Origin of the sequence: Streptomyces sp. NBC_01298 (genome assembly GCF_035978755.1) — a bacterium.
Lineage (GTDB): Bacteria > Actinomycetota > Actinomycetes > Streptomycetales > Streptomycetaceae > Streptomyces.
In genome coordinates, this window is record NZ_CP108414.1 from 5179712 (window position 1) to 5292013 (window position 112302).

Annotated in this window: 102 protein-coding genes (1 of these 102 running past the window's edge); 54 read left to right on the forward strand and 48 right to left on the reverse strand. The window is 72.6% G+C overall.

Annotated elements, in window-relative coordinates:
• From OG730_RS23595 to serC, 3 genes are all read right to left on the reverse strand, one after another.
• Positions 1-469: the 5' portion of a class F sortase gene (locus tag OG730_RS23595; RefSeq protein WP_327306100.1), read on the reverse strand. The gene continues 176 nt to the left of window position 1, outside the view; the window shows 469 of its 645 coding nt (coding positions 1-469); its start codon is at positions 467-469; its stop codon lies beyond the left edge, outside the window.
• Positions 462-1271 (reverse strand): hypothetical protein, encoded by an 810-nt coding sequence (locus OG730_RS23600; RefSeq protein ID WP_327306101.1) that lies wholly within the window; start codon positions 1269-1271, stop codon positions 462-464. The genes OG730_RS23595 and OG730_RS23600 overlap by 8 nt, the downstream gene beginning before the upstream one ends.
• 384 nt (positions 1272-1655) lie before the next feature.
• Positions 1656-2774, reverse strand: a complete 1119-nt coding sequence (serC, locus tag OG730_RS23605; protein ID WP_327306102.1) for a phosphoserine transaminase — start codon at positions 2772-2774, stop codon at positions 1656-1658.
• Between the two features lie 116 nt (positions 2775-2890).
• On the opposite strand from serC, the gene OG730_RS23610 reads away from it, so the two are divergent.
• Positions 2891-5713 (forward strand): FAD-binding and (Fe-S)-binding domain-containing protein, encoded by a 2823-nt coding sequence (locus OG730_RS23610; protein WP_327306103.1) that lies wholly within the window; start codon positions 2891-2893, stop codon positions 5711-5713.
• A 47-nt stretch (positions 5714-5760) separates the two neighbouring features.
• Complete coding sequence (locus OG730_RS23615) at positions 5761-6789, forward strand: EamA family transporter (RefSeq protein WP_327306104.1); 1029 nt, start codon at positions 5761-5763, stop codon at positions 6787-6789.
• Here OG730_RS23615 and OG730_RS23620 read toward each other — a convergent pair.
• From OG730_RS23620 to OG730_RS23635, 4 genes are all read right to left on the reverse strand, one after another.
• The gene (locus OG730_RS23620; protein WP_327306105.1) at positions 6777-7556 is read right to left on the reverse strand and encodes a hypothetical protein; all 780 of its coding nucleotides are present in this window, start codon (positions 7554-7556) and stop codon (positions 6777-6779) included. The two genes, OG730_RS23615 and OG730_RS23620, sit on opposite strands and share 13 nt — an antisense overlap.
• 88 nt (positions 7557-7644) lie before the next feature.
• Positions 7645-8553, reverse strand: coding sequence for a hypothetical protein (locus OG730_RS23625; RefSeq protein ID WP_327306106.1), 909 nt, complete (start codon positions 8551-8553; stop codon positions 7645-7647).
• 179 nt (positions 8554-8732) lie between these two features.
• A complete protein-coding gene (locus OG730_RS23630) occupies positions 8733-8939 on the reverse strand; it encodes a hypothetical protein (protein ID WP_327306107.1) in 207 nt (68 codons plus the stop codon).
• A 61-nt stretch (positions 8940-9000) separates the two neighbouring features.
• A complete protein-coding gene (locus OG730_RS23635; RefSeq protein ID WP_327306108.1) occupies positions 9001-10104 on the reverse strand; it encodes a helix-turn-helix transcriptional regulator in 1104 nt (367 codons plus the stop codon).
• 101 nt (positions 10105-10205) lie between these two features.
• On the opposite strand from OG730_RS23635, the gene OG730_RS23640 reads away from it, so the two are divergent.
• Complete coding sequence (locus OG730_RS23640) at positions 10206-10688, forward strand: hypothetical protein (protein WP_327306109.1); 483 nt, start codon at positions 10206-10208, stop codon at positions 10686-10688.
• 12 nt (positions 10689-10700) lie between these two features.
• Here the strand turns inward: OG730_RS23640 and OG730_RS23645 are convergent, their stop codons facing one another.
• A complete protein-coding gene (locus tag OG730_RS23645; RefSeq protein WP_327309382.1) occupies positions 10701-11384 on the reverse strand; it encodes an HAD family hydrolase in 684 nt (227 codons plus the stop codon).
• 249 nt (positions 11385-11633) lie between these two features.
• Positions 11634-12785 (reverse strand): alpha/beta hydrolase, encoded by a 1152-nt coding sequence (locus tag OG730_RS23650; protein WP_327306110.1) that lies wholly within the window; start codon positions 12783-12785, stop codon positions 11634-11636.
• Between the two features lie 284 nt (positions 12786-13069).
• Here OG730_RS23650 and OG730_RS23655 point away from each other — a divergent pair, with 284 nt between their 5' ends.
• The 7 genes from OG730_RS23655 (at position 13070) to OG730_RS23685 (ending at position 22538) form a co-directional block, all read left to right on the forward strand.
• Positions 13070-13867, forward strand: a complete 798-nt coding sequence (locus tag OG730_RS23655) for a TIGR03084 family metal-binding protein (protein WP_327309383.1) — start codon at positions 13070-13072, stop codon at positions 13865-13867.
• Entirely contained in the window at positions 13864-16113 is a 2250-nt protein-coding gene (locus OG730_RS23660) for an acyclic terpene utilization AtuA family protein (RefSeq protein WP_327306111.1), read from the forward strand. Before OG730_RS23655 ends, OG730_RS23660 begins: the two co-directional genes overlap by 4 nt.
• A complete protein-coding gene (locus tag OG730_RS23665; protein WP_327306112.1) occupies positions 16110-17708 on the forward strand; it encodes an acyl-CoA carboxylase subunit beta in 1599 nt (532 codons plus the stop codon). The genes OG730_RS23660 and OG730_RS23665 overlap by 4 nt, the downstream gene beginning before the upstream one ends.
• 8 nt (positions 17709-17716) lie before the next feature.
• The gene (locus OG730_RS23670; RefSeq protein ID WP_327306113.1) at positions 17717-19669 is read left to right on the forward strand and encodes an ATP-binding protein; all 1953 of its coding nucleotides are present in this window, start codon (positions 17717-17719) and stop codon (positions 19667-19669) included.
• Positions 19666-20856, forward strand: coding sequence for an acyl-CoA dehydrogenase family protein (locus OG730_RS23675; RefSeq protein WP_327306114.1), 1191 nt, complete (start codon positions 19666-19668; stop codon positions 20854-20856). Before OG730_RS23670 ends, OG730_RS23675 begins: the two co-directional genes overlap by 4 nt.
• 336 nt (positions 20857-21192) lie before the next feature.
• A complete protein-coding gene (locus tag OG730_RS23680; protein WP_327306115.1) occupies positions 21193-21948 on the forward strand; it encodes an enoyl-CoA hydratase family protein in 756 nt (251 codons plus the stop codon).
• Positions 21936-22538, forward strand: coding sequence for a TetR/AcrR family transcriptional regulator (locus OG730_RS23685; RefSeq protein WP_327306116.1), 603 nt, complete (start codon positions 21936-21938; stop codon positions 22536-22538). Before OG730_RS23680 ends, OG730_RS23685 begins: the two co-directional genes overlap by 13 nt.
• A gap of 90 nt (positions 22539-22628) precedes the next feature.
• Here the strand turns inward: OG730_RS23685 and OG730_RS23690 are convergent, their stop codons facing one another.
• Positions 22629-23735 carry a citrate synthase 2 gene (locus tag OG730_RS23690; protein WP_327306117.1) on the reverse strand — a complete coding sequence of 369 codons (1107 nt, stop codon included), beginning with the start codon at positions 23733-23735 and terminating at the stop codon, positions 22629-22631.
• A gap of 237 nt (positions 23736-23972) precedes the next feature.
• Between OG730_RS23690 and pdxH the strand changes: the two genes are divergently transcribed.
• The 3 genes from pdxH to OG730_RS23705 all read left to right on the forward strand — a co-directional run bounded on the left by pdxH (position 23973) and on the right by OG730_RS23705 (position 27123).
• Complete coding sequence (gene pdxH / locus OG730_RS23695; RefSeq protein WP_327309384.1) at positions 23973-24596, forward strand: pyridoxamine 5'-phosphate oxidase; 624 nt, start codon at positions 23973-23975, stop codon at positions 24594-24596.
• Positions 24597-25193: 597 nt separating this feature from the next.
• Complete coding sequence (locus OG730_RS23700; protein ID WP_327306118.1) at positions 25194-25703, forward strand: PH domain-containing protein; 510 nt, start codon at positions 25194-25196, stop codon at positions 25701-25703.
• An 85-nt stretch (positions 25704-25788) separates the two neighbouring features.
• Positions 25789-27123 (forward strand): PAS domain-containing protein, encoded by a 1335-nt coding sequence (locus OG730_RS23705; protein ID WP_327306119.1) that lies wholly within the window; start codon positions 25789-25791, stop codon positions 27121-27123.
• A gap of 48 nt (positions 27124-27171) precedes the next feature.
• Here the strand turns inward: OG730_RS23705 and OG730_RS23710 are convergent, their stop codons facing one another.
• Positions 27172-27927, reverse strand: a complete 756-nt coding sequence (locus OG730_RS23710) for an SIS domain-containing protein (protein ID WP_327306120.1) — start codon at positions 27925-27927, stop codon at positions 27172-27174.
• Between the two features lie 268 nt (positions 27928-28195).
• Between OG730_RS23710 and OG730_RS23715 the strand changes: the two genes are divergently transcribed.
• Complete coding sequence (locus tag OG730_RS23715) at positions 28196-28888, forward strand: iron-dependent transcriptional repressor DtxR (RefSeq protein ID WP_327306121.1); 693 nt, start codon at positions 28196-28198, stop codon at positions 28886-28888.
• 416 nt (positions 28889-29304) lie between these two features.
• Positions 29305-30234 carry an alpha/beta fold hydrolase gene (locus OG730_RS23720; protein ID WP_327306122.1) on the forward strand — a complete coding sequence of 310 codons (930 nt, stop codon included), beginning with the start codon at positions 29305-29307 and terminating at the stop codon, positions 30232-30234.
• Between the two features lie 31 nt (positions 30235-30265).
• Here the strand turns inward: OG730_RS23720 and OG730_RS23725 are convergent, their stop codons facing one another.
• Together OG730_RS23725 and OG730_RS23730 are read right to left on the reverse strand one after the other, a co-directional pair.
• Complete coding sequence (locus OG730_RS23725) at positions 30266-30907, reverse strand: DUF1330 domain-containing protein (protein WP_327306123.1); 642 nt, start codon at positions 30905-30907, stop codon at positions 30266-30268.
• A 439-nt stretch (positions 30908-31346) separates the two neighbouring features.
• A complete protein-coding gene (locus tag OG730_RS23730; RefSeq protein WP_327306124.1) occupies positions 31347-32345 on the reverse strand; it encodes a helix-turn-helix transcriptional regulator in 999 nt (332 codons plus the stop codon).
• A 161-nt stretch (positions 32346-32506) separates the two neighbouring features.
• On the opposite strand from OG730_RS23730, the gene OG730_RS23735 reads away from it, so the two are divergent.
• The 4 genes from OG730_RS23735 to OG730_RS23750 all read left to right on the forward strand — a co-directional run bounded on the left by OG730_RS23735 (position 32507) and on the right by OG730_RS23750 (position 36615).
• The gene (locus OG730_RS23735) at positions 32507-32908 is read left to right on the forward strand and encodes a hypothetical protein (RefSeq protein ID WP_327306125.1); all 402 of its coding nucleotides are present in this window, start codon (positions 32507-32509) and stop codon (positions 32906-32908) included.
• 158 nt (positions 32909-33066) lie between these two features.
• Positions 33067-33243, forward strand: a complete 177-nt coding sequence (locus tag OG730_RS23740) for a hypothetical protein (protein ID WP_327306126.1) — start codon at positions 33067-33069, stop codon at positions 33241-33243.
• 323 nt (positions 33244-33566) lie between these two features.
• Positions 33567-35198: a CHAP domain-containing protein gene (locus OG730_RS23745; RefSeq protein ID WP_327306127.1), complete on the forward strand. Its 1632-nt coding sequence runs from the start codon at positions 33567-33569 to the stop codon at positions 35196-35198.
• A 154-nt stretch (positions 35199-35352) separates the two neighbouring features.
• A complete protein-coding gene (locus tag OG730_RS23750; RefSeq protein ID WP_327306128.1) occupies positions 35353-36615 on the forward strand; it encodes a transglycosylase family protein in 1263 nt (420 codons plus the stop codon).
• 112 nt (positions 36616-36727) lie between these two features.
• Here OG730_RS23750 and OG730_RS23755 read toward each other — a convergent pair whose 3' ends face one another.
• The 3 genes from OG730_RS23755 to OG730_RS23765 form a co-directional block, all read right to left on the reverse strand.
• Positions 36728-38386, reverse strand: a complete 1659-nt coding sequence (locus OG730_RS23755) for a transporter (RefSeq protein ID WP_327306129.1) — start codon at positions 38384-38386, stop codon at positions 36728-36730.
• Positions 38383-39258, reverse strand: coding sequence for an ABC transporter ATP-binding protein (locus OG730_RS23760; protein ID WP_327306130.1), 876 nt, complete (start codon positions 39256-39258; stop codon positions 38383-38385). The genes OG730_RS23755 and OG730_RS23760 overlap by 4 nt, the downstream gene beginning before the upstream one ends.
• 111 nt (positions 39259-39369) lie before the next feature.
• Positions 39370-40059 carry a bifunctional DNA primase/polymerase gene (locus tag OG730_RS23765; protein ID WP_327309385.1) on the reverse strand — a complete coding sequence of 230 codons (690 nt, stop codon included), beginning with the start codon at positions 40057-40059 and terminating at the stop codon, positions 39370-39372.
• 210 nt (positions 40060-40269) lie between these two features.
• Here OG730_RS23765 and OG730_RS23770 point away from each other — a divergent pair, with 210 nt between their 5' ends.
• Both OG730_RS23770 and OG730_RS23775 read left to right on the forward strand, forming a co-directional pair.
• Positions 40270-41649 carry an NsdA family TPR-like regulatory protein gene (locus OG730_RS23770; protein ID WP_327306131.1) on the forward strand — a complete coding sequence of 460 codons (1380 nt, stop codon included), beginning with the start codon at positions 40270-40272 and terminating at the stop codon, positions 41647-41649.
• 405 nt (positions 41650-42054) lie between these two features.
• Positions 42055-43446, forward strand: a complete 1392-nt coding sequence (locus OG730_RS23775; protein ID WP_327306132.1) for a hypothetical protein — start codon at positions 42055-42057, stop codon at positions 43444-43446.
• A 50-nt stretch (positions 43447-43496) separates the two neighbouring features.
• Here OG730_RS23775 and OG730_RS23780 read toward each other — a convergent pair whose 3' ends face one another.
• A complete protein-coding gene (locus OG730_RS23780; RefSeq protein WP_327306133.1) occupies positions 43497-44828 on the reverse strand; it encodes an ABC transporter substrate-binding protein in 1332 nt (443 codons plus the stop codon).
• A gap of 232 nt (positions 44829-45060) precedes the next feature.
• Between OG730_RS23780 and OG730_RS23785 the strand changes: the two genes are divergently transcribed.
• A complete protein-coding gene (locus tag OG730_RS23785) occupies positions 45061-45507 on the forward strand; it encodes an SCO4402 family protein (protein ID WP_327309386.1) in 447 nt (148 codons plus the stop codon).
• A 19-nt stretch (positions 45508-45526) separates the two neighbouring features.
• Positions 45527-46402: a formyltetrahydrofolate deformylase gene (gene purU / locus OG730_RS23790; protein WP_327306134.1), complete on the forward strand. Its 876-nt coding sequence runs from the start codon at positions 45527-45529 to the stop codon at positions 46400-46402.
• Positions 46403-46481: 79 nt separating this feature from the next.
• On the opposite strand, the gene OG730_RS23795 is transcribed toward purU, so the two are convergent.
• Entirely contained in the window at positions 46482-47909 is a 1428-nt protein-coding gene (locus tag OG730_RS23795) for a maleylpyruvate isomerase N-terminal domain-containing protein (protein ID WP_327306135.1), read from the reverse strand.
• Positions 47906-48484, reverse strand: coding sequence for a sigma-70 family RNA polymerase sigma factor (locus OG730_RS23800; RefSeq protein WP_327306136.1), 579 nt, complete (start codon positions 48482-48484; stop codon positions 47906-47908). The genes OG730_RS23795 and OG730_RS23800 overlap by 4 nt, the downstream gene beginning before the upstream one ends.
• 319 nt (positions 48485-48803) lie before the next feature.
• Between OG730_RS23800 and OG730_RS23805 the strand changes: the two genes are divergently transcribed.
• Positions 48804-49322 carry an EF-hand domain-containing protein gene (locus OG730_RS23805; RefSeq protein ID WP_327306137.1) on the forward strand — a complete coding sequence of 173 codons (519 nt, stop codon included), beginning with the start codon at positions 48804-48806 and terminating at the stop codon, positions 49320-49322.
• Between the two features lie 73 nt (positions 49323-49395).
• Here the strand turns inward: OG730_RS23805 and OG730_RS23810 are convergent, their stop codons facing one another.
• The gene (locus OG730_RS23810) at positions 49396-50949 is read right to left on the reverse strand and encodes a class I adenylate-forming enzyme family protein (protein ID WP_327306138.1); all 1554 of its coding nucleotides are present in this window, start codon (positions 50947-50949) and stop codon (positions 49396-49398) included.
• A gap of 187 nt (positions 50950-51136) precedes the next feature.
• Between OG730_RS23810 and OG730_RS23815 the strand changes: the two genes are divergently transcribed.
• From OG730_RS23815 to OG730_RS23845, 7 genes are all read left to right on the forward strand, one after another.
• Positions 51137-52345: an amidohydrolase family protein gene (locus OG730_RS23815; RefSeq protein WP_327306139.1), complete on the forward strand. Its 1209-nt coding sequence runs from the start codon at positions 51137-51139 to the stop codon at positions 52343-52345.
• A gap of 5 nt (positions 52346-52350) precedes the next feature.
• Positions 52351-53514, forward strand: a complete 1164-nt coding sequence (locus OG730_RS23820) for an acyl-CoA dehydrogenase (RefSeq protein WP_327306140.1) — start codon at positions 52351-52353, stop codon at positions 53512-53514.
• A 7-nt stretch (positions 53515-53521) separates the two neighbouring features.
• The gene (locus tag OG730_RS23825; protein ID WP_327306141.1) at positions 53522-54451 is read left to right on the forward strand and encodes an acyl-CoA dehydrogenase family protein; all 930 of its coding nucleotides are present in this window, start codon (positions 53522-53524) and stop codon (positions 54449-54451) included.
• 374 nt (positions 54452-54825) lie between these two features.
• Positions 54826-55320, forward strand: coding sequence for an ATP-binding protein (locus tag OG730_RS23830; RefSeq protein WP_327306142.1), 495 nt, complete (start codon positions 54826-54828; stop codon positions 55318-55320).
• A 204-nt stretch (positions 55321-55524) separates the two neighbouring features.
• A complete protein-coding gene (locus OG730_RS23835) occupies positions 55525-56112 on the forward strand; it encodes a SigE family RNA polymerase sigma factor (RefSeq protein WP_442814996.1) in 588 nt (195 codons plus the stop codon).
• Positions 56109-56657, forward strand: coding sequence for a hypothetical protein (locus OG730_RS23840; protein WP_327306144.1), 549 nt, complete (start codon positions 56109-56111; stop codon positions 56655-56657). The genes OG730_RS23835 and OG730_RS23840 overlap by 4 nt, the downstream gene beginning before the upstream one ends.
• Before the next feature lie 119 nt (positions 56658-56776).
• Positions 56777-57472, forward strand: a complete 696-nt coding sequence (locus OG730_RS23845) for a hypothetical protein (protein WP_327306145.1) — start codon at positions 56777-56779, stop codon at positions 57470-57472.
• A gap of 43 nt (positions 57473-57515) precedes the next feature.
• On the opposite strand, the gene OG730_RS23850 is transcribed toward OG730_RS23845, so the two are convergent.
• From OG730_RS23850 to OG730_RS23860, 3 genes are all read right to left on the reverse strand, one after another.
• On the reverse strand, positions 57516-57887 hold the full coding sequence (locus OG730_RS23850) for a hypothetical protein (protein ID WP_327306146.1): 372 nt from the start codon (positions 57885-57887) through the stop codon (positions 57516-57518).
• Positions 57888-58148: 261 nt separating this feature from the next.
• Complete coding sequence (locus OG730_RS23855) at positions 58149-58349, reverse strand: DUF397 domain-containing protein (RefSeq protein WP_327306147.1); 201 nt, start codon at positions 58347-58349, stop codon at positions 58149-58151.
• A gap of 11 nt (positions 58350-58360) precedes the next feature.
• A complete protein-coding gene (locus OG730_RS23860; RefSeq protein ID WP_327306148.1) occupies positions 58361-59215 on the reverse strand; it encodes a DUF5753 domain-containing protein in 855 nt (284 codons plus the stop codon).
• 268 nt (positions 59216-59483) lie between these two features.
• On the opposite strand from OG730_RS23860, the gene OG730_RS23865 reads away from it, so the two are divergent.
• A complete protein-coding gene (locus tag OG730_RS23865; protein WP_327309387.1) occupies positions 59484-59846 on the forward strand; it encodes an ATP-binding protein in 363 nt (120 codons plus the stop codon).
• 120 nt (positions 59847-59966) lie between these two features.
• Positions 59967-60311 carry a hypothetical protein gene (locus OG730_RS23870; protein WP_327306149.1) on the forward strand — a complete coding sequence of 115 codons (345 nt, stop codon included), beginning with the start codon at positions 59967-59969 and terminating at the stop codon, positions 60309-60311.
• 649 nt (positions 60312-60960) lie between these two features.
• Here OG730_RS23870 and OG730_RS23875 read toward each other — a convergent pair.
• The gene (locus OG730_RS23875; RefSeq protein ID WP_327309388.1) at positions 60961-61887 is read right to left on the reverse strand and encodes a cyclase family protein; all 927 of its coding nucleotides are present in this window, start codon (positions 61885-61887) and stop codon (positions 60961-60963) included.
• Between the two features lie 120 nt (positions 61888-62007).
• On the opposite strand from OG730_RS23875, the gene OG730_RS23880 reads away from it, so the two are divergent.
• Genes OG730_RS23880 through OG730_RS23890 form a run of 3 tightly spaced genes read left to right on the forward strand, consistent with a single transcriptional unit; the run spans position 62008 to position 65217 of the window.
• Positions 62008-62928 (forward strand): SDR family NAD(P)-dependent oxidoreductase, encoded by a 921-nt coding sequence (locus OG730_RS23880; RefSeq protein ID WP_266878578.1) that lies wholly within the window; start codon positions 62008-62010, stop codon positions 62926-62928.
• Positions 62929-62947: 19 nt separating this feature from the next.
• Entirely contained in the window at positions 62948-64153 is a 1206-nt protein-coding gene (locus OG730_RS23885) for an acyl-CoA dehydrogenase family protein (RefSeq protein WP_327306150.1), read from the forward strand.
• Positions 64150-65217: a Zn-dependent alcohol dehydrogenase gene (locus OG730_RS23890; RefSeq protein ID WP_327306151.1), complete on the forward strand. Its 1068-nt coding sequence runs from the start codon at positions 64150-64152 to the stop codon at positions 65215-65217. Before OG730_RS23885 ends, OG730_RS23890 begins: the two co-directional genes overlap by 4 nt.
• A 64-nt stretch (positions 65218-65281) precedes the next feature.
• On the opposite strand, the gene OG730_RS23895 is transcribed toward OG730_RS23890, so the two are convergent.
• From OG730_RS23895 to OG730_RS23910, 4 genes are all read right to left on the reverse strand, one after another.
• Positions 65282-66184 (reverse strand): hypothetical protein, encoded by a 903-nt coding sequence (locus OG730_RS23895; protein WP_327306152.1) that lies wholly within the window; start codon positions 66182-66184, stop codon positions 65282-65284.
• A 68-nt stretch (positions 66185-66252) separates the two neighbouring features.
• The gene (locus OG730_RS23900) at positions 66253-66870 is read right to left on the reverse strand and encodes a flavin reductase family protein (protein ID WP_327309389.1); all 618 of its coding nucleotides are present in this window, start codon (positions 66868-66870) and stop codon (positions 66253-66255) included.
• Between the two features lie 534 nt (positions 66871-67404).
• Positions 67405-68526: a GlxA family transcriptional regulator gene (locus OG730_RS23905; protein ID WP_327306153.1), complete on the reverse strand. Its 1122-nt coding sequence runs from the start codon at positions 68524-68526 to the stop codon at positions 67405-67407.
• The gene (locus tag OG730_RS23910) at positions 68514-69179 is read right to left on the reverse strand and encodes an HD domain-containing protein (protein ID WP_327306154.1); all 666 of its coding nucleotides are present in this window, start codon (positions 69177-69179) and stop codon (positions 68514-68516) included. Before OG730_RS23910 ends, OG730_RS23905 begins: the two co-directional genes overlap by 13 nt.
• 316 nt (positions 69180-69495) lie before the next feature.
• Here OG730_RS23910 and OG730_RS23915 point away from each other — a divergent pair, with 316 nt between their 5' ends.
• On the forward strand, positions 69496-70278 hold the full coding sequence (locus tag OG730_RS23915; protein WP_327306155.1) for a VOC family protein: 783 nt from the start codon (positions 69496-69498) through the stop codon (positions 70276-70278).
• 30 nt (positions 70279-70308) lie between these two features.
• On the opposite strand, the gene OG730_RS23920 is transcribed toward OG730_RS23915, so the two are convergent.
• The 4 genes from OG730_RS23920 to OG730_RS23935 form a co-directional block, all read right to left on the reverse strand.
• Positions 70309-71121 (reverse strand): enoyl-CoA hydratase/isomerase family protein, encoded by an 813-nt coding sequence (locus OG730_RS23920; RefSeq protein ID WP_327306156.1) that lies wholly within the window; start codon positions 71119-71121, stop codon positions 70309-70311.
• A gap of 556 nt (positions 71122-71677) precedes the next feature.
• Positions 71678-73912, reverse strand: a complete 2235-nt coding sequence (locus tag OG730_RS23925) for an acetate--CoA ligase family protein (protein WP_327306157.1) — start codon at positions 73910-73912, stop codon at positions 71678-71680.
• A gap of 257 nt (positions 73913-74169) precedes the next feature.
• A complete protein-coding gene (locus OG730_RS23930) occupies positions 74170-74511 on the reverse strand; it encodes a DUF5713 family protein (RefSeq protein WP_327306158.1) in 342 nt (113 codons plus the stop codon).
• A 159-nt stretch (positions 74512-74670) separates the two neighbouring features.
• Positions 74671-75891, reverse strand: coding sequence for a flavin-containing monooxygenase (locus OG730_RS23935; RefSeq protein ID WP_327306159.1), 1221 nt, complete (start codon positions 75889-75891; stop codon positions 74671-74673).
• A 252-nt stretch (positions 75892-76143) separates the two neighbouring features.
• On the opposite strand from OG730_RS23935, the gene OG730_RS23940 reads away from it, so the two are divergent.
• On the forward strand, positions 76144-76584 hold the full coding sequence (locus tag OG730_RS23940) for a Zn-ribbon domain-containing OB-fold protein (protein ID WP_327306160.1): 441 nt from the start codon (positions 76144-76146) through the stop codon (positions 76582-76584).
• Positions 76585-76671: 87 nt separating this feature from the next.
• Here OG730_RS23940 and OG730_RS23945 read toward each other — a convergent pair whose 3' ends face one another.
• Complete coding sequence (locus OG730_RS23945) at positions 76672-77358, reverse strand: pyridoxine/pyridoxamine 5'-phosphate oxidase (protein ID WP_327306161.1); 687 nt, start codon at positions 77356-77358, stop codon at positions 76672-76674.
• 91 nt (positions 77359-77449) lie between these two features.
• On the opposite strand from OG730_RS23945, the gene OG730_RS23950 reads away from it, so the two are divergent.
• The gene (locus tag OG730_RS23950) at positions 77450-77950 is read left to right on the forward strand and encodes a hypothetical protein (protein ID WP_327306162.1); all 501 of its coding nucleotides are present in this window, start codon (positions 77450-77452) and stop codon (positions 77948-77950) included.
• 113 nt (positions 77951-78063) lie between these two features.
• On the opposite strand, the gene OG730_RS23955 is transcribed toward OG730_RS23950, so the two are convergent.
• From OG730_RS23955 to OG730_RS23965, 3 genes are all read right to left on the reverse strand, one after another.
• Positions 78064-78993 (reverse strand): D-alanyl-D-alanine carboxypeptidase family protein, encoded by a 930-nt coding sequence (locus OG730_RS23955; protein ID WP_327306163.1) that lies wholly within the window; start codon positions 78991-78993, stop codon positions 78064-78066.
• 247 nt (positions 78994-79240) lie between these two features.
• On the reverse strand, positions 79241-80170 hold the full coding sequence (locus tag OG730_RS23960) for a D-alanyl-D-alanine carboxypeptidase family protein (protein ID WP_327306164.1): 930 nt from the start codon (positions 80168-80170) through the stop codon (positions 79241-79243).
• 97 nt (positions 80171-80267) lie between these two features.
• A complete protein-coding gene (locus OG730_RS23965) occupies positions 80268-81452 on the reverse strand; it encodes an acetyl-CoA acetyltransferase (RefSeq protein ID WP_327306165.1) in 1185 nt (394 codons plus the stop codon).
• 263 nt (positions 81453-81715) lie between these two features.
• Between OG730_RS23965 and OG730_RS23970 the strand changes: the two genes are divergently transcribed.
• From OG730_RS23970 to OG730_RS23990, 5 genes are all read left to right on the forward strand, one after another.
• Positions 81716-81898, forward strand: a complete 183-nt coding sequence (locus OG730_RS23970) for a hypothetical protein (RefSeq protein ID WP_327306166.1) — start codon at positions 81716-81718, stop codon at positions 81896-81898.
• Positions 81899-81955: 57 nt separating this feature from the next.
• A complete protein-coding gene (locus OG730_RS23975; protein ID WP_327306167.1) occupies positions 81956-83365 on the forward strand; it encodes an N-6 DNA methylase in 1410 nt (469 codons plus the stop codon).
• Between the two features lie 194 nt (positions 83366-83559).
• The gene (locus tag OG730_RS23980; RefSeq protein WP_327306168.1) at positions 83560-84660 is read left to right on the forward strand and encodes a restriction endonuclease subunit S domain-containing protein; all 1101 of its coding nucleotides are present in this window, start codon (positions 83560-83562) and stop codon (positions 84658-84660) included.
• Positions 84661-84757: 97 nt separating this feature from the next.
• Positions 84758-85978 carry an acyl-CoA dehydrogenase family protein gene (locus OG730_RS23985; protein ID WP_327306169.1) on the forward strand — a complete coding sequence of 407 codons (1221 nt, stop codon included), beginning with the start codon at positions 84758-84760 and terminating at the stop codon, positions 85976-85978.
• Complete coding sequence (locus OG730_RS23990) at positions 85978-86451, forward strand: nitroreductase family deazaflavin-dependent oxidoreductase (RefSeq protein WP_327253356.1); 474 nt, start codon at positions 85978-85980, stop codon at positions 86449-86451. The genes OG730_RS23985 and OG730_RS23990 overlap by 1 nt, the downstream gene beginning before the upstream one ends.
• Positions 86452-86524: 73 nt before the next feature.
• Here OG730_RS23990 and OG730_RS23995 read toward each other — a convergent pair whose 3' ends face one another.
• The gene (locus tag OG730_RS23995; RefSeq protein WP_250742709.1) at positions 86525-87172 is read right to left on the reverse strand and encodes a TetR family transcriptional regulator; all 648 of its coding nucleotides are present in this window, start codon (positions 87170-87172) and stop codon (positions 86525-86527) included.
• Between the two features lie 301 nt (positions 87173-87473).
• Here OG730_RS23995 and OG730_RS24000 point away from each other — a divergent pair, with 301 nt between their 5' ends.
• Positions 87474-88274, forward strand: coding sequence for a VOC family protein (locus OG730_RS24000; protein WP_327306170.1), 801 nt, complete (start codon positions 87474-87476; stop codon positions 88272-88274).
• A 35-nt stretch (positions 88275-88309) separates the two neighbouring features.
• Here the strand turns inward: OG730_RS24000 and OG730_RS24005 are convergent, their stop codons facing one another.
• Positions 88310-89980 carry a hypothetical protein gene (locus OG730_RS24005; protein WP_327306171.1) on the reverse strand — a complete coding sequence of 557 codons (1671 nt, stop codon included), beginning with the start codon at positions 89978-89980 and terminating at the stop codon, positions 88310-88312.
• A 445-nt stretch (positions 89981-90425) separates the two neighbouring features.
• On the opposite strand from OG730_RS24005, the gene OG730_RS24010 reads away from it, so the two are divergent.
• Positions 90426-92870: a protein serine/threonine kinase AfsK gene (locus tag OG730_RS24010; RefSeq protein ID WP_327306172.1), complete on the forward strand. Its 2445-nt coding sequence runs from the start codon at positions 90426-90428 to the stop codon at positions 92868-92870.
• A 112-nt stretch (positions 92871-92982) separates the two neighbouring features.
• Positions 92983-93477 carry a peptidylprolyl isomerase gene (locus OG730_RS24015; protein WP_327306173.1) on the forward strand — a complete coding sequence of 165 codons (495 nt, stop codon included), beginning with the start codon at positions 92983-92985 and terminating at the stop codon, positions 93475-93477.
• Positions 93478-93578: 101 nt separating this feature from the next.
• Here the strand turns inward: OG730_RS24015 and OG730_RS24020 are convergent, their stop codons facing one another.
• Positions 93579-94154 carry a hypothetical protein gene (locus OG730_RS24020; protein ID WP_327306174.1) on the reverse strand — a complete coding sequence of 192 codons (576 nt, stop codon included), beginning with the start codon at positions 94152-94154 and terminating at the stop codon, positions 93579-93581.
• An 89-nt stretch (positions 94155-94243) separates the two neighbouring features.
• A complete protein-coding gene (locus OG730_RS24025; RefSeq protein ID WP_327306175.1) occupies positions 94244-94600 on the reverse strand; it encodes a putative quinol monooxygenase in 357 nt (118 codons plus the stop codon).
• A gap of 119 nt (positions 94601-94719) precedes the next feature.
• Between OG730_RS24025 and OG730_RS24030 the strand changes: the two genes are divergently transcribed.
• Complete coding sequence (locus tag OG730_RS24030; protein ID WP_327306176.1) at positions 94720-95340, forward strand: hypothetical protein; 621 nt, start codon at positions 94720-94722, stop codon at positions 95338-95340.
• 60 nt (positions 95341-95400) lie between these two features.
• Here the strand turns inward: OG730_RS24030 and OG730_RS24035 are convergent, their stop codons facing one another.
• The 3 genes from OG730_RS24035 to OG730_RS24045 are packed head-to-tail and all read right to left on the reverse strand — an operon-like array spanning position 95401 to position 97841.
• Positions 95401-96204: an enoyl-CoA hydratase/isomerase family protein gene (locus OG730_RS24035; RefSeq protein WP_327306177.1), complete on the reverse strand. Its 804-nt coding sequence runs from the start codon at positions 96202-96204 to the stop codon at positions 95401-95403.
• Positions 96201-96674 carry a Zn-ribbon domain-containing OB-fold protein gene (locus OG730_RS24040; RefSeq protein WP_327306178.1) on the reverse strand — a complete coding sequence of 158 codons (474 nt, stop codon included), beginning with the start codon at positions 96672-96674 and terminating at the stop codon, positions 96201-96203. The genes OG730_RS24035 and OG730_RS24040 overlap by 4 nt, the downstream gene beginning before the upstream one ends.
• A 15-nt stretch (positions 96675-96689) precedes the next feature.
• Positions 96690-97841 carry a lipid-transfer protein gene (locus OG730_RS24045; RefSeq protein WP_327306179.1) on the reverse strand — a complete coding sequence of 384 codons (1152 nt, stop codon included), beginning with the start codon at positions 97839-97841 and terminating at the stop codon, positions 96690-96692.
• Between the two features lie 94 nt (positions 97842-97935).
• On the opposite strand from OG730_RS24045, the gene OG730_RS24050 reads away from it, so the two are divergent.
• Complete coding sequence (locus tag OG730_RS24050; protein WP_327306180.1) at positions 97936-99645, forward strand: FadD3 family acyl-CoA ligase; 1710 nt, start codon at positions 97936-97938, stop codon at positions 99643-99645.
• 128 nt (positions 99646-99773) lie between these two features.
• Positions 99774-100430, forward strand: coding sequence for a hypothetical protein (locus tag OG730_RS24055; protein ID WP_327306181.1), 657 nt, complete (start codon positions 99774-99776; stop codon positions 100428-100430).
• Between the two features lie 42 nt (positions 100431-100472).
• Here OG730_RS24055 and OG730_RS24060 read toward each other — a convergent pair whose 3' ends face one another.
• Both OG730_RS24060 and OG730_RS24065 read right to left on the reverse strand, forming a co-directional pair.
• The gene (locus OG730_RS24060) at positions 100473-101231 is read right to left on the reverse strand and encodes an MBL fold metallo-hydrolase (protein WP_327306182.1); all 759 of its coding nucleotides are present in this window, start codon (positions 101229-101231) and stop codon (positions 100473-100475) included.
• A gap of 151 nt (positions 101232-101382) precedes the next feature.
• Complete coding sequence (locus tag OG730_RS24065; protein ID WP_327306183.1) at positions 101383-102384, reverse strand: GlxA family transcriptional regulator; 1002 nt, start codon at positions 102382-102384, stop codon at positions 101383-101385.
• A 186-nt stretch (positions 102385-102570) separates the two neighbouring features.
• On the opposite strand from OG730_RS24065, the gene OG730_RS24070 reads away from it, so the two are divergent.
• Positions 102571-103086: an allene oxide cyclase barrel-like domain-containing protein gene (locus OG730_RS24070; RefSeq protein ID WP_327306184.1), complete on the forward strand. Its 516-nt coding sequence runs from the start codon at positions 102571-102573 to the stop codon at positions 103084-103086.
• 1213 nt (positions 103087-104299) lie between these two features.
• Positions 104300-104728: a GNAT family N-acetyltransferase gene (locus OG730_RS24075; protein WP_327306185.1), complete on the forward strand. Its 429-nt coding sequence runs from the start codon at positions 104300-104302 to the stop codon at positions 104726-104728.
• Between the two features lie 247 nt (positions 104729-104975).
• Here the strand turns inward: OG730_RS24075 and OG730_RS24080 are convergent, their stop codons facing one another.
• Positions 104976-105704: a class I SAM-dependent methyltransferase gene (locus OG730_RS24080; RefSeq protein WP_327306186.1), complete on the reverse strand. Its 729-nt coding sequence runs from the start codon at positions 105702-105704 to the stop codon at positions 104976-104978.
• 160 nt (positions 105705-105864) lie between these two features.
• Between OG730_RS24080 and OG730_RS24085 the strand changes: the two genes are divergently transcribed.
• Positions 105865-106686, forward strand: a complete 822-nt coding sequence (locus tag OG730_RS24085; protein WP_327306187.1) for an IclR family transcriptional regulator — start codon at positions 105865-105867, stop codon at positions 106684-106686.
• Positions 106687-106928: 242 nt separating this feature from the next.
• On the opposite strand, the gene OG730_RS24090 is transcribed toward OG730_RS24085, so the two are convergent.
• Together OG730_RS24090 and OG730_RS24095 are read right to left on the reverse strand one after the other, a co-directional pair.
• Positions 106929-107117, reverse strand: coding sequence for a hypothetical protein (locus OG730_RS24090; RefSeq protein WP_327306188.1), 189 nt, complete (start codon positions 107115-107117; stop codon positions 106929-106931).
• A gap of 232 nt (positions 107118-107349) precedes the next feature.
• Entirely contained in the window at positions 107350-110646 is a 3297-nt protein-coding gene (locus OG730_RS24095) for an SARP-family global regulator AfsR (protein ID WP_327306189.1), read from the reverse strand.
• Positions 110647-110887: 241 nt separating this feature from the next.
• Between OG730_RS24095 and OG730_RS24100 the strand changes: the two genes are divergently transcribed.
• Entirely contained in the window at positions 110888-112108 is a 1221-nt protein-coding gene (locus tag OG730_RS24100; RefSeq protein WP_327306190.1) for an amidohydrolase family protein, read from the forward strand.
• Positions 112109-112302 lie beyond the last annotated feature (194 nt).

Consider the following 112302-nt stretch of genomic DNA (forward strand, 5'->3'; position numbering starts at 1 on the left):
AGACGGCGGTGGAGCCGTCGTCGCGGTGGACCTCGATCTTCTCGTCCTTCTTCAGCTTCTTGAGGTTGTAGAAGACGGCCTCGGGCACCTGCGGGGTGTCCATGTGCCCGACGATGGCGGCCGCGCCCTTCTCCCCGGGGGTCGGGCCCTCCTTGTACCAGGCCGCGTCCTCGGGCTTGTCGAAGGCGGGCTCCTTCATGGCGCCCTGGGCGTCGAGTCCGACGGTGTCGAGCGGGGCGTCGACCTTGATGTCCGGGATCACGATGCGGTCCGGGACGGAGGCGCTCAGCACCGAGGCGGTCTTGGCGTCGGCCGGGTCGTTCTTGACCGCGTTGCCGCCGGCGTCGCCGCCGGAGGCGCAGGAAGTGATCAGGAAGGCCGTGAGGCCCGCGGCGCCCGCCAGGGCGGCCACGCGCAGTGCGCGGCCGCTCCGGCGGGGGGCGCCTTCAGAGGTGGAGCGCTCAGCCATGGTTCGCGACGTCCGAGGGGACCCAGCCGAGCGGAGCCTGGCCGGTGTTCACGGACCCCTTGGGGGTCTTGTGGTGGCTCGGGTCGACCGGGGTGGGCTTCGGCTTCGGGGTGACCGGGCCGGTGGCGTCGGTGGAGAACTTGACGGTGTCGAACTTCTTGCCGCCCGCGTAGGCCTCGACGCCGTAGTAGCCGGACTTGACGTCCTTGGCGACGACCGCGGTGCCGGTCCAGGTGCCCTTGCCGTTGCTCTTCAGGTTGACCTGGCCGCCGAAGGCGTCGGACTTGATGAAGGCGCTCTTCTCGTTGGGCGCCGTCTTGATGGTGACCTGGATCCTCTCGCCCGGCTTGCCGCTGTCCTTGGACAGGCTGACCGTGGAGGTGGTCGGGGTGGGCGGCGGGGTGGGCTTGCCGTCCTTGACCGTGAGCTGGGCGGTGGCCTGGATCTTCTTGCCGTCGGGGCCCGTGCCGGTGAGGGAGACGCCGTAGGAGCCGTCGGCGACCTTGGCGATCGTGGCGGTGGCGCCGCGCCCGTCGGTCATCTTGACGTCGTTCAGGGCCTTGGAGGAGATGGACAGGTTCGTCGAACCGTCCGGGACCTCCATCGACATCTGGAGGGAGTCGCCCGGCTTGCCGGAGGAGACCGACAGCTTCAGGGCCACGGCGTCGGTCTTCGGGCTCGGGCTGGGGCTGGAGCTGACGGGCGCCGTCGGGGTGGAGTCGGCGGCGAACGCGACGGCGGGGGCTGCCAGGGCCATAGACGAGGCGAGGGCGATCGCCGAGAGGGTGAGTGCCTTGCGCATGGGGGTTCCTCCTGAACGGGCCGGGGTTCGTTCCCGGCACACCAGACATGAGGGACATCCTGGGGTGGTTGGTTGCAGTCCTCGGAGGGGCCGGGAAGGGTCCCTGCCGAAGGTCCCTGGGCGTGAATCCGCAGGCGGCGGGGCCGGTCGGGATCTTCCGTTTGCAGGCTCTTTGCCCCGATTTTTGGGACCAAAGTCCCGGGGTTCCGGGCCGACCCGCGGGTCCGGTCCTTCAGGACTGCCTCAGGACTGCCTCAGCACTCGTTCAGGATGCCTTCGGGCAGGGCGCGGACGAGGTCCGGACAACGCGAAGCCCCCGGTGACGAGGCGTCACCGGGGGCTTCAGAGCGTGTCGGACGGGGGTGGCCCGCCGGACCGTACGGGTCAGAGGGCTTCGATCACGTAGTCCACGCAGGCCGTCAGCGCCTGCACGTCCGCCGGATCGATCGCCGGGAACATCGCGATGCGGAGCTGGTTGCGGCCGAGCTTGCGGTAGGGCTCGGTGTCCACGATGCCGTTGGCGCGCAGCACCTTGGCGACCGCCGCCGCGTCGATGTCGTCCGAGAAGTCGATCGTGCCGATGACGGCCGAGCGCTTGGCGGAGTCGGCGACGAACGGGCTGGCGTACTTCGACGCCTCGGCCCAGCCGTACAGGTGGGCCGCGCTGGCCGACGTACGGCCGGTCGTGAACTCCAGACCGCCCTGGCTGTTCATCCACTCCAGCTGCTGGTCCAGCAGGAAGAGGGTGGAGAGCGCCGGGGTGTTGTACGTCTGGTTCTTCAGCGAGTTGTCGATCGCCGTCGGCAGCGAGAAGAACTCCGGGATGTGCCGGCCGGAGGCGTGCACGCGGGCCGCGCGCTCCAGGGCCGCCGGCGAGAACGCCGCCAGCCACAGGCCGCCGTCGGAGGCGAAGGACTTCTGCGGGGCGAAGTAGTAGACGTCGGTCTCGGTGATGTCCACCGGCAGACCGCCGGCGCCCGAGGTCGCGTCCACCAGGACGAGCGAACCCGCGTCGGCGCCCGCGACGCGCTTGATCGGCGCCGCGACACCCGTCGAGGTCTCGTTGTGGGTGTACGCGTACACGTCCACGCCCGCCTCGGCCACCGGGTCCGGGTGGGTGCCCGGGTCGGAGGAGATCACCGTCGGCGCGTCCAGCCACGGCGCGGACTTCGCGGCGCTGGCGAACTTGGAGGAGAACTCACCGAAGGTGAGGTGCTGCGACTTCCGCTCGATGAGACCGGCGGTCGCGATGTCCCAGAAGGCGGTGGAGCCGCCGTTGCCCAGGATCACCTCGTAGCCCTCGGGGAGGGAGAAGAGGTCCCGGAGGCCCTGGCGCACCGATCCGACCAGGTTCTTGACCGGAGCCTGGCGGTGGGAGGTGCCGATCAGGGAGGTACCGGTGGCGGCGAGGGCGTCCAGCGCCTCGGTCCGCACCTTGGAGGGGCCCGCGCCGAAGCGTCCGTCGGCGGGCTTGATGTCAGCGGGAATCTGGATCTCGGCCACGAGCCGAGCGTATCGGGTCAGGGTCCACGCCTCGGAACCGCGTCCACCCGATGAGATGACGCGCGTAGACGCGAGCCGCCGGGAGACGGGCGGGAGGCGGTGGCAGGCTGTCCGCCGTGACCTCACCCGGTGAACTCGAACGGACCTTGCGGGAGAACCTGCGCGGGGAGGTCGATTTCGGCGCCGCCGCCCGGGCCCTGACCACGATGGACGCCTCCAACTACCGCCGCGTCCCGGTCGGCGTGGTCGCGCCGCGCGACGCCGAGGACCTGGCCGCCGCGCTCGCGGTGTGCGCCGCGGCCGGGGTCCCGGTCGTCCCGCGCGGGGGCGGCACCTCCATCGCGGGTCAGGCGACGGGCGTCGGCGTCGTCCTGGACCTCACCCGCCACATGAACGCCCTCGTCTCCCTGGACCCGGCCGCCCGCACCGCCGTCGTCCAGCCCGGCCTGGTCCTGGACCGGCTGCGGGAAGCGGCCCGCCCGCACGGCCTGACCTTCGGGCCGGACCCCTCCACGCACTCCCGGTGCACGCTCGGCGGGATGATCGGCAACAACGCCTGCGGGGCCCACTCCGTGGCCTGGGGAACCACCGCCGACAACGTCGCCGAACTGGCGGTGACGGCGTACGGCGGCTCCCGGTACCGGCTCGGCACCGGCTGGCAGGGCGCGCCCGACGGGCTGCGGGAGCTGGTGTCGGGGAACCTGGCCGTCCTGCGCACCGGCATGGCGGGCGGCCCGGCCGACGGCTTCCAGCGGCGGATCTCCGGCTACGGGGGCCTGGACGCGCTGCTCCCCGAGCGGGGCACCGGGGTGGCCCGGGCGTTCTGCGGCAGCGAGGGCACGCTCGGCGTGGTCACCGAGGCGGTCGTACGGCTCGTCGAGCTGCCGGCCGCCCCGGCGCTGGCCGTCCTCGGGTACGCCGACGAGAGCGCGGCGGCCTCCGCCGCGGTGGGGCTGCTGCCGTACGGGCCGCTGACGGTGGAGGGGATGGCCGCCGATCTGGTGGGCGGGGCCGCCTCCCGGCTCCCGCGCGGCGGGGCCTGGCTGTTCGTGGAGATGCGCGACGAGGGCGCGGCCCGGGCCGTGCTGCGGGCCTCCGACGCGGTGGACGGCCTGCTGGTCACCGACCCGGCGGCGCAGCGGGCCCTGTGGCGAATCCGCGAGGACGCGGCGGGCACCGCGACCCGGATGCCAGGGGGCACCTCCCGGACGGAGTCTGGGGGAGGGACGATGGCCTGGCCCGGCTGGGAGGACTGCGCGGTACCGCCCGCCCGGCTCGGCGTCTACCTGCGGGAATTCCGGGCCCTGCTGGCGGAGTACGGGCTGCGCGGATCCCCGTACGGCCACTTCGGCGAGGGCTGCGTGCACGTGCGGATCGACTTCGACCTGGTGTCGCCGCCCGGCGTGGCCCGCTTCCGGGCCTTCTCCTCGGACCTCGCCGACCTCGTGGTCGCGCACGGGGGCTCCCTGTCCGGGGAGCACGGGGACGGGCAGGCCCGGGCGGAGCTGCTGCCGCGGATGTACGGGCCCGCGGTGATCGGGCTCTTCGCGTCCTACAAGCGGGTCTGGGACCCGGCGGGCGGCATGAACCCCGGGATCCTGGTCCGCCCGGCCCGCCTCGACGAGAACCTCCGCTTCGCGGTGCTGCCGCCCTCCGGGCTCGCGGGGGAGGTGGCGCGGTGCGTGGGCGTCGCCAAGTGCCGGTCCACGGAGGTCGGGGGGCCGGGGGTGATGTGCCCGTCGTACCGGGCCACGGGCGAGGAACGCCACTCCACGCGGGGGCGGGCGCGGCTGCTGCACGAGATGCTGGCCGGGGAGGTCATCCGGGACGGCTGGCGTTCGGCGGAGGTCGCCGAGGCGCTGGATCTCTGCCTCGGCTGCAAGGGCTGCCGCAGCGACTGCCCGGTGGGGGTGGACATGGCCGCCTACAAGGCGGAGTTCCTCCAGCGCCACTGGGCGGGCCGGCTGCGCCCGCTCTCCCACTACGCCCTGGGCGGGCTGCCGGCCTGGCTCCGCCTGATCGCGGCCCTCCGCCTGGCCGCCCCCCTGAACCTCCTCTCCCGCTTCCTCCGCGTCCCGGGCCTGGAGCGGGCCCGCCCCCTGCCCCGCCTGGCCCGCACCCCGTTCCGCCGCGGGTGGCGCGCGGCGGCCCGCTCCGCGGGGCCACCGGGGCCGGGGCCCGCCGGGGCCGCGCCCGGGTGCGGGGTCGCTCCCGTCGTCACGGTGTGGCCGGACACGTTCACGGAGTACCTCGCTCCCGAGGCAGGTCATGCCGCTCTGCGGGTGCTGCGGGCCGCCGGCCTGGAGACCACCGTGCCGGCGGGCCCCGTCTGCTGCGGGCTGACCTACATCTCCACCGGCCGCCTCGACGCCGCCCGCAGGGCCCTGCGCCGCACCCTGGACGCCGTAGGCGACCCGCGGGGGCCCGTCACCGTCCTCGAACCGAGCTGCGCGGCAGCGCTCCGCACCGATCTGCCCGCCCTGCTCCCGGAGGACCCCCGCGCACCCCGTCTCGCAGCGGCCGTCCGAACCTTCGCCGAGACCCTGGAGGAGTACGCCCCCCACTGGCAGCCGCCCCGCCTGGACCGGCCGGTCGCCGGCCAGACCCACTGCCACCAGCACGCCGTCCTCGGCGACGGCCCCGACCGCCGGCTGCGCGAGCGCGCCGGGCTGACGGGAGAGCTCAGCGGCGGCTGCTGCGGGCTCGCGGGCAACTTCGGCTTCGAGCCCGGCCACCACGAGGTCTCCGTGGCCTGCGCCGAGGAGCAGCTCCTGCCGTCGCTGCGGGCGGCGGCGCCGGGTACGGAGGTGCTGGCGGACGGGTTCTCCTGCCGGACCCAGATCGCGCAGCTGGCCGGCGGCCGGGCCCGCCACCTGGCGGAAGTCCTGGCGGAGGGCCTGGAGCGGGGCCTGCCGGAAGCGGACGTACACCAGATGTAAGGCAAAACACGGACGCATGGTCCTTACTCACCCCCTAATCTGGAGAAATGTCCGCACCTTCCTGCCCCCCGAGCACCACCCCGAGCACCGAGCCCTCCCGAGCGACGGCCACCGCCCCGGCCCCGGCCCCCGTCCCCGCGGACGGCTCCTTCCGGGCCCGCTTCGGCCCGGTCGCCCTGGTGGTCACGGCGGGCGTCTCGGTGCAGTTCGGTGCCGCCCTCGCGGTGATGCTCATGCCGCGGGCGGGCGCGGCCGGCGTGGTCACGCTGCGCCTCGCCGCGGCCGCGCTGGTGCTGCTGCTCGTGTGCCGGCCCAAGGTGCGCGGGTACTCCCGCTCGGACTGGTCGACCGTGGTGTGGTTCGGCGTGACCATGGCCGGCATGAACGGGTTCATCTACCAGGCCATCGACCGGATCCCCCTCGGCCCGGCCGTCACCCTGGAGGTGCTGGGCCCACTGGTGCTCTCCGTCGTGGTCTCCCGCCGGCTGCTGAACCTGCTGTGGGCAGGGCTGGCACTGGCCGGAGTCGTCCTGCTGTCCACCCACGGCGGAGGCGGCCTCGGCGGGCTCGACCCGCTGGGCGTGGCCTTCGCCCTCGCGGCGGGCGGCATGTGGGCGGCGTACATCGTGTTCAGCGCGCGGACCGGCCGCCGCTTCCCCCAGGCCGACGGGCTGGCGCTGGCGATGGCCGTGGCGGCCGTACTGTCCCTGCCGCTCGGCGTGATCGAGGCCGGCTCGGCCCTGCTGCGCCCGAGCACCCTGCTGCTGGGCCTCGGCGTGGCGGTGCTGTCCTCGGTGCTGCCCTACACGCTGGAGTTGCTCGCCCTGCGCAGGCTCCCGGCTCCGACCTTCGCGATCCTGATGAGCCTGGAGCCCGCGATCGCCGCGACGGCCGGGTTCCTGATCCTGAACCAGGCGCTGTCGGCGCTCGACGCGGCGGCGATCGCGCTGGTCATCGTGGCGAGCATGGGCGCGGTCCGCTCGCAGACCCGCCCGCGGAAGCCCCAGCGGGATCCGCGGCGGGATCCGAGGCTGGATCCGCAGCGGGAACCGCGGCCGGGGCCTCAGCCGAACTGATCGTAGAAGGCGGTCTTGAGCCGCAGGGCCCGCTCCTCGGTCTCCCTGAAGCCGGCCGCTCCGGACGCCCCGTCCACCCCCTCCGCCCGGCCGAGGAGCTCGGTCACCCGCGCCGCCAGCCGGTCGGAGTGGGTGTCGGACAGCAGGGACACCGTCGCGAGCGAATGCGTCTTCGCGTCGTGGACCAGGTGCGGGTGGTAGAACCGCGAACGGTTGCGGCCGCCGCCCCCGCCCGTGAACAGCGGCCCCATCCGTTCCCACAGCCGCGCGTACTCGACGGAGACCAGCACCTCGCCCCAGAAGCGCAGGAAGGTCAGCAGCCGCAGGTCGGAATCGGCGTGGCCGCCCGCGTCCGCGATCAGTTCGAGGGTGTCGGTGATGGCCCGCCGCGTCGCCGCCGTCGGCCTCGACGCCACCAGGGCCTCCCTGGACACTCCGAGCAGGCGCAGGTCCTCGGTCATGTCCTCGCGGTGCGAAGGCGCGTGGCCCGTGGCGCCCGGGTACTCCTCGCGCAGGATGATCCGGGCGATCCGCAGCCCCTCCTCGTCGCGCAGGAGGTCGATGGCCAGGTCGTAGGACGGGGTGAACGCGAGCGATACGAAGCGCCGCTGGAGGAGGAGCGCGGTGAAGTCCTCCTCGGGCAGCCGGGTGATGCCCGCCAGGACCGGATGCTCCTCGAAGCGCGCGATCAGCCCGTTCTCGAACCCGTCCAGCTCGTGCAGCCCGTCCTTCGCGCCCTTCGCGTCGGGAGCGCCCAAGTCGTGCATGGCCGTACCTTTCCGTGGATCTGGGTGTGGCTCTGCGTGGGGATCTGCGTGGGGATCTGGAGGGGGATCGGGCCGGATCGCCGCCGGATCACCAGACGATGTTCCTGAGCGACTCCCGCCAGTCGGGGAGCGCCACGTCGCGGCCGATCTCCCACAGCGTGTCCAGCTCCCGCTGGACCTGCCGGCCCATCGTGGTGTCACCGCCGTCGATCTCGGTCTGGGCGGAGTCGACGGCCAGTTGGCCGTGCAGGAATGAACTGACCAGAAAGTGCTCGTCGGCCTTGTGCACGGCGATGGACGGCAGGGAGTTGTACACCCGCACCCTGAGCAGGGCCCGGCCCGCCGGGCCGACCGCCCTGTGCAGCTCCGCGAGGCCGGCCAGGCACATTTCCACCCGGGCCTTCACGTCCAGCGCGAGGGCGGGATCCCGTACGGCGCGCAGCGCCTCGTCGCGCAGTCCCGCCACGGGGGAGGAGGGATACAGGAGCATGACCCGCACCGGGATGCCGTGGTCCACCAGCGCCTTCTCCAGCGAGGGCTGGAGGTGGGCCAGGTTGGGGACGAAGGTCTGCAGGATGACCACCTCCTGGGTGGCGTCCTCCACGAACGCGCAGAACCGCGCGTCGGGGAAATCCGGGTGCACCTGGATCACGCCGAGGTAGTTCTCCTGCCTGAGCTGCTCCGCGACGGTCTCGATGTCCAGCTTGGAGAGGTTCGCCCGGAGGCTGCCGTCGAGCCGGGCGACCTCCGTCCGCAGGGTGTCGCCGAGCTGGGTGACCTTGTCCTCGACCACGTCGAGCTTGCGCAGGCGGTCGATCTCCAGGAGCAGGAACACGGTGACCGTGCTCAGGATGAGCAGGGTCACCTTGGGGAGCGCGCCGCCCGGAGCGAGCGCGTCGAGCCACCCGAAGAGGTCCGCGATCAGGACCACGACGCCCGATATGGACATCAGGGCCAGCGCGATCCGTTCCACCCGATAGCGAACGTCGACGCTCATGCCGCTCCAGCTCCCGTGCCCCGTACCGCGTGCCCGTCGTGGTCGGCGACGACGGTATACCGACTCCTGTTGTTCCAGGGTGGGTTGGGGAGCGGCTGGGGGTGGTCGGGGGTGAGTTCAGGCCACGCCGGTTCTGGTCCGGTCTCGGCCCGGTGCCGGAGCGATTCCGGCCCCGGTGCTCAGCTCCAGATGATGTCGCCGGCCGGCCCGACCGGCAGGGGCGCCACGTCCGCGTGCTGGACGTTCGCCTCGACCTGCGCCGTTTCGGGCGTCCCGGTCTGCTGGTCCCCGTCCGGGAAGTCCTGCCCCCAGCCGCTGAACATGGCCACGCCCAGCGCGAGGGCGCTCAGGGCCGCGGTCGCGCAGTACATCCGACGAGTCGTCATGCGGGGAGCATCCCAGCCGCCCGCGCCGGAGGGAAGGCCTCGACCGTTCCTGTGCGAACCGTCACCCGCCGTCACTCGTCCCGTGCTCCCGCCCCGCCCCCGCCCCCGCCCCCGCAGCCCCACCCCGGCCCGCCCCCGCAGCCCCGTAGCGGGCCGCCGTCGCGGCCGCGGCCGCTCCGACGCGCCGGCGCAGGGCCGCCGGGGCGAGTACTTCCGCCTCCGCGCCGAGCCCCAGGAACTGTGCCTCCGCGTGGTCATGCGACTCGATCGGCAGGACCGCCCGGGTCCACCCGGGCAGTCCGGGGTCCGGGGTCCCGGTGGCGGCCAGGGCCCTGGCCTGGGCGCCGGTCAGCCGGGCGGCGGCGCGCGCGGAGACCCGTACCTCCGCCTCCTCCGGGTACAGCCGCTCGTGGAACTCGGCCTGCGTGCGCCGCCAGTGGGCGGCCAGCTCGAAACCGTCGGGGAGCGCGCACTCCTCGCCGGTCTCGCGGACGGCCAGGATCTGGTCCACCCGGTAGGTGTACGCGGGACCGGCGGGGGCCGTCGTGTCCGGCTCGGCCGTCGTGCCCGGCTCGGCCGCCGTACCCGGCTCCGCCGCCGTGCCCGCGACCAGGTACCAGCGCCCGGCCTTCAGGACCAGCCCGTACGGGGCCAGCCGCCGGTCCACCTCGTGGGGCGCCTTCCAGCGCCGGTACCGCACCTCGACGACCCGCCCCCGCCACACCGCGTCGGCGACCCGCGCCAGGTGCGGGGTCTCCTCGTGCTCCGCGTACCAGCCGGGCGCGTCCAGGTGGAAGCGCAGCCGCATCCGGTCGGCCTGCGCACGCAGCTCCGCGGGCAGGGCGGCGCGCAGCTTCAGCTGGGCGGTGGACAGGGCCCGGCCCAGGCCCAGTTCGGCGGCCGGGCCGGGCATCGAGGTGAGGAAGAGGGCCTCCGCCTCGCCCGGGGCCAGCCCGGTGAGGCGGGTGCGGTAGCCGTCGAGGAGCTGGTAGCCGCCGCTGTGTCCGGCGTCGCCGTACAGCGGGACGCCGGAGGCCGCCAGCGCCTCCGCGTCGCGGTAGACCGTACGGACCGACACCTCCAGCTCCCCGGCGAGCTCGGCGGCGGTCATCCGGCCCCGGGTCTGGAGCAGGAGCAGGATCGAGAGCAGTCGGCTGGACTTCACTTGCACTGCGCTGACTTCGCTGACTTCACTGACACAGGATGTCAGTGAAGTGCTCCTACGGTTCCCCCATCAGCACGGAGAACAGTTTGGGGAGACCGCACGTGAACGACTTCGACTTCTTCGCCGGCACCTGGGACGTCACCAACCGTTGGCTCGCGGACTTCCTGGACGCGGACAGCGGCTGGGAGGAGTTCCCGGCGGTGTCCCGGGCCACGCGGCACTTCGACGGCGCCGCGAGCTTCGACGAGATCGAGTTCCCGACGAAGGGGTTCGCGGGAATGACCCTGCGCCTCTACGACCCCGAGCGCGAGCAGTGGACCCTCAACTGGGCCAGCCGGCGCACCGGGACGCTCTTCCCTCCCGTCACGGGACGGTTCGACGCGACGACGGGGACGGGCGTCTTCGAGGGCGAGGACACCTACGAGGGCAAGGCGGTCCGGGTGCGCTTCGTGTGGTCGCGGACGGGCGCGGGGACGGACTCCCCGCGCTGGGAGCAGTTCTTCTCGGCCGACGGGGGCGCGGGTTGGGTCCACAACTGGACGATGGACTTCAGCCGGCGGGCGGTCGAGGGCGCTGCCGGCTGACGGGGGCGGCCGTCAGAGCAGCCCGAGCGGCCCGAGCGCTGAGCCGAGCCCGCTCGGCCGCTGCTCCACCGGCAGGTGTGCGACCAGCCGGACCGGGCACCCCAGCGCCGCGGCCCCGGCGTCCGCGACGGCGTCGTCACCGACCATGAGCACGTCCGCGGGCGCCGCCCCGAGGGCCTCGCAGGCGACCCGGAACAGGCGGGGATCGGGCTTCTGGACTCCGTGCTCGAAGGACAGCACGTACGCGTCGACGAACCGGTCGACCCCGTGGGCGCGGAAGACGGGGCGCAGGTCCCAGCCGATGTTGCTGACGACGGCTACGGGGACGCCCCGCTCGTGCAGGGCGGCGAGCGTGGCGGCGGTATCGGGGTAGGGGCGCCAGGCCGCGGGGGTCCAGTGCCGGCCGTAGAGGGCGTCGGCCAGCTCCGGGGAGGGCAGCGGCACCTCCCGGGTGAGGGCGGTGTAGGCGGCCCGGTGCTGCTCGGGGCTCAGGTCCCGCTCCCGCCACAGCGGCTCGAGCCGGGCCGGCAGCCGCTGTGGCGAGGCTCCGCCGGGCAGGGCGCCCGCCGCTTCGAGCAGGGCCGCCAGGGCGGTGAGTTCGGCCTCGGGCAGGTCGATGCCGGTGTCCGTCACGACCGCGCGCAGCCAGTCCTCGGTGGGCTCGACGCGGAAGAGGGTGCCGGAGAAGTCGAACATCACGCCTTTGAGGGAGCCCGCGAGCACGCCTTCGTCCCTGTGCGTGTCCCGGTCCGTGTCGCCGTCCCCGTCTTCCATGCCCATGCCCCCGTCCATGCCCGTGTCCCCGCCCATGCCCATGTCCCCGCCCATGTCCCTCTTCCCCGTCCATGTCCTTGTGCCCGGCCTTGACGGGGATCCTCGCCGCGGTCGTACGTCCCGCGCAAGCGGATCCGGCGCTCGCGGCGGGCGGCGGCGGCGTCGTGCTCGTCAGCCGCGCGTCCAGCGGAAGTCGACCTCGGGGTAGCGCGGGGAGGGGCTGTTCAGCAGGGGGGAGGGCCGGTCCTTCAGGAACCGGTCGAGGGTCAGGCGGGTGTAGGTCCGGATCAGTTCGGTCGAGCGGGCCGGGTCCAGGGTTCCGAGCAGTTCGGCGTACAGGTCGGGCGGCCAGGTCTCCGCCAGGCCGCCGGGACCGGCGAAGTGCGGTAGGTCGGTGTAGGTGAGGTGCCCGGTGTCGCGCACCCGCAACTGGCGGCCCCATCCGCGCTGGTGCTCGCGCCAGCGCCGCCAGGTGTCGTGGTCCTCCAGTGCGGTGAGCAGCAGGTACGGGCGGTCCAGTCCGAGGTCGGCCACCGGCGAGCCGAACAGGGCGCCGTCGAGGCCGACCCCGACGGCGAAGCGGTCGTCCACGCGCAGGAGTTCGGCGGCGGCGGCTCCGCCCATGGAATGCCCTACGACGCCGATCCGGTGCGGGTCCGCGCGGAGCGACCTCCGCCGACGGGTCAGGGTCGTGGCCACGAACCGCAAGTCACCGACGCGGGTGGTGATTTCGAGGCGTTCCTGGCGGTCCCAGTCGTCCGACTCCTCGGGCAGCACGCTGAGGACGGCCCGGCCGTCGGGGAACTCCACGACCGCGGCGTCGTAGGTGTGGTCGATGCCCGCGACCAGGTACCCGGACGAGGCGAGTTCCTCGGCCAGAGCCGTGCAGTTGCTGCGGCCGCCCTTGCGCCCGTGCCCGAGCAGCACCAGCGGCAGCGGCCCCGGCACGGGCGGGGCGCCGGTCCGGGCGTGCGGGCGTACAGCCCCCAGGGTGCCGGGCTCGAGGGGCAGGCCCGTCTCCAGGGCGGCGGCGACCCGGCTCGTGGCGTACGGGGTCCGGGGGAAGCCGGCGGTGGTGAGGGCGGGGTACCAGAGCTGGACCATGAGTTCGCGCGGCCGGCGGTCCGGGGCGAGGGGGTCGGCGCGGTCGTGGTCGACCAGGTGCAGTTCGACGGTGCCCACCGGCCGCCGGGAGGTGGGGGCGGGGAGCTCGATGACCGGCCCTCCGTACCCGCGCCCGGCGGCGAGCGCGGGTACGGAGGGCAGGGCGGCCGCGCCCGCGCTCAGACCGGCGAGAACGAGCAGGGACCGGCGCGTGACCATCTACCACCCCGAGGCGACAGTGTGCGGAAGGACCGCGCTCACCCTAGAAGGTCTGGACCAATCTTCCTAGAGGGCGAACCTCGCTGCGCCCGTCCGCGCCGCGCACCACGTGCCGCCCAAGTCCCGTGCCGCCCGCCCGCGTTCCTTCGTCAAAAATAAATGCAAGCACGCTTGATTGTTTTCCTGGCGGCTGCCACGCTTCCCCTCACGCCGAGAAGGGGAGCGCACCCGTGCCCGATCCGTCCGCTGTCGAGAACGTCCCCACCGTCTCCACGGTCTCCACCGTGTTCGCCGTCTTCGCCGTCTTCGCGGACCTCCGCGAGGAGGGCCGGGACCTCGACTCCCTGGTCGGGGAACTGCCGGCCCCCGACTGGGCGAAGCCCACGCCGGCACCCGGCTGGAGCCTCGCCCACCAGATCGCCCACCTGCACTGGACCGACCGGGCCGCGCTGCTCGCGCTCACCGACCCCGCCGCTTTCGCGGGGCTGGTCGAGGAGGCCCTGAAGGCACCCGACTCCTTCGTCGACGCGGGCGCCGAGGAGGGCGCCGCGCTGGCCCCCGCCGAGCTGCTCGCCCGCTGGCGGGAGGGCCGCGCGGCCCTCGACGGTGCCCTCGCCGCGGCCTCGCCCGACGCCAAGTTCCCCTGGTACGGGCCGCCGATGAAAGCCGCGTCGATGGGGAGCGCCCGCCTGATGGAGACCTGGGCGCACGGCCAGGACGTGGCGGACGCGCTCGGGGTGCGCCGCACACCGACGGCCCGGCTGCGGCACGTGGCACGGATCGGCGTACGGGCGCGGGACTACGCCTACGCGGTCCGGGGCCTGCCGGCACCGGCGGGGGAGTTCCGGGTGGAGCTGACGGCTCCGGGAGCCCCGGGCGAGGTGTGGACGTACGGTCCCGAGGACGCCCCGCAGCGGGTCACCGGCCCGGCGCTCGACTTCTGCCTGCTGGTCACGCAGCGCGCCCACCGCGCCGACCTGGCGCTGACGGCGTCCGGCCCCGACGCCGACGGCTGGCTCGACATCGCCCAGGCCTTCGCGGGCCCGGCGGGCCCGGGACGCACGCCGGGGGCCTCCCGATGACCCGTCGCCCCCTCCTCATCGGCAACGCGTCGGGCTTCTACGGAGACCGCTTCGACGCCTTGCGCGAGATGCTGACGGACGGCCCCCTCGACGTGCTGACCGGGGACTACCTGGCCGAGCTGACCATGCTGATCCTCGGCCGCGACCGGCTGAAGAACCCGGAACTCGGCTACGCCAAAACCTTCCTGCGCCAGCTGGAGGAGTGCCTCGGCCTCGCCCACGAGCGGGGCGTACGGATCGTCGTGAACGCGGGCGGCCTGAACCCGGCGGGACTCGCCGGAGCGGTCCGCGCGCTCGCCGCGAAGCTGTCGGTCCCGGTCGCGGTCGCACACGTCGAGGGCGACGACCTGATGCCGTACCCGCTTCCGTCCGGGGAGAGCGCGCTCACCGCGAACGCCTACCTCGGCGGCGCCGGGATCACGGCCTGCCTGCGGGCGGGCGCGGACGTGGTGGTGACCGGCCGGGTCACGGACGCGGCGCTGGTCAGCGGGCCCGCGGCCTGGTGGTTCGACTGGGCGCCGGACGACCACGACCGGCTGGCCGGGGCGGTGGTGGCGGGCCACGTACTGGAGTGCGGCACCCAGGCCACGGGCGGCAACTACGCCTTCTTCACCCGGCACGACGTGTCCCGCCCGGGGTTCCCGCTGGCGGAGATCGCGGAAGACGGCTCGTCGGTCATCACGAAGCACCGGGGCACGGGCGGCATCGTCTCCGTCGGTACGGTCACGGCTCAACTCCTCTACGAAACCCAGGGAACCCGCTACCTCGGCCCCGACGTGACGGCCCGCCTGGACACGGTCCGGCTGTCGGAGGCGGGCGCGGACCGGGTCCGGATCTCCGGGGTCCTGGGGGAGGCCCCGCCCGGCACCCTGAAGGTGGGCGTGACCCGCATCGGGGGCTGGCGCAACGAGGTCGTCTTCGTCCTGACGGGCCTGGACATCGACGCGAAGGCCGCGCTGGTGCGGGAGCAGTTGGCCGAACTGCTCGCGCCGGTCTCCTCCGTCTCCTGGACGCTGTCCCGTACGGACCACGCGGACGCGGAGACGGAGGAGACCGCGAGCGCGCTGCTCCGCCTGGTGGTCCGGGACCCCTCCCCCGACCGGGTGGGCCGCGCCCTCACCTCGGCGGCCATCGAACTGGCCCTGGCCAGCTACCCCGGCTTCCACGTCACGGCCCCACCCTCCCCGGCCCAGCCGTACGGAGTCTTCACCGCGACCGCCCTCCCCTCCGCGCAGGCCCCCCACACGGCGGTCCTCGCGGACGGCACCCGGATCGCGATGCCGGCCTCGCCGGCACCAAATCCAGCCCCTCCGGCGTTTGAGGAGCGGGGGTCCGGGGGCGGAGCCCCCGAAGGGGCCGGGGCGCAGCCCCCGGTTTCGGGAAGGGGCGGGGCGGGGGAAAGCCCCGCAGGGCCCACCGCGCCCGGGTCGCAGGCTCTGACCGCGCCCGGGTCGCAGGCTCTGACCGCGCCCGGGTCGCAGGCTCTGACCGCGCCCGGGTCGCAGGCTCTGACCGCGCCCGGGTCGCAGGCTCTGACCGCGCCCGGGTCGCAGGCTCTGACCGCGCCCGGGTCGCAGGCTCTGACCGCGCCCGGGTCGCAGGCTCTGACCGCGCCCGGGTCGCAGGCTCTGACCGCGCCTGAGCCGCAGGCTCCGACCGCGCCTGAGCCGCAGGCTCCGACCGTCCCCACCCGCCGGGTGCCGCTGGGCACCCTCTTCGGGGCCCGCAGCGGAGACAAGGGCGGGGACGCCAACGTCGGGGTGTGGGCCGAGACCGGCCCCGCCTGGGAGTGGCTCCGCACCACCCTGACCGTCGAAGCCTTCAAGGCGCTGCTCCCCGAAGCGGCCCCACTGGAAGTGGCCCGCGCAGAACTCCCGAACCTGCGCTCCCTCAACTTCACCGTCACCCGGATCCTCGGCGACGGCGTGGCCTCCGGTCACCGGTTCGACCCCCAGGCCAAGGGCCTCGGCGAATGGCTCCGCTCCCGCCACGTGGACATCCCCGAAGCCCTGCTGCAACGGCCGGCGGGCGCGCCCGCAGCGGTGCCGCCACGGCCGGTGGTGGCGCCCGCAGCGGTGCCGCAACGGCCGGCGGAGGCGCCCGCGGCCGTGCCGCAACGGCCGGTGGTGGCGCCCGCAGCGGTGCCGCCGCAACCGCCGGCGGGCCCGCCCGCAGCCCTGCCGCAACCGCCTGCGGAGCCCCCCGCCGAGCCCCCCGTAACCACCACCCCGGAGGGGACCCCGTGACCCGCCTCAAGAGTGCCGTCGACCCGCTCGCCCCCGAGCACGCGCAGGCCCGTACGGCCGCCCTGGAACGCCTCGCCGAGCTCGATGCCGCGCACACCACCGCCCTCGCCGGCGGCGGCGAGAAGTACACGGCCCGCCACAAGAGCCGCGGCAAGCTCCTCGCCCGCGAGCGCGTCGAGCTGCTCCTCGACCCGGACACCCCCTTCCTGGAGCTGTCCCCGCTCGCCGCCTGGGGCAGCGACTACCCGGTCGGCGCCTCCATGGTCACCGGCATCGGCACCGTCGAGGGCGTCCCGTGCCTGGTCACGGCCAACGACCCCACGGTCCGCGGCGGCGCCTCCAACCCCTGGACCCTGAAGAAGGCGCTCCGCGCCAACGAGATCGCCCGCCAGAACCGGCTCCCCTGCATCAGCCTCGTAGAGTCCGGCGGCGCCGATCTCCCCTCCCAGAAGGAGATCTTCATCCCGGGCGGCGCCATCTTCCGCGACCTCACCCGGCTCTCCGCCGACGGCGTCCCCACCATCGCCGTCGTCTTCGGCAACTCCACCGCCGGAGGCGCGTACATCCCCGGCATGTCCGACCACACCATCATGATCAAGGACCGCTCCAAGGTGTTCCTGGGCGGCCCGCCGCTCGTCAAGATGGCCACCGGCGAGGAGAGCGACGACGAGTCCCTCGGCGGAGCCGACATGCACGCCCGGACCTCCGGCCTCGCCGACTACTACGCCCTCGACGAGCACGACGCCATCCGCCAGGCCCGCCGCGTCGTCGCCCGCCTCAACCACCGCAAGGCCCAGGCCGATCCGCCGCGCGCCGAGGAACCCCTCCACGACCCGGAGGAACTCCTCGGGATCGTCCCGGCCGACCTGAAGACCCCCTTCGACCCCCGCGAGGTCATCGCCCGGATCGTCGACGCCTCCGATTTCGACGAGTTCAAGCCCCTCTACGGCACCAGCCTGGTCACCGGCTGGGCGAGCCTGCACGGCTACCCGGTCGGCATCCTCGCCAACGCCCAAGGGGTGCTCTTCAGCGCGGAATCGCAGAAGGCGGCCCAGTTCATCCAGCTCGCCAACCAGCGCGACATCCCGCTCCTCTTCCTCCACAACACCACCGGCTACATGGTCGGCAAGGAGTACGAGCAGGGCGGCATCATCAAGCACGGCTCGATGATGATCAACGCGGTATCGAACTCGAAGGTCCCGCACCTCTCCGTCCTCATCGGCGCCAGCTACGGCGCCGGCCACTACGGCATGTGCGGCCGGGCCTACGAGCCCCGCTTCCTCTTCGCCTGGCCCAGCGCCAAGTCAGCCGTCATGGGCCCCGCCCAGCTCGCCGGCGTGCTCTCGATCGTGTCCCGCCAGTCCGCGGCCGCGAAGGGACAGCCCTACGACGAAGAGGCCGACGCCGGCATGCGCGCCTTCGTGGAGGCGCAGATCGAGTCCGAGTCCCTGCCGATGTTCCTGTCCGGACGGCTGTACGACGACGGGGTCATCGACCCCCGCGACACCCGCACCGTCCTCGGCCTGTGCCTCTCGGCCGTCCACAACGCCCCCGTCGAGGGCGCCCGTGGCGGCTTCGGCGTCTTCCGGATGTGAGCCCGCACATGACTCTGACCACGCCCCGCCCCACGAACCTGACCTCCCTCCTGGTCGCCAACCGCGGCGAGATCGCGGTCCGCGTCTTCCGCACGGCCCGCGCCCTGGGCCTGGACACCGTCGCCGTCCACTCCGACCCGGACGCCGACGCCCTGCACGTCCGCGCGGCCGACGCGGCCGTCCGGCTGCCCGGCGCGGCCCCCGCCGACACCTACCTGCGCGGCGACCTGGTCATCGCGGCCGCCCTCGCGGCGGGCGCCGACGCCGTCCACCCCGGCTACGGGTTCCTCTCCGAGAACGCCGACTTCGCCCGCGCCGTGCGCGCCGCCGGGCTCACCTGGGTCGGCCCGCCGCCCGCGGCCATGGAGGCCATGGCCTCCAAGACCCGGGCCAAGGAGCTGATGCGCGCCGCCGGGGTCCCGCTGCTCGACCCCGTCGACCCGCACGCCGCCACCACCGCCGACCTCCCGCTGCTCCTCAAGGCCGCCGCGGGCGGCGGCGGCCGCGGGATGCGGGTGGTCCGCGACCTCGACTCCCTCAAGGAGTCCCTCGAGGCCGCCTCCGCCGAGGCCCTGTCCGCCTTCGGCGACGGAGAGGTCTTCGCCGAGCCCTACGTGGAGCGCGGCCGCCACGTCGAGGTGCAGGTCCTCGCCGACTCCCACGGCACGGTGTGGGCGCTCGGCACCCGCGACTGCTCCCTCCAGCGGCGCCACCAGAAGGTCATCGAGGAAGCCCCCGCGCCCGGCCTCCCCGAGGCCCTGCGCACCACGCTCCACGAGGCCGCCGTGGCCGCCGCCCGCGCGGTCTCGTACGAGGGCGCGGGCACGGTGGAGTTCCTCGTCACCGCCGACGGCCGCCCGTACTTCCTGGAGATGAACACCCGCCTCCAGGTGGAACACCCGGTCACCGAAGCCGTCTTCGGCCTGGACCTCGTCGCCCTTCAGCTACGGATCGCCGAGGGCGCGGCCCTGCCCCTGGATCCCCCCACCCCCGCCGGACACGCCGTCGAGGCCCGCCTCTACGCCGAGGACCCGGCCGCCGACTGGCGTCCGCAGACCGGTGTCCTGCACACCCTCGACGTCCCCTCCACGGTCCGCGTGGACACTGGTTTCACCGACGGGGACACCGTCTCCGTCCACTACGACCCCATGCTGGCCAAGGTCGTCGCCCATGCCCCGACCCGCGCCGAGGCGGTCCGCGCCCTGGCCCACGCCCTCGCCGGAGCCCGGATCCACGGGCTGATCACCAACCGCGAGCTCCTCGTACGCTCCCTGCGGCACCCGGAGTTCGCGGCGGCCCGGCTCGACACCGGGTTCTACGAGCGCCACCTGCCCGCCCTCACCGAGGCCGCCCCGGACGACCGGGCCCCCGTGCTCAGTGCGCTCGCCGCCGCCCTCGCCGACTCCGCCCCCGAGCCGGACGCCCCGCTGGCCGGCCGCCTCGGCGGCTGGCGCAACCTCCGCTCGCAGCCGCAGAGCCGCCGGTACACGGCGGCCGGGACCGAGTACGAGGTCCGCTACCACCCCTCGCGCAGCGGTCCCCCGGAACTCCTCGACCACCCCGGTGTGCGGGTCCTGTCCGCCGCGCGGCACGCGGTGACCCTCGAAGTGGACGGTGTCCGGCGGCTGTTCCACGTGAAACAAAAATCGAACACGACCTACGTGGACTCCGTGCTCGGCTCCCGCGCCCTGACCCCGGTCCCCCGCTTCGAGGACCCCCAGGACCGCACCGAACCGGGCTCCCTGCTCGCCCCCATGCCCGGCACCGTGGTCCGGGTCGCCGAGGGCCTCGCCCCCGGCAGCCCCGTCACCGCCGGGCAGCCCCTGCTCTGGCTGGAGGCCATGAAGATGGAGCACCGCATCCTCGCGCCCGCCTCCGGCACGCTCACCGCGCTCCACGCCGTCACCGGCCAACAGGTCGAATTCGGCGCCCTGCTCGCCGTAGTCCAGGAGGAAGCATGAGCTCCACCCAAGGCACCACGACGCTCGGCACCACGACTCTCGAAACTGAAGAACACCGGGCCCTGCGCGCGGCGGTCGCCGCCCTCGGCCGCAAGTACGGGCGCGAGTACCTCGCACGCATCGCCCGGGAGGGCGGCCACCCCGACGAACTGTGGGCGGACGCCGCGAAACTGGGCTATCTCGGAGTCAACCTCCCCGAGGAGTACGGCGGCGGAGGCGGCGGCATCGCCGAACTCTCCATCGTGCTCGAGGAACTCGGCGCCGCCGGCTGCCCGCTCCTCATGATGGTCGTCTCGCCCGCCATCTGCGGCACGGTCATCGCCCGCTTCGGCACCGAGGACCAGAAGCGGGCCTGGCTCCCCGGCCTCGCCGACGGCACCCGGACCATGGCCTTCGGCATCACCGAACCCGACGCCGGCTCCAACTCCCACCGCATCACCACCACCGCCCGCCGTGACGGCGACGACTGGCTCCTCACCGGCCGCAAGGTCTTCATCTCCGGCGTGGACATCGCCGACGCCACCCTCATCGTGGGCCGCACGGAAGACGCCAGGACGGGCAGCCTCAAGCCCTGCCTGTTCATCGTGCCCCGCGAGGCACCCGGTTTCAGGTACACCCCCATCGACATGGAACTCCAGGCGGCGGAGAAGCAGTTCGAGCTGGTCCTGGACGACGTGCGCCTCCCCTCCTCCGCGCTGGTCGGCGACGAGGACGCGGGCCTGCTCCAGCTCTTCGCGGGCCTCAACCCCGAGCGCGTGATGACCGCCGCCTTCGCGATCGGCATGGGCCGCTACGCCCTCGCCCGGGCCGTCGACTACGCGAAGACCCGCCAGGTCTGGAAGGCCCCCATCGGCGCCCACCAGGCCATCGCACACCCCCTGGCGGCCGCCCACATCGACCTCGAACTGGCCCGCCTGATGATGCAGAAGGCGGCCCACCTGTACGACGCCGGGGAGGACATGGCCGCGGGGGAGGCCGCGAACATGGCGAAGTACGCGGCGGGGGAGGCGTGCGTCCGGGCGGTGGACCAGTCCGTCCACACCCTGGGCGGCAACGGCCTCACCCGCGAGTACGGCCTCGCGGCCCTCATCGTCGCCTCCCGGGTGGCCCGAATAGCTCCGGTCAGCCGCGAGATGATCCTCAACTTCATCTCCCACCAAACCCTGGGCCTCCCCAAGTCCTACTAGCCCCTTTTGACGCGCCGCTCGCGCGGTGCGGCCCTGGCGGGCCTTACCGGCTTCGCCCCGCTGCGCCGGACTCCGTCCGGCGGTGGCCGGGCGGGGTGCACGCCACCGCCGTCCCGGCACGGGGCCGGTGGGCGGGTAGGGGAACTCCGCCCCGCGCAGCGGCACGCGCACAGCCGGGCTCCGGCGGAGGGTGCGGCCCCGCGCAGCGGCAAGGGGAGCTGCGGGGGGCTTCGCCCCGCGGGGCCCGAGCCAGCCCAGCCGAGCCCGCCGCAGGCGGCCCGCATACCCTCCCCGGAGGGGATCCCGACCGAGCCGACCACCCCCTCCGGAGGAGACATGCCCCCACTGGTCCACGCCGCGCGAACGCCCGGCCTCACCACCCTCACCCTCGACTCCCCGGCCAACCGCAACGCCCTCTCCGCCCCCCTGGTCCAGGAACTCCGCACGGCCCTCGCCACCGCGGCGGCGGACGGGTCCACCCGGGCCGTCGTCCTCACCCACACCGGCACCACCTTCTGCGCCGGCGCCGACCTCAAGTCCCCCTGCGACCCGGCGGACTTCCTGGCGCTGCTCCGGGAGATCGCGGAGCTCCCCGTGCCGGTCGTCGCCCGCGTCACCGGCCACGTCCGCGCGGGCGGCCTCGGCCTGCTCGGCGTCTGCGACATCGCCGCCGCCGGGCCGGCGTCCACGTACGCCTTCACGGAGACGCACCTCGGTGTCGTCCCGGCCGTGATCTCCGCGCCCCTGCTCCCGCGCCTGGACCCCCGCGCCGCCGCCCGGTACCTGCTGACCGCCGAGGTCTTCGACTCCGCCGAAGCCACCCGCATCGGCCTGCTCACCCTCCACGGCACGGACGCCACCGACGCCGAGGGCCTCGACAAGGTGCTGGCCCCCGTCCTGGACGGCCTCCTCAAGGCCGGCCCCGAGGCCCTGGCCGCGACGAAACGGCTGGTCACCGCCCCGGTACGGGCCGCCCTGGAGCGGGACGGCGCCGCCCTCGCCGAGCTGTCGGCCCGGCACTTCGCCTCCGCCGAGGCCCGCGAGGGCATCAGCGCCCGCTTCGAGCGACGGGAGCCGTCGTGGCTGCGGTGACCACGGAGAGCGGGCCCAAGCAGGCCCGCAGCCGCGTGACCCGCCGCCACCTCCTGGAGGCTGCCGTCTCCTGCCTCGCCGAACAGGGCTGGGCCGGCTCCACCGTCGCCGTGGTCGCGGAGCGCGCGGGCGTCTCGCGCGGAGCGGCCCAGCACCACTTCCGCACCCGCGAGGAGCTGTTCACGGCGGCCGTCGAGTACATCGCCGAGGTGCGCTCCACCGCCCTGCTGGACCTGTTCCCGCAGGGCGGCGCCGCCGCGGCCCGCGCCGATGTGGTCGGGGCGCTCATCGACCTGTACACCGGCCCGATGTTCCGCGCGGCGCTCCAGCTGTGGGTCGCGGCCTCCCACGAGGAGCAGCTGCGGCCCCGCGTGGTCGAGCTGGAGGCCCGCGTGGGCCGCGAGACCCACCGCATGGCCGTGAAACTGCTGGGCGCGGACGAGTCCGTACCCGGCGTACGGGAGACCGTGCAGGGCCTGCTCGACATGGCCCGCGGCCTGGGCCTGGCCAACGTCCTCACCGACGACACCGCCCGCCGCGCGCGGGTGGTCGCCCAGTGGGCCCGCATCCTCGACTCCGAACTGGGCTGACGGCACGCGAAGGGCGCCGCACCCCGAGGGGATGCGGCGCCCTTCGTCACGGCGGCGGCCCTGTGCGGGGGCAGCCGGCGGCCGATGCGATCAGGCGGTGGAGGCGATGTCCTCGAAGCCCGCGATCTCGCGCGGGTTGCGCACGCCCGGCCCGGTGTAGCGGGCCGAGGGGCGGACCAGGCGGCCCGTGCGCTTCTGCTCCAGGATGTGCGCGGACCAGCCGGCGGTACGGGCACACGTGAACATCGAGGTGAACATGTGCGCCGGGACCTCCGCGAAGTCCAGCATGATCGCGGCCCAGAACTCCACGTTCGTCGCGAGCACCCGGTCGGGACGGCGTGCGTGCAGCTCCTCCAGGGCGGCCTTCTCCAGCGCGGCGGCCACCTCGTAGCGAGGGGCGTCCAGCTCCTTGGCCGTACGCCGCAGCACGCGGGCGCGCGGGTCCTCGGCGCGGTAGACGCGGTGGCCGAAGCCCATCAGCCGCTCGCCCTTGTCCAGGGCCTTCTTCACGTACGCCACGGCGTCGCCGGTGCGCTCGATCTCCTCGATCATGCCGAGGACGCGCGAGGGCGCCCCGCCGTGCAGCGGGCCGGACATGGCGCCCACCGCCCCGGACAGCGCGGCCGCGACATCGGCACCCGTCGAGGCGATGACGCGCGCGGTGAAGGTCGAGGCGTTCATGCCGTGCTCGGCGGCCGAGGTCCAGTAGGCGTCGACGGCCTTGACGTGGCGCGGGTCGGGCTCGCCGCGCCAGCGGATCATGAACCGCTCGACCACGGACTCGGCCTTGTCGATCTCGCTCTGCGGGACCATCGGCCGTCCCTGGCCGCGCGCGGACTGGGCGACGTACGACAGCGCCATCACGGCGGCCCGCGCCAGATCGTCACGAGCGGTCTGCTCATCAATATCAAGCAGCGGTTTCAGACCCCACACGGGGGCGAGCATCGCGAGCGCGGACTGCACGTCGACCCGGATGTCACCGGAGTGCACCGGGATCGGGAAGGGCTCGGCGGCCGGCAGGCCGGGGTTGAAGGCACCGTCGACCAGCAGGCCCCATACGTTCCCGAAGGAGACGTGGCCCACGAGGTCTTCGATGTCTACGCCCCGGTAGCGCAGCGACCCACCCTCCTTGTCGGGTTCGGCGATCTCCGTTTCGAACGCGACGACTCCCTCGAGACCGGGTACGAAGTCGGACATCAGGCGGCTCCTCAAATAGTGCGAACACGCGCGGCTCCCGGCGTGATTCGCGGTCCGGCGCGGTCATCCCCGTTGATGCCCGGCACGGCCGATGGTCATCCGTTCGGGACCGTCGGACCGGCCCCAAGATTTTGTCCGTTCCGCTTGGCGCGGGGAAGCGTGACATACGGCACAGTCGCGGACGCCCCGCTGCGGCAGGATGGCCGCGTGACCGATGAGCACCTTGATCCTGCCGACATGCGCAAGCAGTACCGCTCCCAGCTCGTCGCCGAGGAGAGCCTCGCCGACGACCCGATGGGCCAGTTCGCGCGCTGGTTCCGGGACGCCGCGGAGGCGAACGTCTTCGAACCCAACGCGATGGTCGTCGCGAGCGCAACCCCCGACGGCCGGCCCAGCTCGCGCACGGTCCTGTTGAAGCGGTTCGACGACCGCGGCTTCGTCTTCTTCACGAACTACGACTCCCGCAAGGGGCGCGAACTGGCCGCCAACCCCTTTGTCTCCCTGCTCTTCCCCTGGCACCCGATCGCCCGCCAGGTCATCGTCACCGGCACGGCCTCGCGCATCGGCCGCGACGAGACGGCCGCGTACTTCCGCTCCCGCCCCCACGGCTCCCAGCTGGGCGCCTGGGCCAGCGAACAGTCCACGGTGATCGCCTCCCGCGAGGAGCTGGACCGCCGCTACGCGGAGCTGGAGGCCCGCTACCCGGAGGGCGAGCAGGTTCCCGTTCCCCCGCAGTGGGGCGGCATCCGCGTGGTCCCCGACGCGGTGGAATTCTGGCAGGGCCACGAGAACCGCCTCCACGACCGCCTCCGCTACGTCCTGGAGGCCGGCACCTGGCGCGTGGAACGCCTCTGCCCGTGACCCCGTAGGGGGCTGAAAACGCAGGCGACCCGCGAGCTCGGGTTTCCCCCCTGCAGTGGGGGAAGCCGGCCGGACGTACCGGCGAGCTCGCGGGTCGGGTGACTGCTTGGGATTGGCGCCGGCGACTCCGCCGGGCACCGCACTGGGTGCGTGCGACAACGGGCGCTTTAGCCCGCAGCCACCTCACGCGTCCGGTTTCCGTACATTGCGGCAACCACCTCCTCTCCGTGTACCGCCACTGTAGGCACCGCCGCGGAGCGCGCTCAACCGAATTTCGGGGGCGAATCCGTAGCTGTATCCGTCCGCTCTCCGGAGCAGCGCCACATTCCGGTGGGAGACATCAAACCGGCAGGTCAGCGTGGCGATTCGATGCTGGCCACTCGTCCGGACCGCGATCCGGCCCACCCAGGTACCGACCCACTTCCCCCGGGGAACCACGGCGCGCACGAGGTCGCCGGTGGCGTAACCGTTCAGGATCTTCGCGCGTGGCCGACCAGGGCGGGATCGGGATCGGGGGCGTATCTGTGGACGGGGATCGTCTGGGTCTGGGGGTGCTACCAGTCGGCCGCCGCCGACCGCCTGCCGCTCTGGTGGAGGGTGGCGCTGCCGGTTCTGACGGGCCTGTTCATCGTGTTCGTCGCGTACGCCCGGCCGCGCCGGTTCACCGTTCTCGACGAGCGGGGGATCGCCGTACGGAACTTCCTGCGGGTGCGGCGGCTGCGGTGGGCGGAGCTGTACGACATCCGGGCCGAGGTCCTGGACGGGCAGGCGGCCAGGTTGGGCGGGCTCACGGTCCAGGCGTACGCCTACCGCGCCGACGGCAAGCGGTTGGTGCTGCCGTGCCTCGACGACCGGGAGCAGCCGGCAGTGCGCCGGGAAGCGACCCGGATTCGGATGGTGTGGACGGAGCTCCGCGGGCCGCAGTGGCGGCTGGACCCCCAGGCTGAGTCCCGCATCGCCCGGGACGCCGCGCGCCGGGAGCGCCGGTGGGCGGGCGCCCGGTGGGAACGTTCCTTGGGGGCGCCGTCCTGGTCGTCTCCGTCATCGTGCTCTGCGCGGGGTTCTTCGGCTGACCGGGCGCCGCAGGTCCCGGACATACCGGGATGATTGCGGGAAGTGGGTGTGGGCTGCGTCACGTTCGAGTTGAATGCTGTGACGTGCCGCACATGTGAACACCTGCAGGGGGTGCCAGGTGAGTGCTTTCGGGCGTGGAGAGACCGCCGACGATCTGCTCGCAGCGCTGCTGGACGGGATGGACGCGGCCTTGTGCGCGTTCGACGCCGACGGCGTGATCACCCACTGGAACCGTGAGGCCGAGCGGATCCTGGGGTGGTCGGCGATCGAGGCCGTGGGGCGCAAGGGGTTCGCGGGGTGGGCCGTACGGGCCGCCGACGCGCAGGACGTGCACGACAGGCTCATGGCCGCGCAGGAGGTGCCGGGGCGGCAGGTGCACGAGTTCGCCCTGCTGACCAAGGACGGCGGGCGGGTGCTCGTGCGGACCCAGTCCGCGGGGGTGCCGGGCGCCGACGGGAAGCCGGCCGGGGTGTACTGCGCCTTCAGCGAGGTGCACGCGCAGATCGACCTCGAGCGTTCCATCGCCTTGAGCGAGGCCCTCATGGAGGACGCCTCCTGGGGGGTCGTGCTCGTCGACGTGGACCTGCGCCCGGCCGTGGTCAACGTGCACGCCGCCCGCGCCTTCGGCTCCGGCCGCACCGTGCTGCTCGGGCGGCCGCTGGGCGAGCTGCTCGCGCAGGGGGTGGAGGAGCTGGAGGGGGCCCTGCAGCACGTACTGGCCGAAGGCGCGCCCCCGGCGCCGCTGGAGCTGTGGGTGTCCGTACGGGGCCCCGAGGGCGTGCGGCGGCGGTGCTGGCGGTGCGGGTTCCTGCGCCTGGCGTCGCCGCTCGCGGAGGAACCCGTACCGCTCGGGGTGGCGCTGCTGTTCCAGGACGTCACCGAGGCCCGGCAGGCACAGCTGGACACCGCTCAGCTGCGGTTCCGGTCCCATCAGCTGTACCGGGCCGGGCGGGCCGCCGCCGAGTGCGAGGACCCGGCGGAGGCGGCGGCGGTCCGGCTGGAGTTCGCCCTGGCGGGCTTCGCCGAGCACGCGCTGGTGGACGTACTGGACGTACTGGACGGCTCGCCGCGGGAGCGCGTACGGCTGCTGCGCTGGGCGGCGTTCCCGCCGGGCAGCTTGCCGGGGCTGCCCGAGCCCGGGGCGATCCCCGTGCGCTACGAGGCGGGCCACCCGGCGCTCCAGGCGCTGGACCGGGCCGGGTCGGTGCGGGCCGGCGCGCCGCGCGGGCAGGCCGACGCGGCGTGGGCGGGCGCCCGGCGCTGGCCCGAGGACGCGGCGCACGCCCTGTGCACGGTCCTGCGCAGCAGGGGCCGGAACCTGGGGACGCTGACGTTCCTGCGGGGCCCGTCGAGACCCGCCTTCGAGCGCGCGGACGCGGCGTACGCGGAGGAGGTGGCGGCCCGCGTCGCCGCGGACCTGGACCTGGCGGGGCGGAGTCCGCGCAAGGCCTAAGGCGTGGGGCCAGGCGTCGCGGGCCCGGCAAGGACCGAAAGAGACGGCCTAGTGGCGGAAGAAGATGCGGTCGCCGTACTCCTGCATCACGCGGCCGTTCCACTCGTGGCCGCCGTCCACGTTGCCCGAGCGCAGCAGCGGCGGCTCGACCCCGCGGGCGACGAGCTCGCCGGCCGCGGCGGCCATGACCGCCTGCATGATCGCGCTGGTCACGACGGTGGAGGCGGGGGCGAAGGGGGCTTCGATGCCCTCGTGGGTGAGCTCGGCGTCGCCGACCGCGATCTTGCTGTCGAGGACGATGTCGCAGTGGTCCTTGAGGAAGGTGCCGGAGACGTGGCGGGATTTGGTGTCGGTCGCGTAGGCCACCGAGGTGACGCCGATGACCTTGAGACCGATCGCGCGTGCGTTCATGGCCATCTCGACCGGCAGGGCGTTGCGCCCGGAGAGGGAGATGATCACGAGGACGTCGCCGTCACTGGCCGGGCTGCTGTCCAGGACCGCTCCGGCGAGGCCGTCGACGCGCTCCAGGGCGCTGCCGAGGGTGGCGGGCATGACGTCGATGCCGGCGGTGCCGGGAACGGCGAGGAAGTTCATCAGGGCGAGTCCGCCGGCCCGGTAGACCACGTCCTGGGCCGGGAGCGAGGAGTGCCCGGCGCCGAAGGCGAAGAGCTTGTTCCCGGCGGCCACGGCGTCCGCGATGACGGTGCCTGCCTCGTTGATGCGGGCGGACTCCTCGTCCCGTACCCGCTCCAGCAGGCCGATCGCGGCGTCGAAGAACTGACCGGCCAGCTTGCTCTCGCTCATACGCCGATGGCCTTCCGGGGTGGGAGTGGGTGAGGTTGTCGTCCGTGTCCGCCGCTCACCGTGCGGTCTGGACCAAGGGCGTGTCAATACGAACGTCAATCCAAGGGGCGAAAGGCCCGGTGGGGGGCGTAATGAGAGGCGGCCGGGGGGTCCGGGGAGGCGTTTGGGGGCAGTCCGGAACAGCCCTTGACGTCCAGCACGGGACGGTTGTCGGCGCGATGCGTCAGAATTGGGGGCAGGGCCAGCGCACGCAATCCGAGGGGCACGAATGTCCGGACTGATCGATACCACGGAGATGTACCTCCGCACCATCCTCGAACTGGAAGAGGAAGGTGTGGTCCCCATGCGCGCCCGCATCGCCGAGCGGCTCGACCAGAGCGGCCCGACGGTGAGTCAGACGGTGGCGCGGATGGAGCGCGACGGCCTGGTGGCGGTAGCCAGCGACCGGCACCTGGAGCTGACGGACGAGGGTCGCAAGCTCGCGACGCGGGTGATGCGCAAGCACCGTCTCGCGGAGTGCCTGCTCGTCGACGTCATCGGCCTGGAGTGGGAGCAGGTGCACGCCGAGGCCTGCCGCTGGGAGCACGTGATGAGCGAGGCGGTGGAGCGGCGGGTGCTGGAGCTGCTGCGTCACCCGACCGAGTCGCCGTACGGGAACCCGATCCCGGGGCTCGAGGAACTGGGCGAGAAGGCGGAGGCCGATCCCTTCCTGGAGGAGGGCATGGTCAGCCTGGCGGAGCTGGACCCGGGCGCCGAAGGCAAGACCGTGGTGATCCGCCGGATCGGCGAGCCGATCCAGACGGACGCGCAGCTGATGTACACGTTGCGGCGGGCGGGCGTGCAGCCCGGCTCGGTGGTCAGCGTGACCGAGTCGCCCGGCGGTGTGCTGGTCGGCAGTGGGGGCGAGGCCGCGGAGCTGGAGGCGGACGTCGCCTCCCACGTGTTCGTGGCGAAGCGCTGACGGACGGAGGGGTTGGGGGGTCTTCGACGGCTGTCTGGTCTTCGGCAGCCGTGTGGTCTTCGATAGCGGTGTTGTCTTCGACAGGCTGACGCACGGGCGTTCGATCTGGTCGCCAGTGCGAGCGAATCCGGCTGGTGTCGGCCGGCGTGGACCGGTGCGGATCTGTATGGATGGTCCCGGCGCCTTACGGCGCCGGGACCGGTCCTCCCCTGCTTGACCTGGAGCCCCGAGCTCTCAAGGTCATCCCTTCGGACCGTCTTCCCCGAGCGGTCCGCCTCCCTGTTGAAAGGATCTCCATCGGCAGCGGCGGTCAATCCTTGAGCAAGGTCACTCGAAAGAGCGGTGTTGGCGGCGAGAACCCCGTTTTCGAATACGGGTTCGATACTGTGGCCGGGAGCGAAGGGGGTGCATCTGCGGTGGTACGACGCCTCGATGTGACGGGGGCCGACGGCGTACGCCTGGCGGCCTGGGAATTCCGCGGAGCGACGGCGGAGCGTGGGCCTGAGCCCGAGACGGATCCGTCGCGGTCGCCGTCGCCGCCGCTTGCGCCGTCGGGCGAGCCCGCGGCCCTCTTACTGCACGGCTTGATGGGCCGCGCCTTCCACTGGGCGGGCACCGCACGCTGGCTCGGCGCGAGCCGCCGCGTCGTGGCTCTCGACCAGCGCGGCCACGGGCAGAGCGAGCGCCCCCCGACCTCCGGCCCCGCCGGCTCCGTCGCCTACGGCCGGGAGGCCTTCGTGGCCGACGCCGAAGCGGCCGTCGAGCAGCTCGGCCTCGCGCCGGTGACGCTGATCGGCCATTCCATGGGCGCCCTCACCGCCTGGCAGCTGGCGGCCCGCCGCCCCGACCTCGTGGCGGCCCTGGTCATCTGCGACATGCGGGCGTCCGCGCTCGGGGAGGCCTCGCAGCAGGAATGGGAGGAATGGTTCCGCCACTGGCCGCTGCCGTTCCCCACCCAGGACGCCGCGCGGCGCTGGTTCGGCGAGGACGACCCGCGGGTCGAGCGCCCGGACCCCGGCCGGGGCGAGTTCTTCGCGGAGGTCATGCACGAGGCCGACGACGGCTGGCGGCCGCTGTTCTCGCGCCGCCAGATGCTGAGCGCGCGGGAGACGTGGGTGCACGACGCGCACTGGGAGGAGCTCGCCCAGGTCCGCTGCCCGACGCTGGTCGTCCGCGGCCTGGACGGCGAACTGGGCCGGGCGGAGGCCCAGGAAATGGTCCGCGTCCTGCCGGCCGGACAGTACGCGGAGATCCCGGACGCCGGCCACTACCTCCACTACGACCACCCGGCGGCCTGGCGCGCGGCGGTGGAGCCGTTCCTGGAGGGCGTCAAGGCACCGGCATGAGGCCCGCTCGGCGCCGGGCGCGCGTCCTGAACTAGCCGGTGGCCCGGCCCGGTTGGCGGGCTTCGGCTTGCAGCTTGCGAGCTCGTTCGGCGGGGCGATAGTTCGGCCCGACCCCTTCGATCAGCAGGAGGTCGCCTTCGATGTGGTCGGTCCGCAGGCGCAGGATGGACCGGTAGGCCGGAGAGTCGTACCAGGCACGGGCTTCGGCAAGGCCGGGGAACTCGATCAGCACCATGCTGCCGGGCCAACTCCCCTCTACGACTTCGGCCGGTGGACCGTGGATGACGAAGCGGCCCGCGAAGGGGTCGAGGGTCGCCTGGATGCGCTCCAGGTACTCGATGACGTCGGAGTGGCTCCGGCGGCTGCAGAGATGAGCGAAGCCATAAGCGGGCACCACCGGGCTCCTTCGTTTCGGGGTGGGCGACGGCCGCGAACGTAGCCGAGGCCGGCCGGGCGGTGCGATTACCCCGGAGGTAATGGCCGCGGGGCGCGGGGTGCCCCCCGAGGCGCGCAGCGCCGCCGCCGTGCCCAGCAGGGAGGCCGCCCGGGCGGGCGGGAGCATCCCCGCCAGGCCTTCGAGGGCCAGGGCGGGCGCACGGGGGTCCCCGGTGCGGCGGGCCGCCGCGAGGCCCTCCCGGTGGAGGGACTCGGCCGCGGCCGGGTCGGCCCGCAACTCCGCGACCTACCCCAGTTCCGCCAGGACCGGCGCCGCCCCGGAAGTCACCCCGAGCTCCGCCAGGACCAGCGCCGCCCCGGAAGTCACCCCGAGCCGCTGGTTCCAGTCGAGCCACGGCCGCCGCCGGGCCGCGCCGCCGGGCCGCGCGTCCTGCGCCAGTATCCAGCCACTTCGACCTGTTCCCGGAGTGGATCGGCCGGGCGGCGGGACGGCTGGCGGACCGCAGTCTGCCGACGGAGTAGACCGTCGTCGCCGGCATCGAGCACGCCCCGGAGGCCTTCTCGGCATGATGCGCGGCGCGACCAGCGGCAAGATGCTGGTCCGCCCCGACCCGTCGGCGCGATGAGCCCTGTGCCAACGCAAAGCCCCCGGCCGCCTCGTGACGAGGCGGCCGGGGGCTTTCTGCCGCGGCCTTCGACCCCGGTGGGCCCGGCGGCTATTCCGTGCCGGGCAGCCAGCCGCGCTGGACCGCGCGGACTCCGAACTCGAAGCGGCTCGCGGCGTCCAGCCGCTCCATCAGGCCGGTGGCCAGCCGGCGGGCCGTGCGCGGCGAAACGGCGAGCCGCTTGGCGATGGCCTCGTCGGTGAGGCCCTGCGCCAGCAGCCGGATGACCGTGGTCTCCTGCGGGCTGAGCCCGCCGTCGTCCCGCTCCTCCGGCGCGCCGCCCAGTGGCCGGGCGTTCGACCAGACGTTCTCGAAGAGGGCGCACAGCGCCGTCAGGGTGCCCTGGCCGGTCAGCACCACGGCCCCCGCCGCGCTGTCCTCGCTGCTGACCGGGATCACGGCCGTGGTGCGGTCGAAGATCATCAGCCGGGTCGGCAGATCGGGAGCGGTACGGACCTCTCCGCCGAGCTCGCCGAGCCACGCCGCGTAGGCCACGGTGCTCTGGCTGTTGCGGACGCTGTCCTGGAACAACGACCGCATCCGCACCCCGCGGCCCAGCAGGGCCAGGTCCCCGGCCTTCGACGCCTCCAGGGTCTCCGGGCGGTGGCCCCCGCCGGGTGCGAAGGCCATCAGGTCGGTCCGGGCCCCGTGCGCCAGGCTGGTGATCCTGGTCCGGATCTCGTCCAGGCCCACCAGCTGCTCGACGCCGGGACTGGAGGCGGCCGGGGTCAGATCGGCGAACTCCGCGATCAGCTGCGCGGCGGCCGCGCGAGAAGCCTCGATGCGCAGCTGCTGGGCCGCGAGGTCCGCCTGCTGGCGGGCCATGAGGATCTCCATGCCGACCTCGGGGGAGACGGCGCGCAGCTCGCCCTCCCGCTCGTAGGACGGGCGGATCAGTGCCAGTTCACTGAGCAGGTCGAGGCTGGCCCGGACCTCGTTCTCGGTGACGCCGAGTTGCTCGGCGAGAGCGCGCACTCCGTCGCGCGGGCGCGCGAGCATGGTGCGGTAGACGGCCTCTGCGGTCGCATCGAGGCCAAGTGTTGCCAGCACAGCGGTTCCCCCCCCTGTGTACACCTGTAAATCAAGGTTGGCTGATCATCGCACGCGCATTCGGGGGCATCCGGGGGAGGTCTGGCCTCTTGCGGCCAAGGACCCAAGCGTCCAGCTTCGAGCTATTTGCCCGTTGTGAAGTCGCCGGGATGGTGGTGAGCATGTATCTCATCCACGCGGCCCTGCGGGCCCCCGCGCCCGGCGTCCGGCTCCCCTCGCACGCGGGCGAACTCGTCCGCGCCCTCGCCGATGCCGATCCCACCGGCTGCGGTCCGGTCGAGCACGTGTCCACACATCCGGGTGCGCTGCCGGGCGGGCTGCCGGGTGCTCTGCCGAGCGCCCTCCCGACGCTGGGCGTGTACCTGATCGCGGACAGCCTGGGCGAGGCGGAGGGGCGTACGGAGGCCCTGTGCCGCCGCGCCGTCGAGGAGGTGCCGGCGCTGTCCGGCTGGACCGTCGGCCGGGTCGGGGTCCCCCTCGTGACGCCGTACTACGAGCACCTCCTGCTGGCCGCTTTCGGTCCTCGTGGCCACAACGGTCCAGGTCCGGTTCCGTCCAGCTGAAAGTACTTCCACCCACGCTGAGCTGCGACGAAAGTAGTGATCGCCGGAAGGGAACACCACCTGGAAGGCAAGACCGGAGGAAACGTCACCGCGGGACGTGAGACCGGAAAGGGCCCGTCACCGGCCCGTCATCCCCACTCTCGAAAAGGACCACTCCCATGCTTCGCACTCGCCTCGTCAAGGCCGCCGCGGTCGCTTCCCTCGCCCTGGCCGTCGCCACCGTCACCCCGGCCCTGGCGGCCCACGGAACCGGAAACACCAGCGAGACCCGAGTCAGCGCCACCACCGCCTGGGAGACCGCCCCCGTCGGCAAGAACACCACCGCCTGGGAGTAGCCGGCCCCGCCGTCCGGGGCAGCAGCGCCGAAAGCGCCACCCGGTCACGGCCCACGAACTTCACAGCAGGACCCGCAGGACCCCGTAGAACCCGCAGGACTCGTACCACCACCACCACCAGCACCACCGCCTGGCCGATCAACCGCCAGTGCCGAGCCGCACCGCACCACCCGGGCATCGCACCCACCGGCCTGACAGCTGCTCCTGCAGGGCAGCCGTCCCCACCGGCCCGGCGCGCCCCCACACTTCGGCCCTCACCAGGCCCGTCTGCGGTCTCCGCAGCGCCACCACACACTTTCTTTCACGCCATCAGGAGCTTCGTCATGTCCCGCAGCATCAAGACCATCGCCATCCGCATCGCCTCCACCTCCGCCCTGGCGGCGACGGCGTTCACCATGGTGGTCGCCAACCCGGCCAGCGCCTCGACGCTGACCGACGGAATCGCAGCCACGGCCGTCGCCGAGAACGGCAACGGAGCCTGTGCCCACGGTGGTTACGACGGCGGCCCCAACCAGTACAACAGCTGCGTCAACGGCCGCACGGCCCACGCCTGGTGTGCCGACTTCGCCGGCTGGGTCTGGGCCCGCAACGGGGTCACGGGTCTGGCGACCCTGACCGACGGAGCGGCCAGCTTCATGGCCTACGGAAAGAAGTACGGGACGATCACCAGCACGCCGCACGTCGGTGACGCGGTCGTCTTCGACTACAACGGCAGCGACTGGGCCGCCCACGTGGCGCTGGTGACCGGGGTATCCGGAGACAAGGTCACCATCACCGGCGGCAACCAGGGCGGCGGCGCGGGTCACGTCAGCACCGCCTACACCTACGACGGGGCCGTGGGCGAGCGTCCCTGGGGGAGCCAGAAGATCAGCGGCTACGTCTCCCCGGCCGGCAGCTCGACCCCCTCCCTCCCGAACCCGGCCTCGCTGGCCGACGGCACGCTCGTGAAGTCGGCGAGCAGCCCGGCCGTGAAGGTCCTGATCAAGGGAGCCGGTCTCGCGGTGGCGGCCTCCGACGTCACCCCTGACAAGTACGACATGGGCAAGGTCGTCACCATCGACGACCAGGCCTTCCGCTCCCTCTTCAGCGCCCCGCCGTCGGGCACCGTGGTCCACGACCAGGCCGGCGGTGCGGACCGGTACGTGATCATCGGTGACGCCGCGCTCAAGATCGGTGGCGCGGACTGGATCTCCGGCGGCTACAACACCCGGGCCGACATGGGCGTTCCGACCTCGTGGCTGAAGAACGCGGCCCAGCGGACGGTGGCGACCGGCATCGTGGTCATGGACCAGTCCGGCACCGACCCGTCCCGCTACATCATGGTCGCCGGCACCGCGCTGCACATCTCCGGCTCCGAGTGGACGGCCGACAAGTACAACGAGCAGACCCTGATGGGTGTTCCGGCCGAGTGGCTGAAGGGCGCCGTGGCCAAGCCGCTGGAGTCCGGCACGGTCGTCATGAACCAGTCGGGTACCGACGCCTCCCGCTACGTCATGGTGGGCGGCACCCCGGTGGGCATCTCGGCCACCGAGTGGACGAGCGTCGGCTTCGACAAGCTGTCCCTCATGGGTGTCCCCGGTGAGTGGCTCGGCTCGGCGGTGACCAAGCAGGTTGCCGACGGGACCATCGTCAAGGACGCCTCCGGGTCCTCCGCCACGGTCTCCGTCATGGCCGGTGGCGTCGCCGTACCGCTGACCAACGCCGACTTCACCGGCTTCGGCTACGACCAGCGCCCCATCGATGGTGCCCCCGCCGCATGGCTGGCCTCGGCCACCGCCAAGGCCGCCCCCGCCAACGGCACGATGGTCAAGTCGCTGAACGACCCCACCGTCTGGGAGATCGTGAACGGCAAGAAGCGCGGGATGGCGGGCTCGGAGTTCGGCGCCGGCAAGCGCAGCTTCGACGACGTGGTCGGTGTCGGCAGCGCCTTCATCGCCAAGTTCCCGACCGCCTGATCCCGGTCGCTGCCGGTGCCGCCGCTGAGCGCCGCCGCTGAGATCCACCACTGAGCACCGCCCCTGAGCCGCCCGGCCCGAACAGGCCGGGCGGCTCGGGCCCGGCCGCTCCGCCGCCGACACCCAGCCCGACCTGCTCCCCGAGGGAATCCCGATGCGCTCCGCCGCCGCCCGCAAGAAGTCCGCGCTCGCCACCGCCGCCACCGCCCTGCTGGCCCTGGCCGCCCCGCTCCTCGCGAGCACCCCCGCCTCCGCCGCCTCCATCGCGACCTGGGACAAGGTCGCGCAGTGCGAGGCCTCCGGAAACTGGCAGATCATCAATTCGACCGGGCAGTACTTCGGCGGCCTCCAGATATCGATGCCGACCTGGCGCGCGTACGGCGGCACCCAGTACGCCGACCGGGCGGACCACGCCACCAAGCAGCAGCAGATCCTGATCGGCGAGAAGATCCTGGCGGGGCAGGGCCAGGGCGCCTGGCCCAACTGCGGTCCCAAGTACAACCTCGGCGCCGACCACGCGGACCCGTACCCCAACGCCCCGACCTACCCGGCCCCCTCCTCCCTGGCCAGCGGCACCCTGGTGAAGTCGCCGAACGGCCCGGACGTACGGGTGATGATCGCCGGGGCCGGTGTCCCGGTGGCCGGCTCGGACGTCACCCCGGACAAGTACGACCTGGGCAAGGTCGTGGTCATCGACCCCAACGCGTTCAACGGGCTGCCCAGCGCCCCGCCCGCCGGCACCGTGGTCCACGACCAGGCCGGCGGCGCCAACCGGTACGTGATCATCGACGGTGCCGCGCTGCCGATCTCCGCGTCGGACTGGACCGAGGACGGCTACAACCTCCGCGCCGACTACGGCCTGCCGACCGCCTGGCTGCAGGCCGCGGCGCAGCGGACCGTGTCGACCGGCCGCGTGGTGATGGACCAGACCGGCAACGACCCGTCCCGCTACGTGGTCGTCAACGGTGCGGCGCTGCACATCTCGGGTGCCGAGTGGACCGCCAACGGGTACAACCAGCAGGCCCTGATGGGCGTTCCCACCGACTGGCTGGCCGCCGCGGCGACCCGGCAGATGCCCAACGGCTCCATCGTCAAGGAGGTCTCGGGCGCCAACGCCACCGTCTACGTGATGGCCGGCGGCGTGGCGGTCCCCCTGACCAACGCCGACTTCACCGGCTTCGGCTACGACAAGAGCCCGCTGCTCGGCACTCCCGGCGAATGGCTGGCCTCGGCCGCCGCCAAGGCGGCCCCCGCCAACGGCACGATGGTCAAGTCGCTGAACGACCCCACCGTCTGGGAGATCGTGAACGGCAAGAAGCGCGGGATGGCGGGCTCGGAGTTCGGTGCCGGCAAGCGCAGCTTCGACGACGTGGTCGGTGTCGGCAGCGCCTTCGTCGCGAAGTTCCCGACCGCCTGATCGGGGCGGGCGGCCGCGCGGGCGAACGGGCCGTGGTTCTCTGCCCCCGGGGGGGGGAGCGGAGGGCCACGGCCCGTTCGGTCGTGCGCCGGTACGAGGCCGGCCGGCCGGGTCAGCCCTTGCTGACCGCCACCAGGATCTCGGGGAGCCTGCGCACCACCGCCGGGGCCGCGAGGCGCATCCCGGCCCAGGTGGCCAGCGCGCCCCAGGCCAGCCCCAGGGGGAGCAGGATCCAGGTCAGGGACTGCTGGTCGGTGGCGCTGAAGTAGACGGCCAGGGCGATCAGCGGGGAGCTGACCAGGGCCGAGGAGAGCAGGCCGCCGAGGAGGGCCGCCCACGCCAGGGCGCCCTGGCCCGGGGCGACGCTCTTGAAGGCGCCGTCGGTCGGGATCGAGTACGGGAGATGGGCGGACGCCAGGGCTCCCGTGCCCAGCATCGAGCCGAGCAGGGCCAGGGCCAGGCCCAGGGCGCCGGGCAGGCCGGCCCAGTTGCCGAGCAGGCCGGCCGTGACCGTCGCGACCACCACCGTGAAGGGCACGGTGACCAGCGCGAGGGCCAGGGCGCGGGCGCGCAGTTCCACGTAGGCGTCCCGGGTGCTCGAAATGGTCTGCGCGACCATCCAGAACGCCGAGGTGTCCTGCCCGAACTGGTTGTACATCTGCATGCCGAGCATGCCCGAGGCGAAGCAGGCCAGGTACACCGAGCCGGCGCCCTGGACGGCGTTGACGACCGGGATGATCAGGCCGAGCGCCAGGGCGGACACCCACGCCGACTTGGTCTTCGGGTCGCGCACCATGTAGCGCAGCACGCGCTGGGCGGCGGCGCCCGTACGGTCGTCCGGCAGGAGCGAACGGCCGCGGCCGGTCGCGTCGTTCGCCGGCTTCTTCTTCTCCTTGGCGGCCGCGATCGTCGAACCGTCCGGGGTGACCATCAGCTTGGTCAGGCTGCGTTCCCAGAACCAGAGCAGCAGGCCGAGGGCCGCGACCGTGATGAGGAGCTGGGCGGCGGCGATCCCGTACGAGCCCTCGCTCGCGGAGTCCACCATCCCGAGGGCCGTCGCGGGCGGCAGCCAGCGCACGATCTCCCCGGCCGGCTCGAGCCGCTCCAGGCCGCCGGTCTGGAACAGCCGCTGGGCGGCGAAGTTCGCCGCCTGCGCGCCGATCGCGATCAGCAGGCCGCTGAGCAGCGCGAGGTCCCGCCCCTTGCGGCTGGTCAGCAGCCGGACGTTGGCGGTGGCCACGGCCCGGGCCAGCGTGACGCAGCCGACCAGCAGCAGCGGCACGGCCAGTACGGCCGCCACCACGCCCGCCGCGCCCCGGGCGACGGCGATCACCGAGCCGACGGCCAGGCACAGCGTGAACAGCGGCCCGATGCCGACGAGTGAGGCGGCCAGCATGGCCCGTACGAGCGGCCGCGGCCGCAGCGGCAGCATGACCAGCCGGGTCGGGTCGAGCGTCTCGTCGCCGGTGGCGAAGAACAGCGGGACGAACGTCCAGCAGAGGGCCGTGATCGCCGCCAGCAGGACGACGACCGAGCCGGCGTGCGCGTTGCCGCGCAGCACGACGAGGCCGAGCATGGCGAAGAAGGCGATGACGAGCGCGAAGGCGAGGGCGCCGAAGTAGGCGGCCTTGCGCGTCGAGGAGCCCTTGAGCCCGTTGCGCAGCAGCGACAGCTTCAGGCGGACGAAGATCGGGGTGATGTCGGCGGGCGCGGCGGGCGCGGTGGCCGGGGCGGTCGGGGTGGACGTGGTGGACGTGGCGGACGTGCTCATCGGACGCCCGCCCCGCTGCCCGCCCCGTTGCCCGTGGATCCGCCGCCGAGCCAGTCCAGGGACTCGCCCGTGGCCCGGCCCTGCGCCCCGACCAGCTCCAGGAACGCGGACTGCAACGAGGGTGCGTCGCCCCGTACGTCGGCCAGCGGCCCCGCGGCCCGGATCCGGCCGGCGGCCATGACGGCGACCCAGTCGCACAGCGACTCGACGAGCTCCATGACGTGGGAGGAGAAGACGACCGTGGCTCCGGAGGCGGTGTAACGTTCCAGCACTCCGCGGATGGTCTGCGCCGACACCGGGTCCACGCCCTCGAACGGCTCGTCCAGGAACAGCACTTCGGGGTTGTGGAGCAGCGCGGCCGCCAGGCCGATCTTCTTCCGCATGCCGGTCGAGTAGTCGACGATCAGCTTGTGCTGCGAACCGGCCAGGTCGAGGATGTCCAGCAGCTGCGTGGCCCGGCTGTCCGTCTCCCGGCCCGGCAGCCCCCGCATCCGGCCCATGTAGCCGAGCAGTTCGCGCCCGGAGAGCCGCTCGAAGAGCCGCAGTCCCTCCGGCAGCACGCCGATCCGGGACTTCACCTTCACCGGGTCCGCCCACACGTCGTGCCCGGCGACGATCACCCGGCCCATGTCCGGGCGCAGCAGACCGGTGATCATCGACAGCGTCGTCGTCTTGCCCGCGCCGTTCGGCCCCACCAGGCCGACGAACTGCCCGGCGGGCAGCTCCAGATCGATCCCGGACACGGCCACCTGCTCGCCGAACCGCTTCCACAAACCCTCGACCCGCACAGCGGGTGCGGCGGACGGTGCGGATCGCGCACCGCCGCCCGTTCCGTCTGTCGCCCCGCCCGTCGCAACGCCCTGGTCCGGCATGCGCCTGCCTCTCGTTCTGTTCCCCGTGTCCTGCTTTTCTCACCATAGGAGGAGGGGGAGAGGCGGAGCAGTTACTTATGTCATGAGTTTCCCCACGGGCATGTCCGCTGGTCAGGCCCCGCGCCGGGCCCGTTCCGCCGCCGCCTCGCGTCCGCACGCGTAGGCCAGGGCGTCGATCAGCTCCTCCACGTCCGGCAGCCACCGGTTCGCGGCCGTCGGGGGCTGCGCCCACTGCACCGAGCCGCGTCCGCCGATCCGGGTCGGCGGGGCGGGGACGTACTCGCCCTCACCGCGTGCGACCAGATCGAGCTGGGCCGGCTGCCAGCCGATCTTGCGCAGCAGATCGGGCACCTTGGCCCCGGCGCCGGGCAGGACGAAGAACAGCATCCGCCCCGCCGGGTTGGCGATCACCGGTCCGAGGGTGCGCTGCATGCGCTGGAGCCGGGCCAGTGCCAGGAAGCCGGCGGCGTCCGGGACGTCGAGGGCGTCGAAGGTCCGGCCGGTGGGCAGCAGGATGGCGGCCTTCGGGTTCTTCCCCCAGAGCCGCCTGACCTGCACGGCGCTGCCCGAGGCCTGCGAGGCCCAGTCCTTCCCCGCCGCGTGCGCGCCGGGCGCCGGGCACTCCGGTGCCCCGCACGAGCACCGCTCGCGCCCGTCGCCGGACTCCAGCCAGGTGCCGGCGAAGACATCCCAGTGCCGTTCTTCCGTGTACCGCACGGCATGGTCCAGCAGCGGCTCACTGCGCTGGAGGGGGATGGGCGCGGTCTCCGTGACTCCGATGGTCTCTTCCACGTGCAACACAACTCTTGCGGTCACCGGGGGTTACGGGCGTAAACCGGCCGGGCTCGGGAGCATCGATCCTGCATGCGGGGCGCATCGGTGCATCGCGGGGGGCGCGTAGGAGGCCGGGGCGCCGGAGGTGGGTAACGACAGGACGCAATGGGGAAGATTCCCCGCACATCAGGCGGGAAGTGATCATTCGAACGATCACCCGCGTCTCTGGGGGTTTTCATGGCAGCCAGGCCTCTCGTCGCCCGCCAGCCGAACGAACGGCTGCAGGCGCTCATCCAGGAAGCCGGGTGCTCCAATGCCGGGCTCGCCCGGCGCGTCAACATGTGCGGGGCCGAGCACGGTCTCGACCTCCGCTACGACAAGACCTCCGTGGCCCGCTGGCTGCGCGGGCAGCAGCCGCGCGGCCGGGCTCCGGGGATCATCGCCGAGGCACTGGGCCGCAAGCTCGGCCGGACCGTCACCATCGACGAGATCGGCATGGCCAACGGCAAGAACCTCGCCTCGGGCGTCGGCCTGCAGTTCTCCCCGACCGTCATCGGCGCGATCGAGCAGGTCAGCGAGTTGTGGCGGAGCGACGTGGGCCGGCGCGACTTCCTGTCGGGGTCGAGCGTGGCCTCTTCGGCGCTGGTCGAGCCGAGCCGCGACTGGCTCATCACCGGGGCCGACGCGCAGGTCGCGCGCAGCGGCGGCTCCCGGGTGGGGATGTCGGACGTGGAGGCGGTACGGGCCACCACGCAGGCGCTGAAGGACCTCGACCACCGCTTCGGCAGCGGGCACGTGCGCCCGGTGGTCGTGCACTACCTCAACTCGGTGGTCTCCGGCCTGATCGGCGGCTCGTACCGGGAGCCGGTGGGCCGGGCCCTGTTCGCGGCGGTCGCCCGACTCACCGAGCTGGCGGGCTACATGGCGGTGGACACCGGCCAGCCGGGCCTGGCCCAGCGCTACTACATCCAGGCCCTACGGCTCGCGCAGGCGGCCGGCGACCGGGCGTACGGGGGCTACGTGCTGGCGGCGTCCATGAGCCACCTCGCGGCGGAACTGGGCAACCCGAGGGAGATCGCGCAGCTGGCCAGAGCGGCGCAGGAGGGCACCCGGGGCCAGGTCACCCCCCGGGTGGAGGCGATGTTCTACGCGGCGGAGGCGCGCGGGCACGCGCTCCTCGGCGACGCGCGGTCGACGACGGTGCTGTCCTCGCGGGCGCTCACGGCGCTGGAGCGGGCGGAGCCGGAGTCGGGGGACGACCCGGAGTGGATCCGCCACTTCGACCAGGCCTACCTCGCGGACGAACTGGCGCACTGCCACCGGGACCTGGGCCAGGCCGACGCGGCGGCACGGCGCGCCGAGGAGTCCTTGCGGGACCTCCCGGCGGGCAAGGCGCGGCGCCGGGCGATCGGCCTGCTCCTGCTGGCGGCGGCGCGGGTGCAGCAGCGCGAGGTGGAGGCCGCCTGCCAGACGGCCACGCAGGCGGCGGAGCTCCTGTCGGGCCTGCGCTCGCACCGCGGGACGGCGTACCTGGAGGACTTCCGCACCCGCCTGGACCCGTACCGGGAGGAACCGGCGGCCCGGGAGTTCACCGCACGCCTGGAGCCGGTCGGCTGACCCGGCCGCCCGGGGATTGCGGGCGGCGGGCCGGCCGGTGCGGCCGGGTCGGCCGGTGACTTCGAGGCGGAACTGAGTGCCGGTCGTGGCCAGGTGGCGGCCGCGCTCGCGGCGGGAGCCACCAGCGCCCCCGCGGCCGTGAGCACGACCGCCGTGCCGACGGCCGTCATGGTCCTCCTGAAGCTGTTCACCGGTCGTCCCCCGTGCGTCCATGTGATCTTCCGCCGGGTTGGACGACGGGTCCGCCCCGGGGGTTGTACGGACCACCGCATTTCCCCGCCGATGCCGGGCACCCGGCGCCCGGCCCGGCTCCCGGGGGCGAGGCCGACACTGGCAATCTCGGCGGGGAACGGTAGCGTGAGCCGACGGTTCCGTAGACGCGGACAGGTTGGAGAGGGAGTTCCGGTGACGGAGAGCGGACAGGGCGGCAGCCCCCAGGGCGGCGAGCCGTGGGGCCCGTACGTACCCGCACAGCCGCCGACGCAGCCGCCCGCGCAGCCCGGCGGGGAGCCGGAGTACCTGCAAGGCCAGCCGCCGTACGGTCAGCCCTCCTACGGCTACCCCGCACCCGACGGCCCCGATTACGGCTACGGCTACCCGCAGGGCCACGTGGTCGGCCCCGGCTACGAGGGCCCCGGCGACCCGCACGGCTACGGCTACCCGCCGCTGCCGGAGGCGGCCACCCAGTACATTCCGCCGGTGCCCGCCGCCCCCGCGCACGAGGAGGCGGCGACGCAGTACATCGCGCCGATCCCCGCGGGGCCCGTGCACGGCGAGGCGGCCACGCAGTACATACCGCCGGTCCCGGCGGGCCCCGCGCACGGCGAGGCCGCCACCCAGTACATCGCCCCGATCCCCGCGGCCGCCTCCTACGACGAGGCCGCGACCCAGTACATCCCGCCGGTTCCGGCCGGTCCGGCCGATCCCGCCGCCGGGTTCGACGGGCTGTTCCGGGGCGAGGAGTTGCAGCACACGGCGCAACTGCCGCCCGTCCAGGAGCCAGTGCTCCGCCGGCAGCCGCCGCAGCGCCCCCACCCGCAGCAGCAACAGCAGCAGCAACAGCAGTACGCGCCGCACCCGCAGCAGCAGTACGCGCAGCAGCAGTACGCCCCGCCGCAGCAGCAGTTCCAGCAGCAGCCGCCCTTCGCGGAGCCGCCCGCTCCCCGCAAGGTCTCGCCCGCGATCATCGCCGCCGTCGTCATCGGCCTGGCCGTCGTCGGGCTCGGGGTCGGTGCGCTGCTCAGCGACGGCAAGGCGCAGAACAACGACCCGGCCGCCGTGGCACCCGCCCCCACCCCCGGCAGCTCCGCCGCGGACGCCGGAGAGGTCCCGCTGGACCCCGCGCAGCCGCAGGCGGTCCAGCTCGACAAGCTCCTCGCGGACAGCAACGACAGCCGGGCCGCGGTGATCAAGGCCGTCGAGGACATCAAGACCTGCAGCAACCTGGACCAGGCGGCCACCGATCTGCGCGACGCGGCCCGGCAGCGCGACGAGCTGGTGTCCCGGCTCCAGGAGCTCAAGGTGGACGAGCTCCCGAACGACAAGAAGCTGACCGCGGCCCTCACCAAGGCGTGGAAGTCCTCCGCCGAAGCCGACAACAGCTACGCGGACTGGGCGGACGACATCAAGTCCGACGGCGACAAGTGCAAGGACGGCAAGGCCAGGACCACCGGCAACGCCTCGGACGGGAACAAGTCGAGCGGCGACGCCACCCGGGCCAAGGAGACCGCGTCCGGGCTGTGGAACACCATCGCCGGCAAGTACGGCCTCACCAAGCGGGACAAGAGCCAGCTCTAGGGCGGGTCGCACCCCGTAGGCCCCCCGTGGGGCCCCCGGTAGGGCGCGCCCTACGAACGGGGGGCCTGCTCCATGGTCTTGATCATGTCCATGGACTGCTCCGCGCCCTGGTGGGCCACCAGCCGGCCCTGCTGGACCACCTGGAAGGTGACCCGCCCGTTGACCATGCGGGGAAAGCCGGAGACGGCGCGCATGTCGTCGTAGCGCCAGCTGAGGTCGGGGGTCAGGCCGCCGGTCTGGACGGGTTCGGCCTGGTTGAGCTTGCGCGCGAGGTTGCGCCCGGTGATGGTCTCGTCCTCCTTGAACCGCTTCACCATCTCGCTGAACACCGTGTACGCGATCCAGGTGTTCTGGGCGCCGCTGTCGTCGGGGTCCACGGCGTTGTCACCGAAGGCGTGCTCGGAGACGACCTTGCGCATCTGCGTCCAGAGCGGATCGGTGGAGACCGGGTACCAGCTGGTGACGTAGGCGCCCTCGAAGGGGCTCTCCTTGCCGCCGGTGCGGTCGACCAGGGCCTGGCTGACCGAGCCGAGGACCGAGGAGATCTGCGGCTTGCGGTTCTGGACGTCGGCACGGCGGAAGGCGTCGAAGAAGGTCTCGGTACGGGCGCCGAGCACGGCGGCCACGCAGCCCTTCTCCTTCCCGTCCTTCGCGGAGGGGGCGTCGCCCTTCGAGGCGCCGCGGGGTGCGGTGGCGGCCAGTGCCTCGTCGGCCTGGGCGCGGAGGTCGGCGGAGTCTTCGGCGGCCCGGATGTCGCTGGCCGCGGCCATCTGGTTCGCCTTGAGGCCGGCGTTGAGCTGGCCCGGCAGGGAGTCGCCGGCGAGGGTGTCGGGACGGACCAGGGCGACCTTGGCGCAGGTGCGCCCCAGCAGGTGGCCGGCGCCGGCCACCAGGACGGGCTGGCCGCCGTTGACCGGGTAGGAGAGCGGGGACTGGAACTCCTCGGGGGAGACCCCGTACCCGCCGATGAACGGGATGCCCGCGACTTCCAGCGGGGCCATGAAGGCGCGTCCGTGCTGGCTGTAGGAGCCGACGACGGCGACGGCCTTCTCGGCGACCGCCTTGCGGGCGCAGTCGGCGGCGCCGGTGGGCGTGTTGCGCTCGTTGCAGGTCAGGACGCGGAGCTTGCGGCCGTTGATGCCGCCCTTGGAGTTGACCCAGCGTTCGTAGGCCTTGGCCATGCCGGGCATGCCCGGCATGTTGGTCGCCGAGGAGTCCTCCGGGGCGAAGGTCATGACGGTGAGGGTCTCGGCGCCCCCGGAGCCCCCCGAGCCTCCGGGGAGCGCCCCGCAGCCGGCGATGAGACACGCGCCCATCGCCATGGCCGTGGTCCGGGCCAGAAAGGTTCGGGAGAGTGCCGCTGCGCTTCGCCGGGTGGTCATGTGCATGCACCATTCCGCGCCCGGGGTAACTGAAGTACGAGGTGCGCGCAACATCGAGTGACGGTGAGGTGAATTACGGGTGTCGCCCACACGGTGAGTGAGCGCCCGTCGGGTCCGTGCGGGCCGGGCACGGGTGCCTCAAGATCGCGCCGGACGGGAACGTACGATCGAAAGCGTGACATTCGCCCAAGGTTCGAAGAACTCTTCCCGCCGCGGCGGCCGCTCCTCCACCATGGGCGGCATGCCCCTCAACGACATGCCGTGGTGGCGCTGGCGCAGCAACGTGCGCTCGGCGCTGCACATGCTTTCCGACCCCGCGTTCCAAGAGGACACCTGGCTGGCCGCCGCCGAAGGGTACGGGGACGTCACCGACGCCGTGTACCGGCTCGTCGAGGACACCTGGCTCGACAGCTGGTCCGCGGACAAGTACGTCGGCACGATCTTCCGCGATGCGCAGGAGGCGGCCCTCGTGGACCTCGCCGTGCTGCGGGTGCTGCGGATCATGCACCAGATAGGCCCCGACGCCCCGGTCTCCGGATACCTGGAGCACCACGCCTGGCCGGAGGCGGTACGGGCCGCGCGCGAGGCCCACGTACGACTGGCGACGGCGGACGGGGAGGACCCGGACGTGCGTCCGTGCTCACTGGACGTCCTGCGGATCCTCACGCGCGCGGTGTGATGTGGAAGGCTGTGGGGTCATGAGCGACGACCCGCAGCCCCAGGCCCCGCAGCAGTACGTACTGACCCTCTCATGCCCGGACAAGCAGGGCATCGTGCACGCCGTGTCCAGCTACCTGTTCATGACCGGGTGCAACATCGAGGACAGTCAGCAGTTCGGCGACCGCGACACCGGTCTCTTCTTCATGCGGGTCCACTTCGCGGCCGACGCTCCGGTGACCGTGGAGAAGCTGCGCGCCAGCTTCGCCGCGATCGGCGACTCCTTCCGGATGGACTGGCAGATCCACCGCTCCGACGAGCGCATGCGGATCGTGCTGATGGTGTCGAAGTTCGGGCACTGCCTCAACGACCTGCTGTTCCGCCACCGGATCGGCGCGCTGCCGGTGGAGATCGCGGCCGTGGTCTCGAACCACACCGACTTCGAGGAACTGGTCGGCTCCTACGGGGTCCCGTTCGTGCACATCCCGGTGACGAAGGACACGAAGGCGGCGGCGGAGGCGCGGCTGCTGGAGCTGGTGCGGGCCGAGGAGGTGGACCTCGTGGTCCTCGCGCGGTACATGCAGGTGCTGTCGGACACCCTGTGCAAGGAGCTGAGCGGGCGGATCATCAACATCCACCACTCGTTCCTGCCGAGCTTCAAGGGCGCGAAGCCGTACCACCAGGCGCACGCCCGCGGCGTGAAGCTGATCGGCGCGACCGCTCACTACGTGACGGCGGACCTGGACGAGGGCCCGATCATCGAGCAGGAGGTCGAGCGGGTGGGGCACGAGGTCACCCCGGACCAGCTCGTGGCGATCGGCCGGGACGTGGAGTGCCAGGCGCTGGCGCGGGCCGTGAAGTGGCACAGCGAGCACCGGGTCCTGCTGAACGGGACCCGGACGGTCGTCTTCACGTAGGGCCGGCCCCCGCGCGGGCGGTGGGCCCTGCATCCGGGGCCCTGTATCGGGGGCCCTACACCGGGCCCTGAATCCGGCCCTACATCCGGCTCAGGGAGGCCGCCGCGAAGAGGACGTCGCGGATGGCCTCGCGGTCGCCGTTCTGGCCGACCGCGGCATCCTCCGGGGAGATGTGGCCCGCGGCGAGCTGGCAGAACTCGACGCCGTCCAGGGCGATCCGGGCCACCGTGTGGTCCGGTGAGGGCTTCGCCGCGGGGGAGTCCAGTGCGATGTCCCAGCCGCCGCCTCCCGCGCCCTCGATCTCCAGGTGCAGGGTCCGGCCCGGCGCCCCCGCCGCGACCAGCCCGCGCGCCGGCGCCGCCAGTCCCGCCCGCCGGCGCCCGGCCAGGGCCGCCGGCAGGAGCCGGGCCGCCAGGTCGATCATCCGGTTCAGGTGCGGCGCGGACGGCGGCCCGTACGGATAGTCCACCGCCTCCGCGATGTCCACGGCGTGCACCCAGCACTCGAAGGCCCGCTCCAGGAACGCGTCCCCGAGGGGCAGGGCGAAGCCGCCGTAGTCCACGTCCAGTTCGGCCACGCCGCTGCCCGCGAAGGAGACCGTACGGACCAGGGTATGGCCCTGCTCCCGCCACGGCTCGCGGACCCGGCGGGTGGTCGGGTACGGGGAGTCCTCCCAGAACCGTTCCGTGCGCTCGGCCGGGGTGTCCGCCGACGCCTCCGGCCCCAGGGGGTCGTCCAGGCCCAGCGCGGCCGCCACGAGGCCGTCCACCGCCAGCAGGTGCCCGATGACCCCGGCCACCGTGGTCCGGCGGGTCTGGCGCCGCTCCTCCTCGAACCACTTCAGCCGGACCGGGGTGTGCCACTCCGAGTCCCCGAAGTCCCGCAGCAGCGCGTCGAGCCGCGCCGTCTCGGTGTCGTACGGGCTCGCCCACACCGGCACCGGGATGCGGGCGGGACGCTTGCCGAGGCAGTCCTCCAGCACGCGCGAGCGCAGCAGCGGCTTGAGGTCGAGGGTCTCCTCCGGGCGCAGCAGCCCCACGGCGTCGCGCAGCCGCAGGGCCTCCTCGGCGCAGCGCGCGCATTCGGTGAGGTGGTCCTCGACGGCCTGGGTCTCCTCCGCGGAGCAGGCCGCCAGGGCCCAGGCGCCGAGCAGGGACTTCAGTACGGCGTGGGTGGGCGGCGGCGCTGCCGGGACGGGCTCCGGTTCGGGCTCGGCGGGTGCCGGTGCGGCCACGAAGTCGGTGACCTCCGGGTACCGCGTGAACTGCGCGTACTCGGCGTCGTCCAGGGCGTCCAGGGCGTCCAGGGAGTCGAGGTCCTCCGGCCCGTCGGGGTCCAGGGGCCCCTCCGCGGACGGCGCGTACCCCGGCCGCGCGAGGTCGAGGTCGTCGGCTGCCCCGCGCGGTCCCGGTATGCGCGCCGGGCCGTTGGCGCGGTTCGGGGGCTGCTCGTGCCGCTCGTACTCCTCGCCGTCGTCTTCGCCGAAGGGGCTCGGTGGCGTCGTCATCGGGTGGATCCATATCCGGAGGGGCCGTACCCGGGCGGCACGGTGTCGTCGCGCGGGACGGCGTTGGCCGTGGACAGGAGTTGCAGGCCCAGGCGCAGCCGGCGCCGGGCCTCGTCCTCGCTGATCTGCAGGTCGGCGGCGGCCTGGCGGTAGTCGCGGCGCTTGAAGTAGGCGAGTTCGAGCGCGGCCCGCAGGGGCGCGGGCATGGAGGTGACGATGAAGTCGGCGCGGGCCGCCGCGTTGGCGCTGCGCACCTTCTGTTCCAGTTCCTCGCGGGAGCCGTTGCCCAGTTCGGCCTGGCGCAGGCGGGCGACGGCCTGCCCCTGGGTGATGCGGGCGACCCAGGAGCGCATGGAGCCCTGTTTGGGGTCGTAGGCGTCCGGGTTCTCCCAGATGTAGCCGAAGACCTCGCGGGTGATCCGGTCGGCGGCCTTCTCGTCGTTCAGGACCCGGTGGGCGAGGCTGTGCACGAGCGAGGCGAAGCGGTCGTACAGCTCTCCGAGCGCGGCGGCCTCGCCGCGGGCCAGGCGTTGTTGCATGCGGCGGTCCCAGCGCGGTGGTGCGTCCTTCGGCATCGTGCCCCCAGCCGGATTCCCGGTTCAAGCCGTGTGTCGACCACTCGAATGTAGTGGGCATGCAGCGGTGTGCGCCCGTTTTGCCAGAAGCTCGTCCCGGAACGGCGCCCTCCGTGATACGGGCGTCGCGCGGCGTGAACGCGGATGTCGGGCCCGCCCCATGGGTACAGGCGTACGCGCCCCACCGCGCTCCTCGTGCGCTGGTTCGATGCGGCCACCTCCTTGACCGCTTCGCTTAACGCGCAGGCCACGTAGGCCTTACGCTCCTGTCCTGTCTTGAACTGCACCCCACCGCATACGTGAAGGCGGAACGCCGAATATGGACAGCGCAGAATACGAGCGCAAGATCGCCGCCCGCTTCGCCACCTTCGACCAGGACGGGTCGGGGTACATCGACCGGGAGGACTTCAGTACGGCGGCCAAGGCGGTCCTGGCCGAATTCGCCGTCGCCGCCCGGTCCGACCGGGGCCAGGCCGTCTTCGCCGGCGCGGAGGCCTTCTGGCAGGGCATGGCCGGCATCGCGGACGTGGACGGCGACCAGCGGGTGTCCCGCGAGGAGTTCGTCACGGGCGCGGCGAAGCGGCTGCGGGACAACCCGCACCGGTTCGCGGAGATCGCGCGGCCGTTCCTGCGCGCGGTGATCGCGGCGGCGGACCCGGACGGGCCCGGCGCGACTCCGGCGGCGACGGCCCGCGTGCTGCGCGTGCTGGGCACTCCGGAGGAGCTGGCGGGCCCGGTCGCGGCGGCCCTGGACGCGGACGGCGACGGCCGCATCACGGAGGACGAGATCCTGGCGGCCTTCGCGGGCTACTGCGGGGTGGCCGCGCCGGACGCGTAGGCGCCGGCGTGGGCCCGGGTCTGGGCCTGGGCGTTGGCGTGGGCGGGGCCGGGAGCCCCGCCCGGGCGGGGGCCTACGCGTACCGTTCGCGGAGTTTGTACTTGAGGACCTTGCGCAGGGCGTCGTTGCGGGGCAGGGCCTCGACCAGTTCCAGTTGTTCCGGGAGCTTGTGCGGGGAGAGGCCCTCCGTGCGGAGGTGGGAGGTCACCTCGGCCAGGGTCAGCGGGGCCGCGCCCGCGGGCTGTTCGACGACCGCGCAGACGCGTTCGCCGCGTTCCGGGTCCGGCAGGCCTATGACGGCGACGTCGGCCACCGCCGGGAGCTGGTGGAGCAGGTCCTCGATCTCCTTCGCCGAGATGTTCTCGCCCTTGCGGATGATGACGTCCTTGCTGCGGCCGGTCAGGACCAGGTAGCCGTCCTTGGTGAGGTGACCGAGGTCGCCGGTGACCAGGTAGCCGTCGGCGTCGAAGACCCCGGCGTTCTCTTCCCGCCCCAGGTATCCCCGGCAGACCGCCTCTCCGCGCAGGCGGACCTCCCCGTCGGTGTCCGGGGGGAGGAGCGCCCCTTCCGGGGTCGTGATGCGGATCGACATGCCCTGCGGCGGCCGGCCCTCGGTGGTGGCGAGGTTCTCCGCGGTGTCGTCCGGGGCGCCCATCGTGATCATGGGGACCTCGGTCATGCCGTAGCCGTGGGTGAGCTGGCAGCCCAGTTCGCGGACCACCGCGTGGTAGATCTCCGGGGGCTTCGGCGCCCCGCCGCCCGCGAGGAGGCGGAGGGTGGGGATGAGCTTGGCGGACGGGTCCTTGCGCTGCTCGGTGAGGAACATCGAGTAGAAGGCCGTGGAGCCGCCGGCGACGGTGACGCCGTGGCGCCGGTAGCCGTCCAGGGCGTCGGGCATCGCGAACTTCTCGAAGAGGACCGCCGGGAACCCGTAGAGCAGCAGCATCACCGTGTAGTCGGGTCCGGCGATGTGGGCGAACGGGAAGGCCATCGAGCCGACGTCGTCCGGTGACAGGTGCAGGGCGTGGGCCAGGCAGGAGCCGCCGGCGATGAGGGAGCGGTCCGTGTGCAGGACGCCCTTGGGGTCCGAGGTGGTGCCCGAGGTCCAGTAGATCCACCGGACCGAGACGCCGTCCCCGGGGGGCGGGGGGAGCACCGCCGGGTCGCCCGTCGGGAGGGTGGCGTAGGCCTCGAAGACGCCGCGGGCGCCGAGGCGGTGCGCCATGGCCGTGTGGTCGAAGCCGCGCCAGACGCCGGGGACGGCGAAGAACTCCGCCTTGGACTCGCGCAGGGCGAAGCCGACCTCACGGTCCCGGTAGAAGGGGATGACGGGGGTCTGGACGGCGCCGATGCGGGCGAGGGCGACCGAGAGCAGCACGGTCTCGATGCGGGTGGGGAGCTGCCAGGCGACCACCGTGCCGGGGCGCACCCCCATGTCGTGGAGGCCGGCCGCGACCTGCTCGGACCGGTCGCGCAGCTCGGCGAAGGTCAGCCGCCGGTCGTTCGCGGGATCCTCGGCGGCCTCGATGAGGACGGGGGCGTCGGGGGTCATGGCGGCCCGGCGGGTGATGAGGTCCCAGAGCGTGCGGGACCGGCTGAGTTCGACTGCGGTGCTGTTGTCCGTCATCCCGGACCCGCCTCCCCTTGGCCGCTCACGTACCTGACGGATAGTCAGATCAAGCGCAGAGCGTAGAGCGCGGACGCTTGTCGGTCCAGGGGTGGGGAGCTAGCTTGGTTCCAGATTTCTGACGCCCCATCAGATTCAGTATCGGGTTAGGCGTCGGATTCAGCTTCGGCTTCAGCGAGGGGACATCATGGAACTGCCTCGGATCATCAGCGTCGACGACCACGTCATCGAACCGGCCCACCTCTTCGACGTGTGGCTGCCGGCCAAGTACCGCGACCGCGGTCCCAAGGCGCTCACCGCCGGCATCGGCGAGCTCGCCTACACCGGCGGCAAGTACGTGATCACCATGGACCCCGACGGCCCGCCCACCGACTGGTGGATCTACGAGGACCTGAAGTTCCCGTACAAGCGCAACATCGCCGCCGTGGGCTTCGACCGGGACGAGATGACCCTGGAGGGCATCACCCGCGAGGAGATGCGGCGCGGCTGCTGGGACCCCAAGGCGCGCCTCCTCGACATGGACCTCAACCACGTCGAGGCCTCCCTGTGCTTCCCGACCTTCCCGCGCTTCTGCGGGCAGACCTTCGCCGAGGCGAAGGACAAGGAAGTGGCCCTGGCCTGCGTGCGCGCGTACAACGACTGGATGGTCGAGGAGTGGTGCGGGGACAGCGGGGGCCGGCTCATCCCGCTCTGCATCATCCCGCTCTGGGACATCGACCTGGCCGTCGCCGAGATCCGGCGCAACGCCGCGCGCGGGGTGCGGGCGGTGACCTTCTCCGAGATCCCCACCCACCTCGGCCTGCCGTCCATCCACACCGGCTACTGGGACCCCTTCTTCGCCGTCTGCCAGGAGACCGGCACCGTCGTCAACATGCACATCGGGTCCAGCTCCCAGATGCCCGCCGCCTCCCCCGACGCCCCGCCCGCCGTACAGGCGGCGCTCAGCTTCAACAACGCCATGGCCTCGATGATGGACTTCCTGTTCAGCGGGGTGCTCGTCAAGTTCCCGACGCTGAAACTGGCCTACAGCGAGGGCCAGATGGGCTGGATCCCGTACGCCCTGGAGCGCGCCGACGACGTGTGGCAGGAGCACCGGGCCTGGGGCGGGGTCAAGGACCTGATCCCCGAGCCGCCGTCCACGTACTACTACCGGCAGATGTTCTGCTGCTTCTTCCGCGACAAGCACGGGATCGCCTCGCTGGACGTCGTCGGCCGCGACAACGCCACCTTCGAGACCGACTACCCGCACGTGGACTCGACCTTCCCGCACACCAAGGAGGTCGCCCTCGACCACGTCAAGGGTCTCGATGAGGAGACCGTGTACAAGCTGATGCGCGGAAATGCCATCCGCATGCTCGGACTCGACTTCGACAAGGACCGGCGGACGGGGCGGTAGGCGCAGTGGACCTCACCTATACCGAGGAGGAGCGGGAGTTCCGGGCCCGGCTGCGGGCCTGGCTCGCGCACGTGCTCCCCGGACTGCCGCCCAGGCCCTCGCCCGACGACTGGCCGGGCCGCCGCGCGTACGACGCGGGCTGGCAGCGCCGCCTGTACGACGCCGGGTACGCCGGACTGCACTGGCCGGTGGACGCGGGCGGCCGCGGGGCCACCCCCACGCAGCACCTGATCTACCTGGAGGAGACCGAGCGCGCGGGCGCCCCGTACGTCGGCGCGAACTTCGTCGGGCTGCTGCACGCCGGCCCGACCATCGCCGCCGAGGGCACCGCGGAGCAGCGCGCGCGCTGGCTGCCGCCCGTCCTGCGCGGCGACGAGATGTGGTGCCAGGGCTTCAGCGAGCCGGACGCGGGCTCGGACCTGGCCTCGCTGCGCACCCGCGCGGTGCGCGACGGCGACGAGTACGTGATCACCGGCTCGAAGATATGGACCTCGCACGCGGAGGTCTCCGACTGGTGCGAGCTGCTGGTCAGGACGGACCCGATCAGCGGGACGACCCCCAAGCACCGGGGGATCTCCTGGCTGGCCATGCCGATGGACGCGCCGGGGGTGACGATCCGGCCGCTGCGCACCCTGGCCGGGTCCACGGAGTTCGCGGAGATGTTCCTCGACGAGGTGCGGGTCCCGGTCGCCAACCGGGTCGGCGCGGAGAACGACGGCTGGCGGGTCACGATGGTGACCCTGTCCTTCGAGCGCGGCACCGCCTTCGTCGGGGAGGTCGTCGCCTGCCGGCGCACCCTGGGCGAGCTGGCCCGCGCCGCGAAGGCCAACGGCCGCTGGGACGACCCGGTGCTGCGGCGCCGGCTGGGCCGGCTGTACGGGGAGTTCGGCGCCCTGTGGCGGCTCACCCAGTGGAACGTCAGCGAGTCGGAACGCTCCGGCGGGGTCCCCGGCATCGGCGGCAGCGTCTTCAAACTGGCGTACTCGCACGCGCGCCAGGAGCTGTACGACACCGCCGCCGAGGTACTGGGGGCGCAGTCCCTGTCGCTGGAGGAGGAGTGGACCCTGGACCGGCTCTCCTCGCTCTCCTACACGATCGCGGCCGGCACCTCGCAGATCCAGCAGAACATCGTGGCCGAGCGGATCCTCGGCCTTCCGAAGGGCAGGTGAGCGTTCCGTGGACTTCCAGCCGACGCAGGACCAGCGGGACCTGCGGACGGGCGTACGGGACCTCCTGGCGGGCCGCTACGACCGCGAGGCGCTGCGCGCCTCGGTCGACCGGGCGGCCGACACGGGCCGGTCCGTGGACCGGTCCCTGTGGCGGGAGCTCGGCGAAGCCGGGTTCTTCGCGCTGCGGCTCCCGGAGGACCGGGGCGGGGTCGGGCTCGGGCTGCCGGAGGCCGTCCTCGTCTTCGAGGAGGCCGGGCGGGCCCTGCTGCCCGGTCCGCTGGTCGCCACCCACCTGGCCGCCGGGCTGGTCGCGGGGGCCGCGGAGGGGGAGGCGGTGGTGACGGCCTTCGACCTGGAGGGCCCGCTCGTGGCCCACCTCGGCGAGGCCGACGCGGTGCTCGGGGCGGACGGGGAGCCGGTGGAGGTCCATGACGGGGAGCCGGTGCGCTCCGCGGACCCGCTGACCCCGCTGGCCCGCGTGTCCGTACCGGTGCGGCCGGTGGCGGCCGGAACCTACCGGGACGAGGGGGCGCTGCTGACGGCGGCCCTGCAGCTCGGCAGCGCGCTGCGCACGGTGGAACTGGCCGTGCGGTACGCGAAGGAGCGCGAGCAGTTCGGGCAGCCGATCGGGGCGTTCCAGGCGGTCAAGCACCTGTGCGCGCAGATGCTGGTGCGCGCGGAGGTGGCCCGTACGGCGGTCTACGCGGCCGCCGTGACGGCGGATCCGGCTGAGGTGGCCGGAGCGAAGCTGCTGGCCGACGAGGCGGCCGTGCGCAATGCCCGGGACTGTCTCCAGGTGCACGGCGGGATGGGCTTCACCTGGGAGGCGGACGTGCACCTGCACCTGAAGCGGGCCTGGGTGCGGGCGGAGCAGTGGCGGACGGCGGCGCAGGCGGAGGAGGCGCTCGCGGCGGAGCTGCTGGCGGCGGCGGAGTAGGGGGCGGCGGAGTGGGCGGGGTCCGCGGGGTCGTTCGGGCCGCCGGCTGCTCGCTCGCTGTGACGGTGGGGTGCGGGAGGGACGGCGCGGGACGCATGTCCGATTACGGAGAGTTGATATCGGTTTGTGTCCTTCGCCCGCCTCATTGAGGCCCGGAGGCGGGGGGTGGCTCCGGTACGCTCCCGGGAATGCGAGCGGTTGAGCGGCGCGAGCGCCGCACAGTATGCACCACGCTTACTCCTTCACGCTGGAATATGCCCGAAGCGCTTGTTGTGGTGACTGTATGTCAACCATGCTGCTCCGCAACGGGGTCACACTCGGTGACTCCGTCCTGTCGCGAGGCGAAGTGTCCGCCGGTTCGGATGGTGTGAGCGGTGCAGGTGCTTCAGGTTCAGCTGGAGGTAGGACCGGACCCCGCCGAGGTCGGCCGGGCCCGCCGATGGGCCCGCTCCCGGCTCGCGGGCTGCGGCATAGGGGATGACGAGCCGCTCGCGGAGACGCTGATCCTGCTGATCTCCGAGCTGGTCACCAACGCCGTCGTGCACACCGGCTGTCCGGCCGTGCTGCGCATGCTCTTCGGGGAGCCGGGGGTGCGGGTGGAGGTCGCGGACGCGAGCGACCGGGCCCCGTCCCCGCGGCAGGCCGCGGGGGACGATACGGGCGGGCGCGGGCTGGAGCTCGTGGACGGACTGGCGGACCGCTGGGGCTGGCAGCGCGAGGGCGCCGGGAAGCGGATCTGGTGCGAGATCGACCGCGAGGAGAAGACCGCGGAGGGGATCTCGGACGAGGTCGCCGGGGAGCCCGGCGGGAAGGCCCCGGACGGGCCGGAAATCCGTGGCGCGATCCGGGAACCGCGCGTGTACCTCTAACGAGGTGTTGACGGTTCGTCAACTGGTGATCACTCTTGTGTTGAACGATTCGTCGCGAGGGGACGCCAAGGGCCGGTCCTGCCTTGACGAGTGCGGGTCGTGGGGTGGCGGCCGCCGTGCCGCGCTCGGGGCGTGCATGCGCGCCGCCGCCACCCGCAGCACCATTCCATTGCCCTTCCGGTGTGTTCGTACCGCCGCGGTGCAATGCGATGGCACCCCCGAGTCGTCTTGGGGGTGAGGGGGTGTTGCCGGGTGGAGCCATCCGAAGAAACGTTTGCGGAGTTCGTCGCGGCGCAGGGAGTCCCGTTGCTCCGCACCGCGCGGCTGCTGACGGGCGACTGGCATCTGGGACAGGACCTGGTGCAGGTGACCCTGGCCAAGGTCTACGACCGCTGGGCCCGCGCGGGCCGCTACGACGCACCGGTCGGCTACGCCCACAAGGTCATGGTCACCACGTACTGCACCTGGCGCCGCAGGCGCTGGCACTACGAGCTGCCCCACGCGGCCCTGCCCGACGCGGTGGGCGTCTACGGCATCGGTTCCGGCTCAGGGGAGCCCACCGCAGAGGCGGTCGCGGCCTCGGACCTGCTCGAACGCGCCCTGCTCGGCCTCCCGCGGCGCCAGCGGGCCGTCCTGGTGCTGCGCTACTACCAGGACCTGACCGTCGAGCAGACGGCGGAGATCCTGGGCTGCCCGAACGGCACGGTGACCAGCCTGACCGCACGGGCCCTGACCCGCTTGCGGTCCCACCCCGACCTGAGTACGAGCGTGAGCGAGGCGGAGGCGCGATGAACGGGTACCCCGAAGAAGAGCTGCGCCGCGCCCTGCACGCGCTGGCGGACCGGCCGCCGGTGCCCCTCGCGGCGCCCGCGCCGCAGGACGCCGTCCGGGCGGCCGCCCGGATCCGCGGGCGCCGGAGAGCGGCGGCGGCGGCCGGACTGGTGGCGGCCGCCGCGGTGCTGGCCGTCCTCGCCCCGCAGTGGTCGCCGGGCGACGGGTCCCGGATGCCAGCCCCGCCGGCCGCGACCGCGGGACCGCCGAGCGGCCTGCCCGCGGCGACGGAGCCGGCCGTTCAGGCCACCCCGGCGCTCGGGGTCCCGTACCCGCACACGTTGTACGTGCACTGCGGGATCCGGTTCACGAAGTTCGACGGCCGCTGGTGGCGCGCCGATCCGGAAGTGCCGGACGAGGCCTTGGACGCGGCCGTCTGGGACGACCCGTACACGGCGGGCACGATGATGCTCGTCTCGGCGGTCGAGGCGCGCTTCGTCCGCCACGACTCGGAGGTAACGGTCACCTTCCGTCCCACGGAGGAGGATCGGCCGCTCTGCGCTTGAGGGCGGGGACGGTCGCGGGAGCGTGGAACCATGAGGTGTCCATGACGTGTCTCTGTGCGGGGCGCGTCGTCCCACCCGAAGGCCCACTCCAAAGGCCCCCCTCACCGCAGGAGTAGTGCATGGCAAACCCGTACCAGGTGACACCTCCGCCCGCCCCGGGGCGCCGTGGGAGCAAGCTCCCCGGTTTCCTCGTCCTCGTTCTGATCGTCGCGGCCATCTACGGAGCCTCCCAGTGGCTCGGCAAGAACGGCGACAAGGACGACGCCAAGCCCTCGGCGTCCGCTTCGGCCTCCGCCGCGGCGTCCAAGGACCCGGGGAATCCGGAGTCCTCCTCCGACACGTCGAGCACGTGGGCGGTGGGCGACTGCGGCGGCCCCGACCCGGACAACCCGCCGGACGGCTACCGGCCGCGGAAGTGCTCGGCGTCCGGAGCCACCTTCAAGGCGATCGACATCAAGGACGCCAGCATCCTGCCGGGCGCGATCCAGTGCCCGCCCGGCACCGACCTGATGATCCAGGTGAGCATGACCTACGGCTCCGCGAAGTCGGGCGGCATCCCCACCAACACCGTCTGCGGCCGCAACCTGACCGGTGACCACCCCGGCGACGCGGGCGCCGGCGGCGGCCAGCTGGTGCAGGGCGACTGCGTGACGAACCAGGCGCAGGAAGTGCCCTGCGCCTCGGGCGGCTCGGGCGCGTACAAGGTGCTCGGCCTGGTCAAGACGAAGGCCGAGTGCCCCTCCGGCACCACCGAGCCGATGCAGCTGACCATGGCGGTGGGCCGCCCGTACGACGTGATCTGCGCGAAGGGCTGACCGTAGGGCGCGGAGGCTGCGGTCTTCCCGGACCGCCGTCTCCTCACCGGCGGGGCCGGTGTGCGACGGTCAGCCGGAGGTAGTCCACGGGCCGGACCCGCCACTCGGCGCGGATCCCGTCGCGCAGGACGATGCTGAAACCGGCGACCTCGCCCCGGTGCAGGGCCGCGAGCGCGGGGACCCGGCCGCCGCCGTCGGACCAGGCGAGTGCGCGGGCCGCTTCGTCCGGGGACAGGGCGAAGGGGTGCGTGGTCCGGATCTGCACCCGGATCAGCCGGACGGCTTCCTCGGGGGTGTCGAGCATCGCCCGGTCCAGCAGTTCGGGCCTCCGGTCGGCGTACGCGTCGGCGTAGCAGAGCGCCTCGAACCAGAACCCGGCCAGGATCGCCACGGTCGTGTCCCGGGCGGGAGGCAACTTTGCACCTTGTGGGAGAGGTGATCGGCGCGCTTGGGGCATGGCTGCCCTCCTGTGCTGACGGCATGGGTGCACCTGACCTACAGCCCGACGTGCTCAACAGGGCGAGGCCGTGCTGGAATTGCGACGCAGTGTGACGGTAGCGCTACGCCGATCGGCCTGGCAAGTATGCACCGGTGCATAGGTGCTCATTGGCATATGCGGAAAGCCCCCCGCCAGGCTTGGCGAGGGGCTTTCCGGGCGAGAGGCGGTGCGGGCGGGTCAGTTCACGAAGTGGTCGAACTCGCCGGCCTTGACGCCCCTGATGAAGGCGGCCAGCTTTGCGGGACTGGTGGTGATGACGACACCCGGGTCGTCGCTCTCGCGCATCACGATGCCGCCGGGTTCGTGCCCGACTTCGATGCAGTTCTCCCCTCCGCCTCCGGAGAAGGACGACTTCTGCCACTTGATGGATGCGCTCATTGCCGTATCTCTCACAGTTCTCGTGCGATGTGGTGGATGATCTGCCGCGACGCCTCCGAGTCCAGGGCCGCCTGCTCCGCGATTTCGAAGAGCGTCCTGTACTTGCGCAGATCGGCGTCGGCGTCCAGGAATCGGCCTCCGAAGGCGCTGTCGATCTGCACCGTGTCCAATTGCGGAACGATCCCGCGGGCATAGAGGACGGGCTGAGTGACCTCGATGAAGTCCTCGTTCGTGAAGGGGATGACGCGAACCGTCACGGCGGGGCGCGTCGACACGTCCAGAAGGTGCTCAAGCTGCTCGCGCGCGACCTTGCGTCCACCGAAACGCATGCGCAGGGCCGCTTCGTGGATGATCGCGTCGAACTGGGGCGGTTCGGCTCGGTCGAAGAGCGTGACGCGCTTCATGCGGTGTTCGACCCGGGCCTCGACCTCTGCGGCGGGGAGCTTCGGAGTGGCACCCGAGAACAGTGCGCGGGCGTAGTTCTCCGTCTGGAACAGTCCGGGCAGGGTCACGCTCTGCATGGTGCGGAGGGCTACGGCGTGGTGTTCCAGCTCGGCGATGTCGAGGAATCCGGGAGCAAGGATGCCCCGATATTCGTCAAACCAGTACTGTCCGCGATGCTCCCTGGCGATGGCGCACAGGGCTTCGATCAGGGCCTCGTCGTCACATGAGTAGAACGTCGCGAGCCGTCGAATGCGCTCCTCGCTCACGCCGAGCCGACCCGCTTCGATGTGGCTGATCTTCGCTTGGTCGACGGAGAGGAGACCAGCGGCCTCCCGGGCCGTCGTCGCCGCGGCCTCGCGTAGCTTCCGCAGCTCGACCCCGAGTCGCGCCTGGCGTGCCGTCGGGTTGTCCCTCGGTGGCATGTGTCCCTTCCCCTTGTCTGGCACGAGTCTGCCGCTATCCGTGCCGTGGGTCTACCGGCGGCAGAGGAAGTAGGTGGCAAGGTTGCACCGGTGCATGGTTGCCCCCTATGGTCCTCGCAACATCGCATCGCATGTCGATGGAGCGAAGTGCAGCCGCTGGCGAGGGTCTTGGAGCTCGCGTCGCCTGGGGGCGGCCAATGCCACGCAATCCGTACCGCGTTGGGAGAAGAACGTGACGCACGCGAAAGCGTTAGGGCTCAGCTACCGGATGGTCGCGCCGAGTCGGCCCGATACGCCCCGGGTGGCCAGGGAGTGGGTGGCTTCGATCCTGCGGGGTGCCGGGTTCGGGCACCTCGTGGAGGCGGCCCGGCTGTGTACGTCGGAGCTGGTGACCAACGCGTACCGGCACACCCCGACGGAGACGATCGGCGTCGGTGTCGACGTCACGGGCGGCCGGATCACCGTAGAGGTGCGCGACAGCGGCCCGCCCTGGCGGCCGGTCGGCGGCGGGCCGCTCGATGTGCGGGGGCGGGGGCTCGTCCTCGTGGGGGCGTACTGCGAGGACTGGGCGGTGGTCGCGGGCGACGGCGGGACCGTGGTGTGGTTCCGGCTCGGCGGAGGCGGAGGGTGAGGGTGCCGGCCGGACCGCCTCCGCGAGATGGCCGTGAGTCGGCGAGGCTGGCCACGGCGCCTGCGCTGCGATTCCGGATTGTTCTTCCTTCCGTGGGGATCCCGGCTAGCGTCCAACCGCATGAGTGAGCGCTTCATAGAGTTCAAGGACATAAGCGACTACGCGGCTGCGGTCGGGGAGGTCTGGCCCGGCCGGGAGGGACTGACGCGTGTGGCCGCGGCCTACCCGTCGATCGTTGTGGACGGCTGGACCCAGGAGGGATGGGTCTATTTCCTCCCGGGCGGGCAGTCCGGACCTCTGGAGCAGGTAGGCCGGATAGTGGTCGTCGGAGCGAGCGGTTCGTTGCCCGTCCGAGTGGTTCGGGATGGTGTGACGCGCGCGGAATGGAACGTCATCCAAGAACCGATCAAGTACGGCCAGGAGCTGGACTTCGATCAGTTCGTCCGTATGGTCCACGACGCCTGATCGCGTGGCGTCCTGGCCGATGCGGAAAGCCGCCGGCCAGGACCCCCGTCGCGGGTGACGGGCGGGGAGCGCGGGTGAGGATTTCCCTCCGTGGATGATCTCTCGCAAACGCTGACCCCGGCGGCACCGATGGCCCCGTCACACCTGCTGTTGGGCATCGGGGGCGTCCCCATGGAGGCGATGTCTGCCCCTACTCGGTACTCGGAACGCCCTCGCCCGACTTGCTCGCCTTCATCCCCCACGCTCGTCGTGTCCTCGTAAGCCTCACAAGTGGTTCCGGTGGCTCGTACGGCTGTTGACCTTGCCGTCCGGGCGGTGAAGGATCCGACCATGTTGCTTCTCGCCGGTCAGACGGAGCCCGCTCCAGGCCCGTTCCTGCTGATCTGGGGACTGCTGGTGATCGTCTTGGGCGGAGTCTTCGCCACCAAGAGCGGGGCTGCCAGGATTCGATCCTTCGTCGTGAACGGCCTGGATCGGAGTTCGCGGACTCGGGAGAGGGTGCGGTCGGTGCCCTCCGCGGGTTTCGTGCGGCTCGTTGGCGGTGTCCTGGCCATCTGTGGGTTGGTGGCGGTGCCCGCCTCGCTCGTCATGATGACTCGGGGCTGAGGGTCGAACTGTTCGGGCCAGGGCGACCGGCGGACGGGAACGCTCAGAGGATGGCGATCGGGGCCACCGGGGTGCCCACCGCGCCGACGAAGGGCTCCGGCATGGCCGAGAGGAGGAAGGTGTAGCGGGATTCTTCCGCACAGGCTGTGGACAACTTTTCGAGGTTCCAGTTCTGGCCCTGGTGCATGCCCATCTCGACCAGGTCCAGGGCGTGCACCGGCAGCCACAGGTTGTCTATCTCCGGCGGGAAGATCTCGAAGGTCAGGGTGTCGTTCGCGACGGCCGCCACGTCCCGGGCGTGGAACCACTCGGGCGTACGGACGGACAGGCCGGGCGACGGGTAGCCGTAGCCGTGCTTGTCGCCCGCCAGGTAGACCTGCACCTGGCCGGTGCGGACCAGGACGATGTCGCCCGCGCGGACGGTGACCCCGGCGAACTCCTCCGCCTCGTTCAGGTCCTCGGGGGTGACCGCGTGGCCGCCGGGGAGGCGGTCCAGGCCCTTGGCGCGGGCCACGTCCAGCAGGACCCCGCGCGAGACGATGTGCCCGGCCTTGTCGATGCCGCTGAACTCGGCGCGGCCGTGCGCCGTGATGGTGCCGGCCGGGCGGCCGTTGTAGATCTTCCCCGAGTGCGAGACGTGCGTGAGCGCGTCCCAGTGGGTGCCGGCCTGGAGCCCGAAGGTCACCGCGTCGTCGCTGCACGCCACCGTGCCCGGGCCGAAGAGTTCCTGGTTGATCTGCACCATCGTGTGCAGCGGGTTGATCCGGCCGGGGATCATGCCGGACTGCACCCCGTCCTCCTTGAGGGGGAGGGCGAGCGGGATGCGGCGCCCGGTGCGGATCTCGGCCGCGGCCGCGCGGACGACCTCGTCGGTGATGAGGTTGAGGGTGCCGATCTCGTCGTCGGCGCCCCACCGGCCCCAGTTGTTGACGCGCTTGGCGATGTCGTGGAACTCGGCGGGCATGGCCATGGATCTCATCAGCTCCTTGAGGAGGAAATGGGCGGTGGTGGCGAACTGGGGCTTGTGCTGGCGCATCGCGGTGCCCATAGAATCTAACGGACCGTCAGAAAACGCGGGAAGGGGCCGGACGTGGGGAACTTCTTGGCAGGCAAAGTCGTCGCCGTCACAGGCGCCGGCCGGGGCATCGGACGGGCCGTGGCACTCGCCGCGGCCGCCGAGGGTGCCAGGGTCGTCGTCAACGACTACGGCGTGGGCATGGAGGGCAACGAGCCCACCAGCGAGATCGCCGAAGCGGTGGTGAAGGAGATCATCGCCGCTGGTGGGGAGGCCGTCGCCGTCGCCGACGACATCTCGACGATGGCGGGCGGGCAGCGCATCGTCGACACCGCGCTCGCCCAGTACGGACGCATCGACGGAGTCGTGTGCGTCGCCGGCATCCTGCGCGAGCGGATGCTGTTCAACATGTCCGAGGAGGAGTGGGACCCGGTGGTCGCCACCCACCTCAAGGGCACCTTCACCGTCTTCCGCGCGGCCTCCGCCGTCATGCGCCGCCAGGGCACCGGCACGCTGATCGGCTTCACCAGCGGCAACCACCAGGGCTCCGTGGCCCAGGCCAACTACAGCGCCGCCAAGGGCGGGATCATCTCGCTCGTCCGGTCGGCGGCCCTGGGGCTGGCCAAGTACGGAGTGACCTCCAACGCCGTGGCGCCCGTCGCGCGCACCCGGATGTCGGCCAACGTGCCGATGGAGCTCAAGGAGATCGGCGAGCCCGAGGACGTGGCGGCGCTCGTGACCTACCTGCTCTCCGACAAGGCCGTGGCCGTCGGCGGCGAGAAGATCACCGGGCAGGTCTACACGATCGCCGGCCCGAAGATCGCCGTCTGGGCCCAGCCCCGCGAACTGCGCGCGGGGTACGCCGAGGGCTCCTGGACCCCCGAGAAGATCGCCGACTTCCTGCCCGGGACCGTCGGCACCGACCCGATGCCGATGCTCGCCCAGCTCGAAGCCATGGCCAAGGCGGCTGCGGCCAAGGACCGCCCCAACGCGTAGAACCGAGGGGGGTACGACCATGGACTTCCGCTTCGACGAGGAGGCCGAGGAGCTGCGCGGCCGCGCCCGGGCGTGGCTGGCGGAGCACCTCGTGGGCCCGTACGAGGAGGCCGTCGGCCTCGGCGGGCCGGGCAGCGAGCACGAAGGAGTCGAGATCCGGCGCGCCTGGGAGCGCGAGCTGGGACGGGCCGGCTGGATCGGGCAGGGCTGGGAGACGGGGGAGGGCGACGGGTACGGCAACCGGCGGCTGTCCCTCACCGGGCAGGTGGTGTGGGCCGAGGAGTACGCGGCCGCGCGCGCGCCGGCCCGGGTCGGCCACATCGGCGAGAACCTCCTCGCGCCGACGCTGATCGCCTACGGCTCCCCGGAGCAGCGGGCCCGCCACCTCCCCGGCATCGCCCGCGGCGAGGAGCTGTGGTGCCAGGGGTACTCCGAACCGGGCGCCGGCTCCGACCTCGCCGGAATCCGTACGACGGCCGTGAGGGACGCGGCGGACGGCCTCCACCGGGTCACCGGGCAGAAGATCTGGACCTCGCTCGCCCAGGACGCCGACTGGTGCTTCGTCCTGGCGCGCACCGAGGCCGGGTCCGTGCGGCACCGCGGGCTGTCCTTCCTCCTGGTCCGCATGGACCAGCCGGGCAAGGTCGAGGTCCGGCCGATCCGGCAGATGTCGGGGACCTCCGAGTTCAACGAGGTGTTCTTCGACGGGGCCGTCGCCGCCGAGGTCGTGGGCGGGGAGGGCAACGGCTGGTCCGTGGCCATGGGACTGCTCGCGCTGGAGCGAGGGGTCTCCACGCTCGTCCAGCAGATCGGCTTCGCGGCCGAACTGGAGCGGGTGGTCCGGGCGTACGTGGACGCGGGCGCGGGCGACCCGGTCCTGCGCGAACGCCTCGTACGGCAGTGGGCCGAGCTGCGCACGATGCGGTGGAACGCGCTGCGGACGCTGGGCGCCGAGGGTGGGGACCCCGGTGCGCCCAGCGTGGCCAAACTGCTGTGGGGAGGCTGGCACCGGCGGCTCGGGGAGCTGGCGGTGGAGGTCCGGGGCGCGGTGGCCACCGCCGGGCCGGGGCACTGGTCGCGGGGGACCCCGTACGAACTCGGACTCGACGAGGAGCAGCGGCTGTTCCTGTTCACCCGCGCCGACACCATCTACGGCGGCTCGGACGAGATCCAGCGCAACATCATCGCCGAGCGCGTGCTCGGCCTGCCTAAGGAGTCCAGGTGAGAGGCGTCGTATTCGACGGCAAGCAGGCCCAGGTGGTCGACGATCTGGAGATCCGGGACCCGGGGCCGGGGGAGGTGCTGGTCGCGATAGCGGCGGCCGGGCTGTGTCACAGCGATCTGTCGGTGATCGACGGGACGATCCCGTTCCCGCCGCCGGTGGTGCTCGGGCACGAGGGCGCGGGCGTGGTGGAGGCGGTCGGCTCCGGGGTCACCCACGTGGCGCCCGGCGACCACGTCTCTCTGTCCACGCTCGCCAACTGCGGGGCGTGCGCGGACTGCGACCGGGGCCGGCCGACGATGTGCCGCAAGGCGATCGGGATGCCGGGGCAGCCGTTCTCGCGGGGCGGCACGCCGCTCTACCAGTTCGCGTCCAACTCGGCCTTCGCGGAGCGGACCATCGTCAAGGCCGTGCAGGCGGTGAAGATCCCCAAGGACATTCCGCTGACCTCGGCCGCGCTGATCGGCTGCGGGGTACTGACGGGCGTGGGCGCCGTACTGAACCGGGCCAAGGTGGACCGCGGCGAGACGGTGGTCGTCATCGGCACCGGCGGCATCGGGCTCAACGTGCTCCAGGGCGCGCGGATCGCGGGCGCCACGACCATCGTGGCGATCGACGCGAACCCGGCGAAGGAGGCGGTGGCCCGGCAGTTCGGCGCCACGCACTTCATCGACGCCTCGGCGGTGGCGGACTCCTCGGCGGCCGTGAAGGAGATCCTGCCCACGGGCGCGGACCACGCCTTCGAGTGCGTGGGCAACGTCAAGCTGATCCGGCAGGCGATCGACCTCCTGGACCGGCACGGACAGGCGGTCCTGCTGGGCGTGCCCGGCTTCAAGGAGGAGGCGGCCTTCCAGGTCTCGTCCATGTACCTGGACAAGACGATCATGGGCTGCCGGTACGGGTCCTCGCGCCCGCAGCGGGACATCGCGCTCTACGCGGAGCTCTACCGGCAGGGGAAGCTGCTGCTGGACGAACTGGTCACGGAGGTCTACCCGGTGGAGGACTTCGCCAAGGCCGTGGACGACGCGCATCACGGGCGGGTGGCGCGGGGGGTCCTCACGTTCTGAGGCGGCTCCTCGCGCGGTTCCGCGGTCGGCCCTCCTCCTGGAGCGGGGCCGGCCGCGGCGTGTTTCAGTACCGCCGCTTGACCAGCCAGGTCAGGGCCAGCAGCGGGGTCAGGCTCGCGAGGAAGGCGGGCAGCCGGTTGTAGCCGGAGACCTGGAATTCGAGGGCGACGGGCAGGAGCAGGACGAGGCCGCACAGCAGGATCGCGAGGGCCGGGAGGTGGGTGCCGGGCCGGAAACGGCGCAGGTTCTTCATGTCCGACGGGTCCATGAACGACTTGGTGATGGCTGCCGCGACGCCGGACCACAGCAGGCCGAAGAACGCGGCGATGGGGGACCCGAGCCAGGCACGGGTCATGGCGGGGTGCTCCGCCACGCCTTCTTCGGGGTGGGCCGGGGCGAAATGGGCGGCGACCCGCATGCCCGGCTCGGGGAATCGGCTTGTGGTGTACCCCTTCAGGGCGACGTCCCGGGGCCCGCTGTCGAAGGGGACGCGGACGACGAGGTCCGTGTCGTACGAGCCGTGGCTGTCCTCGGTGGGCGGGGTGTGCACCGGTTCGCCGGCCAGCCGGACGATCTCCACCTTGCCGCTGTCGTACCCGGCCCGCTCCAGCCGCTCGATCTCCTTGCCGTCCGCACTGGAGCCGGTGAACAGCACCACGAGGGCGGCGGCCACGGCGAACGGCACGCCGATGGCGAAGAGGTAGGCCAGCTGTCCGTCCCCGCGCCGGTAGCCGGCCGGCGGAGACGGCTTGTCCAGCGGGCCGATGCGTGCCCGGCAGGAGGCCACGACCCAGCCGCAGGCGAAGAGCGCGGAGGCGCCGGCGAAGGCCAGCTCGGCGGTCAGGGGTGGGTACGGGGACACCGGGGTCAGTGAACAGCCGATCGCGGCGGCCGCGCTTGCCACCATCAGCCAGCCCGTGATGCCGGTCCACCTGCTGCGACCCGGCTCGTAGTACGTGTGCCCCATGATCCCCCGCCCGTTCGAGATCCGCAGGATAGCGGCGGGGCGGGCGGGCGGGCTCGGCCCGTGGGTCGTCAGTCGGTGAAGCGGCCGAAGCGGCCCTTGTGGAAGAGCAGGGGTTCGCCCTCGCCGGCCGCGCCCATGGCCTCGACCTTGCCCACCACGATGAGGTGGTCGCCGCCGGTGTGCACGGCGTGGATCCGGCAGTCGATCCACGCCGGCACCGCGTCGAGCTGCGGCGATCCCGTGGCGGGGGCCGGGGTGTGGGCGACCCCGGCGAACTTGTCGGCGCCGCTGACGGCGAAGGCCCGGCACAGGTCGCCCTGTTCGGCGCCGAGGACGTTCACGCAGAACACCCCGGTGCGGGCGATGCGGGGCCAGGTGGTCGACGTACGGGCCACCATGAAGGTGACCAGCGGGGGTTCGAGGGAGAGCGCGGCGAAGGACTGGCAGGCGAAGCCGGCCGGACCGTCCTCCCCCTCGCCGGGCGGCGAGGTGATGATCGTGACCCCGCTGGCGAAGTTCCCGAGGACGACCCGGAATTCGGCGGGGCTGACGGGCGCGCGCTCGTGTTCGCCGACGGCCCGCAGATCCGGGCGGGGCAGTGCTTCGACGGGCTCGGTCCCGGGCTCCGCGGCGGCGGAGGGGAGGGAGCCGACTGACCTGAGGTATCGGACGACGGTGGCCGCCATCCCTGCGTGTCCCATCACACTTCCGATTGAAGCTGACGGTGCGTCAGATGGGAAGGGGGGTGTAGGGTCCACCCTGAATTGAACGTGTTCAATCAATGATCCGGGGGGGGGCTCTGTGGGGACCGGCAGCGCCGTGTACGCGGCCCCGGTGGCCCTGCTGACGAGCGCTCCGTACGCCGCCACGTGCGGCTGGCTCACGGCCGCCGGGGTGCTGCCGGTGGCGGTGGCCGCGGCCGCGCGGATGCGGCAGTGGACGAAGTCCTCGGTACGGCGCTGGGTGCTCCGGGTGGCCGCGGTGGCCGTCGTGGGGGCCTTCGCCGGCGGCTCGGCCTGGCCGTCGAGGTCCGGGCCCTACCGGCCGCCGGTCCTGTCGCGGGCCGACTACATCGGCGTGTGGACCGGCGCCGGCGTCCGCCTGGAACTGGACGCGCAGGGCGCGGTGGTGGCGGAGAAGCTCCTGGTGGACGACGGCTTCGAGGTGGTCGACCGCTGCTCGGGGCACGGCACGTGGAAGCCCCGGGAAGCGGACCGCCTCTACGACCGGGCGGCCGTGGTCCTCGCGGTGCCGGAGTGCGAGAAGGCCTCCCCGGAGCGGGACGAGGCGTCACTGGTGCGGGAGGTGGCGGGCACGGCGGCGGAGCCGGAGCTGTTCGTGCTGATCGGCGAGCCGGACGGCGGGGACGTGCGCGTGCTGCGGAAGCGGGCGCGGTAGGCGGTCGGGGCGAGGCCCAGGGAGTGCTGGAACACGCGCCGCATCGTCTCGGCCGAGCCGAACCCCGACTGCTCGGCCACCGCGTCCACCGGGTCGTCACCGGCCTCCAGCAGGGCCTGGGCGGCCTCGAGGCGTACGGATTCCAGGTACTGCCCCGGTGTCATCCCGGTCTCGGAGCGGAAGAGCCGGGCCAGGTGCCGGCCGCTCACGCCGGCGTCCCGGACGACCTCGTCGAGCGCGAGCCGCGGATCGGCCCCGATGGCGTCCATGACCGTGCGCAGCACCGGATGCCGGGCCTCGCGCGGGGTCAGGCGGGCGCTGTACTGGGACTGGCCGCCGGGCCTGGCCATGAAGACGACCAGCTCCCGCGCGACCTCCCGGGCGACGGCGGGCCCGTGGTCCTCCTCGACCAGGGACAGCGCCAGGTCGATGCCGGAGGTCACCCCGGCGGAGGTGACGACGTGCCCGTCCTGGACGAACACCGGATCCGCCTCCACGCGCACCCGCGGGTACGCGGCCGCGAGCTGCGCCGCGAGCCTCCAGTGCGTGACCGCCCGCCGCCCGTCGAGCACCCCGGTCTCCGCCAGTACGAAGGCCCCGGCGCACACCGAGGTGACCCGGCGCGAGCGGAGCACGAGCCCGGCCACCAGGCCCGTCAGGGCCGGATCGGCGACGGCCCGCCGCCAGTCGCTCCGGCCGGGTACGACGAGGGTCCCGGGCCGGGCCGGCAGGCTGTCCGGGCCGCCGTCCACGCCGATGCGTATGCCCGAGGAGGTGCGGACGTCGGACCCGTCCGGGGAGACGATCCGGACCTCGTAGGGGCCGCGGGCACGGGCACCGTGGAGGTTGGCGGCGGCGAACACCTCGGCGGGACCCGTGACGTCGAGCAGCTGCACGCCGTCGAAGGCGACGATGACGACGGGGTGGACCGCTACTCGGCCCACGGGGAGTCCAGGATCAGGCGTACGAAGTCCTCGCGCTCGAAACCGGGCACGTGGTGCGCGAGCACGTCCGCCTTGACGTTGCCGAAGGCGGTGCCGGGCTTGGGGGCCACGCCGTCGGCGAAGGCGCGCAGGATGCGCTCCTTGAACCGCGGGCGCGGGTGCAGGGCGACGACCGCCGCGCGGTCCGCCTCGGCGAGGTCGTGGTAGCCGATGCCGAGCACGTCGTACTCCACGCCGGCCGTCACCAGGGCCACCTCGGGCTCCATGTGCTCGGGGATGCCCGGGGTGGTGTGCAGGGCGATCGCCGTCCACACCCGGCGCACCGCGTCCTCGGGAACCCCGTGGGTCCGCAGGAAGCGGCGGGCCTCGTCGGCGCCGTCCACCTCGAAGCGGCGGCCGCTGGCGTGGAAGGGCTCCGTGAGACCGAGGTCGTGGAACATCGCGGCCACGTAGAGCAGTTCGGGATCCGCCTCGATGCCGAGGCGGCGGCCCTGGAGGCTGCCGAAGAAGTACACGCGGCGGGAGTGGTCGTAGAGCAGCTCGCCCACGCTGTCGCGGACCAGCTCGGTCGCCTCCTTCGCCAGTCGCGAGTCGGGTACGGGTGCCGCTGCCCGGAGCGGGTGGGGGAGTGCGTCGTTCGTCTGTGCCGTCATCGTCTCGTCGTCCCTTCCTGGTCTTCCGCGGGTTCTCCACCAGTCTTCGGGGTCCGTGCGGCCTCCCGCCATGGCCGTGTGGTCGTACATCCCACAGATACGGACACGGGTGCGCGCGTGGCGCGGCCGTACGGGTGATTCCACCGTCGTGCGGAGCTCCCCGGGGCGCGGGGCCGGTACGGGCTCGGCATCGTGGCGGGGGGACCGGGGACAGGGGACAGGGGACAGGGGACCGGGGACCGGGGGCAGGACCCCGACCCCGACCCGGACCCGGACCTGGCAGCAGCGGCACGCAGGCACGCACTGGAGGAACCTCATGCTCGGCACCGAATTCCGCAAGGGCTCGCCCAACTGGCTCGACCTCGGGAGTCCCGACACCGACGGGGCCGTCTCGTTCTACACCGCGGTCTTCGGCTGGGAGTTCCTCTCCCTCGGCCCCGAGGCGGGCGGCTACGGCTTCTTCCAGGTCGGCGGCAAGACCGTCGCCGCCCTCGGGCCGCTCACCGAGGAGGGCGCCACCCCGGCGTGGATGCTGCACTTCCACACCCCCGACATCCAGGAGACGGCTGCGGCCGTCACGGCGGGCGGCGGAGTGGTCCGCGTGGAGCCCGGGGACGTCATGGGGGAGGGCTGGCTGGCGCAGTTCACCGACCCGCAGGGCGCGGAGTTCGCGTGCTGGCAGCCGGGGAAGACCGCCGGTCTGGGGCTGACCTCCGAGGTCAACACCCTGGTCTGGGCGGAGCTGCACGTCCCCGACCCGGTCGCGGCCGTCGAGTTCTACGCGGGCCTCTTCGGGTGGCGCTCGGCCGAGATGGACGCACCCGGGATGACCTACCGGGTGCTGAGCATCGCCGACGGGGACCAGGAGGACGGCTCCTTCGGCGGGGTGGCGCCGCAGGGTGGGGGCGCGGGTGAGGTCGCGTGCTGGATTCCCTACTTCAACGTCGCCGACGTGGACGCGACCGTGGCCGCGGTGCGGGGCGGCGGGGGCTCGGTGCTGATGCCCGCCGCGGATGTCCCCGAGGTCGGGCGGATGGCGTGGACGGCGGACCCGACGGGAGCGGTGTTCGCTCTGCTCACGCCGGACCCGCGGACGTAGCGCCTGCCCGTCCTGTCCGTCCTGATGGCCTTACCGGCCGAGGTACTTCGGGGTGCGGCGCTCCACGAAGGCGGCGACCCCCTCGTTCGCGTCCGCCGTGGACATGTTGAGTTCCTGGGCGGTGGCCTCGGCGGCGAGTGCGGTCGCCCGGTCGCTGTCCAGGGAGGCGTTGACCAGCTGCTTGGTCAGGGCCAGGGCCCGGGTGGGGCCCTGGGCGAGGCGCTCCGCCCACTCCCGGGCGGTCTCCTCCAGCGCCTCGGCGGGAACCACCTTGTTCACCAGGCCGAGCCGCTCGGCCTCGGCCGCCGGGACGGCGTCCCCGAAGAACATCAGCTCCTTCGCCTTCTGCGGGCCGATGAGGCGGGGGAGGAGGTACGCGCCGCCGGCGTCCGGGACGAGGCCGCGGCGGACGAACACCTCGATGAAGCGGGCCGGTTCGGCGGCGATGACGAGGTCGCAGGCGAGCGCGAGGTGGGCGCCGAGGCCGGCCGCGGTGCCGTTCACGGCGGCGATGACCGGCTTCTCGCAGTCGAGCACGGCCGTGATCAGGCGCTGCGCGCCGAGCCGGATCATGCGGGCCACGTCGCCGACGACCCGCTCGGCGGGGGTGGCGGGCGCGCCGGGGGCCGGGCGGAGGTCGGCGCCGGCGCAGAAGCCCTTGCCGGTGGCGGTGATGACGACGGCCCGCACGCAGGGGTCGGCGGAGGCTTCGGCGAGCAGGCCGATGACGCGCTCGCGCAGGTCCCGGTTGACGGCGTTCATGGCCTCCGGGCGGTTGAGGGTGATCCAGCTGACGCCGCTCTCGAAGCGGTGGAGGACGGTGTCCTCCGGGGTGCCGGTCATGGTGGCTCCTGTTCGTGGGTTCGGGTGCGGCGGCGTTGCGCCTCAAGCGCCGGCGGGGCTGGGGTGTTGCTGGGGCTCGGTGGCTGCGGGTGGGGGGTCGGTGCCGGGGGCGGGGTGGGGTGTTGGCCTGGACTGCATGATTTAGGCGCCCTGTGCCTGCCTTGACAGGGCCCGGCGTGTTCTCGCGCCACAAATCACGCTTTACGTCCCGGCCAACACCCCACCCCGCCCCCGTCCCCGGCCCCGGTACGCAGCCCCGGCCCCGGCTGAGGGGAAATTGCACCGCTCGCGCCACTCCAGCCGTCCGGCGTTTGAGGACCGGGGTCTGGGGCGGAGCCCCAGGGGGTCCGGGCGCAGCCCGGGGCCCCGTTCCTCTCAGCCCGTCCGGCGTTTGAGGACCGGGGTCCGGGCAGCGCCCGGGGAACGGTGGAAGGGCGGGTAGGGGACCTCGCCCCGCAGGGCAACCACCCGCACCCGCCCACCGGGCCCCGCGCCGGGACGGCGGTGGCGGTAGCCCCGCCCGGTCACCGTCGGACGGAGTCCGGCGCGTCAACAACTAGTGGCAGATGGCCAGCGCGTCCAGCGCCACCGCCCCCTGACCCCGCGGCAGCACCATCAGCGGGTTGATGTCCAGCTCCGACAGCTCGTCGCCCAGTTCCATCGCCATCCGCTGGACCCGGAGGATGACCTCCACCAGCGCGTCGACGTCGGCGGGGGGCGCCCCCCGTACGCCCTCCAGCAGTGCGTGCCCGCGCAGCTCCCCGAGCATCGCCCGCGCCTGGTCCTCGCCGAAGGGCGGCACCCGTACGGCCACGTCGTGCAGCACCTCCACCAGGACTCCGCCCAGGCCCACCGTGACGGTCGGGCCGAAGAGGTCGTCCTGGGTGACGCCGACGACCATCTCGACTCCGCGTTCCACCATCTGGCAGACGAGGATCCCGTCCAGCGGGACGTTCTCGTAGCGGGCTATGTCCGTCAGTTCGCGGTAGGCGTCCCGGATCTGGCTGGCCGAGGTCAGGCCGATCTTGACCAGTCCCAGTTCCGTCTTGTGCGCGAGCTGGGGCCCCGAGGCCTTCATGACGACCGGGTATCCGACCAGTCCGGCCGCCCGTACGGCCGCTGCGGCGCTGGTCACCAGTTGCTCGCGGGGCACCCGGATCCCGTAGGCGCGCAGGAGCTGCTTCGCCGCGTGCTCGCTGAGCTGCTGGCCCGGGCGCATGAGGGCCTGGGCCTTGCGGAAGGAGGGGGAGGTGGTGCGGGGGGCGTCCTCGAAGGGGGAGCGGTAGGCGGCGGTGAAGCGGTGGTGGCCCAGGTAGGCGCGGACGGCGGTGATGCAGTTGCCGAAGGTGCGGAAGGTCGCGACCCGGGAGGAGCCGAGGAGGGTGGTGCGGTAGGCCTCCTCCGTGCCGACCGGGGAGCCCCAGATCACGCAGATGAGTTTGTCCGTCTGTTCGGCCGCGTCCACCAGGTCCTGGGCCAGTTTGTCGCTCATCGGGGGGAAGGGGCCCGTGATCGGGCAGATCAGGACTCCTACGGAGGGGTCCGCGAGGATCGCGTCGATGATCTTGCGGCCGCGCCAGTCGCCGACCGGGTGGCCGCCGTTGTCCACGGGATTGGAGACGCCCAGGTAGGAGGGGATCCACTGGTGCAGTTCGTCCTGTTTGGCCTGGGAGAGGGTGGGGATGCTGAGGCCCGCCTCGGTGGCCAGGTCGGAGAAGTGGGCGCCGGTGCCGCCGGAGATGGAGTAGACGACCACTCCGTCGGCGAGGGGTTTGCGGGCGCGGGCCAGGAGGGCCGCGGTGTCCTGGAGTTCGTCGAGGCCGTCGACCCGGATGACGCCGAATTGGCGCATGGCGGCGTCGACGACGGTGTCCGCGCCGGTGAGCTTCCCGGTGTGCGAGGCGGCCATGCGGGCGCCGGTCTCGGTGCGGCCGACCTTGACGGCGACGACGGGGACGCCGTTGCGGGCGGCCCGGTCGGCGGCCAGGAGGAACTGCCGGCCGTCCTTGAGGCCTTCGACGTAGCAGGCGATGGCCCCGACCTCGGGCTGCTCGGCGAAGTAGGAGATGAAGTCGGAGGTCTCGAGGTCGGCCTCGTTGCCGGTGGGCGCCCAGTGGGAGAGGCGGATGCCCAGCTCCTGGAGGGTGTAGACCGGCCGGCCCTGGTGGCCGGACTGGGTGATGAGCGCGATGGCCGGGCCGTCGAGGTCGTCGCGGAACTTCTCGAAGGCGTTGAGATTCGTGTTGGGGCCGAGCAGGCGCAGGCCGGAGCGGCGTACGGCGGCGCCCAGGCGGGCCTGTGCGGCGGCGCCCTCGTCGCCGGTCTCGGCGAAGCCGGAGGCGAAGGCGACGGCGAACTTGACCTTGGCTTCCGCCAGTTGCTCCACGATGGGCAGCGGGTCGGCGACCAGGAGGACGGCGAGGTCCACCTGTTCGGGCAGGTCGGCCACGGAGGCGTGGCAGGGCAGCCCGAAGACCGTGGCCCGGGTGGGGTGCACGGGGTGCAGCCGGGCGCCGACGCGTTCCGCCCAGGCGATGAGCTGGCGGGTGATGCCGGTGTTCGGTCTGCCGTCGGCGTCCGAGGCGCCGATGACCGCCACGGACTCGGGCCGGAAGAACCGGTCCAGGTCGGGGGCGTCGGCGTGCAGGGGCCGACCGCTGACGTCCAGCGCGACCGTGTCCTCGGCGGACGGGGCCGCTGTGGAGTGGACGGCCGTCCTGGGGGTCTCCCCGCAGGCCTCGACACGTGCGCGGAAGTCGGTGGTGAGGGTGCCGTGAGTAGATCCAAGCATCGTTCCGCCCGCTCCTGCTCGATGAACCTCGACGAATCTCAATAACTGACGCGTAGTCAGATTACTGAACTGACGTGCCGTCAGGAACAGGGATGCACAGGAAAGCTGGTGGAGGTGATGTGTGGAACGCCCACGGCCCGGCTTCCGGGTGCGGTGTCCGGGCCGTTCAGGGAACGGTCTCAGATTGCCGGGGGCCGGTCCAGACCAGTATTCGGCCGAGGTCAGAGGGCGTGTGGGCCGCGCCGCTCACCGGGTGCTCACCAGTCGCGGGGGGCGATGAGCTCCTCGATGTCCGCGTCCGGGAATCCGTAGGCGGAGGCCACGAACGCGAAGTCCTCGGCTATCTCCTCGCGCGCCACGGTCTCGATCTCGCTCCCGGCGGCCTCGAACTCCGCTTCCAGCAGGTTGAACTCCTCGGTCGCCGCCCCCGTCAGCGCGTACAGCGCGGCCAGGTGCGGGGGCTGCTCGGCCTCGATGCGCGCGCAGAGGCGGAGCAGGATCTCCCGGCCCTTGTCGAGGACGTGATCCGGGTAGTACGCGTCCGCGTAGAGCGGCTTCAGGAAGGAGCGGGCCGCCGCTTGCTGGTTGGTGATCGACATGATGTCCCCCGTGGTCCCGTCGGTTCCGTCGGCGGTCGGTCCGTCCGTCCGTCCGTCCGGCATTCCGATGGTGCACCGGACCACTGACAGCGGGCCCACGTCGTGTGCCAGCCCTCGGGCCGACCGTTTGGTTCCACGGCTGACGTCGAGCCGCACGACCTAGGTGCGGACCCCTCGGGCGATGGACTTGGCGATCTTCTCCGCGTCCAGGGCCAGTTCGCGGAGGTTGCCGCTGATCGGGTTGGTGAAGCCGGTGAAGTACAGGCCCGGGGCGCCGGGCGGGGTCTTGGCGCCGTGCGTGCGGGGGCGGCCGCGGTCGTCCAGTACGTCGAGGCCGTCGAGCAGGCCCTCCAGGGCGCGGCGGTAGCCGGTGGCCGCGATGACGGCGTCCGGGGTGATCCGGGAGCCGTCCGCGAGGACCACCTCGGCTCCGTCGAAGGAGTCGACGGCGGCCACGGGCTCCACCCGGCCCGTGCGGACCGCGTCGATCAGGCCGACGTCCTGGATCGGGATCGCCCCCTGCTTGACCCTGCTGTACAGGCCGGTGGTGGGGCGCGGGAGCCCGTACGCGGACAGGTCCGGGACCGAGGCCCTGCCGACGATCGCGCCGAGCCGGTCGACCAGCCGGACGGGTAGGCGCCGGACCAGGATCCCGGTCCGCTGGGAGGGCCAGCCCGCCGTGGAGCGGCGCAGGATGTGCGGGGCCGTGCGCACCGCGAGCCGCACCCGGGAGGCGCCGCCCTCGGCGAGGTCGACGGCGATCTCGGCGCCCGTGTTGCCGACGCCGACGACGAGGACGTCCCGGCCGGCGTAGGGGGCCGGATTCCGGTACTCGGCCGCGTGCGCGAGGGGGCCCGGGTAGGCGTCCCGGCCGGGCCAGTCGGGCACGAAGGGGGTGTGGTTGAAGCCCGTCGCGATCACGACCGCCCGCGCCGCCATGACGCGGCCGCCGGTGGCGTGCAGGGTCCAGCCGGGGGCGCCGGGGGCGCCGGGGGCGCCGGGGGCGTCCGTGCCGTCGGGGACGGAGTCCGCGGTGGGCTCGATGCGGGTCACCTCGATGCCGGTGGCGATCTCCAGCTCGTGGAACTCGGCGTACTTCTCCAAGTACCGCACCACGTTCTCGCGAGCCACCCAGCGTCCGAAGCGGCGCGGTATGGACAGGCCCGGCAGGGCGGAGAGGCGGCGCGTGGTGTGCAGGTGGAGGCGGTCGTAGTGCCTCCGCCACGAAGCGCCGACCGACTCCGACTTCTCCACGACCACCGCACGGACCCCGCGGGCGCGCAGCGCGGCGGCGACGGCGAGGCCGCCGGGGCCGGCGCCGATCACGTAGACCGGGCGGGGCTGGGTGGACAGGTCGGGTGCTGCGGGGACTCCGGGCATGAGGTGTGAGCGTATCGCCGTACGGGGGCGGTGGGTCTCGGACGAGGAGGGAATCGGTTGCGGATCGATTACGGGGAGTGGCGGGGCGGTGCGGGTGGGCCCCGGGGGTGGGCCCCGGGGGTGGGGGCCGGAGTGGGGCCCTGGGGTCGGCTCCGGCGGTGGGGGCTTGTGGGATGCGGCGGGATCCGGTGAACTGACGGTACGTCAGGTCAAGTCAGGTGAGGGGCGCGGGTTCCCCGGAGGAGTGGTGTCATGAGTACTGGAGCCGGTACGGCTGCGCGGTTCGACCTGCCGGAGATCGACGATTTCACGCGGCCCTACTGGGACGCGGCGGCGCGGGGCCGGCTGTTGCTGCGCCGCTGCGCGGAATGCGGCAAGGCGCACCACTACCCGCGGGAGTTCTGCCCGGCCTGCTGGGCGGGGGAGGACCGCGTGGCCTGGGAGACGGCGAGCGGGCGGGCCACGCTGTACACCTGGTCGGTGATCCACCGGAACGACCTGCCGCCCTTCGGGGAGCGGGTGCCGTACGTGGCGGCGGTGGTGGAGCTGGCGGAGGGCCCGCGCATGATGACCGAGGTCGTGGGTGCGCCGGGGCCGGAGCTGCGGGTGGGCATGGACCTGGTGGTGACCTTCCGCGAGGCGGCGGAGGGGATCTGGGTGGCGGTCTTCACTCCGGCGGAGCCGGCGGCCTGACGGCCGGCGGCCTGACGGCCGCAGGCACGGCCGCATCCACGGCCGCCGGCAGGACCGCCGCCGGGCCGCCGCCACGCGCCCGGGGCGTCACGGCCACAGGAGGTGGCGGGTCCAGGGGGTGGTGGGCGTGCGGGTGTAGTGGAGGCGGGTGTGGAGGCGGGCGGCGTCCCCCTGGAAGAACTCGATCTCCATGGGGGCGAGGACGTACCGGGTCCAGGTCGGCGCCGGGGCGTCCGGCTCCGCACCGGCCCGCTCCCAGGACCGCGCCGCCGCGGCGGCCAGCTCCTCCCGGGAGGCCAGCACCTCGCTCTGCCGCCCCGTCAGCGCCGCCGCCAGCGCCCCGCGCGTGCGGGCCGCGAGGTCGGCCCGGCTCTCCACCGCGTCGCAGGCGGTGACCCGTCCCCGGACGCGGATCTGGCGGGCCACGGCAGGCCAGTAGAAGCCCAGCGCCGCGTCCGGCCGCCCGGCGAGCTGGCGGCCCTTCGCGCTGGTGGCGTGCGAGGCGAAGTGCAGGCCGCGCTCGTCGGCGTCGTGCAGCATCAGCGTCCGTACGTCGGGCCGCCCGTCCGCGTCCACCGTCGCCAGGCTCATCGTGTGCGGCTCGGGCTGCCCTGCCTTGGCGGCGTGCGTGAACCACTCCCGGAACAGTTCGAGCGGCTCGGCCGGCGCGGTGGCCGGGTCGAAGGAGGGCAGCGGGCCGTCCCAGACGCGCAGGGAGTGCAGGGTGGCGTGGAAGTCGCTCGGGACGCTCATGTCGCTCGGCTCACTCGTCATTTCTCAATCGAACACCATGCGGCTCGGTCGTCACTACGATGTGTGCGGTTTATCTGCTTTGCGTGAGTCGTGAGGGTGGGGAGACATGGGAATGGACAAGAGGGTTGGCGTCATACGAAGAGCCCTGGTGGCGCTGGTCGTTGCCGGAGTCGCGGTGGCCTGCGGGCCCGCGTCGGGGGGTGGCGGGGCCCCGGCCGTCCCGTCGGGCTCCGCCCCGGCCACCTCCGCCCCGGCCACCTCCGCACCGGCCACCTCCGCACCGGCGAGCTCACCCCCCGCCAGTTCGTCCCCGCCCACCTCCGCGGCGCCGGCACCGGCTCCGACGAAGGCCCCGCCGCAGACCCGGACCCCGGCTCCCGCCGATGCGAAGCCGGCCCCGAAGCCCAGCCGCAGCACGGCGAAGCCGCCGGTCGCGAGCAAGACGCCGCAGGAACCTCCGAGCGGGGTCTGCGAGATCGTCTCCAACGCCGGGAACTGCTACAAGGCCGGTCAGTTCTGCCGCAAGGCCGACGTCGGACGCTCCACCCACGCCGCGAACGGGCGGATGATCTACTGCCGCATGGACGGCGCGCAGCCCCGCTGGCAGTACTAGGAACGTAGGGCGCAATGCACGACGGGGGCGCTCCGCCCGGCCGGAGAGGCCGGGTGGAGCGCCCCCGTGGACGCCCGCGTGCTTCAGCAGGACGTCAGGACGGCGTCACGACATCAGTCGAGGACGTCCGGGATGGGCTCGGTGGCGCTGCGCTGGAGCGTCGACGTGGTGGACGGGCCGGCGGCCCAGTCGATGAGCTTGATCGCGTCCGCGTAGCGCTCCTCGTCCTTCAGCAGGACGCCGATGACGGTCTTGCCGTTGCGGGTCACGGCGAAGACGATGCACTTGCCCGCAGCCGTGCCGGTGCCGGTCTTGACGCCGATGGCGCCCGGGACCGCGTACCCGCCGGGACGGGGCTGGATCAGCAGGTTGGTGTTCTTCCAGGTGGCGACGGTGGACGTGCCGCCGCTGCTGTACGCGGTGGTCTTCACGATCGCCTTGAAGTGGGTGTACTTCATCGCGGTGCGGGTGAGCTTCGCGAGGTCGCGCGCGGTGATGTAGTTGTTGCCGCGCGAGATGCCGTCGAAGGTGTCGTAGTGCGTGTTGGTCATACCAAGGTCTTTCGCCTTGGTGTTCATCTTCGAGATGAAGCTCTGGACGCGTGCCGCCCTGGTCGAGCCCTGTCCGAAGGTGTCGGCGAGCGCGTAGGCCGCGTCGCAGCCCGAGGGCAGCATCATCGCGTACAGCAGCTGGCGGACGGTCGGGGTGGCGCCGGCCTTCAGGTAGGCCGTGCTCGCGCCCTCCCTGGCGACGTAGTTCAGGTGCTCCTGCTGGATCGTGACCTTCTTGTCGAGGTCGAGGCTCGACCTCGTGAGGACGACCAGAGCCGTCATGATCTTCGTGGTGCTGGCCCCCTCACGCTTGGTGTCGCCCGCCTTGCTGGTGAGGGTGGCGCCTGTGGAGGCGTCCATCACGAAGGCGGAGGAGGCGGTGGTCGGCGGCGCGGCGACCGCGTTGGCCGGCGAGGCGACCGTCAGGAGCGCGCCGGTGGCGACGGTGACGGCGAGGGCGGCGCGAGAACGCCGCAGCAGGTTCGATATCAAGTCAGTTCCCGTGATGGCTGGAGGTTCCCCGAGGGGGTCGTGGACACCTGGGTGCCCGGCCCCTCAGGGAGCTTACGCAGCCGGACCGACAAGGTGATCGGTCGCGTCGTGTTTGTGTGCGAGCCCCGCGCCCGGGTTGTCCCGGAGGACGGCGAAAAGGGGCGCTCCGCCCGGCCGGAGAGGCCGGGTGGAGCGCCCCCGTGGACGTCTGCGTGCTTCAGCAGGGCGTCAGGGCGGCGTCACGACATCAGTCGAGGACGTCCGGGATGTGCTCGGTGGCGGTGCGCTTGGTCGTGGCGCCGGCGGCCGGGCCGAGGGCCCAGTCGGTGAGCTTGATCGCGTCCGGGTAGCGGTCGTCGGACTTCAGCAGGACACCGATGATCGTCTTGCCGTTGCGGGTCACGGAGAAGACGAGGCACTGGCCCGCGATCGTGCCGGAACCCGTCTTGACGCCGATGGCGCCCGGGGTCTGGTAGACGTGTCCCGGCTTGATCAGCAGGTTGCTGTTCAGCCACGTCTTGTCCGTGGAGTTGCCGTCGCTGCTGTACGAGGCGGTCTTCACGATCGCCTTGAAGGTGGTGCCCTTCATCGCGGCGCGGGTGAGCTTCGCGAGGTCGCGGGCGGTGGAGACGCCCTTCCCCGCGGGCGAGATGCCGTCGAAGCTGTCGTACGTGGTGTTGGCCATGCCGAGGGTCTTCGCCTTGGCGTTCATCTTCGCGATGAAGTCCGCGACGCGGGCCGCACGGGTCGTGCCCGAGCCGAAGGTGTCGGCCAGTGCGTAGGCGGCGTCGCAGCCCGAGGGCAGCATCATCCCGTACAGGAGGCGGCGGACGGTCGGGGTAGCGCCGACCTTCAGGTGTGCCGAGCTCGCGCCCTCCCGCCCGATGTAGTCGAAGTGCTCCTGCTGGATGGTGACCCGCTTGTTGAGGTCCAGGCCCGGCGTGGTGAGGACCACGTAGGCCGTCATGATCTTCGTGGTGCTGGCGACCTCGCGCTTGGTGTCGCCCAGCTTGCTGGAGAGCGTGGCACCCGTGGTGCCGTCCATCACGAAGGCCGAGGCGGCCAGGGTCGGCGGGCCGGAGACGGCCTGGGCCGGCGAGGCGACCGTCAGGATGGCGCCGGTCGCGACGGTGATGGCGAGAGCGGCGCGAGAGCGCCGCAGCAGGTTCGATATCAAGTCAGTTCCCCGTGATGGCTGGAGTTCCCCGTAGGGGCCGTGGACACCGAGGTGCCCGGCCCGTCCGGGAGCTTACGCAGCCGCACCGACAGGAAGATCAGTCCCGTCCGAGAATGACGGTCCCCGAGGAGCAGAACCAGCCGCCCGTGCCCGAGGCGATGGCCACCTGTGGGAGGGTTCCGCCGCGTTTGCGCACTTGCCCCTCGCCCGCCTCGCCGCGGAGTTGGCGCACCGCCTCGACGAGGAGGAAGAGACCGCGCATGCCGGGATGGCAGGCGGAGAGTCCGCCGCCGTCCGTATTGACCGGGAATTCGCCGTCCCGCAGGAGGCGGCCTTTCTCCACGAACGCACCGCCTTCGCCCTTCGCGCAGAAGCCGAGGTCCTCCAGGGTGACGAGCGTCATATAGGTGAAGGCGTCGTAGATTTCGGCGAGGTCCACGTCCGCCGGGGTGAGCCCGGCGCGGGCGAAGGCCTGGCGGCCCGAGACCGCCGCCGGGGAGACGGTGAAGTCCTCCCACTCCGACATCGTGGTGTGCGAGACGGCGGTGCCGGAGCCGAGGATCCAGACGGGCTCCTTGGCCGTGTCCGGTACGTAGTCCTCCGCGGCCAGCAGGACCGCGCAGCCGCCGTCCGAGCGGATGCAGCAGTTCAGCTTCGTGAAGGGGTCCGCGATCATCCCGGAGGACAGGACGTCGTCGACCGTAATGGGGTCGCGGAACATCGCGTCCGGGTTGGTGGCGGCGTTCGCCCGTGCCTGGACGGCGACTTCGGCGAGCTGCTCCAGCGTCGTGCCGTACTCGTGCATGTGGCGGCGCGCGGCCATCGCGTACTTGGAGACGAGGGTGTGCCCGTACGGGACCTCGAACTGCAGGGGGCCGCGTGCCCCGAAGGAGAGGTTCGAGGTGCGGCGGCGGGCCTTGATGTCGGCGCGCGCGGTGGATCCGTAGACGAGGAGGACCGCGTTGGCGTGGCCGGCCGCGATGGCGTCGGCGGCGTGGGCGGCCATGACCTCCCAGGTGGAGCCGCCGACCGAGGTGGAGTCCACCCAGGTGGGGCGCAGGCCCAGGTACTCGGCGACCTCCACGGGCGCCAGGATGCCGAGGCCGGCCGAGGCGAAGCCGTCGATCACCGAGCGGTCCAGGCCGGAGTCGGCCAGGGCCCGGCGGGCGGCCTGTGCGTGCAGGGCGTACGGGGTGGGGCCGTCCACCCGGCCGCAGTCCGAGAGGGCGACACCGACGACGGCGACCCGCCGGCGGGCATCGGAAGGAGTGGCTGATGACATGAATCTGACGGTACATCAGATCGGTGATACGGGGCAGGGCCTGAGATCTTCGGCGGTCCCGCGGATCGTGCTGCGCGGAGTAATTGGAGGCGGTGAATTACGCATCCTGAAATAGTGGAGCTGCGAACCCGAACCGACTGCTAACTCAAAACCAAACCGACTGCTACATCTGGTACAGTCGTGTCTGCGTCGATGGGGTGGAGTGGATTGCCGCTCCGGTGCGACCGAACGATTGAAATCCGACTCAGGAGTGGTGGGGGTTCATGGCGAACAAGGTTCTGGTGGTCGCGCTCATCGTCACGTTCGCCGGCTTCGCCGGCGTGGCGGCGGGGGTCTGCCTGCGGACGATGGGGGCCGAGCCGTCGGTCGCGCTGGCCGCGAGCGGAGCCACCTTCGTGGCGCTCGTCGGCGTCGGGTTCCTGATTGCCAACTATCTCCGGGCCTGATGACCTGCGAGGCATGATGGGTGGGTACGGGATGGCCGTGAGTGCGTAGGAGGCAATGTGGCGGCGAATGCGGCCCAGGAGGCGGCGGCACTGGGGCGGGCGATGGACGCCCTGCACGGTGTCATGTCCGTCGAGGAGGCGTACCGCCTCCTCCTGCTCCTCGGGCTGCTGCGGCACCACGCGGAGTCGTCGCAGTCCGACGACGCGCGGTCCGAGCTGTTCGGTCGGTACGCCTGGGATGAACTCCAGTCGTCATACGAGGGCGGGCACCGCCTGTACGAAATCGTCCGCCGTGGGGTGGCCGAATGGAAGGAGGGCCCGGGGCGCAGTCGAGGGCTGTCCCTTCCGGATCTGATCGCGGTGAACCCGTCGCAGCTGCGCGACGTCATCGATGCGGTGGCCCGGGCCCAGAGCCCCGTCCGGCTGTTCGAACTCGTACTGGAGGCGCAGTCTCGTGGCGCCAAGGGCGGCCAGTACGTCACGCCGCGAGACGTCAGGGCTCTGATGGTGGACCTGCTGGCGCCGCGCCCGGGCGAGTCCGTCTACGATCCCGCGTGCGGATCGGGTGGTTTGCTCGTCGAATCCGCCGCGTATGTGGCGGCGCGAGACGGCAAGGCGGAGGGGCTGCGCCTCTTCGGTCAGGACAGCAGGGGGGCCTCTCTGGAGACCGCCGCAATGAATCTGAGTGTCCACGACCTTGAAGCCCATCTCGAAGGGCCCGCGTCCAGTCTTCTCCACGACGGTTTCCCGGGGGAGACGTTCGATGTCGTAGCGGTCAATCCACCGTTCAATCAGGCGCGTTGGGACCACGGCGGCCGGTACGAGGGACGTTGGCCCCTAGGCGTCCCGCCGGAAGGGAACGCCAATTTCGCCTGGGTGCAGCGGTGCGTGGACAAGCTGTCGCCCGGAGGGCGGGCCGGGATCCTCCTGCCCACCGGTGCGGCGACTGGCACGCGGGGTGCCGAACGGCACATCAGGGCGCGTCTGGTCGAGTCAGATCTCTTGGCCGCGGTGGTCGAACTCCCCGCGGGCCTCATCCCACACGTCCGCAACCCGGTGTGCCTGTGGATCCTTTCAGGACTCGGAGGCATCCGACCCGCTCATGAACGGGGCAAGGTGCTCCTCGTCGACGCGCGCGAGACCGCCCTCACCGTGGACAAGCGTCAGCGAATCCTTCCGCAGGGGGCCGTCGAGCGCGTCGTGGAAACCTACGCGTCGTGGTGCGGGGAGTCCGGCGCCTCCCCGTACGAGGACGTGCCTGGATGGTCCCGGTCGGTTTCGGTCGAGGAGCTTGCCGCCCAGGACTTCGACGTACTGCCGTCCCGGCACGTACCCGGACAGGTCGGCGACGCGGCGGAGTCGGACGTCCATCAGCGGCTGGAGGAGTTGACTGCCGAACTGGAGCGCCACTTCGAGGACTCGCGCCGCCTGGAAGACGAGCTCCGATTCCTTTTGGGTAACCGGTGACCACAGGGCGCGTCGAAGAGCTCCTGCGGGCGCTCCCCCGTGGCTGGGAAGTGGTGCCTCTCGGGGACCTGCCCTTGCGATCGCCCATCGGGTACGGGATCACTCGCCCCGGCCCGCACGTGGATCACGGCGTGGGTATGGTCCGCGCCGCGGACATCCAGGGCGGTCGGGTGCGTTCGGATCATGTCAGGCGCGTGAGTGCCGAGGTGGACCGCGGCAACCTGCGCAGCCGGATTGGTATGGGAGACGTCCTAGTCGTGATGGTCGGCAGAGTGGGTGAAGCCGCCCTCGTCACCGGAGAGTGCGAGGGGTGGAACATCGCCCGGACGGTCGGACGGGTCAGCCTCGCCGAGGCCGCTCCCGTGAACCCGGAGTGGCTCGCGACATGGCTCAACTCCTCCTATGCACGCCAGTGGTGCCTGAGCCGGGCGAAGGCCACCACCTTGCAGGTGACGCTCAACCTTGCCGCGCTGCGCGAGCTTCCGGTGCCGGTGCCGCCGCTCCCACAGGCGCGGGAGTTTCTCCGCCTGATGGCAGTGATGGAGGAGAAGGCGCAGGTCGACGCCGACATCGTGCGTACGGTGCCTGCGGTCGCGGACGCTTGGTTCCGGGCGGAGACGGCCGGAGGGTGGCTGCCGACGTCGAGGTTCGGGGAGCTCGTACGGATCGGCGGGGGATCCCGCATGCGGCCGCACCCGGAGGGCGCGCAGCCCGGTCCGGCAGGGTACGCAGGGCCGTCCGTGCCAGTCGTCGCGCCCGCGGACATCCTGCAGAGCGAGCTGGCGCACCTCGCCCGTACCGGCACCGAGCAGGAAGCCGCCGCAGATGTGCCGCTCTGCCCGCCCGGTTCGCTGCTCGTGGCCGTCCGCGAGGACGGCGTGCGCGTGGTGGTGAACGACGTTGCCGTCGCCCTTGGCCGGGGAGTGCTCGTCCTTGAGCCGGAATCCGAGGACGACCGGTACTGGCTGCTGCACGCGATCCGCTGCCATGCCGCTGACCTGGCATCGACGGCGCAGGGCGCGGGTGGCCGCGAGATCAGCCACCGTGCCTTCGCGGCCGCCGCCGTCCCCTGGCCCCCGGTCGACGTCCGCGCCCGTTTCGCCGAGGTGGCCGGGCGTCTCCACCGGCGGGCGCGCACCGCCGCAGAGGAGGTCGGCACCCTCGCTGCCCTGCGGGAGGTGCTGCTCGACGAGTTCCTTGCAGGAGGGTCCCGCACTTCCCGTGGATCTTCCCCGGCGCACGGACCATCGGTGCGCGGCGAGGGAGTGCAGGAGAGCCTCTTCGGCATGCGGTAGCGACGTCCGGCCGCGGGGAGAAGTCTCCGCCCCCCTGGGCTTATGGCGCCGCTCGCCCTAACATGACGGCCCGTCAGATACGGGGAGGAGCCCGACGATGGATGCCGCCTTCACCGCGGAGCAGGACGAGATACGGCGTACCCTGCGCGAGATCCTGGGCAAACGCTGCGGCCCGGACGAGGTCAAGGCCGCCGTCCGCACCGCCGCCGGACACGACCGCGAGCTGTGGCAGCAGCTCGCCCGCCAGCTCGGGCTGCCGGGCATCGCCGTGGCCGAGGAGTACGGGGGCGTCGGCTGCGCCCCCGCCGACCTGGTCCTGGCCTGCGAGGAGACCGGGCGGGTACTGCTGCCCTCACCGCTGCTGGCCACCGCCGTGCTCGCCGTGCCGCTGGTCACCGCCCTGGGCACCGGCGAGCAGCGCTCCGCCCTGCTGCCGCCGCTCGCGGCGGGCGGGCTCACCGCCGCGCTCGCCGTACCCGGCCCCGCGCTGGCCACCGCCCTCGCCCTGACCGGGGACAACGCCCCGGGCGAATGGGCCGGCGGCGGCCGGTCCGGCGGGGTGCAGGCCCGCGCCGTGGACGGCGGCTGGCGGCTGTACGGGGAGGTGGCCCAGGTGCTCGACGGTCACAGCGCCTCGCTGCTGCTGGTCGCCGCGCACGCGGGAGGGTTCGCTCGCAGCCGCACCCTGCTGTTCCTCGTACGGGAGGACGCGCCCGGCCTCGTACGGGACCGGCAGACCACCCTGGACGAGACCCGCCCGCAGGGCCGCATCCAACTTCGCGATGTCGAAGCCGAGTTGCTGGGCGGCGAAGACGCCGACGTGGCCGGAGCCCTCGCCGCCACCGGACGCGGCGCCGCCGCCGTCCTGGCCGCCGAGGCGGTCGGCGCGGCCGGGCAGGCGCTCGCGCGCACCGTGGAGTACGTACAACAGCGCGAGCAGTTCGGCCGGGCCATCGGCTCGTTCCAGGCGGTCAAGCACCGCCTCGCCGACCTCTACGTACAGGTCCAGGCGGCCCGCTCCGCCGCCTACTACGCCGCCTGGGACCCGGAACAGGGCGGACTCGCCCTGGCCCAGGCCCTGGAAGCGCTGCGGATCACCGCCGGCGAAGCCATCCAGCTGCACGGCGGCATCGGCTTCACCTGGGAGCACGACGCGCACCTCTACTTCAAGCGGGCGGCCGCCGACGAACTGCTCTTCGGCCCCGTCCACCGGCTGCGCGCCCACGCCGCGGAAGCCGCCGGGCTGTTCGCGCCCCTCGGGCCCGCGCCCGTACAAGCCCCCGCCCCCACCCCACGGAACGAGAAGGTGGCCGTCTGATGGCGCCCGGAGTCAAGCTGATGCAGAAGGTCTCCTCGACCATGCTGTTCGCCAAGATCGCACCGCACTTCATCCCCGCCATGGACAAGGCGGTGCACAAGCTGACCCGCGGCAAGGTCATCCTCAGCGCCCAGATGCTCCCCGGCGTGATCCTCACCGCCAAGGGAGCCAAGACCGGCGAACCGCGCACCACCCCGCTCGCGTGCATGCCGGAGCAGGACGGGGCGAGCTGGATCCTGATCGGCTCGAACTTCGGCCGCCCCGGACACCCGGCGTGGACCGGGAACCTGCTCAAGAACCCTGACGCGGACGTGAGTTGGAAGGGTCAGGACATCGCCGTACGCGCCCGCCTGCTGGCGGGTGAGGAACGCGCGGCGGCGTGGCAGGCGGTACTGAAGTTCTGGCCGCCGTACGCGGCGTACCAGGCGCGCATCGAGCGCGAGATCCGGTTGTTCCGCCTGGAGCGTCGCTGATCGCGGCGGAAGTCCCGTAAGGCCGAAGCCCCGTAAGGCCGAAGCGGCGGCGGACCCGGTGGGGGTCCGCCGCTTACTTCGTCGGCTTCTTGCCCGTGATGCCCAGGTGGACCAGGAGCGCCAGGTTCGGCTTCAGTTCCGCCTGCTTGACGCCCCAGGTCTGGAACCCCTTCTGGTGCGAGGCGACCGCCGCCAGCATGGCGACCAGCGAACCGGCCATCGCCGCCGGACTCACGTCCTTGTCGACCTTGCCCTTGGCCTGGAGCTCCTTCATCGACTCCGTGAGGGAGTTGGTGACGGAGTTCAGGATCTTCATGCGGATCTTGTAGAACCGCTTGTCCCCCTCGGCCGCGCCGAGGTCGACGACCCGCAGGATCGCGTCGTTGCGCCGCCAGAACTCCAGGAAGCCGTCCACGAGTTCCTCTGCCGCCGCCCAGCCCGCCTTGCCGACCCACGCGCGCCCCTCGACCAGTGAGGTCAACTGGGCGCCCTCGTTGGCCATGCGCTCCGCGATCTCCAGGACGGCGCCTTCGACGTCCGGGAAGTACTGGTAGAAGGTCGCGGGGGAGGTACCGGCCTTGCGGGCGACGTCGATCACTTTGACGTCGCGGTACGGCGAGGAGCTGAGCATCTCGCTGAGGCAGTCGAGCAGCTTCTGCCTCGTCGCCTGACCGCGCCGGCCGGCAACGCGACCGTCGACGGTGCGTACTTGTCCTGTCATGCCGTCAGCTTACCGAGGGGTGATCGGCGCGCGATTCGGCCGCCTGCAAATGGGGTTACGGGACGCCTGGCCTGGGCGTACCGCGCTCCCGGCCGGTCACAGCGAGCGATTCCGGCCGGGTGGGCGCCCCGGGCGCGCCGTCCGGCTTCGGCGCCTATCCCCCGAATAGTCTTATCAACAGGCTGTGGACAAGTTTTCGGGCACATCATGATCCGGAGGACATGGCTGGGCGAGCGAGGCAGAACGTGCGCGGAGGGTGCACACCCTTGCACACCCCCGCACAACGGAAGGAACCGGGCTCATGGCCGCATTCGCGGAAGGCGCACCCTGCTGGGTCGACGCCTCGCTGCCGGACGTGGAAGCCGGCAAGCGCTTCTACGGTGAGCTCTTCGGGTGGACCTTCGCTGACAGTGCGGGAGCCGCGTACGGCCACTACACCCAGGCCTACAGCCGCGGCCGCAACGTCGCCGCCCTCGCCCCCAAGCCCGACGGGCGCATGCCGACCGTCTGGGGGATCTACCTCTACACCACCGACGCGTACGCCTGCGCCCAGCGCATCCGCGCCGCCGGCGGCCAGATGGTGATGGACCCGATGCCGGTCGGCCCCTACGGGACCGCCGCGATGGCCGCCGACCCCGGCGGGGCCGTCTTCGGGCTGTGGCAGCCCGGCACCCACCACGGCTTCGACGCCCAGAACGAGCCCTACACGTACTGCTGGTCCGAGGTGTACACCCGGGCCCGCGACGCCGTGGACGTCTTCTACGCCAAGGTCTTCGGCTACGTCCCCGAGGACCAGAACGACGACGTGTCGGGCATCGAGTACCGCGTCTGGTCCCCGCCCGGCACCGCGCCGGGCTCGGAGACCGCCGTCCTGGGGCGCAGCCTGATCACCGACGCCTTCCCGGAGATCATGCCCGCGCACTTCCTCGCGTACTTCGCCGTCCCGGACTGCGACCAGTCCGTGGCGATGGTGCAGCGCCTCGGCGGCCGGGTGACCGCCGACCCCTTCGACACTCCGTACGGGCGCATCGCGGTGGTCGCGGACAACCAGGGCGCGGTCTTCGGCCTGCTCTCGGAGCCGCGGACCAGGACGGGCCGCTAGCGGCTGGCTGCCAGCCGGTCCCGGTCCCGTACGTCCTACGGCTTCACGGTGACGTCGTCCCGGCGGCTCTCGGCGTCGAAGTGCTTGCCGTCCGCGTCGCGGTAGCGGGCGATCCAGGCGCCGGTGCCCTCGGCGGTGAAGGCGTGGGAGAAGTCCCCGGCCTCGGTGGTCACCGAGTGGCCCTTGTAGACGTACTCCTGGCTGCCGGCGGGCTGGAAGTAGAACAGCACGAGCTGGCCGCCGTAGGCCTCCTCCGGGGTCCCGTGCCGCAGGGTGCCCTTGACGGAGAAGGTCTCGCCCTCGCGCAGCGGCTCCGGCCCCGCGTTGAACCTCGTGAACTCCGTCGCCGTCCGGGTCAGCCGCACCGGCTCGGTGACGGAGCCCTGCATGCGCGCCGCCGCGGCGTAGCGGAGCCGCCAGTAGCCGTCCGCCTCGCCCGGCAGGGTCTGCTCGAAGCGGGCGGAGACCAGATCGACGGTGAACACGTTGCGCGTCTTCCAGTCCGTCTTGCCGTCGGCCGAGTACTGCACCTCGATCAGGGTGGGGGCCGGGCTGAGCGGCTTGTGGGCGAGGCCCCCGGTGAAGGTCACGCCGGCGGCGCCGATCGTCGTCTTGACCTCCGTGAAATAGCTGACCTCGACGACCTCGACCTTGGTGGCCGCGCTGACGTACCGCAGCCACGGGGACCTGCCGCCCGCCCACGTGGTCTTCACCGGGCCGCGGTGGACCGTCATCAGCTGCCGCTCGAACCGGCCGTCCGCCGTCGTCTTCGGCTCACCGGTGAGGTCCGCGAGCATCGCCGTGCCCTCGGGGACGGGCCTCCGCGTGCCGTCCGCGGCGGTCCTGAGGGCCTGGCCCGTGATCTTGGTGGTGGTTCCGTAGCGGGCCTTGATCTTCCGGGACTCGGGGTCGAGGACGATCTCGGCCTTCTGGCGGACCGCGCGGGCGGTCTCGCTGCCGCTTCCGGGGCTCAGGTCCGGGGTTTCCAGGACGTCGACGCGCACATCGGTGTGGTCCTCCGTGCCCCGGAAGGCGAACGGAGCGGAGACGTGGCCCCGCGCGTCGGTGGTCGCCTCCTGCGAGGTGCGGTCGCCGGAGATGAGGACCTTGGTGTTCTTCAGCGGTGCGGTCGCCCCGGTGCGCGGGTCGAGGGTGGTGACGTCCGCGGACACGGTGGTCCCGAGCTGGTCGAGGGACACCCCGTCCGCCGCGTCCACGTTGCCGACCACCGAGCGCAGCCGGTAGTCGAAGTCCCCGCAGACGACGGGCCCGGCGGCGGAGCCGAGTTCGAGCGTGTACATCCCGAGCGCGGCCGGCTTGAGCGGCTCCGAGACCAGCTGGAAGTCGGGGAAGACGCCGTCCGGGTCGGTCACCTTGCGGAACGTGTCGACGGAGGCCACGCGCAGCCCCGTCTTCTTGTCCCGCAGGTGGACGACGAGGCCTTCGGGCACGCCCGTCCCGTCCTGCGCGCTGTGGACGCTGAGGGATCCGTCCTGCTTGGCGTACATGTCCGGCGGGCAGACGGGGGGCGCGGGGGCCGCGGGGGCCGCGGGGACCGCGGCGGATCCGGGGGAAGGATCGACGTCGGGGACGGACGACGCACCCGGTGCGCCGGACCCGCCGGTCCCCTCGGCCGCGGCGTGCACCGACCCCGGCACGGCCAGGCCCCCGATCAGCGCAGTGGCGGCGACTACGGCCGAAGTCAAACGGTGACGCACGGATCCCCCCGGACCTTGAACGAGACGAGCTGAACGGGGGCTTAGACCCCTGGCACCCGCGATGGGTTGTACGCCTCTCCGTACGCCTTTCCGTACACCCTTCCGCGCGCCTCTCCGCACGCCTTTCCGTACGGGTTTCCCTACGTACTTTCCGTACGGGCCGCGGGTTCAGCGCGCGCTCGTCCCGCAGCGGCCCGTCCGGCCCCGGCCCGGCTCGCCCGCCGTGCCGGGGCCGGACCAGGCGCGGGCCTGACAGAATCGGGGGTGCGCGACCCGGGCGGCCCCCGGGGGTGAGACGCTGCACGGGGCACGGCCCCGCGGCGGCTCGCGCGCATCCGGTGACGTGACGGCGATGACGGCGACGCCACCGGCGACGGCTGGAAGAGCGGGGACCGCGTAGGACCCCGTACGGGGATGGGTGTGGAGGCGAGTGGTGGAGCAGCTGACGCAGCACGACCCGAGACGGATCGGCCCCTTCGAGGTGCTGGGACGGCTCGGCGCCGGCGGCATGGGGCTGGTCTATCTCGCCCGGTCGGCGTCCGGACGCCGGGTGGCGATCAAGACGGTGCGCACCGAACTCGCCGAGGACCAGCTGTTCCGGGTCCGTTTCACCCGTGAGGTGGAGGCGGCCCGCGCCGTCTCCGGCTTCTACACCGCGGCCGTGGTCGACGCCGACCCGCGCGCGGCCGTGCCGTGGCTGGCCACCGCGTACGTACCGGCGCCCTCCCTGGAGGAGATCGTCCACGAGTGCGGGCCCATGCCCGCCCAGGCCGTACGGTGGCTCGCCGCCGGCATCGCCGAGGCGCTCCAGTCGATCCACGGGGCGGGCCTGGTCCACCGCGACCTGAAGCCCTCCAACGTGCTCGTCGTCGAGGACGGCCCGCGCGTGATCGACTTCGGCATCGCCAGCGGGGTCTCCAACACCCGCCTGACCATGACGAACGTCGCCGTCGGTACCCCCGCCTACATGTCGCCGGAGCAGGCCAAGGACTCGCGCAGCGTCAAGGGCGCCAGCGACGTGTTCTCGCTCGGCTCCACGCTGGTCTTCGCCGCCACCGGGCATCCGCCGTACCACGGGGCGAACCCGGTGGAGACGGTCTTCATGCTGCTGCGCGAGGGCCCCAACCTGGACGGGCTCCCCGACGAGCTCCGCCCGCTGATCGACTCCTGCATGCAGATGGACGCCACGCAGCGGCCGACCCCGGCCGACCTGCAGGCGCAGCTGGCCCCGCACCTCTTCGAGGGCGGCGACGAGAGCGGTACCGCCTCGGCGTGGCTGCCCGAGCGGGCCGTCGCGATGATCGAGGCCCGGCGGGCCGGCCACCGCAACGCGGCCGCCGCGGCCGCCGCCGCGGCGGTGCCGAAGCCGGCGCTGCCCCGGGCCGGGATCTCCGCGCCCATCGAGAGCGCCGGTCCGGCCGCCGGTCACGGGTCCGGTCCCGCCTCGGGGCCCGCCACGCACCGCCGCCAGCGCGGCGGAGCCGACCCCTGGACCGACCCGCGCACCGGCCAGGCCGTCCCGCAGCGCCCCGAGCACCCGCCGATGGCGCCCTCGGGCGAGCCCGTGCGGCTCGGCGGCTCCCCGGTGCCGATCGGCCCGGGCCCGCAGGCCTCCGCTTCCGCGCCGGCCGCCCACGCCGCCGCCGCGGACTCCGCGACCGGCTGGATCCGGCCGCCCGCCGGCACCCCGGTGGCGGGCCCCGCGCCCTCGGTCCTCGTACCGAACCCGGGCCCGGCCCCCGACAGCGGCCGGTGGCGGCCCTGGCGGTTCCGGATGTCCAACGAGGTCTGGGGCACTCCGACCGTCGCCGGCGACCTGCTCTACGTCACCTCCTTCGAGGTGCACGCCCTGGACGTGGCCAGCGGCCGCCGCCAGTTCAAGACCCGCGACGTCGCCTGGTCCATGGCCGTCTCCGACGGGCGCATCCACGCCTCCGACGGCCCCTCCCTCTACGCGCTGGACGCCACCGACGGCTCCGAGCGCTGGCGGCTGTCCGCCGACGCCTGGGTGTACGCCCTGCGCGCCGAGCGGGGCACCGTCGTCACCGCCACGCGCGGAGGCGGCGTACAGGCCTGGGAGTCGTCCAGCGGGCACAAGCTGTGGGAACTGACCGGCGCGCAGAGCGAGTTCGAGACCACCGAGGCGGCTCCCGTCCTGCACGACGGCACGGTCTACGTGTGGCAGGACGCCCGGCTGCGCGCCCTCGACGCCCGCTCCGGCCGGGAGTCCTGGTCCTACCCGATCGGCGACTCGGCCTCCTGCGGGAACGTGCCCGTACGGGTCACCCCCGCCCCCGACGGCAACGTCTACGTGGCCGCCGGCACCCGGGTGATCTCCATCGACCGGGCCTCGGGCCGGGTCCGCTGGCACTTCGAGGCCCCCGCCGTGTTCCTCGCGCCCCCGGCCTTCGCCCCCGGCGCGGCCGTCACGGGCGGCGGGGTCTACCTCGCGGACTACCTGGGCACCGTCTACGCCCTGGACGCGGCCACCGGCAAGGACCGCTGGCGCATCGCCACCGAGCCCCGGCAGTCCGCCGACCCGGTCCTGGTCGCCGCGGGCAACGTCCACCTGGCCGCGGGCAGCGCGGTGTACACGCTCGACGCGGTCACCGGCACCCCGAAGTGGCGGTTCGCGGCGGGCGGGGAGATCACCGGAGCCCCGGCGGTCGCGGACGGCCGCGTGCACTTCGGATCCGCCGACCACTGCCTGTACACCCTCGACGCGTCGGGCGGCCAGCTCCGCTGGAAGCTGGCCACGGGCGGGGAGATCACCGGAGCCCCGGTGGCCGAGGCGGGCGTGGTCTACGCGTGCAGCAAGGACCGCTGCGTCTACGCACTGGACGCCGCCAAGGGCACGGGAACCCGTACGGGAGGCTGACGCGGCTCAGCCGCCGCCTGAGCTGCGGCTGAGCCGTTCGGGGGCCCGGTCGCGGCCCGGTCGCGGCCCCCTCGGGGTCGCGCACCGCACGAGGAGTGACAGGATGGACCCCATGAGCAACGTATTCTTCGACATCAACATCGACGGCAAGCCCGCCGGTCGCATCGTCTTCAACCTCTTCGACGAGGTCGTCCCGAAGACCGCCCAGAACTTCCGCGAGCTGTGCACGGGCCAGAACGGCTTCGGCTACGCCGGCTCCGGCTTCCACCGCGTCATCCCGCAGTTCATGCTGCAGGGCGGTGACTTCACCAACCACAACGGCACGGGTGGCAAGAGCATCTACGGCGAGAAGTTCGCCGACGAGAACTTCACCCTGAAGCACGACCGTCCGTACCTGCTGTCGATGGCGAACGCCGGCCGCAACACCAACGGCTCGCAGTTCTTCATCACCACCGTCGTCACCGGCTGGCTCGACGGCAAGCACGTCGTCTTCGGCGAGGTCACCGAGGGCAAGGAGATCGTCGACGCGATCGAGAAGCTCGGTTCCCCCTCGGGCTCCACGCGCAGCAAGATCGAGATCGCGGCTTCCGGCGTCGTCGAGGCCTGATCTCCACCCCGCCCGCAACGGCTGGCCGGCCCCGCCCCCTCAGGGGGACGGGGCCGCCGTCATGTCAGGAGGCCCGGGCCGCCGGGTGGACGGCCGACGGTTTACGAGTGGTCCTTCGGCGGAGGCGGCCAGGCCGACGGGGCCGGGGGATGGGCGGGGTCCTCGACCGGCGTCGGGTCGGGCTCCGCGTACGGCTCCGCGTACGGCTCCGCGTACGGCTCCGGGGCCGTCTCCCGGGCGACCCGGTCGCGGCGGCGGGGCCGGCCGCTCATCACGGCCGCCGCGAGGATGAGCAGGGCGCCCGCGCCGAAGGCGTTGGCGAGGCCGTCGCCGAGTCCCTCGCCGTCGCCGCCGCCGACCGAGAGGCTCCCCGCGGCCTGCCCCTGGCGGACCATCCACAGCACGGCGAAGCCGAGGACGACGACCCCGGAGAAGGCCATGAGCAGCCGGGAGCGCAGCACGATGGCGACCAGCGCGAGTACGGCGGCGAAGAGGAACGGCAGCAGCAGCGAGCCCAGCAGGGCGGCCTTGTCGTCGGTGATCCCGGCGGAGTCGAAGAGTTCCTCGATGCGGTAATCGCGTCCGTGACGGCCGTCGTACCAGGCGCGGAAGGGGCTCCAGACGGCGGCCGTCGCTCCGATCAGACCCATGAGCGAGCCGAGTACGTTGCGGATCATGCCCGGCCCTCCGGGGGGAGTGGGTCTGGATCTCGATCCCGACGCTACGCCCGCCCCCGGAGTCCCGCACGCGGAGTCCCGCCCCGCCGCTACGAGGGCAGCGCCGGCGGGAAGACCCGTAGGACCGGCGCCCCGGCCAGCAGGGACGCCGTACGGGACAGGGCCTCCGTCAGGTGCGGGGAGGCCAGGTGGGCCTCCCAGGAGGCGGCGTCCGCCCACTCCTCCAGGATGACCCAGGTGCCCGGGGCGGTCGGGTCCTCGTACGCGCGGTAGGAGACGTTGCCGGCTTCCGCCCGGGTCGGCGCGACCAGGGACAGGGCCTGGGAGCGGACCTCCGCCTCCAGACCGGGCCGGGCCTGGAGGCGGGCGATCGCGGTGATGACGCCGGCGTCGTCGGCGGTGGTGTTGGCGGTGGTGTCGGCGGTGGTGTTGGTCCCGTCGGTCATGCTGTGTCCCCCCGGAGAGCGGCCGAGCGCGTTCGCGGCTCGTGGCGGCCACCGTACCGGTGCGCTTTCCGCCGCCTGATAGCGTGCCGCCGGTTGTCCAACGGGGAGGGGTTCAGGCCATGGTGGTCACGGGGCGGCGGGTCAGGCTCACGGCGGTACTGGTGGGCGTGGTGCTCGCGTTGACGGGGTTCTCGTCGACGGGCGGCAGCGGCGGCAAGGGTAAGAGCAAGAGCAGCGGGGGCGGCTGCTCCAGTTCCAAGAGCAAGTCGAAGAAGAAGAGCTACAGCGGCACGGGCGGCGGCGGGAGCGGCAGCGGCTCCACGGCGACGCCCACGGCCACGGCGACCGAGACCCGGCCGCTCGCGCACGCCGAGGTCGTCACCTGCGCCGGGCCGTCCGTCGCGAAGGCCACCGTCAAGGTCACCTCCGACGCGACGTCCGGGCACACCTTCCGCGTCCCGCTGGTCTTCGAAGGGGCCTCCGGTCGGGTCGACTCCGGCTCCGTGGACCTCACGCTCAAGGCGGGCGAGAGCCGGACGGTCGACCTGCCGATGACGAGCGCGGCCAAGGCGGGCGAGGTCCGGCGCTGCACCGTGGGCCCGGTCCAGACCCTCTCGACCGCGTCGCCGACCCCGACCTCTACGTCCGGCTCGGGGACCTCGGGGTCCACGACGGGCGGCAGCACCGGCGGCAAGACGCCGAGCAAGCCGAAGCCCAGGTCGACGAGGAAGACCCGCTAGCGGCGCCGGGCCCGCCCCGCACGACGGGTCCGGGCCCGGCACCTCAGCGGATCGGGCACCTCAGCGGATCCGGGGCTCCGGTCCCGCCCCGCTGCGTCGCCCGGCGAACAGCTCCGCCTGCCGTTCGGGCGGCAGGTTCCCCAGGGCCACCAGCCCCGGAGCCTGCGCCAGCGCCTGCTGGAGGGTGGCCTGCTTCGCCGCCCACAGGGACCGTACGGTGCCCTGCACGGCCTCCGTCGGGAAGCCGGCCAGCGTCTGCGCCGCCCGCAGGGCCGCCGGGAGCAGCGCCTCGGGCTCCGCCAGCTCCGAGACCAGGCCGATCTCGTACGCCCGCCGCGCGGAGAGCCGTTCCGCCGTGCCCATCAGGGACATGCGGGCGGCCTCGCCGAAGGGCATGCGCTGCGCCATGTAGATCGCCTCGTACGCGCTGACCATGCCGTAGCTGGTGTGCGGGTCGAAGTAGGTCGCGGAGGCGGAGGAGATGATGAACTCCGATTCGCCCAGCAGGTAGAACGCCCCGCCGCAGGCCATGCCGTTGACGGCGGCGACCACCGGCTTCCACAGGTCGTTCGCCTTCGGCCCGATGGCGACGAGCGGGTCGTCCACCGAGTACGGCGAGGACGGCTGCGGCACCTCCACGCCCCGGTCGATCCCGGTACAGAAGGCCGCCCGCCCGGCGCCCGTCAGGACGATCGCCCGTACGTCGTCCTCGTAGCGGAGCTCCCGCCACACGGCCGCGAGTTCGGCGGCCGTCGCCAGATCGATCGCGTTGTGCTTGCGCTCCCGGTCCAGGGTGACGACCGCGACCCCGGTGGCCTTGTCCCGCTCCACCCGCAGTCCGGGTGCCCGGTCGGCGGCCGTCAAGACTTCTCCAGCACCCAGCGCGGCACCGCGATCCCGCCCGTCTCGGTGAACACCACCTGGACCCGCGCCCCGATGCGCAGCCGCGCCGGGTCCATCGAGTCCAGCGGGGCGTCGGCGGAGGTGACGAGATTCCCGACGAGGCGGATCTGCGGGGCGTCGGCCAGCTCCACGAGGATCACGTTGTACGGGGCCTGCGCGGCGTACGCGGGCAGCAGTGGCGGGTGCGGCCGTACGTACGACCAGATCCGGCCCCGGCCGCTCATCCGGCGCCATTCGGAGTCGAAGGACCGGCAGTGCGGGCAGCAGGGGCGGGGCGGGAAGCGCAGTTTCCCGCAGTCGGGCGCCGCGCAGGCCTGGATGCGGAGTTCGCCCTGGGCGGCGTACTCCCAGAAGGGGGCGCCGTCCTCGTCGGGGACGGGGAGGAGCAGCTCGTCCGCGGAGGTGGTCGTGGTCGTGGTCTGCGTGGTCATGGATTCCTCGGCTCCTCAGGCTCGCAGCAGGATGGCGGACGTGGGGACACCCTCACCGGCGGTGACCAGGCAGGTCGCGGCGTCGGGCACCTGGGCGGTGGAGATCCCGCGGAGCTGCTTGACGCCCTCGTTGATCAGGTTGAAGCCGTGCACGTAGGCCTCGCTGAGGCCGCCGCCACCAGTGTTGATGGGGAGCCGGCCGCCCATCTCCAGGGCCCCGCCCTCGGTGAAGGCGGCTCCCTCGCCGCGCCCGCAGAAGCCGTAGCCCTCCAGGGAGAGCGGGATCAGCGGGGTGAAGGCGTCGTAGATCTGGGCGACGTCCACGTCCTGGGGGCCGAAGTCGGCCTGCTTCCACAGGTGTCGGGCGGCGGTCCAGGCGGGGCCGGACAGCGGGTCGTCGTTCCAGTAGTTGACCATGCCGTGGTGCTGGGAGGGCAGGCCCTGGGCGACGGAGTGGACGTAGACGGGCTTCTGGCGGCAGTCGCGGGCGCGCTCGGCGCTGACGATGACGCAGGCCAGCGCGCCGTCGGTCTCCAGGCAGTTGTCGAAGAGGCAGAGCGGGTCGCTGATCATGCGGGCGGTCATGTACATCTCGCGGGTCAGCGGGCGTTCGTACATCATCGCGGCCGGGTTCTCGTTGGCCCGGTTGCGGCAGGCCATCGCGACGTTGAAGAGGTGGTCGCGGGTGGCGCCGTACTCGTGCATGTAGCGGCGGGCCAGCATGCCGATCTCGTCGGCGGGCCGCAGCAGGCCGAAGGGGCGCGTCCACTGGCCGGGGGTGGGGAGCTGGACGGCCGTGTTCTTCCACGGCCGCGGCCCCGAGCCGCGCTTGCGCGAACGCCAGGCCACGCCGACGCTCGCCTGGCCGGTGGCGACGGCGGCGGCCAGGTGGCCGACGGTGGCGCAGGAACCGCCGCCGCCGTAGCCGATCTTGGAGAAGAAGGTGACGTCGCCGGCGCCGATGCCCTTGGCGACCTCCACCTCGTCGGTCTCCTCCATCGTGTAGGAGGAGAAGGCGTCGACCTCGGACGGGTCTATGCCCGCGTCGTCGAGCGCCGCCAGGATGGCCCGGCAGGCCAGTTCCTTTTCGGACTGCGGCAGTTGTTTGGCAAAGGCGGTCTGCCCGATGCCGACTATCGCCGTAGCGTCCTTGAGCGTTGCCGCCATCGCCACCTCCGGGGTGCACCAGTACTGACAGCCGCGAAGGCTACAGCTAATCTGACGGATAGTCAGCTACTGGTGTTGCAGGGAAGGGCGGACGATGACCGAGGACGAGGACGAGCGCGGGCGCGGGATCGTGAACACGGTGGCCGCGACGGACACGGTGGCGGCGACGAACGTCACGGAGGAAGCGACGGCCACCCCGGAGGACGGCCGGGCCGATCTCGCCTGGACCAGCATCGGCGGACTCGTCCGGCACGCCGCCGCGCGCTACGCCGGCCGCGAGGCCGTCGTCGACGGGCGGGTCCGGATCGACTACGCGCAGCTCGGCGAGCGCGTCGAGCGGGCCGCCGCCGCCTGCATGGCCGCCGGCGTGGAACCGGGGGACCGGGTCGCCGTCTGGGCGCCCAACACCCTCGAATGGATCGTTTCCGGCCTCGGCGCCGTCTCCGCCGGAGCCGTCCTCGTCCCCCTCAACACCCGTTTCAAGGGCTCCGAAGCCGCCTACGTCCTCCAGCGCAGCCGCGCCCGGCTCCTCTTCGTCACCGGCACCTTCCTCGGTACCTCCTACGTCGCCTCCCTGCGCCGAGCCGCCGCCGAAGGCGAGGGTTCCGGGCCGCTGCCCGGCCTGCCCGACCTGGAGCAGGTCGTCGTCCTGTCCGAGGACGCCCCGGATTCCTTCCGCACCTGGAAGGAGTTCCTGACCGGCGGCGACTCCGTATCCGCCGAAGCCGTGCGCGCCCGTACGGACGCGATCCCCGCCACCGCCCCCTCGGACATCATCTTCACCTCCGGCACCACGGGCAGCCCCAAGGGCGCCGTGATCTCCCACGCCCAGTCCCTGCGCTGCTACGAGGTGTGGAGCGAGCTCGCCGGTCTGCGCGAGGGGGACCGCTACCTGATCGTGAACCCCTTCTTCCACACCTTCGGCTACAAGGCCGGGGTCATCGCCTGCCTGATGCGCGGGGCCACGATGGTCCCCCAGCCCGTCTTCAACGTGGACACAGTCCTGGCCAACATCGCCGCCGAGCGGATCTCCGTACTCCCCGGCCCGCCCACGCTCCACCAGTCCCTCCTGGACCACCCCCAGCGCGACCACCACGACCTCTCCGCCCTGCGCCTGGTCGTCACCGGAGCGGCCGTCGTCCCGCTCCAGCTCGTGGAACGGCTGCGCGGCGAGCTGCACATCGGCACCGTCCTCACCGCGTACGGGCTCTCCGAGGCGAGCGGCATCGTCACCATGTGCCGTCGCGGCGACCCGGCGGAGATCATCGCGTCGACCTCGGGCCGGGCCATCCCCGGGACCGAGGTCAGGATCGTGGACGCGGACGGCGAGCCCCAGCCCACGGGCCGGGCCGGGGAGGTGTGGGTGCGCGGCCACAACGTCATGCGCGGCTACTTCGAGGACCCGGCCGAAACCGCCGAGGCCATCACCCCCGAGGGCTGGCTCCGTACCGGGGACGTCGGCGTCCTCGACGCCGCCGGGAACCTGCGCATCACCGACCGGATCAAGGACATGTTCATCGTCGGCGGCTTCAACGCCTACCCCGCCGAGATCGAACAACTCCTCGGCCTGCACCCGGACATCGCCGACGTCGCGGTGGTCGGAGTCCCCGACCCGCGCCTGGGCGAGGTGGGCAAGGCGTACGCGGTCCGCCGCCCGGGGGCGGTCCTCACGGCCGACGACCTGATCGCGTGGTCACGGCGTGAGATGGCCAACTACAAGGTCCCCCGCGAGGTGGAGTTCGTATCCGAACTCCCGCGCAACGCGAGCGGCAAGGTCCTCAAACGCGAACTCCGCACCCGCTGACGCCTCTGACGCCTCTGACGCCGCGGACACCGCCGACGCCGGACGGCCCCGGGCGGAGGGGGATCGGCGCCTGGTAGCGTCGCTCTCTTCGGCCGGGGAGACCCGCTGGAGTCTCGATGGGACGCACGATGACTTCTCCGGATGACGAGGGCGATGTCCTCGCCGCCGCGGTGGCGAGGGTCGCGACGGCCTTCGGCGGCATGACGGCCCGAGCGGACGAGGCCGGGTGCGGCCGGTGCTTCGGCGAGGTCGAGGTCGAGCTGCTGCGGACCCCTGACGCCCCGCTCCCGACGGATCTCGTCCGCCGGGTCGCACAGAAGGATCCCTTCCACTGGAGCGACCAGCCCGCGATCATCCGTCGAGCCCTGCCGCAGCTCGTCGTGATGCTGGCCGGGGGTGCGGACGAGCCCGCTCTCATGGCCCGCGGACTGGCCGCCGCCGGGTGGTCGCGGTGGCCCCGGGAGCAGGCCGGGGCCGTGTCCGGTTTCCTGGAGGCCTGGTGGACCCGGTCCCTGCGGACGGAGTCGCCGCCGACCCGGGTGGACGAGGTCTTCGAGAGCTGCGCGACCGCGAGTTCCTCGGTCACCCCGTGGCTCGCCCGCTGGGAGGCGGAGAGGGGCACGATCGCGCGCCGCCACCTGACGGAGAGCGCCGACCGGTGGCGGGAGGAGCTGGCGTACGACGACTCGCTGTCGCCGTTCTGGTGGTGGTGGGGCACGGAGGCGGAGAGCCAGGCCGCCTGGCGGGAGGTCAGGACATGGCTGGCCGCTCGAACCCGGGCATGACCTCGCGGGGGCGCGGGTCGGCAGCGCGGTCATCCTGAACGGTCAGTCCGTCTCCCCGGAGCGCGTGGCGACGCGGCGGCCGGCCGCTTCGCGCTTCGAGAGGCGGGCGTGCTCGCGGTCGGCCCAGCGGCGGACCCGGTCGGGGTCCAGCGGGGCGCCGTGGCCGACATGGAGCCGGCCGGGGTTGAGGTCGAGCATCTCGCGGAGGCTGACGAGATTGCGCCACGGGTCGTCGTGGAACGGCGGGTTGGCCGGCTTGCCCGGGATGAGGCCCATGAAGGAGTTGGCGACCAGGTCCCCGGCGACGAGGTCCCCGTCGTCGGTGAGCACGGAGACCGACCCGGCGGTGTGTCCGGGAGTGGGCATGATGCGGCCCGCGATCCCGAAGTCCTCCAGGGAGGTCTCGCCGCGGATCAGGACCTGGGGTTCGACGGGCTCGGCCCGGACGTGCAGCTCCTTGTTCCGGTCCATGATCCGGCCCATCGGGCCGGTGGGCAGGTACGGCTCGCGCACCCGGCCGCTGCGGTACGGGCCGAGGTCGGCGATGTGCCCGGCGACGGGAGCACCGGTGAGACGGTGCAGTTCGGCGGCGGACCCGAAGTGGTCGATGTGCCCGTGCGTCAGGACGATCAGCGAGACGTCGCGGGGGTCCACTCCGTGCTCGGTGATCCGGTCGTGGATCTTCTGCCCGCTGCCGGGTGTCCCGGCGTCGACGATCACGGGCCTGCGCCCCAGGATCAGGTAGGCGTTGATCGCGGTACGGCCCATGACGGGGATGGGGATGACCTTCGTAAGGGACACGGTGTCCTCCGTGAGGTGAGGTGAGGTGAGGTGGGGCGAGGCGACTGGGGCGCTGCGGGCATGCGGGCATGCCGGGGATCCGCCGGGCGACCGTTGGACGGTGCGGGCGGGGGCGGATGGCGTAGGGGAAGAGGGACTAGGGGAAGAGGGACTACCGGAACCGGCGCCGGTACTCCGCGGGTGTGGTCCCCAGCCGGCGCTGGAAGGAGCGGTGCAAGGTCTCCACCGAACCGAGCCCGCTGGCCGCCGCGACCTCCGGGAGGCCGCCGTCGCCCTCCTCCAGCAGCCGCCGGGCGGCTTCCAGGCGGGCGAATTCCACGTAGGCGGCCGGCGTGCTGTCCGTACGCAGCCGGAACAGCCGGGAGAAGTGCCGCACGCTCAGGTGCAGTCGAGCGGCCAGGGCCTCCGCGGAGAGGTCCTCGGTGAGGTGGTCGGCGATCCACACGCGCAGGTCGTCGATCCGGTCGCCGGACGTCGCTGGGGCGGAGAGCGGAACGCTGAACTGGCTCTGTCCGCCCGAGCGTTTGACGTACATGACCATCATCCGCGCGGTGGCCAGGGCAAGGGCCTGGCCGTGGTCCTCGGCGACCATCGCCAGCGCCATGTCCAGCCCCGAGGTGATACCGGCGCAGGTCCACACGCTCCCGGACCGGATGAAGATCGGGTCGGGATCCACCGCGACCGCGGGATGGTCGGCGGCCAGCCGTGCGGCGGTGAGCCAGTGCGTCGTGGCGGAGCGTCCGTCCAGTAGGCCCGCGGCGGCCAGCAGGTGCGCTCCCGCGCAGATCGACCCGGTCCTGCCGGCCGGAGGCGCCGCGTCACGCAGCCAGTCGGTGACCACGCCGTCGATCACCGGTTCCACCCGGTCGCCCACCCGGTTGACCGCACCGGCCACGAGCAGGGTGTCGACCCGGCCGTGCACCTCGTCCAGGGCCAGGTCCGCCAGCAGCCTGACACCACTGGAGGTGGTCACCGGCCCGCCGTCGGCGGTGGCGATCTGAACGAGATAGCCGGGGCTGTTGCTGTTACTGCGGTTACTCCTGTTACTGGCGGCGACCCGTGTGGCGACGGAGAACACCTCGGCCGGGCCGGTGACGTCGAGCAGTTCGGTACCGGGGAAGGCCACGACGACGACTCTGTGCGGTAAGGGCATGCGCTGATCCTCGCGCCCCGCAGTGATGGCCGCAATGACGAGGTTCTGTCAGATCCGGACACGGCTGGTCCGATCGGTCGGATCTGACGGTGGGTCGCGCCGGGACACTCCGGGCGGCCGTGGAGCCGGGGCTAGTAATGGGTCGCCCCCCATCCATGAGCCCCGCACTCCGACCCAGGAGCCCCCATGCGCCCCATCAGAACAGCCGGTCTCGGCGTGGCCACCGCACTGGTCGCCCTTCTCGCCTGCGCCCCCCTCGCCTCCGCCCACGACAACGACAAGGGCAACGGAAACGGAAACGGAAACGGCAAGGGCCAGGTCATCACCCTCACCGGCCGGCTAGCGGAGCAGTCGCGCTTCCCCGTCAACCCCGGCGGCGCCGCCGCCCAGGGCGACCGGACCGTCTTCCGCTCGATCCTCTTCGACAAGGACGGCAACCAGGTCGGCGAGACCGGCGGTACCTGCACGACCACCCGGGTCGACAACGGCGGAGCCGAGGCCTGCGTGGTCACCTACAGCCTCCCGGGCGGCCAGATCGCCGCCCAAGGCATGGTCTTCGGCCACCTCGTCCCGGGCCCTCCGCCCGCCTTCGACAACGCGATCACCGGCGGCACCGGAAAGTACGACCGGGCCCGTGGTTCGATCCACGCCGAGACGATCGCTCCGGGCGAGCGGCGCTTCACGATCGACCTCGAGCGCTGACCCTCCCTGAGCACTGCATCCCCTGCACTTGACCCCGGGCGTCGGACTGCGAAAGGCACGCTGGCAGTCCGGACAGATCACGAAGGGGTCCGGCGGTACGAAGGCAGGCGCGCGGGGCACCGGCACCAGCGACGGTGGCAACTGGGCCGTGAGCCGGTGGGCGATCAGCCCGGCCGGATTGCGCAGCCCCACCGGCAGCTTCGCCGTGAGGGAGGCCACCATGGCCTGCACCCCCGCCCCGCGCTCCAGCCAGGCCTCGACCCCGCCCGCGAGGTACCGTACGTCCCGCTCCCCGAGCAACAGCCGCGGATCGACCCGCCGCAACTCCGCGAGCACCTCACACGCGAGCCGCCGCCGCCCGGGATCGTCCGGCACCCGTGGCACGGGCAACCGCCCGGCGGGCGCGGCCTTCACCTCTACATCGGTTGCCGCGTCGGTCTCCACAGGCGCAGCGGGCTCAGGGGAAGCGGCCACCGGCGGTGTCTCCGGGGCGGCCCCCTCTGACGCCATGGCTGCGTGCTCGTGCTCGTGCCCGTGCCCGTGCCCACGACGCGCCGCCACGACAACGGCGGCCCGGGGGTGGTTGTAGGACACCGTACGGGTGACGATCTGCCCACCCGGCAGGTTCTCCAGGGACCGGTCCAGGTACCCGAACGCCACCAGCTCCCGCAGCCCGTTGGAGATGGAGGTCTCCCCGAGCGGCAGCCGTCTGACCAGGTCCTTGATGCCGATGGGAGTCCCGCTCGGCAGCGACTGGATGTAGATCCCCAGGATCCGTGCGACCGCCGACATCTCGGGATGCTGAATGAGGTCGTTGCTCACGACGGTGAACCGCCCGGTGAGCCGGACGTTGGCGTGCCGAACGCCGTATGTCGCGCGCGAGGGCGCGGTAAAGTGCACCGAAGCCATGGGGAAGGGTCTACTTCCTCGTTGGTCAGGCCCTCGACCGGGATTCCCGTCCCGCCGGGGGCCGTCTCATTCTCTGAGTTGTCGGGGCGAGCATATGCCAGACAACCACCGCGAAATCCACCTCAGTTGGCCCATTCACTCGTGTGAGTGAGCGCCGCCCGGCGGGAGGCTGGAGGGGTCTGGGAAGAGGTCTTTCCCCAGGTACTTCAGACCAAAAGAAGCATCGCGCCCCACCGGGTCGCGGCCGGCCGCGTCCCGGTAGGTTCGGTCTCCAGAACCCAAGTTCGAGACAGGCGGGACCGGCGTGATCATCGCGGAAGAGGCAGAGTTCGACCCCCGGGAGATATTCGAGCTCTACGACTCGGTCGACTGGCAGGGCTACACCCGCGACCCCGAAAAGCTCTACCGCGGCCTGGCGAACTCGCACTTGGTCATCACCGCCAGGAACGAGTCCGGCGCGCTCCTGGGCCTGGCCCGCACCCTCTCCGACGACGAGGCGATCTGCTACGTACAGGACCTGCTGGTCAACCCCAAGTACCACCGCCAGGGAATCGGCCGGAACCTCATGGAGCACTTGAAGCAGCGATACGCGCACTGCCGCTTCTTCCTCCTCTCGACCGACCACGAGTCAACCCCGGAAGGCCCCCGCAACCACGCCTTCTACCGCTCCCTCGGCTTCCTCTCCTACGAGGAAAAGAAAATGTCGGCCTTCGGCCTCCCACGGGTCCGCTGAGCGGCACCCCCACGGCTCAGCGAACGACGGGCCCGCGCCCGGCCCTCGGTCGGCCCGTGAAGGGTGCCGGGGTGAAGCGGCCCCAGGCTACGAAGGCGGCCAGGAGGACGTAGGTCAGGTGGTCGGGCCTGACATCGCAGACGGCGTGGTCCGGGCGGTCCATGCCGTGTCCGACCCCGACAAGCTCGGCCACCTCGGCCCGGTCTCCGACATCGGCCGCCTGCCGGCGAGGGAGTGGCGGTACGGGTCAGGCCGGGCGGCGGGCCAGGACCAGTCGCCAGCTCGGCGTGCCGTCCGGGCGGCGGCCGAAGTGGTCCAGGGGGAGCGTCTCCACCGTGAACCCGGCGGCGCGCAGGTCCGTACGGACTCCGCCGAGCGGGAAGGTGCGGTAGTACATGACGAACGGCGGGCGCCAGACGGCGTTGCGCACGCGCATCGCCGCGTCGAAGCCGGACAGGGCCCACCACGCCGGGCGGCTCGGCGGGATCGGGGCGCCGATCGGGAAGGCGAACACGCCGCCGGGGCGCAGGGCCGCGTGGACCCCGGAGAAGACCGCGGGACGCTCCGCCGGGAGGAAGTGGCCGAAGGCGCCGAAGCTGACGGCCAGGTCGTACGAGTCCCCGAGCGCGGCGGGCAGGGAGCGCGCGTCGGCCCGTAGGAGGTCCACCCGCTCCTCGGGGTGGGCGAGCCCGGCCTCGGCGAGCATGCCCGAGCTCAGGTCCACCCCGGTCACCCGCCCCCGGCACAGCCGCCGCAGCATGCCGAGGCCCGCGCCCGTGCCACAGCACACGTCGAGTCCGGCGTCGAAGGGGCCCTCGTGGCGGGCGAGCGTCTCCTCGACGGCGTCGAGCATCCGGTCGGGGGTGCGGAAGGGGGTGTGGTCGAACTTCGGGGCCAGCAGGTCGTAGCCCCGCTCGATGGAGGACAGGGCCTGTACGGCCAGTTCGCGGAGGGTCGGGCCCTGGGAGGTGAACACACGGTCAGCCTAGTCAGCGAGGGCGCGCCCGCCTGGCATTTCGGGCCCTTCGGCCCCGGGCAAAACGGGCATCCCGTGACGTAGGGTGAATCAAAGCGTTTTACCAACCCTTGGGGATTCCGTGGTCAATGCCATACGAAGTGAGGTGCCGGGCCGGAGCGTGGGCCAGGGCATGATCCACGGCGTCGGCCACGGGCACGGCAAGGGCCCCGACCACGGGCACGGCAAGGGCCCCGACCACGGGCCCGGCAAGGGCCAGGGCCACAGCAGCGGCAGTGCCCTGGAGAAGACCCTGCGGATCACCGAGGCGCTGACCGCGTTCGGCGGCCCGCACCGGCTCGCGGAACTGTCCGCCGCCGCCGGGATACCCAAATCCAGCACCTACCGGATCCTGGTCTCCCTCGTCGAGCAGGGCTACGCCGTCACCGACGGCGAGGGCAGCTACGGCGTCGGCCTGCGGCTGCGCACCCTGGCCGCCGAGATCTCCGCCGACCGGCCCGAGGGCATCGTCGAGCTCCTCGAATTCCTCCAGAAGTGCACCGGCCAGGCCGTCCACCTGGCCCTGCGCAGCGGCAACGCCCTCACGTACATCCGCAAGATCGAGAGCTCCGGGTCCCACCGGACCTCCTCGCGCGTCGGCATGCGCGTCCCCCTGCACACCACCGCGATCGGCAAGGCCGTCCTCGCGCACCTGCCGCCCGAGGAGATCGAGGGCGTCCTGCGGCCCCTCACCGGCCGGGAGGGCCTCGCGGACGAACTGCGGACGGTCCGGGAGCTCGGCTACGCCGTCGACGACGCGGAGCACGACCGCTCGGTCCGCTGCCTGGGCGCGCCGGTCTTCGACCGTGCGGGCCTGCCGGTGGGCGGGGTCAGCCTGACCACCGCCGCCTCGCTGAACACGCGGGCGGAACTGGAGCGGTTCTCGCCCGCGCTGCTGGAGGCCGCGCGGGGCGTCCAGCGGCTGCTCCAGCTCGGCGGCTGAGCCCTCCCGCCGCGCCCCGCAGCCGCCCCCCGACCCCGCCCCGCCGATTGCGCGCGCACGCACGTGAGGCGGCCGCGGTGGTCCCCCTCCTGGCCACCGCGGCCGCCGTTCCCCCGTGCACCCCGTTGGTCCCCCGTGACCCCCGGTCCCCCGTGGTACGTACTGCGGTACGGCCCGGATCCCCCGTTCCCCCGTGTTCCCGGGCCGTACGCGTCTGTGAGTCCTGAGGACTACGCCCCCACCTACAGGCCGCCGCCGGCCGCGTGGTTGTCCATCGTCACGATGTCCTCGCCCGCGGCGTGGTTGTCGAGCGGCTTGATCTCCACGCCCGCGGCGTGGTTGTCCAGAGGTTTGATGTCGACATCCGAAAGCTGGTTGTCGAGCGGACCGGTTTCGCCGTCGGCCGGCTTGATGTTCTCGTTCGTCGTCATCGGTTCTCCTGATGGGTGGGTGGGTCCCGTTCGGCGATTCCCCCGCGGACCGCCGAACGGGTCGTCCTCCGATCGACCCGGGAGTGCCCCCCGACACGTCGAGTCGATGAACCCCATCCTGGCGGGTGGTGATAAACGAACGATGAACGCCTCGTTCAGCGAAGGGTCAGGCGCGGATCAGGCGCGGCTCGAGCGCGGCTCGGGTGAGGCTCAGGCGCGGCCCGGGTGAGGCTCAGGCGGCGATCTCCGTCGCCAACAGCGCCTGAACCTCCGCCAGTTCCGGCGACTTGAGCTGCGTGAACACCACCTCGGCGTCCCGCCAGCACACCCGCGCCCGGTCCCGCTGCCCCAACTGGCGCAGGGCCCGGCCGAGCACGGTCAGCACCCGGGCGCGATTCCACTCGCCGCCGATCCCCCGCAGGGCGATGGCCTGTTCGGCGTGCGAGGCCGCCAGCGTGGGCCGGCGCGCCGCCAGGTGGACCTTGGCGAGCCGGAAGTGCGTCACGCCCTCCCACAGGGGCTGCCGGTTCTCGTGGAACAGCGCCAGAGCGTCGTTGAGTTGGGAGTGCGCCTCGGAGAGCCGGTCGGCCTGTGTGAGGGCGATGCCCAGCGCGTAGCGGCCGTTGGCCAGGCGCAGGGTGAGTCCCATCCGGTCGTAGATGGCGATGCCCTGCTGGGCGAGGTCGATCGCGCTGGAGAGCCGGCCCTGCTCCACGTGGATGCGGGAGAGGTTGCACAGGGCGCTCGCCTCGCCGACGTGGTTCGCGTCGGCGCGGAAGTTCGCGATGGCCTCCAGCAGGTACCGTTCGCCGTCGTCGTAGCGGCCCTCGTAGATCGCGATGATGCCCCGGTCGTTGGGCGCCCAGCAGCTGGGCAGCACGTCCCCGGCCGTACGGGCGAGCGACGTGGCCCGGCTGGCCTCGGCGTCGGCCTCGGCGAAGCGGCCCGCGACCAGGTGGGTGTTGGTGAGCGTCGTACGGGCGCGCCCCTCGGCGTACGGGTCCTTCGCGGCCTCGGCGGTTTCGCACAGCGCGGTGGCGGCCGACTCGTACTGCTTGGAGTTGGCTCCCGACTCGGCGAGGTCCTTGGCCGCCCACAGCAGGTCCACGGCCCGGCGCAGCAGGTCGCGCCGCCCGGTCGTGCGTACGGCGGCCTGCCGTGCGCACGCGAGGAGCGGGTCGGCCTCGGCGTACAGCCAGTCCTGGGCGGAGTGCGGCTCGGTGAAGCGCAGGCCGGGGTGGCGCGTGGCCGACAGGTGGGCCACGAGCCGGTCTCCGGGCCGCTCCAGGGCGTACACCCCGGCGGCGGTGGCCAGGTAGAAGTCCAGCAGCCGGTCGAGGGCGCCGTCGCACCCGCTCGGCGGCTGCTCGTCGCGCTCGGCGCAGGCGCGCGCGTAGAGGCGTACGAGGTCGTGGAAGCGGTAGCGGCCGGGCGCGGCCGATTCGAGGAGGGAGCAGTCCACTAAGGCTTCGAGCAGGTCCTCGGTGTCGTGCTCCGGCAGGTCGAGTACGGACGCCGCGGCCGCGAGGGAGATGTCCGGCCCGTCGGGCAGCCCCAGCAGCCGGAACGCGCGCTGCTGCGCGGGCTCCAACTGCCCGTAGCCCAGCTCGAAGGTGGCCTTGACGGCGAGGTCGCCGGCCTGGAGCTCGTCCAGACGGCGGCGCTCGTCGGCGAGCTTGGCGGCGAGCACGGAGACGGTCCAGGTGCGGCGGGCGGCGAGCCGGGAGGCGGCGATGCGGATGGCCAGCGGCAGGAACCCGCAGGCGCCCACCACGTCGAGGGCGGCCTGGCGCTCGGCGCCGACCCGCTCGGCCCCGACGATCCGGGTGAACAGCTGGAGCGCCTCCTCGGGGCTCATCACGTCGAGGTCGACGAGGTGCGCGCCGGCCAGGCCCGCCATCCGGACGCGGCTGGTGACGAGGGCGGCGCAGCCCGCGGTGCCCGGCAGCAGCGGGCGGACCTGGGCCGCGTCGCGGGCGTTGTCGAGGAGGACCAGGACGCGCCGGCCGTCGAGGGTGGAGCGGTAGAGCGCGGCCCGTTCGGCGGGGGAGTCCGGGATCGAGGAGTCGGGGGTGCCGAGGGCGCGCAGGAAGGAGCCGAGGACGGCCTCGGGCTCGGCGGGGCGGGCCTCGGTGCCCTGGAGGTCGACGTAGAGCTGCCCGTCGGGGAAGTGCGGGCGGGCGGCGTGCGCGACGTGCACGGCGAGGGTGGTCTTGCCGACGCCGCCGATGCCGGCGAGGGCGGAGACCGCCATCACCTGCCCCTCGGCGCCGGAGAGGATCGCGCCGAGGTCCCGGACGAAGCTGGTGCGGCCGGTGAAGTCGGAGACCGTGGCGGGCAATTGGGCGGGCCTCACGTGTGCGGGGGCGGCCGCCGGGGCCGGGTCCTCGGCTCGGGCGAGCTCGGAGTCGGCGCGCAGGATGCGCTGTTGGAGCTCGGCGAGTTCGGGGCGCGGGTCGACGCCGAGTTCGTCGGCGAGGAGCCGGCGGGTGTCGGCGTACACGGCGAGGGCCTCGGCCTGGCGTCCGCTGCGGTAGAGGGCGAGCATCAGCAGCTCGCGCAGCCGCTCCCGCAGGGGGTGGGCGGCGGTGAGCGCGGTGAGCTCGGAGACGGCCTCGGCGTGGTGGCCGAGCTCCAGGTCAAGGTCGAGGCGGGTCTCCAGCAGCTGGAGGCGCCACTCGGCGAGCCGGGTGCGCTCGGTGTCGGCGTGCGGCCCGGGTACGCCGGCCAGCGGTTCGCCGTCCCAGACGTCCAGGGCGCGGGCGAGCAGCGTACGGGCGAGGGCGCGGTCGCCCTTGCCGGCGGAGGTGGAGGCGGGGGTGTGGGTGGGGGGAGTGGCGGGGGCGCCGTGCGTGCCGTGCGTACCGGCCGAGGCCGTTCCGGTGCCTTCGGCCTTCGGCCTGCCGGCGCGTGCGGCCTCGGCGTCGGCGGCGAGGGCCCGGGCGATGCCGAGGTCGAGGGCCTCGGGGTGGGGCAGGCGGATCGCGTAGCCGCCGGACTCGCTGACGAGGAGCCCGGGTTCGAGGATCTTGCGCAGGCGGGAGGCGTACGTACGGATGGTCGCGAGGGCCTGCTGCGGCGGGTCCTCGCCCCAGATGGCGTCGATGAGCTCGGGCGCGGTCGCGGTGCGGCCCTCGCGGAGCAGGAGCACCGCGAGCAGCGCCCGCTGCTGCGGGGTCCCGGAGCTCAGCGCCTCGCCGCCGCGCCAGGCCCGGATGGGGCCGAGCACGGAGAACCGGTTGCCGCCGGTGGCGGCGTTCGTCGCGGGGGCTGCGGGGGCGGTGGCTGCGGCGGGGGTCGGGGCCGCGTCGACGGCCTCGGCGGCGCGGGCTTCCGCGGCGGGCGCTGCTTCGCCGGCGGGGCCTGCTTCGGGGCCTGTTCCAGGGCCTGTTCCGGGGCCTGATCCTGCTCCGACGCCGGTTCCGACTCCGGTTCCGGCTACGGCGCCGACTCCGGCGGCTGCGGCAATGGCGGTGTCACCGGACTCGGGGTGGTTCCGCTGGTGCGGGATGGCCGGTGTGCCGTCCATCTGGTCTCCCCCCTGCCTTCCATAGGTGTAAGGGCCAGTCTGCCCTGTGTTGCGCGTACACGTCAGTCCGTAGCGGACCCAGTCCGTACGGATCCGGCGGCCGGTCCGTGCGGATCCCGTGCCGGGTCCGTGTGGATCCGGTGCCGGTCGGCGAGGAGCCCGCGCCCCGGTCCGTACCGATCACGCATCCATCCCTGTTCAACTAGCTGACGGTTCGTCAGATTGGCGCTACCGTGAGGACATGGAGACCTTCCCGAAGATCATCTCGGTGGACGACCACACGGTTGAGCCCCCCAACGTCTGGCGGGACCGGCTCCCGTCCAAGTACCACGACGTCGGCCCCCGCGTCGTCCGCGCCCCCCTGAAGGAAATGACCTTCCTGGGAGGCAAGTTCGCCCCCGTCATGGGGGCCAAGGGCGACGACGGACCGATAGGCGACTGGTGGGTGTACGAGGACCTGCACCGACCCCTCACCCGCCTCGACACGGCCGTCGGCTACAGCCGCGACGAGATCAAGCTCGAAGTCATCACGTACGAGCAGATGCGCCCGGGCTCCTTCTCGGTTCCCGACCGGCTCGCCGACATGGACGTCAACCACGTCCAGTCGGCCCTCTGCTTCCCGACCTTCCCGCGTTTCTGCGGCCAGACCTTCACCGAGGCCAAGGACCGCGAACTCGGTCTGCTCGGCGTGCGCGCGTACAACGACTGGATGGTGGAGGAGTGGTGCGGCCCCGAAGCCGCCGGCCGTCTCATCCCGCTCACCCTCATCCCGCTCTGGGACGCCCGCCTGGCCGCCGCCGAGGTCCGCCGCAACGCCGCGCGCGGGGTCCGTGCGGTCGCCTTCTCGGAGATCCCGCCCCACCTCGGGCTCCCCTCCATCCACACGGACGAGTGGGACCCCTTCCTGGAGGCGTGCAACGAGACCGGCACGGTCATCGCCATGCACATCGGCTCCTCCTCGCGCATGCCCTCCACCTCGGCGGACGCGCCGCCGGCCGTCGGATCGACCATCACCTTCGCCAACTGCTGCTTCTCGATGGTGGACTGGCTGATGAGCGGCAAGTTCGAACGCTTTCCGAACCTCAAGATCATGTACGCGGAGGGCCAGATCGGCTGGATCCCGTACATCCTGGAGCGCGCGAACGTGGTCTGGGAGGAGAACCGCGGCTGGGGCGGCGTCGCCGACAAGGTGCTGCGCCCGCCGTCGGAGCTCTTCGCGGAGCACGTCTTCGGCTGCTTCTTCGATGACGCCTTCGGTCTGAAGAACCTGGACTCCATCGGCGTCGCCAACGTCCTCTACGAGACCGACTACCCCCACTCCGACTCCACGTGGCCCAAATCCCGTGAGGTCGGCGAGTCCCAGATGGGTCACCTGGCCCCGGACGTGGTGGACCGGATCGTGCGCGGCAACGCGATCGACCTGCTGGGCCTGACCCCGGAAGGCCGCTGGCCGGGGGCGTAGCGGGTGGTGGCGGTGGTGGTGTGGCAGGCGTCGGCCCCCGGGGGATCTCCCGGGGGATCTCCCGGGGGCCGACGCGCGCTGCGGCCTCTCACCCGAGTGCTACCCCATCTGGTACGGCGACACCGACTACCACCAGGCCTGGGGCGGCCCGACCCTGACCGGCGTCTGGCTGGTGCACGCCTTCGGCTGGCTGG

Excerpts from the sequence above, each read along its gene's own strand:
- OG730_RS24030 (WP_327306176.1), top strand. The coding sequence starts at position 94,720 with ATGGTGGTCACGGGGCGGCGGGTCAGGCTCACGGCGGTACTGGTGGGC.
- OG730_RS23965 (WP_327306165.1), bottom strand. The coding sequence starts at position 81,452 with ATGTCATCAGCCACTCCTTCCGATGCCCGCCGGCGGGTCGCCGTCGTC.
- OG730_RS23885 (WP_327306150.1), top strand. The coding sequence starts at position 62,948 with ATGGACTTCCGCTTCGACGAGGAGGCCGAGGAGCTGCGCGGCCGCGCC.
- OG730_RS23815 (WP_327306139.1), top strand. The coding sequence starts at position 51,137 with ATGGAACTGCCTCGGATCATCAGCGTCGACGACCACGTCATCGAACCG.
- OG730_RS23855 (WP_327306147.1), bottom strand. The coding sequence starts at position 58,349 with ATGAGCGCATCCATCAAGTGGCAGAAGTCGTCCTTCTCCGGAGGCGGA.
- OG730_RS23615 (WP_327306104.1), top strand. The coding sequence starts at position 5,761 with ATGTCCGCACCTTCCTGCCCCCCGAGCACCACCCCGAGCACCGAGCCC.
- OG730_RS23935 (WP_327306159.1), bottom strand. The coding sequence starts at position 75,891 with ATGCCCGGAGTCCCCGCAGCACCCGACCTGTCCACCCAGCCCCGCCCG.
- OG730_RS23870 (WP_327306149.1), top strand. The coding sequence starts at position 59,967 with ATGAGTGAGCGCTTCATAGAGTTCAAGGACATAAGCGACTACGCGGCT.
- OG730_RS24000 (WP_327306170.1), top strand. The coding sequence starts at position 87,474 with ATGGCCGCATTCGCGGAAGGCGCACCCTGCTGGGTCGACGCCTCGCTG.
- OG730_RS23770 (WP_327306131.1), top strand. The coding sequence starts at position 40,270 with ATGGCAGCCAGGCCTCTCGTCGCCCGCCAGCCGAACGAACGGCTGCAG.
- OG730_RS24090 (WP_327306188.1), bottom strand. The coding sequence starts at position 107,117 with ATGACGACGAACGAGAACATCAAGCCGGCCGACGGCGAAACCGGTCCG.
- OG730_RS23910 (WP_327306154.1), bottom strand. The coding sequence starts at position 69,179 with ATGACGGCACAGACGAACGACGCACTCCCCCACCCGCTCCGGGCAGCG.
- OG730_RS23740 (WP_327306126.1), top strand. The coding sequence starts at position 33,067 with ATGCTTCGCACTCGCCTCGTCAAGGCCGCCGCGGTCGCTTCCCTCGCC.
- OG730_RS23920 (WP_327306156.1), bottom strand. The coding sequence starts at position 71,121 with ATGACCGGCACCCCGGAGGACACCGTCCTCCACCGCTTCGAGAGCGGC.
- OG730_RS23835 (WP_442814996.1), top strand. The coding sequence starts at position 55,525 with ATGCGATGGCACCCCCGAGTCGTCTTGGGGGTGAGGGGGTGTTGCCGG.
- OG730_RS23780 (WP_327306133.1), bottom strand. The coding sequence starts at position 44,828 with ATGACCACCCGGCGAAGCGCAGCGGCACTCTCCCGAACCTTTCTGGCC.
- OG730_RS24045 (WP_327306179.1), bottom strand. The coding sequence starts at position 97,841 with ATGGCGGCAACGCTCAAGGACGCTACGGCGATAGTCGGCATCGGGCAG.
- OG730_RS23810 (WP_327306138.1), bottom strand. The coding sequence starts at position 50,949 with ATGACGGACAACAGCACCGCAGTCGAACTCAGCCGGTCCCGCACGCTC.
- OG730_RS23625 (WP_327306106.1), bottom strand. The coding sequence starts at position 8,553 with ATGAGCGTCGACGTTCGCTATCGGGTGGAACGGATCGCGCTGGCCCTG.
- OG730_RS23990 (WP_327253356.1), top strand. The coding sequence starts at position 85,978 with ATGGCGCCCGGAGTCAAGCTGATGCAGAAGGTCTCCTCGACCATGCTG.
- OG730_RS23745 (WP_327306127.1), top strand. The coding sequence starts at position 33,567 with ATGTCCCGCAGCATCAAGACCATCGCCATCCGCATCGCCTCCACCTCC.
- pdxH (WP_327309384.1), top strand. The coding sequence starts at position 23,973 with ATGCGCAAGCAGTACCGCTCCCAGCTCGTCGCCGAGGAGAGCCTCGCC.
- OG730_RS24040 (WP_327306178.1), bottom strand. The coding sequence starts at position 96,674 with ATGACCACGCAGACCACGACCACGACCACCTCCGCGGACGAGCTGCTC.
- OG730_RS23630 (WP_327306107.1), bottom strand. The coding sequence starts at position 8,939 with ATGACGACTCGTCGGATGTACTGCGCGACCGCGGCCCTGAGCGCCCTC.
- OG730_RS23860 (WP_327306148.1), bottom strand. The coding sequence starts at position 59,215 with ATGCCACCGAGGGACAACCCGACGGCACGCCAGGCGCGACTCGGGGTC.
- OG730_RS23600 (WP_327306101.1), bottom strand. The coding sequence starts at position 1,271 with ATGCGCAAGGCACTCACCCTCTCGGCGATCGCCCTCGCCTCGTCTATG.
- OG730_RS23755 (WP_327306129.1), bottom strand. The coding sequence starts at position 38,386 with ATGAGCACGTCCGCCACGTCCACCACGTCCACCCCGACCGCCCCGGCC.
- OG730_RS23915 (WP_327306155.1), top strand. The coding sequence starts at position 69,496 with ATGCTCGGCACCGAATTCCGCAAGGGCTCGCCCAACTGGCTCGACCTC.
- OG730_RS23710 (WP_327306120.1), bottom strand. The coding sequence starts at position 27,927 with ATGAGCGAGAGCAAGCTGGCCGGTCAGTTCTTCGACGCCGCGATCGGC.
- OG730_RS23930 (WP_327306158.1), bottom strand. The coding sequence starts at position 74,511 with ATGTCGATCACCAACCAGCAAGCGGCGGCCCGCTCCTTCCTGAAGCCG.
- OG730_RS23840 (WP_327306144.1), top strand. The coding sequence starts at position 56,109 with ATGAACGGGTACCCCGAAGAAGAGCTGCGCCGCGCCCTGCACGCGCTG.
- OG730_RS24100 (WP_327306190.1), top strand. The coding sequence starts at position 110,888 with ATGGAGACCTTCCCGAAGATCATCTCGGTGGACGACCACACGGTTGAG.
- purU (WP_327306134.1), top strand. The coding sequence starts at position 45,527 with ATGAGCGACGACCCGCAGCCCCAGGCCCCGCAGCAGTACGTACTGACC.
- OG730_RS23985 (WP_327306169.1), top strand. The coding sequence starts at position 84,758 with ATGGATGCCGCCTTCACCGCGGAGCAGGACGAGATACGGCGTACCCTG.
- OG730_RS24025 (WP_327306175.1), bottom strand. The coding sequence starts at position 94,600 with ATGACCGACGGGACCAACACCACCGCCGACACCACCGCCAACACCACC.
- OG730_RS23690 (WP_327306117.1), bottom strand. The coding sequence starts at position 23,735 with ATGTCCGACTTCGTACCCGGTCTCGAGGGAGTCGTCGCGTTCGAAACG.
- OG730_RS24015 (WP_327306173.1), top strand. The coding sequence starts at position 92,983 with ATGAGCAACGTATTCTTCGACATCAACATCGACGGCAAGCCCGCCGGT.
- OG730_RS24050 (WP_327306180.1), top strand. The coding sequence starts at position 97,936 with ATGACCGAGGACGAGGACGAGCGCGGGCGCGGGATCGTGAACACGGTG.
- OG730_RS23675 (WP_327306114.1), top strand. The coding sequence starts at position 19,666 with ATGAGCTCCACCCAAGGCACCACGACGCTCGGCACCACGACTCTCGAA.
- OG730_RS23785 (WP_327309386.1), top strand. The coding sequence starts at position 45,061 with ATGGGCGGCATGCCCCTCAACGACATGCCGTGGTGGCGCTGGCGCAGC.
- OG730_RS23660 (WP_327306111.1), top strand. The coding sequence starts at position 13,864 with ATGACCCGTCGCCCCCTCCTCATCGGCAACGCGTCGGGCTTCTACGGA.
- OG730_RS24070 (WP_327306184.1), top strand. The coding sequence starts at position 102,571 with ATGCGCCCCATCAGAACAGCCGGTCTCGGCGTGGCCACCGCACTGGTC.
- OG730_RS23680 (WP_327306115.1), top strand. The coding sequence starts at position 21,193 with ATGCCCCCACTGGTCCACGCCGCGCGAACGCCCGGCCTCACCACCCTC.
- OG730_RS23865 (WP_327309387.1), top strand. The coding sequence starts at position 59,484 with ATGGTCGCGCCGAGTCGGCCCGATACGCCCCGGGTGGCCAGGGAGTGG.
- OG730_RS24095 (WP_327306189.1), bottom strand. The coding sequence starts at position 110,646 with ATGGACGGCACACCGGCCATCCCGCACCAGCGGAACCACCCCGAGTCC.
- OG730_RS24065 (WP_327306183.1), bottom strand. The coding sequence starts at position 102,384 with ATGCCCTTACCGCACAGAGTCGTCGTCGTGGCCTTCCCCGGTACCGAA.
- OG730_RS23760 (WP_327306130.1), bottom strand. The coding sequence starts at position 39,258 with ATGCCGGACCAGGGCGTTGCGACGGGCGGGGCGACAGACGGAACGGGC.
- OG730_RS23800 (WP_327306136.1), bottom strand. The coding sequence starts at position 48,484 with ATGCCGAAGGACGCACCACCGCGCTGGGACCGCCGCATGCAACAACGC.
- OG730_RS23795 (WP_327306135.1), bottom strand. The coding sequence starts at position 47,909 with ATGACGACGCCACCGAGCCCCTTCGGCGAAGACGACGGCGAGGAGTAC.
- OG730_RS23945 (WP_327306161.1), bottom strand. The coding sequence starts at position 77,358 with ATGACGAGTGAGCCGAGCGACATGAGCGTCCCGAGCGACTTCCACGCC.
- OG730_RS23970 (WP_327306166.1), top strand. The coding sequence starts at position 81,716 with ATGGCGAACAAGGTTCTGGTGGTCGCGCTCATCGTCACGTTCGCCGGC.
- OG730_RS23925 (WP_327306157.1), bottom strand. The coding sequence starts at position 73,912 with ATGCTTGGATCTACTCACGGCACCCTCACCACCGACTTCCGCGCACGT.
- OG730_RS23750 (WP_327306128.1), top strand. The coding sequence starts at position 35,353 with ATGCGCTCCGCCGCCGCCCGCAAGAAGTCCGCGCTCGCCACCGCCGCC.
- OG730_RS23715 (WP_327306121.1), top strand. The coding sequence starts at position 28,196 with ATGTCCGGACTGATCGATACCACGGAGATGTACCTCCGCACCATCCTC.
- OG730_RS23995 (WP_250742709.1), bottom strand. The coding sequence starts at position 87,172 with ATGACAGGACAAGTACGCACCGTCGACGGTCGCGTTGCCGGCCGGCGC.
- OG730_RS23895 (WP_327306152.1), bottom strand. The coding sequence starts at position 66,184 with ATGGGGCACACGTACTACGAGCCGGGTCGCAGCAGGTGGACCGGCATC.
- OG730_RS24055 (WP_327306181.1), top strand. The coding sequence starts at position 99,774 with ATGACTTCTCCGGATGACGAGGGCGATGTCCTCGCCGCCGCGGTGGCG.
- OG730_RS23670 (WP_327306113.1), top strand. The coding sequence starts at position 17,717 with ATGACTCTGACCACGCCCCGCCCCACGAACCTGACCTCCCTCCTGGTC.
- OG730_RS23645 (WP_327309382.1), bottom strand. The coding sequence starts at position 11,384 with ATGTTCGACTTCTCCGGCACCCTCTTCCGCGTCGAGCCCACCGAGGAC.
- OG730_RS23735 (WP_327306125.1), top strand. The coding sequence starts at position 32,507 with ATGTATCTCATCCACGCGGCCCTGCGGGCCCCCGCGCCCGGCGTCCGG.
- OG730_RS23650 (WP_327306110.1), bottom strand. The coding sequence starts at position 12,785 with ATGGTCACGCGCCGGTCCCTGCTCGTTCTCGCCGGTCTGAGCGCGGGC.
- OG730_RS23845 (WP_327306145.1), top strand. The coding sequence starts at position 56,777 with ATGGCAAACCCGTACCAGGTGACACCTCCGCCCGCCCCGGGGCGCCGT.
- OG730_RS23620 (WP_327306105.1), bottom strand. The coding sequence starts at position 7,556 with ATGCACGACTTGGGCGCTCCCGACGCGAAGGGCGCGAAGGACGGGCTG.
- OG730_RS23950 (WP_327306162.1), top strand. The coding sequence starts at position 77,450 with ATGGACAAGAGGGTTGGCGTCATACGAAGAGCCCTGGTGGCGCTGGTC.
- OG730_RS24020 (WP_327306174.1), bottom strand. The coding sequence starts at position 94,154 with ATGATCCGCAACGTACTCGGCTCGCTCATGGGTCTGATCGGAGCGACG.
- OG730_RS23900 (WP_327309389.1), bottom strand. The coding sequence starts at position 66,870 with ATGGCGGCCACCGTCGTCCGATACCTCAGGTCAGTCGGCTCCCTCCCC.
- OG730_RS23940 (WP_327306160.1), top strand. The coding sequence starts at position 76,144 with ATGAGTACTGGAGCCGGTACGGCTGCGCGGTTCGACCTGCCGGAGATC.
- OG730_RS23875 (WP_327309388.1), bottom strand. The coding sequence starts at position 61,887 with ATGGCCATGCCCGCCGAGTTCCACGACATCGCCAAGCGCGTCAACAAC.
- OG730_RS23805 (WP_327306137.1), top strand. The coding sequence starts at position 48,804 with ATGGACAGCGCAGAATACGAGCGCAAGATCGCCGCCCGCTTCGCCACC.